Raw genomic sequence first — 115,343 nt, forward strand, 5'->3', positions numbered from 1 at the left:
GTCCTTTTACGCGCGGGGAGGCTAAGTAAGCCTGAAGGGTTCAAAACAGCTGAAGAGCAAGCTGCTGATGAAGTTGAAGAGCAATTGAGAGCCGTTAAAGAGGCAAAGAAGCGGAAAATTGATGCCTTATATGAAATCTGGCTGCATGATCTTTCAGACGAGGAGAGAGAAGCAATACTTCAAAAAACCAACACGCCTTCCACAAGATACTTACGGCACTATTGGGATACGAACATTTATGGGCAGAAAGGAGGTGGTAATGACTGAGCGTAAAAGTATTACCATTTTCGTAGATCTGCCGGAACATCTACGCGACAAAGAGATGATCGCGGAGTCCAGCGGGGCAATGTATTATCTTTTTGAAAAAATACCTAATCTTCCGAAGGTTCCAGATTATCTGGATAAGGATTTGAAGACCACGCGCATCAAACTAAGTCCAGCAGCGCAAAGATATTATGCACTCCTGCGGCTAGATTTTGAAAGCGATCGGCATTTATTCATAACCGCGTATACCCTCCTTTCAAGTAAGCATAAATATTGGTGGAGAATCGAACTCGATAAATACTATCGTTGGAAGAAATGTTATTCGGAGGAAGAAATGCTCTAGCTGGTAGTCAAAAAGGAGTGCTGATTCTTTCAGTGCTCCTTTTTTGTGATTATGCCTATTTTCTATAATTAAAAGGCCCCTACGGGTATAGAAGATGTCCCCACGCCCTAAAACAGGCCCCCTACACCGAAAATTAAGGCCCCTACAGCATAAAATGATGTCCCTACAGCGATATGAGCTGTCCCTACGTTTTGAGCACTTATGAATATCTATCGGTTTAAGTTAATTATATTAGAGTGTTATTGTTTGAGTGGTCTGGGTAAATGTTGAGAACTGTGGTTTTTCAAAAATTAAGTGGTTTTTTATATATAAAAATAGGGGAAAAAGTAGGAGGCAGGATACGCATTTTGTCAGACAAAATGCCTCAGCTTCGCTTTCGCCTGTCTCGATTGCATCGAGATGGACTCAACCCCGAGGGTTTCGTCTAAGCTTTCCCTAAAGGGCCCCTGCTAAGAAAAAGGAGTAAGAAATGAAGGATGAGAGAATCATATTCAGATTAGATTCAAAGCTGTCTGAACAGCTTAAGAAAAGAGCCAAAAAAGAGAAGACCACTATATCTCAACTTGTGAGAGATATGGTTCGATACAATTTACAAGGGATAAGTCCCGTTGCACAGAAGGCTCTCACAGAAAGACATACTCAAATTATGCAGTGGATGCAGGAGAGTAGTCGAATAGGTGGTAACTTGAATCAAATTAGCTACGTTCTAAACGAGTCAGGCAAGCTTGATAGAGATGGTCTTGCAAAAAGTCATGAAGAGCTTCGAAAGCTGTTTTGTGAGACGATTAAGCGTATGCAGGGTGTTGGGTTGGAGATTCGGGGTGCCTTACTTTAAGCTTTGCATGAGAAGTTTTTTTTGTTTCTTGAGTTCGCAAATCTTGTTTAGGCAGACTCCATGGTGAGTGTAGATTTTTTGTCGAATTGCAGATTGGATTTTATCCTTTAGTCCAACTGGACTGAGTATTGTGATTCCAAGTCCAGTTATTAGTAATGCGATTAATTCGACATATATTTTATATTCAGCAAGTTGCGGCTCAAGAGTGTTCCAATTTATGCTTTGGAAGTATATATGGACTCCATAGCATAGTGTTAAAAATGCAGATACAATAATAAATACAAGTCCATAGCAACATATGGTGCACTGCTTGTCAGCTTTCGACTTATGATTTTCAAGGTTAGCCAGATCTTTATCCCTTGCAGTTATTTTTTTGTTAGTTAGTTCGTTTTGAAGGGCTGTTGTTAATTCTTCAATTTTTTCTCTATCCTGTCTTTGCTCTTGGAGTAGGCGTTTTTTCTCTTCGTATTGCTTTTCTTGTCGTATCCTTTCAGCTTCTTTTTCTGTTCTATAGTATTCAAGCGAATCTCTTTGTAGTAACTCTAGGTTTAAGTCAATTGATTGTGCATTTACTTCTTCTGGATTGACGGTCTGTTCAACTAAATCAAAGATGATTTCCTGAACTAATCCTTTAGTTAGTTCTCCCTTTTCATGTTTTTCTAGAAGCATATCATATTGTGTTCCAAGATTTCTGTTAAAAATAGTAGAAAAAACTACCCGTGCTTTGGCCAACACGTGAGACGATGTAGGGAAAATATTTTTTTCAAATCCTTTATTTAGTTTAAACCAGAATTTATTGGTCACCCAATCAAGATAATTGGCTAGTGGTACGGATTCAGAACCTTTTACTAACTCGTGCCAAGCTGTTTTTAAAGTTAATTCTGTTCCAGTCAAAAAATGATATTTAACGTTGTAGAAATTTTTAGAATGGGACTCTCCCCGGAGGCAGTGAATTTTATTAAGGATAGTCAAAGAGCTGTTTATTTTTTCTTTAAATTTATTTTTTCTAGAATCGTCTTCATTAGGATTTTCTATAGAGGGTTCTTTCCAAAAGTCTTCAACTATTGTGTTTGTTATTTCTTCTGAAAGAATATTATGGGAGTATTTGGATTTATCAAAAATAAAGCTGTCATCAATACAGATACCGATCGTATTTAAATAGTGATAAAATTTAGTGCGTTTTTCAATAACGTCGCTTGTATTTTGGCATCCATTTACTATTGCTTTCATCGCAGAATTGTCGGGGCGCAGGGGCATTTTATTTCTAACAACAAGCATAGCATATGAAAAGAATGAGTCCACTTCGTCTTTCGTTTCAGGGAAAAATCGCAGTTTGATAAATTTTCCTTTCCCCATACTGTTTATCTCTTTCACAAAACTGTAGAAATCCTCGAAGTAAGATTTGAAAAGCTCACCGTTTAACCCGTAACAATGAAAGAGGATTTCTTGATCAAGAAATAAGGTTAGACTGCTTTTCCAGCGCTTAGCTTCTAACGGTTTGTCATTGTAAGTGAGTCCTGAGTATAAAATTACACCTTCACGTATTTCATTTAGCTCATTCAAGAATTGTTGGTCATTTTCATTGCTTAGTATGAATGAGCTAATGTATTCGGAGTATTTTTCGCCATTTTTCTCATTAAGCAGGAAAGCACAAAATGAGCTGATTGCATCCTTTTCCTGCAAAGTGGAAAGTGGTTGCTTTGTTTTGTTGTTTATATAGGTGATAAGGCGATCAAAAATCGCTTCATTTGTCGCTTGTCTCTCAGTGTATCTTGTATTAATTTCTGAAGCCTTTCCATTTGGATTATGTTCAATTGTAAATTCGTCCTTTCCTTGTTTTGAGCAGTAGTCATTCTTTTTAGAAAGGGAAATTAGCGCTGATTTCACCACAGCTTCAGGAACACGGATTCCAAAATTCTTGGCTAACTCGGCAGTAATTGTAGTGGAGGAAATTGAATATAATTTTTGTGAAAAAATTATTTCAACTATAAATTCTTGGAGTATGTCATATAAGTTTTTTTGTTCTTCAAATAATTCTCGAAACACAGCTAATGCCGCTAGGCGAAGATGGTCATCCATGTGGGAAACTCTCCTTAAAACCAAGGCTGATATAAAAACTAATAGCTTTGCATATATATTTGCGGGTACGAAATCAAGACTATCTGTTAATTAAGTTAATATATTAATATGTTCCAATTTAATCATTAAAAAGAAAATAGTCGGTTGTTTGTCTAAAGGGTGAGAATAAGATACTGCCGCAAAAATGTCGTCTTGGTGACCTTAAAGATGTTTATGCCTTTTTAAAAATGATGGAGGAGCTTGCGTACGTGGGAAAGTTGAAAATTTGATTTTTGACATAGCATTTTTTCTTTTAAAATTAAGACAATTTTTAGGCATAATTTTAACAACAACTGAATATCTTTAGCTCAAAATTTCTATAGCTTCACGCAGTAAATTGTTTTTCTTTTCTCGGTCTAAGTCGTTAAGAGCTATTTCAATTTCAGAGCGAGAATATCTATGATTCGCAACAGGAGAGATGGCTTCCGACAAATCGTTAATTGCTGAGTTTTTGATGTTATCTGGGAAAGATTCAGCTAGAGATTTAATTTGTTCCTTTGTCTTTTCAAAGAAAGCTTGATTCTCTGTGGCAATAACGAAAGCGCACATTCCAAGAATCCCTCTACTAGCAATTCCCAATCCTGTTTCATATTTGCCAGCCTTCTTTGTCCATTCAAAAAGTATCTCTTGCAGTTGTTCCGATAGTTCTGAATTGGCTTTTTGCCATGCATATTGGCAACAAGAAAAAATATTACTGGTAATACTGTTGGTTTCAAGGTGTGAAAATATTTCCTTGCTTCCTTCTGTGCAAATGAAAGCCCTAGATAGGCCAACAATATTTCCATTAAGTTCAAGAACTAGTTCTTCTGGGCAGTGAGGTGATTTTGTTAGGTTGATAAGCCCTTTAATTATTGAAGTTGTCCACATTGTTAATTCTGTACAAATTGGCAACTGGGAGCTGGCTGCTTGATTAAATGTTTTAATGTGATTGTCTTGGATTGACTTTAACCATTCAAGAATGTTCCAAAAATGATACTCGCTGCTATCAATAAACTCACTTTCTTGTCGTGATAGTTCTGCTGTTAACTCAAGAAATAGATACATGAAGCCTTGAGTGTTCATAGGTGAATACAAGGCGCTTAAATAACTGCCGTGGTTGTTTAAAAGTGGATAGTCAGGAATATTTTTTAAAACGGCACTGGTGAGCAAAAAAGAACTATAAGATATCTGTGCAAATAAGTATGATGTATCTTCTTTGATGTTATAAAGTGCATTTAGGGTAAGTTTTGAAAGTTGTTCGCTAGCGATTTGAACTACAGGCAATGAGTCTGGTGATCTCATTCTAGTTAGAGATATTTTGCATATTATTTCTGCAAATTTTACTAAATCATTAGGTTGAGATTGTAATGAATATTCTCTTGAAAGATCTCCAATGTCTCTAAGTCCGTTCATTACAACATCATCCATGCCAAGTGGCACTACGTTCATTATAGATCTTTCTAAGTATCCACAGGCGAGATTGGCATGTGTTTTCAAGTCGCGGTTTGAGGGATACTTGATTGACAAGTATATGTGAGAAACGGATTTTAAAGTCAACAAGGTTTGTTCTATATGTCTTTCATCTTTGTTAAATATTCCTGTTGCGATGTGCTTCCTCAACAGCTCTAAAGTATGTCGAATAAAAGTATCTTGGCTGTTGTCGTTGTGAAAAAGAAGATTACTTGAAAAAAAAGTTGAAGCTTTGGTTTCAACATATTCAATGTTAATAAAAGCAATGCATTCTAATGCCATATTAGAAACTTCGTAATCGCCTCTTGCGCTGTATTTATTGGCAAAGGCTATGGCGTGGTTGCATGCTGTAACAGCTTCTCTTGTCCAGAAGCTATGTATATCGAAATACGCTCTTAGAGGAATATCTACAGATGAATTGTTTTCAGTCAAAGAAAATAAGGGCCTCGCTCTCTCACTTCTTTTTTTCCAAGTTTGAAATCCTTTTTGAGTATTATTAAGAATAATTTCTAATTGCTTAGATGGGTTTATTAAATAAAGTGCTCGTTTGTATCCACACAGAAAAAAGACAAATATTGCGGTTGTTCCTATGGCTGAATTTGCTACTGCAAAAGTTGCCCATGGCGAGGCTGGGATCATCGATAGTGAAGCGATCGAGATAGCGAGTCCAAGAGATCCAGTTAAATAGAATAGTAGCTTTCTGTCCGAGCTGAACTTATGGAAAAGCCCGTGCGGAAGCCGCTCAATGTTAACTTGCATAGCAAACATCATAAACGAGAAGGCTATTGCAGAAGATCCCAGCAAGGCGCATCCTAGAGATAGAAATAAATCGGTTAGGGAGTTAAAACTATTTGAGAAAAACTCGTTACAGAACAGTCCGAAGTGCGGAAGTAAAGCAAAAGTGGATATATAAGTAATAACAAGGACTGTTAAGAATGTTTTTGAAGCGTATTTATTTGTAGCGATGCTAACATGGTATTGAAGCCAATGCCATTTGTTCCAAGCTTTAGCTTTCCATATTTCCGGTGATTTTTTTGTTTTTTGTTTTTCGTCTGTCATAACTAAGTGGTTATAGTTTTTATGTAACCGCTATAGTTATAACAAGATTGGATGGCTAGCAATGCCTTAGACTTATTTCAGAGTTTATATTGGAGGTTTTTTTATAGTGCTGTTAAAATGCTGACCCAATAAGTTCTTTCTCCCAGACCCCCATAACCTCCAATTTTTCAGCTAAATGCAAAGACCTGTCATAATGCTTTTCCCCGACTTCCTGTTTTCCATGATTGAAATGAATGTTGAGCAGGTAGCTAGGAACTTGCTTGTCAGCTAGCATGGTTCGGACTGTTCTGCGCAGGTCGCGCGGGGTCCAGTGCTCCATTTCTACCCGTTTGCAAAACCGTGTAATTGCTCTGCCAAGGCTTGGAAGTTCGCGCGGATCGCTTAGGCGTGTCGCATTGGGGAATAGATGAAGATATTTTGACTTGTTGGCTGAAACTATTTCTTTTGCCATATCTGTGAGCGGAACAACATGCTCACGTCCATTTTTCACCCTCTCAGCGGGGATAGTCCATAACCCTGCGTCAAGGTCGAACTCTGTGCGTTGTGCATGTAGAACCTCCATTACTCGTTGCCCACCTGTTGCTAATATCAATTGTATTGCTGGCTGGTTTGCTTCATGCCAGACAATTTTTAATTCTTCAGGTGTTAGGACTCTGTTAACGATTTTTTCAGATTTTGAATCTTTAGGGATAGCCGCAACAGGATTTGCGACAAGATCAAATGTGACATCCTGAGCCGAACGTGTGTAGTCGTGTTCTCGCATTATTCCAAAGTTGAATGCGCTATGAAGATATACACGAAGGTGGGAGGCCATAGAAGGGCCACGCCTGTATGTTTCCTTAAGTAAGGATTGGAGCTGTTTAGATGTTATGTCTTTTGCTTTAATATTTCTGCCAAGTGTTTCAACTGCGGCATATTTGCCCGTGAGTAAGGCCCGTTCGACTTCTTTCCAAGATTTCTTACCATGGCTTTTAAGGTCTTCGATATAAGTTCTAAAAAGTCTATCAACCGAGCCTTTTTGTGATTCTTCAAGCTCTATCTGTTTAACAGCTTCTCGCTCATGCTGAAGGCGATAGCTTTGATCACCTGCCCGAGCCTTGGCTTTTAGTTCTGCGGCTTTAGCTATAGCCATTTTCTCGCTGATTCCACTGGAAGCCCATCCATATGCTTCTTCAATTCGCTTACCATTTACCTGAAAGCGGATAGTGTAATATTTATCGGCTATTACTCCGTGTTTGCGGGTTTCATGCTTTCTGTAGCGCACTCCGCAATTTTTACCGAGCTCATCTTTTACGTTTATCCATTTCGTCATTTTGGCTTCCTTTGAATGTGCATCTGTCCCCATTTTTGTCCCCACTTTGAGTGGGAAGGGTGGGGATAGAGTTGGTCGATGTAGGAAGTGTATATCTCATTTATTGCTTTTAAACAAACGAATTTATGGAGCTGGTAGGAAACTGAGGGAATGGTGTTGGTAATGATTCGTAATCAGTAGGTCGTCAGTTCAACTCTGATCGTTGGCTCCAGTAAAGATTAAGCCTCACAGTGTGTTATCACGTTGTGAGGCTTTTTTGTTTGGGGTGAAAAGTGGAGGTGTACGCAAATCTCAAGCTTATAAACCAGAATCGAATTGAAAGAATATCTTAGATCAGAAGCTAGTTTAACGGCAGACTTCTTAAATTCTTCTGAATACTTTTGATTACTCATGAGCGTTTCGCCTGCATGAGCTGACCTTAACCTCTCGGGCTGTGTCCGTCATCTATAGAGCAGTTCAGAGGCCTAATTATTGGTCCTGTGTACTTCATTTCAAATCTACCTGTGGTTTTTTATATTACAGTTGTGTTCGTTAGTTGGCGAAGCAGTCCGTTCGCCAACCCGACATTCTTTGCTGAACAATATAGAAATCATAGTTTTTCAGCAATTGCCATAGCATCCTGTATCAGATCTTCTCTCGACTTCAATGCTCCTAATTCGTTTAATTCGCCCCCGCGTAGGACATGTGTTTCTTCAAAAAAGTTCAGCATTTCAAAAAAAGTATTATATCGATCAAATAGTTCGGTGAACATCTCTTCCGGTCCCCCTTGGGATTGTATAAAAACCAATTTTTTACCCCTTGGAAGCCGGTGTTTAACCTCTTTTTCTGCAAAATCTGGCATGAGGTATGAGTAGGTTCTGTCGATAAACTTTTTCAGTTGGGCAGAGATGTCGCCCCAGTACACAGGAGTTGCCATCATTATTACATCAGCCTTTTTCACCGCATCCAGAACGGGTGTAAGGTCATCCTTAAGGATACATATTTCGCTTTTATTCTTACAGGCTCCACAGGCCTGACAGCCTCTGAAATCTAAGCTATTCAGAAAATACCTGGTCACCCTGTTGCCTTTATCTTCAAGAGCGGAGGCTACGATCTCAGCCATTTGAGTGGAGTTCCCTTTTTTTCGTGGACTACCTAAAAGTGATACTATTTCCATCTTGCTTCTCCTATTGTAAATTGTTCTTGTGGGTTCTTGGATCAATCACTCAACCCATCGATAATGAAGGCGTTGATGTTAGTGGTTTCTTTTAACAGATATGCTTTCAGTGTATTGTCTCCATTTAATACCTTAGAAATTTTGCCATTATATGAGTGGATTTCTGAGGCGTTTATCCCCTTTTATCGGGGTTAGTTTTGTTTCAAAATCACCACGCCCGAATAGACCGGTCGTCTAGTGAAAGGGCTAAAAAAAATGCTACTCTATCATCATGCTGCTGATACTTGATTTTGTGTGTTCTACTGCGTTACGCACAGGTTCTACACTGCGATTTATAACCGCCCGCTGTATGGCGCCGGACATAAGGTCATGTATAAGCTGGGCTTCCGACGCACAGTTAAAGTTTGCAGGGAGCTGGTTTGCTGCGACAGCCTCCTCGAGGACCTCGCAGAAAATACTGATCCAGTCTTCAAAACCTTGGGCAAGTTCCTTTCGCATATATTCACTGAGATCAGACACTTCAGAGGCCAGCTTTAACGCAAGGCAGGGGAATGTACCCGCAGTGGACTGAATGTAATCAATGCTTCCATCCAGATATATAAAGAGTCGCTTTAGTGGGTCTGACTCATTATCTTTACATATAAGCATTTGACGCTTATTTTCACATGCCTGATCCATGTAATGCTTGATCATCTCAGTACCAAACTTCTCTTTGGACTCAAAGTAATGGTAAAACGAACCTTTCGGAACTTTTGCGACAGTAAGTATCTGCTTCAGGCCGACGGAGTGAAAACTCTTTTCCAGCATGATTTCTTCAGCGGCATCTAAAATGCGATCTTTTGTTGTTTGTCTATCTTTCACACAAGCAGGAATAGACCAGTCGTCTAAAAAAAGCAAGAGAAAAGTAATAGCTAACTAATTTTTAACTTAAGACCATTGTTGAGCTTGCCCTATTAAATAAAGGAGTAATCCACTAGTTTTACTGGTGGGTCCCAGCTACGCTTTGCATGTATGTTGGTGATAAAAGCTGAATATCTCCTTATCATCCCGTGGTGGCGACTCGGAAGGGTAAAGAAAAGTATGAATCTGATAGTTTTTTATTCTCTCATGGTTCTTTTGAAGTAATTTTTTTTCCAAACATGGTATCGAATTTTCCGAACATGATATCGAGCCGATAGACGTGTGCGGGATAGGCAAGCATCTCATCTAGTTCTACGACCCTGAGGAAGTTACGGCCACCCGGACCGATGTTATGAGCGTTTCGTCCTGCATTGTCGGGAAAAGCTTCAAATATTCCAAAAGTTGTGTCGGAGAACCGGAGGCTAAACCATGGACCGGTGTCTGGTTCTTGCTCGACGCCGGCTAAAATGTCCCGGAGGAATTGTTCTACTTTGTCGCCCTTTCCGGGCTTGGCTTCAAGATTGATATAGTAGGCTTTACGCCCCGGTGTGTTGTCTACGCCACTCAGAACACAGCCTGGGCGGACCTCAAGTTGCTCGGTTTTGTGACCGCGATTGGGACCGGGTGATGTTGCGGCTTCATGGTTTATCGTATTTTGGATCATGTGAGTCTCCTTAGTTAATCGTTTGTTTTCCAGTTGAAATGAACGACTGCGCCAGTGCAAGCGGGCTCAGCCACGGACTGGCAACAAAAATTTTGCCAGCTATCTTAATTGTAGACTTTTCTATCTGCCACGTGATAATAATTACATTTGAAACATTACCTACCTGCCACATGGTAGATTTAATTCTAGAGGTCAAAATGGACTTTGTCAACACCAGTTTTAACATGGAAGTGAGTTCAAACTCTCGGGAGAAGATATTGGCAGCTGCCAGAAGGGTAGCGCAGGCACACGGCTACAGCGGATTGAACTTTCGTGATCTCGCGAAAGATGTAGGCATTAAAGCCGCGAGCATCTACTATTACTTCCCAAGCAAGGAAGATCTCGGCGCAGCGGTAGCTAAGCGCTATTGGGAGGACTTAGCGGCCGTTCTGGAGTCGCTGCTGGGCGAATCCTCGGACCCGTTCCTCGCCCTGCGCCAATATCACGATATGTTTCGCAAGGCGCTTGAGAATGATAATCGCATATGTCTCTGCAGCTTTATGGCTGCCGAATATGACGACCTGCCAGAGTCGGTGAAAAAAGAGGTCCAGACCTTTGCCGATGTCAATGTGGCGTGGCTGAGCAAGGTTCTATCCGCTGCGGCCGTGGTCAGCTCCCAGGAGAGTGAACAGCGGGCTCGCGCTATCTTCGCTGCCCTCGCAGGCGCACAGCTCATTGCTAGGAGCCGCTCAGATATTTCACTCTATGACGATATAATCGATAGCTACGGTGTAGCTGGTCTTTTACCGGTAAGCAACCACACTTTGGTTCGCTGAAATACAGCCAATGTGGGTTCTATCTCAAACAGGAACACTTCTGCAGGTTTTCGGACTGACTACAGGTAACGAGAGGATATGGGGTCATCCATTAAAAGGCTGTAGGCAATGGCAAAAACGTACCCTATGCAAGAAAAAAGATTTTGAAAAGAAAAGAGAAACTATATTGGTATTGGTCTGAAAAATTTGAAAAACTCCAAATTGGAGCTGATTTTGAGCATCGCTCACCATGATCCCGCAACACAATTTAAAAAGTCAATCCCAATAAGGGGTTTGAAGCCTGCTCGGGTCTACACTAAAGAAAGGGGCGCAACTCTGATCGTTGGCTCCAGTAAAGATTAAGCCTCACAGTGTGTTATCACGTTGTGAGGCTTTTTGTGTTTCAGATATGTATAAAGTAGCCATGATCCAGAAGAGGATATGCAACCTCTTCAAATGAGACTGCCTCAAAGATTGTACAAATTCATGTTGGGAGACTGGTTCAAGTCCATGTCCGGCCTGATGTGTTCTTTGGCCAACCGGCGGACATCATCCATGGTCTTTGCCGTGGAAAAGGTAGCCAGCAGGCTGTGACCAAATTGGAAATTGGCGGCAAAATAGGGTATGAACATCCTAAATCGTTTGAGTCCTCGGATAGGATCAAACTCCTGTTCCAAGGCTGTGGCCAGACGCAGGACGTAGTCCTGAAAAATAGTGTCGTCCGGCATGTAACCTGCTGTCCATTGGGCAAAGAGCCAAGGCCGGGCTATAGCCATACGTCCTACAGACACTCCATCGCAGCCTGTCGTGGCTAGCATATCATGACAGTGATGCTGGGTTGTCACATTGCCGTTACCAAAGACGGGAATGGAAACCGCTTCCTTGATGAAGCGGATGTGGTCAATGATTGGGGGACGGGTGCGCTTGTCCGGGGACACGCGCGGGTGGAAAACTAGGCAATCGGCTCCTGCTGCCTCAAGTTCTTTGGCCAGATCCACTGCCGGTCCGATCTCCTTGGACCAGCCGGTGCGGAATTTGACAAAAACAGGAATGGACACAGCCTTTCGTACTGCTTTCACCACAGCTACGGCTTTCTCAGGGGTCTTGAGCAGGGCCGCCCCTGCCTCGCGTTTGATCATTCCCCGTGCGGAGCAACCCATGTTGATGTCAACGCCAAAGAATCCCTCTCGTTCCACGCGCTCTGCTGCAATCACCAACTCGTCTGGCGTAGAGCCTGCCAATTGGCATACCAAGCTGGGGAGTTCCCACTTATGCCACCGGAATACTGGGGATATCTTGGGGTTCTCTGTTGGCACAGCCTTGGCACTGCACATTTCCGTAAAGGCCAAGCCGCAGGAGCCGTAGTGGGCCAGAACCTGACGAAAGGCACTGTGGGTCAATCCAGCCATGGGGGCTAGCCACAGGCGATTGGAGATGGTTTTTCCGCCAATAGTAATGGGGGTGTTGAGTTGGTCCGCCAGCTTGGGAAAATGTGGAGGGATGGATTTGTTCATGGGAGCTGCAATACTGGTTGATGGTGTCATGTGGTGCAGCGTTACGTATCCTGTTGTTGCATGATGGGCAAGTATTGAGATCCACTGTCAGCAAATTTGCGCGCAAAACTAGATATCTTTAGGGCGGTTCCGGTAGGTTTGAAGTTCGCCTAGATTGCGAAATATCTTGTTAATAATGGTTTACATATAAGATGTAAGCTTTTTTTACAGGTATCATTGTATTTGATCAAACCTCACGGAATTATTTTTAAAAATAAGGTACAAGGGTAAAAAGAGCTTATTTGTAATTTTGTGAGAATAATATTCATTAAAATAGTCTAAAAATGACATTTATGTGCCAATTGAGGTAGAAAACTATTGCAAACAGGCTGGCGATCAAGGAGACTAATCCGAATTTAAAGAATTTCAAATACCTCCCGAGTGATGCCATGCAGTATGAGATGATCCAGCAAGTAATGAATTGTGTTAGCTATGCTATTGTAGTTGTTGATACAAATTGTATTGTAACTAATATGAATAACGTGGCCATGGATTTTCTTAAGCGGCATGACAGGGCTGCCGTCATCGGCATTGATTCAAAGTTTATACTTCCGATTGCAACTCCTTTTATAAAACAGGGTTTAGCTTCAGAGGATTTTAAAAATGGGACTGGCAGAATTGTAAAAAAAGGAGCCGAGCTTTTTTTTGAAATAACCCCTCTGATCGTGGCCGGCGTGCTTAAAGGAGCTGTCATCAGTCTTCAGAAGCCATCCCGTTTCGAAGAACTGGCGGTTGAACTCAGCTCTTTTCAAGAAATGGCAATTACCCTGCAAGCTATTTTTGACTCATCAAGTGACGGTATATGGGTTACCAGCGGCGACGGCATAGTTACCAATATAAATAAAGCTTCGGAAAACCTTAACGGAGTGAAGGCCGGTAAAGTCCTTGGAAAGAGAATTGATGTGATCGTCAAGCAGGGTTTTGTTGATGTATCTGTCTCCAAGGAGGTTTTGGAAAAAAAACGTCAGGTCAGTATGCTTCAAAACATAACTAAAACAGGGCGGCAACTGCTTTGTACCGGTACTCCGGTTTTTGATAAGAAAGGTACTCTTTCCATGGTTGTTGTGAACGAAAGAGATGTGACTGAATTGCTTGATCTTCGGGAACATTTGAAGACTGCCAGAGAAATTACCGAAAAAGCCCGTAAGGAAATCACCAGTCTCAATATGCTGGAACTCGGAAAAGGAGCTTTCATCGCTGAAAGTAAATCCATACGCCGTTTGCTTGGTAGTGCTCTCAAATTGTCCCAGTTGGAGGTGTCGGGTATTTTGTTGCTTGGAGAATCCGGTACAGGCAAATCGCTAATGGCAAAACTTCTGCATCAGCAGAGTCCTAGAGCGTCAGGGCCTTTTTTGGCAATCAACTGTGCGGCGGTTCCCGAACAGCTCTTTGAAGCGGAACTTTTCGGTTATGAAAAAGGAGCTTTCACGGGAGCAAGGGAGACAGGCAAAGCCGGACTAATGGCTCTTGCTGACGGCGGAACTTTTTTTCTTGATGAAGTTGGCGAAATGCCCCCCTCGGTTCAGGCTAAACTGCTTAAGTGTATCGATGAAAAAGAATTTACTCCGCTAGGCGGCTCAACTCCCAAAAAAATTAATTGTGTCATAATCGCTGCTACCAATAAAGATCTGGAAGAGCAGGTGACTAAAAAGCAGTTCCGTAAAGATCTTTTTTACCGATTAAATGTATTTACCCTGACCATGCCTCCCCTGCGCGAAAGAGTAGAAGATATTTTCGCGCTGGCAACCGCGTTTCTAAAAAAATACAATGAAAGGTACGGTAAATTTAAAACCTTCTCTCCTAAGAGTTTAAGAACTCTACAAAATTATTCATTTCCCGGTAATATTCGTGAGCTGGACAGTCTTATCAAAAAAGGTGTTGCAGTGGCTGAAGAGCAGTTACTGGATAACTATCTTGAGCAAAGTCTTAATGGTGCTGAGGGTGGCGAAGTTAGCTTTGAACGCGGAGCATCCCTTCAGGAAGCGCTTGATAAAGTTGAACGCGATATTCTTATTGAAGCTAAGAAGACATGCGGAACCACACGTGAAATGGCTGAATATCTAAATACAAGTCAGCCTTCAGTTGTGCGAAAGCTGAAAAAGCATGGACTTAACCACTCTAAGTGATCTTTGATTCATAAATGTATCAACATCTATGTAGTACAGTCTTTTCTGCAATATGCCATTATATAAGTGTTTATTTAATAAATACGCTGCTTAAAATATTTATCTGATCATATTTCAGTTAATTTAAGATTCAAATTTGAATCAAAAAACTCTTAAAAATCTTTTATATGTGATTTTTGATTCATATTTGAATCAAAAATGGCTTAAATTGAAGCTTTTGTTTATGTTATCTATCTGTTTTTATTATATAATTTTATGTGGCACAGGAGATGCATTATGTGACCAAACACAAAAAAGGACGGTTAAACAGATGAGTAAGACAGAAAAGCTCTTGGAAAGAAGAAACAAGGCAGTCGCTCTGGGAGTCGGCAACTTGGGTCCGATTTTCGCAGATCATGCCTCAAATTCCACCATTACAGATGTGGACGGGGAAGAGTACATTGATTTTGTTGGCGGAATCGGAGTCAACAATGTCGGCCATTGTAATGAAAAGGTTGTCGCCGCAATCACGGCGCAGGCTGAAAAACTGGTCCATTCCTGTTTTCACATTGCCATGTATGAGCCATATGTCGCTCTGGCGGAAAAGCTTATCGAAATGACTCCAGGAAACTTTGAAAAGAAGGCTGTCCTTCTTAACAGTGGGGCCGAAGCTGTTGAGAATGCAGTTAAAATTGCAAGACTTGCCAGTGGTAAAAGTGGAATTGTCGTTTATGAAGGCGGCTTCCACGGTAGAACATTACTCACCATGAGTATGACCAGCAAGGTTAAACCATACAAATTGGGTTTTGGTCCTTACGCACCTGAAATTTACAGAATTCCTTATCCTTATTGTTACCGCTGTCCTTACGGTAAAGAATATCCTTCCTGCGATGTATATTGCGCTGAGCAGTTCAAAAAATGGTTTATCGGCAATGCCGCTCCTGAAAACATTGCGGCACTGGTGGCCGAACCTATCGCAGGTGAAGGCGGATTCCTTGTTCCTCCTCCAGAATATTTCCCCAGAATAAAAGAGATATGTGCTGACAACGGCATTTATTTCGTTGCCGATGAAATTCAGAGCGGTGGCGGCCGTACAGGTAAGATGTGCGCCATGGAGCACTGGGGAGTCGAAGCTGACCTCGTCACTATGGCTAAGAGTATCGGCGGCGGAATGCCTATCTCTGCTGTTGTCGGTAAAAAAGAAATTATGGACGCCGTGCATCCCGGCGGACTCGGCGGAACTTACGGCGGAAACCCCGTGTCATGTGCTGCCGCCTTAGCATCTATTGAATCCCTCGAAGATGGCGGTATCCTTGAAAAAGGACAGGTGCTTGGTGATAAACTTAAAAAAACCTTCCTTGCATGGCAGGACAAGTATTCAATCATAGGTGAAGTGCGCGGACTTGGTGCAATGATCGCTCTTGAAATAGTGGCTGATCGTGAAAGCAAAACTCCTGATGCAGTTGTGACCAAAAAGATTGTCGCTGATGTTGTTAAAAAGAAATTACTCCTTCTCTCCTGCGGAAACTTCGGCAATGTACTTAGAGTACTGGTCCCTCTTTCTGTAGACGAGGAAACTTTGAATAAAGGTCTTTCCATTCTTGAAGAGGCAATTGCAGAATATAGTTAATAATTAAAGAGGCCTGTTCATTTTACAGGCCTCTTTCTTTTTATAAACACCACATTTAAAAGGAGATTAAAGATGAAAATTTTTAAATCGCTTGTGGGTACGGGACTTCTCTGTGCCTTAGTGCTTGGTTTCAGTTCATTTGCTTTGGCCACCGAGACGGTCAAAGTAGGTAACATCCTTCCTCTTTCCGGTCCATCTGCGGCAGTAGGTCAGCAGGGTAAACAGGCCAGAGAGATGGCTGTTGAAGAGATCAATGCTGCCGGGGGTATTAAAGCTCTCGGAGGTGCAAAGCTGGAAATGTTTTATGCAGATTCCAAAAGTGACCCGAATGTAGGTGTTACCGCGGCAGAAAGATTAATCAATACTGAAAAAGTCAACGTTCTCAGCGGTTGCTGGAACTCAGGTGTAACTTATCCTTCCACTGCTGTTGCTGAACGTTACGGCATTCCTTTCATCGTTCCTGTTTCAGTAAGAGATACCATCACTGAACGCGGATTCAAAAATGTTTTCCGTATTGCCGCTAAAGATTCATGGTGGGCAAGAGATCAGTTCGCGTTCCTTAAAGATATCTCCAAGGAATTCGGAACTGAACTTAAAACTATCGCAATGGTTTATGAAAACGGCGACTGGGGAACCGGTCTTGCCGCTCAGTGGAAAAAGCTTATCGAAAAGAGCGGATACAAAGTCGTTCTTGATGAACCATATCCTTCCAGCGCAACTGACCTTACTCCTGTTGTTAACAAGATCCGCCGTGCAAGACCTGATGTTCTTCTGCTCGTTTCCAACGCAGCAGACGCTGTTTTGCTGACCAACACTATGGCTGATTACAGAGTCCGTCCAAAAGTAATCCTCGGAACAGGCGGCGGCCATGCTGATCCTACCTTCCTTAGCGGAACCAAAGATAATGCGCAGTACATCTTTGATATCGTCGAATGGGAAACTGACGTTAATAAGCCCGGTGTTAAGGAAGTTAACGCTAAGTACAAAGCTGAATACGGCAACAACTTAACCGGTGAAGCTGTAGATGCTTACGTATCAATGTATGTTCTTGCCGATGCACTTGAAAGAGCCGGTTCCGCTTCCCCAGATAAATTGCGCGCTGCTTTAGCTGCAACAAATCTTAAAACAGGTCCTGCGGCAATTGTTTCTTACGATTCTATCGAATTCGATAAAACCGGGCAGAACATGCATGCCTCTCCTGTTGTTGTGCAGATCAATGATCTGGGCAAAGGACTTGAGCGCATCACGATCTGGCCTAAGTCTGCACGTCGCGCAGGCTATACTCCTGTGTTCCCGATTCCTAAAAAATAAGCTGAGCGGGGCGGCTGCGTTACGGAGCCGCCCTCTTTAATGAATGCTCTTTCGTTAAAACTAACTTCTTATCTTTGGCGGTTTCTATGGATTTCTCATATCTCATACAGGACATCATCAGCGGAATTCTCATGGGCTCTATCTACGGCCTTATTGCGCTGGGTCTGACTCTGGTTTTCGGGGTGTTGAAGGTTATCAACTTCGCCCACGGGTCGTTTCTGATGGTGGGCATGTACGCCGCATATTGGGCCGTTTCAATTACGGGTCTTCATCCTTACGTCGCTCTTGTAATCGTTGTTCCGGTAATGTTTTTCTTCGGGTATTATCTGCAGAATTTTCTCATCAAGCCTATCTTTGTGGCTGAAAAGGACGTCAGGGAACCTACTACCGTAATTATTGTCACCACCGGAATCTGGTATATCCTTGATAACATCACCCTGCTTTTTTTCGGCCCGGCCTACAGAGCGTTAACTCCGAACCCGCTTAAGGGAAAGATGATGGAGTTCGGTGATATTTTTATTTCTATTCCGAAATTTTACGGCTTTCTGATCGCCATCGGCACCGCTTTATTGCTTTACCTCTTTTTACAGAAAACCCGCACCGGGAGAGCCATCAGAGCAACCAGTCTTGACCGTGACGCCGCCTCACTCATGGGCATCAATCAATGGAAAATTTTTAATGTCGCTTTCGGGATAGGTACAGCCGTAGCCGGAATCTCAGGAGTAGTGCTTACCACGTTTTATAATGTTTACCCTACAGTCGGTGTTCCGTTTGATGTAAAATCTTTTGTAATTGTTGTTCTTGGAGGGCTTGGATCAATTCCGGGGGCAATTATCGGCGGTATTATCATAGGGCTGATTGAATCCATCGGGCCGACATTTATGACATCTACCTGGACAGAAGCCATTGTTTACGTGTTGTTTCTGCTGGTTCTCTTTGTAAAACCATCTGGCCTGTTCGGTCAGAAATACGATTGGTAGGAACATATTATGACTGAAAAATTTATTAAAAAATGTTGTTTGGCTGCATGCGTCCTTTTCGCTTTCGGAATGCCGCTTGTGGTTCATAGCCCTACTTATCTCCATATTTCAATAATGCTACTTCTTTTTGCCTACATGACCACTTCATGGAATCTTGTTGGCGGATTTGCAGGAGTGCTGCCTCTCGGGCACGCGGTCTTCGTTGGTATAGGTGCTTATACATCCACAATACTATGGTTGCAGTATTCCATATCCCCTTGGATAGGTATGCTTGTAGGCGGAGTACTTTCTGCAATAGTCGGTTTCCTGATCGGCAAACCTACTCTCAAAATGCGCGGTGCATACTTTGCCCTTTCCACAATGGCTTTTGTGGAAGGCGTAAGAGTTGTGGTCGAGAATCTTCCATACATCGGACCTTTTAAACTTAACGGTCCCAGAGGGCTTAATATTCCGCCTATTGAAGCTGGGCATAATGACTTTTTCGCATTTCAGTTCGCAGGCAAAGAACCTTATTACTATATTATTCTAACCATGCTTGTCGGGGTTTTGGCTTTTACTTGGTATATTTCTCGCTCGAAGCTCGGTTATTATCTCATTGCTGGCGGTGAGGAACCTGAAGCCGCAGAGGCACTTGGAGTCAATGTTGCCAGATGTAAAGTCTGGGCGATGGTCATGAGTGCCTTTCTTACCTCACTTGCGGGAACCTTTATGGCGCAGCTTACTTTGTTCATTTATCCCAAGTCTGTGCTCACGCTTGATCTTTCATTCGAGCTTGCATTCATTGCGCTTATCGGAGGCCGCGGTTCGATTGCAGGACCGGTAATCGGAGCATTGCTTCTTCGTCCGGTAAGTGAATTCAGCCGCATCTATTTAAGTGACTCATTACCTGGAATGCATCTGATTCTTTATGGTGTAATTCTTATCGTAGTTATGTTGCTACAGCCTAGCGGACTGACAGATCCACTTACAAAGAAGTTTAATGCCATAGTCAAATTTATTGCCAAAAAAACAAACAAAAAAAAGGACTTCAACGATGAGTATGCTTAAATTCGAAGAAGTAACCATGAAATTTGGTGGACTGACCGCAGTAAATTCTCTGAATCTTGAAATTGAAAAAGGGCAGATACTTGGACTTATCGGGCCGAATGGAGCCGGAAAATCAACCGCCTTCAACTGTGCCTCCGGTGTTTATACTCCAAGTACAGGCAAAGTTTTTTTTGATGGTGAGGATATTACCGGATACAAGCCTTGGGACTTATGCCGCAAGGGACTGGCTCGCACATTTCAGATTGTTAAGCCGTTTGCCACTAAAACCGTTCTTTACAATACTACTGTTGCAGCGTTTGCAAATACTAACAGTCGTGATGAAGCAGAGTCTATAGCTCTTGATGTTCTTAAGAGTATGCATCTTGATCATCGTAAGGATGACATTTCCGGTTCTTTGACCATTGCTGACCGTAAGCGTCTTGAGATTGCAAAGGCTATGGCAACTAAACCTAAGCTTCTGCTTCTTGATGAAGTTATGGCTGGACTTAGACCTACCGAAGTTGATGAAATGATCGATGTGTTCAGGGAAATCCGCGAAAACGGGATCACCATCTTTGTAATTGAACACATCATGCGCGCAATTATGGCCCTATCTGATGAGCTTGTTGTAATTCATTTCGGTACCAAAATATCGGAAGGTAAGCCTGAAGAAGTCGCTCAGGATGAGAATGTAATTAAAGCGTACCTCGGGGGTGACTATGTCGCTGCTTAATATAAATAAGATAGATGTGAGCTACGGTGACGTTCAGGTCATCTATGATCTTTCTTTGCATGTTAATGAAGGCGAGGTTGTTTCTATTATCGGTGGTAACGGAGCGGGGAAGTCTACCTTGCTGCGGACCATTTCCGGATTGCTCAACCCGTCGGGCGGTGAAATTAAATTTGCATCGGATAATATTCAGGGCAGTACTCCTGAGAAGATAGTCGATGCCGGATTGATCCATATACCGGAAGGGCGTAGATTGTTTTCGCTGATGTCGGTTTACGATAACCTTATCGTCGGGGCATACAGCAAAAGAGCTAAGGATCACGTGGAAAAATCACTTGCAACCGTTTATGAAATGTTTCCGCGTCTTGAGGAACGTAAAGACCAGCTTGCTATGACTCTTTCCGGTGGTGAGCAGCAAATGGTTGCAATCGGCAGAGGGATTATGGCTTGTCCCAAGCTTATGATGCTTGATGAACCCTCACTCGGTTTGGCTCCGATATTGATCAACGAGATTTTTGCCAATGTTCGTGCTATTGCTGATAAGGGAACAACTGTACTGCTGGTTGAGCAGGATGTTCAGCATTCACTTTCTCTTTCTGACAGAGGCTATGTTCTGGAGCATGGACGGGTATCGATGGAAGGAAGTGCCAAGGATCTTCTTAATAATCCTCACATCAAGACCGCCTATTTGGGAATTTAACCTTAATAGTAATTTAATTTATATAGATTTAAATACAAGGAGCCTTTTTATGAGTATTCAGAGTCTTAATCCGGCTACCGAAGAAATAGTCGCCTCTTTTGATCCATTGTCAGAAAGCGATTTGCAGGACGTTCTTGATTCCACCGCGGAGTCTTGGACCGCGTGGAAATTAAAAAGTTACAGCGAACGGGCCGGACTCCTGAAAAAAGCCGCAGAACAGTTACGTATTCAGAGTAAAAAGCTTGCTGAAATTATGGCCGTAGAAATGGGCAAGCCTGTACGTATGGGCGAAGGTGAAGCTCTAAAATGCGCCGCGGTATGCGAATATTACGCAGATGAAGGCGAGGGGATGCTTGCTCCTGTCCCTGTCGAAGGTGTGGGGCGTAAAGCATATATCACTTTCGAACCGCTTGGCACTGTGCTGACAGTTATGCCTTGGAATTTCCCGTTCTGGCAGGTGTTCCGCATAGCAGCTCCTTCGCTTATGGCTGGGAACACAGTTGTTCTCAAACATGCCTCCAACGTCCCGCAGTGTGCTTTGGCTATTGAAAAAATATTTGTGGATGCAGGATTTCCTGCAAATGTATTCAGAACGTTGCTCATAGGGGCCGGTCAGGTTGAAACTGTTCTGGATCATAAATCAGTGTTCGCCGTAAGTCTTACCGGAAGTGAACATGCCGGTCAGAAAGTGGCTTCCGCCGCTGGCGCAAGACTGAAAAAATCAGTCATGGAACTGGGCGGCAGTGATCCTTTGATTGTGCTTGCCGATGCCGATCTTGAAGAAGCTGTAAAGGTTGCAACCATGTCTAGGTGCGGTAACACAGGGCAAACCTGCATTGCTGCAAAAAGGTTTATCGTGATGGACGAGGTTTACGATGAATTCTTATCCCGACTCACGGAAAGCATGTCTAATCTGGTTGTAGGTGATCCTCTTGATCCGAAAACGGACATGGGGCCGATGTCATCCGGTCCTTTGCGCGCAGAGTTGCAGAAACAGGTTGATCGCTGTGTTAAAGTCGGCGGAAAGATTTTGATCGGCGGCAGTATCCCTGACGGAAAAGGATATTACTACCCGCCAACCATAGTTACTGATATGCCGACAAGTGCGGATGTTTGCAAAGAGGAATTGTTCGGACCTGTTGCAATGGTTTTCCGCGTGTCTTCCGTTGACGAAGCTGTCACCGTAGCAAACGATACTCCGTTCGGCCTTGGCGGTTCGGTTTGGTCTAAGGATGAGGATATGGCGGCAAAGGTCGCGTCTCGCATCAAAACCGGTTGTGTTTTCATCAACAGTCTTGTCCGCAGTGATGTGCATCTGCCGTTCGGTGGAATCGGCATTTCCGGCTATGGTCGTGAACTTGGAAGTTACGGAATCCGCGAATTCGTTAATGTAAAACCGATTTGTATCGGCTGATTATAGATAAGTTTTCTTAGGGATAAATTAGAATTGCTTGGATAGGCTTCACTGGGCGGGGTGCTCAGTGGAGCCTATTTGGTTTCAATAAAATATAATCGGCGACCACGATTAAATTATAAAGACTTTGCACTTAGAATATATTATCTCATCCCTTGCTATTCTTGGCAACATGATAACAGGTTTTTAGGGTGATATCCTGTTGTTATTAATATTATATCTTTAAAATTTATTTGTCGGGGAAACCGTAAAATGCGTCAAATTAATTTTGCTGCGGCTTTAAGCCTATTTGTTATTTTGACATTTGCTCTTTTCTTTCAACCAAGCTCCGCCCACTGTTCAGATATAGATACTTCTGCTCCTAAGCTTTTTTTCCAAAATAAGCAGGTTGACCCGTTAAAGGGAACTCTCGGGTCTACGATGTTACCATCAAACGATACTTCTTCCTCTGAAAACGAGAATCGTTCAAGTTCTACGCCAAGTTTAGCAAAAACTATAGCCCGGATTTTCTCCTCTTCCGATACTACCTCTGTTGAAGAATATGATTATTATGTTGTTCAATTTTCCGGCCCTGTTCAACCTTCATGGAAAGAAGCTCTTTCAGGCCTAGGGGCTGTCTTTTTTGACTATATCCCTCAATATGCATTCATCATAAAGCTCGGAAATGCAAAGGTTGATGCCGTTAGTGAGCTGGGATTTGTGCGCTGGATCGGTAAATATGATGCTGACCTGAAGCTGTCCAGAGATGTATATGATATCAGTCCAGAGAAATTGAAGGCACAGGAGTCTATTTTAAAAGTCAGAGTCGTTGCTTTTCCGGGCGAAGACATTAATTCGCTGGTAAATGCAATAAGTTCTGCCGGCGGAACTGTTGTTTCAAGTTCTTCCTCAACGTGGAGTATTCGAGTCGAAGTTAAAATTTCGATTAAAAATGTACGCGGACTTAAAAATATAAAAGGCGTTAAATGGGTCGAAAGAGTACCGGAGCATCACACGAATAACAATATTGCAACCGGTATCGTTGAGGCTCGCTCAGCTCAGGGAAAAACATGGCCAGTTTCAGGCGGTAATCTGTTTGGTGAAGGGCAGATTATAGCCGTGTGCGACAGCGGGATTGATACTGGGAATATCTCCACTATCCATAAGGATTTCAGCGATGGACAGGGCGGGAGCAGGATTATAGATAATATAGTTTTTCCAGATGCAAGTGCCATAGATTACCTAGGCCATGGAACTCATGTTGCTGGAACTATTGCCGGAAACGGTATTAAGTCAGGAGCTTCTCCTTTAGCTAACGTTTTCCCGAGCACCTCGTACGCAGGGATGGCTCCGAAGTCTAAATTGTTTTTTGAAACTGTTGGTTCTATTGACATACATGAGAGTCTGAAGCTTCCTCCGGACCTCGCGGATATTTTTCAACTGGCTTATGACGCCGGAGCCCGTGTCCACAGCAACAGTTGGGGGTCCTCAGGAACAGGGGATTATGACAGTGAATGTGTCAGCGTTGATCAGTTCACGTGGACTAATAAAGATTTTCTTATTCTCTTTGCGGCGGGCAATGAAGGTTCCGATAAGGATGCTGACGGGGTTATCGACCATTATTGCATTGGTACTCCGGCCTCTGCCAAAAACTGTTTGACAGTAGGAGCTTCTGAATCCTACCGAACTGGAAGCAATGAAGGATATGCTGCCTATAAATTGAAAGCTTTTGGATATTCTGCTGAACCCTTAGCATCTGATTTTATCTCTGATAAACCTTACGGTATAGCTGCCTTTTCAAGTCGCGGTCCGACTCTGGACGGTCGCTACAAACCTGAAGTAGTCGCTCCGGGAACTAATATTCTTTCAACAAGATCTTCGGCGCAACTAGGGAATGCATGGGGGGCTTTCAACGAGTATTACTACTGGTCAGGTGGGACCAGTATGGCCACTCCGCTGGTTTCGGGCATGGCGGCAATAATGCGTGAATACCTTATGAAGGAGGAAGGCTTTACAGCACCAAGCGCGGCTTTAATTAAGACGAGTCTTATTCATGGCGCAATCTCGCTTGTTCCAGGTCAGTATGGAACAGGAGCGGCTCAGGAGATTACCGGAGTTCCGGATGATGTTCAGGGGTGGGGGAGAGTAGATCTTGAATCATCTATTAATTCTGACAGCCGTTATAAAATTAAATATTACGATATTAAAGATTCCGCTCCGGCTGATACAACTTATTCCCGCACCTTTTCTTTTGATGTTAAAAATGACCAAAAACCTTTTAAAGCAGTTCTTGGTTGGACCGACTATCCTGGTTCTGTAGCTGCATCCGGGGGGCTGGTTAATGATTTGGACCTCAGGGTCAAAAAACCAGACGGAACATGGCTTTATCCTGATAATGCTCGCAGTTTGAGTCCACTCACAAAATGTTCTTATGTTACAGAGGTTAGTGACAGTTTTTACACGGGTAACGGAATCGGTGTGCGAGTGACTCCTCCATCATACCCATGCACGCTTGAGTCAGTGGTTCTTGCTTTCGCCAACAGTGGCCGAGTGATTAAAGATGTTTCCGTTGTCATATACCGATATGCCGGGGGTGTTGGAGCTGAACTTTTCAGAAAAAAATTCGCATATATTCCGTCAGGCGAGTATGCTTTTCCAATAGGACTGAGTCTCACAGAGGGAGAAGTTTTGGTTGCTGTGGAAAAGGATGGTACTGCGTTCGGGGTGAACTATGACTCCGTGACTCCTACGTCCAGAGGATTTATACAACAAGTCGGCGGATCTTGGGAAGTTGCCGCTTTTACTCCTGCTATAGGAGCTAATTTCAGAACGAATATAACTTCTACAGGTTTTGACCGTTTGAATAATTCTGTCTCTGTAACGATCCCTAAACCGCAGATCGGCACATACCAAGCGGAGATTACCGCCAATAATATTCCAAACGGTCCACAGCCTTATGCCTTGATTTTAAGCGGTATGGTGGGAGAAAATCCTACAAATGGAGAAATTGCGCTGAACGCAGATCAACCAAATGCTCCAATCTCAACTTTTCTGAGCAAAACGCACTCTCCTAAAACTGCTGAAAATATAAACGCTGTGTATGGAACTGCGCTTGAAAATGTGTATAGCGATAAGTCTTCATTTTGTGTGCAGACCGAAGCAGACCGTGTTATCAGCATACAGTATTCTGTAAGCGGACTGCCTGCAGTTGCGGCCGGTAAATTGGCTTTAGAGAAATTATTCAGTAACGGCACACATATACAGTTTAAATATGCTGCCTTTGAAGATTATACCGATGGTAACTGGTGGCTCACTGACGTATCGGGAAATTATGTTAATCCTGTGCAGACACTAAATTCAACAACTCCATATTATGTTATCTCGGCCATTAAAGACGGCGGAGCCTATGATGAAAACCCAGATTCCGGAGTAATCAATGATCCGCAGATTCTAGGTATGAGTTCACCTGGTTCCGGCGGAACAGGCTGTACCGTGGGAATGAATGACGATTATGGACCGGTTCTTTTTCTGCTGATAGCAATAATTTCTCTGCTGTTACGGCGCAAAATCTCAAAACGACTGATGGTTCACAGTGATCAGTGAGTACCGTTGTCTTTTGGTCATGTGATGATGGCTCTGTCTATCTCTTAACCATCTCCTGAATGAGTTTGTCCAGAGAATGGACCATTTTGTTGACTTGTGAGACGGACTGCGCGGCGTCGTTCATAGCATGACCTGTTTCCAGTGATATCCTGTTCACGTCCTCGCTTGAACGGGATATTTCTTCTGCGGCAGCGGATTGTTCTTCAGAAGCTGTAGCTATGGATGCTACCTGACCAGATGAATCTTCCGCGTAGCCAACTATTTCAGCCAGAATGTCGCCCGCCTTGTCAACCAGAGACGTGCTGTTGCCGACTTCCTGAGCCGCAGTGTCAGTAGCCGTGACGTTGCGCTTACACGAATCCTGAACCGCGCTGATGGCATTATTGACTTCGATTGTAGCTGTCATTGTTCTTTCCGCAAGTTTTCTGACTTCGTCGGCAACCACGGCAAATCCTCGTCCTGCTTCTCCGGCTCTTGCCGCCTCAATGGCAGCGTTAAGTGCCAGCAGGTTGGTTTGGTCGGCGATGTCACTGATAACCTCTATGACATGTCCGATGGATTCAGCCTGAGTTCCTAGGCTAACCATATCAGCTTTCAGGGTTTGGGTTTGCTGATTGATCTTGCCGATGGCAAGCACTACCGCGTCCACGCTTGACTTGCCTTCCAGAGCTTTTTTCATTGTCATGGTCGTGTTTTCGGCGGCGTGAGAGGCGTTTTGGGCTACTTCCATGACTGTGGCATTCATTTCTTCCATAGCCGTGGCGGTCTCGGTGGCCCGTTCAGATTGTATTTTGGCCCCTTGATTGGCCTGTTCGATCTGACCGGTAAGGCTCTGGGATGATTCAGCAAGGCTTTTGGATATATCCGATGCCTGGTCGGCCAGATTGGCGACCTTCCGCTGCATGCTGACAATTTCGGTCTGGTCGATGACTACTTCGAATGCACCGCAAACCTTTTCAGTACTATCGGTGAGGGGAATGGCTATATACTTTATTTCCAGATCCATATTCTGAGGATGGGCGTCCGTTTCCGAATACCCGGACTGCATGGTTTTCATGGCCTTGGAACAGGCACATTTCTCTGTCTGGCAGTCAGAGGTCTTGAATACATCCCAACATTGAGTCTTGCCGTGGTATTGCTCGCGATTTTTGAATCCTCCGAGCTCCTGCGCGGTCTTATTGAAATACAGAATTGTGTATTCCAGATTGATGGCCATAAGCGGTAAGGGAATGGCATCTATGATTTCAAGATACGATTCGCTGCAATGGTTGATTCGTGCCACAAGGGATTTGAATTCACCTTGCAATCCTTCATCGGAAATCACGTCTCTGAGATTACCGACTTCGATCTTGTCGGTGGTATGAGCTATCCTGTTCATGATCATTTTGAGCACTTTGGGAACTTCGGCCAAAGCTCTGCACATTTTGCCTATCTCATCCTCATTGTTTACTTTCAGCTCGGCGTCCAAATTCCCTTTGGCGATTTCGGCGGAAAAAATCATGGCTCTCTTCAGAGGAGTCGAAATGCTGCGGTAGATGAAAAGTCCTATGAAAATCACTACCAGTATCGCTGCCAGCAGGGTTCTCAGGGCCATGGCTGAAGCTTCAGTTTTCACACTCTGGGCTTTTGCTATGGTTGCAGCTTTGGCCGGGTCAACGCGGGTTTCCATGATGTTTCTTAATTCAGCCAGCAATGACGAAATGGTTTCATTTTCAGAGACTGCGGCAGCCTCCTTCGTGTCAACGAGAGTCTTATATTGCATCCCGTGGACAGTGTCTTCGTTCACCATGCCATCCCATTCACCTTCAAGAGTCTTCATACGTGCTGTCAGGTCATCGATTTGGGTGTTGATTTTTTTGATGTTTGCAATTTTTTCCTGAACAGGCCCGGCTGCGTCCTTCAACTCTATGTGATCTTCCAGCAGTGAACTCCATTCTGTAACGCCTTCATCCAGATCGGAAAACGCCTTGGATGCTTTGGTGCTAAGTTCCTCATTATTTCGCAAGTTTTTTAAGGTGAGAATCTTATCCAGAGTGATAACACGCTGGATCACCGCTTCGTTCATAGTTTCATCCATTTTTCCCCATTCCATGTACTTATTCATTTCAGCGTACGTGGTGTCGAGTGAAAGGATACTCATGTAGCTGATAACTACAGAAGAGATGAGGGCTATGGAAAAACCTAAAATCAACTTGCTGCGAATGCTGAGCGAAATCATGAGGTGGTTACTCCAAAAAAATCAAATGTGTTAGGAATATAAAACGATTATTTTAAATTATATTTTCAAATATTTGTTTAAAAAAAACAATACCTAATAATCATACTTAAATCATTACCAAGGAATGGTATCAAAATCATCAGAAATTTTGTGTTTCTACATTGTTTAGAAATAGGTTTTTTAAATCAATATCAATAGATTTTTTCTATCAATAAATTCCAAAAATAATGCAGTGTTAGCACGGGAATCGTTATGTGGGGTTCGTGTGCCTTAGCCTATGTATCGCGCTTCCTACAGCTATAAATGGGAAGAAAAAAGCTGGGACTGGATTGTCGATCGTATCGCCCACAAGGTCAAAGAAACCCGCGACAAAGAATTTGTCCGCACTCGGCGAAAGCTTCGGCCGAGGTGCTATGACCAACCATTTGATCGACATTAAGAATGCCGACTCCATTCTGATCATGAGCAGTAACGCCGCAGAGCATCATCCGATCTCATTCAAGCGGGTTCTCCGTGCCAAGGACAAAGGCGCAACCGTGATGCACGTTGACCCTAAATTCTCCAGAACTTCAGCGCGTTCCGACTTTCATATTCCCTTGCGCTCTGGTACTGATATCGCCTTTCAGGGCGGCATGATCAAATACATCATCGACAATAAGAAATACTTCAACGAATACGTGGTCGAATACACCAATGCTATCGCTGATAGTAGGGAAGGGTGCCGGAACTGTTTTTAGAGTTGAAAGATGCCTTCGAACATCGGCAGAACCTTTTTAAAAGTACAGGATCAACGCATGCCGCAGCACCCCCATAAGAGTGACTAAATCAAGACGGGTGTTTTCAGGAAGTGCCCGATAAGGTTGCATCACCGTGCCTGAATAACCTTCGGAGATGACTTTGAAGGCCCGATCCGGTTCTAAAGAATATCTCTGCAAATTCGGCGGTGCAGGGCGTAAGGTTTGTCCGAAATCACTGACCTCACCTTTTTGTCCATGACAGGTCGCACAAGTCTCTTTCCATACTTGACGGGATTCATCGGATACGGTTCGGTCCGGGATAGTAACCTGTTTGAACATGGCAAATCGTTTGTCCATTTCCGCAAGCAGACTGTCGATTTTTTCACCGTCAAACACCGTGAAATAAGGCATGCCGGAACCGTCTATTCCTGTAAGCAAAATGGAGCGTATATATGTTTTTTCAGCACGTATGGCTGTAAGATCCTCGGCCTTGATCAATAGCTTCCGTCCCGCAGTCCCGTTTCCCATCCCGCCTGCTCCATGGCATGGCTGACAGCTTCCGCTATAGATGGTGGCACCGTTATCGTACACCGTTGCCAGCTTTGTTTTAAATGTTTTCAAAGCCTGCTCCCGGTATTTGTCCAGATTGGCAGATTCCTGCTTTAAGGAGGTCACCGCTTCATTATGTAATCGTGTCAGTGTAATATCCTGCAACGATTGACGAGCCGTTAGCATCGATACAAATATTACAGGCAGAAGGATCAGTATGCCCCACCCGCGCGGTTCCGCCGGAGCGCATGACGGGCGCAAAGTCCAGATGAGAAATACCGCGGCTATTACTCCAAGAGTGACCGCAGTCAGCACAGGCCAATTAAATACGTCTGCTATGGTGAACAGTAGAGGCACGCCCACCGCAACCTGAAAGAGAGTTCCCCCTAACAGCCAGCGTTGAAGTTTGGCGTTTTTGAGTTTGTCCCCTTTGGAGAAAAACAGATGGAAGGCCGCGCCGAAGACAAGGGCTGCGCCGAGCACATGCAGGTAGCGAAACAGCCAGTGCGGCATGTAAATTGAAGACAATGATAGTTTTTTGGCTCCGAATTCTGCCCATAATTCAGGACGTTCCATTAGAGACAGTGCTCCGGTGAATACCGCCGGTACAGTGAGCAACGCTCCCACTCCCAGCACTCCGCACAGGAATGGAATCCACGGAGTTGCGAGCATCTTGCGTTCGAACAGTTCTATGCTCAAAAAAGCGAAGATGAGCAGGGGAATGATGGACAGCCAAGTGTAGGCGAATAATCCCGTCGCAGTGAAAAATCCCATTGAAGAGATTACCTGAATGATCAAAAGCGGTGCCACACCTAGGACGACAGCCAGACTTTTGAGTCCCAGATGGGACTTAATCAGCCGCTGGTTCCAAGCCAGACCCTCTCTGTCGCCGGGAAACTTCCTCTGTAGAAAGAAAACAAACCCGAGCATGGCAGTACCCAGCATGAGCAGAACAAACAACAGGTGCAGTCCGAAAGAAACGAAAAGCAGGAATCGCAGCCAACCCTCGCTGAGCGGTAGTGTAAGAAACAGATCTGTCCATTGTTTCATCACTTCTTCTCCTTGAGCAGTTGGGGCCTCGGGCGAACGTCCTTGTTGGCCATGTAGTAAAGATAGGTGGACATAGTCAGACGCTCTTGCTCCGAACCGGTAAAGGGGGGCATGAAAGGAACCATACTTTCGGTTATGGACGTTATGGCATTGACCCCTTCAAGGGTTCGGCCTCGCAAGCGTTGATTGATATCATTAATCCCGCCGAATGTGTGACATCCACCGCAGTTCGCGTTGAATAGAGCTCGTCCGGCTAGGGCATAAGGGGCTTCGTCTTCGGTAGTATTTATCCAGCGCAGGGAATTAAGCAAAGTATTGTCATCAGCGCGGGCCCCTTCGGTGCGTACCATAGATATCTGGTTGGCGTACATGTAACCAGGCAGCAGATACGGACCGCGTACAAACTCGCGTACACGTTCAAATTCAGTCACCATGCCCATGCTGAAGATTACGCATGGAATGAACAGGATCATACTCAGCTTGCGCTGACGCAGAAGTGCTCCCAGTCCGGCAAAGATAAGACAGGTTGCAGCCACGATATTAATCACTGGTAAGAACGCCGTGTTTTGAGACCACACTGAGGTGGCTACGGCGAATTTCCAATGCGTCAGATAGGTTTCAGGAATACGTGAAAAATAGATGGTGGTTGCCGTTGCCGTGCAGAAGCCGGCAATGAGCATGACGAGTCCACAGGTGCGAAGCAACCGTCCGCGTTCTTCTGTGGTCCCTTTGTAACGCCATGCTGTCCAGCCCATAGCGAGAAGTGCGCCCATAGTTATACCTGCAGCGATGCGCAGGATGCATTGGGGTAGAAATGTCGGGTTAAAATAAGCCTGAACGAATTCCCGTCCTTGAGGCCAACCGTCAGGTGTCAGCATGAAACCTAGAATGCCGGAGATAAGTATAGCGGAACTGAATGCTACAAAGAGATACCCCCAACCTACAAACATGAGTTTTCGGGGATTCTTCTCGGCTAAGCGATCCCAGAGGAAATAATAGATGAGCAGAAAGATAACCTCAACGGTGAAAGCTATCCATTCTATGAACCAAGGCCAGAAAAACAGATGAATCAAAGACCCGATACCCTGCGGGGACAGAATCCCGGTGATGAACCAGATTCCAACGCCTGTAACTGCTCCGATAGAAGTGGTCACGACCACCACAGGGCCAAGCAAAGAACGCGCGGAGTCCTGCCAGAACCGGCCATGCCCGAGGGTGTGGATGGTTTGAAACAGGACAATCATGAATGTTGTGCCGATGGCCAAAGCATGGCTGATCAGCACGTGAATCACAGCGTTTAAGGCGATGGTCATCCCGTCGCCAAGTACAGGGATATGCAGCACAGGGAAAGTCATTTGCTTGCCTCCACCGGGAGCTTGATAACTCGCTTGATTTTGTTGGGATGGGTGGCAATGAATTTTGGGCGAGGTTGTTCGTGAACGTAAGCAGTCACGTTCAAAGCCTCTTCTTTGGTTAAAGTAGGTGCTGATTTAGGCATAAAACGCCATGAAAAAACCGAGAAAGTTCTGACTCGATTCATGCCAGCACCATCATTAAAGGATCCATCGCCCCAAAGCGGTGGTGCAATGGGCGTTCCGTAGCCGTCATTACCGTGACATCTGGCACAGACATCCTCATAAATTTTCTTGCCGGCTATAACGTCCGGCGTGCTGTTGATACCGAGATCATGGGGGATTCCCAGCCACGGGGGATTGGAATAAATGGGTACTCCCTTGGAAATCCATTGATAGTAAACCAGCAGTGACTGCATAATCTGGCTGTCCGGAGCCGGAGCTTTGCCGTTCATGCTGCGTTCGAAGCAGCCCTGAGTACGCAGAGCCAGGTCCGCAGTATATTCACGGCGGCCTCGATAAGCTGGATATTTAGCCCCCACGCCGACCAAAGAAAGGGTGTTTTTACTGCGCCCTCCGTCAAAATGGCAATTGGTGCAAGCCAGGTTGTTGCCTACGTATTCTCCGGCATATTTTTGGGTTTCGGTCATGATCTTGTAGCCGAGCATAACTTGCTCACGGATGGATTCGGGTGCTTCTTCCAGCCCCGGAGGGTTGAAAAGCGGCCCTGATCCGATAACTGATTCACTGGAATTGGAAACGGCGGAATTGGCTATTCTGGGCTGGGTGGCAGTCCACTGGAAAAACATGGCAAGCCATGCTCCGAATCCTAATAGCAGGGTGACTAATGCGAGCGAGAAATATAACTTTTTATCGTTCATATTATAACTCCTTTTGGAACTCGTGGAGATCTGAAGGCAAACAGTCCGAAAATAAGCGCGAAGTTGACTTGAAAGCAGGATTATAAAATTTGCCCGAAGTTTGATTGTAAGAGTCGGCGACGGGAATTTAATAATACAGAGAATAGCGAAGATTATGGATACAAATAGCAGTATTCAAATAATTCGGCAACTTTTCCCCTGCAAAATTATTATAAACATCGAAGGATCGGGGGCTTAGAAGTAGATTAGCTTTGACCGTTGAGGTAGACTTTGCGATTTTGGACCAGATTAAGGAATGCGGTTCGAGCTGGATTGTCCCTAACCGTATTCCAGCAGATCAGGAGAGGAATAGGGGATGGAGACGGGATAATAGGTACAAAGGACAATTGATTTTCGCGCAAGTTTAGGACTCCTTCCGGTACTATGCTCACACCTTGTTCAGCCGCTACCATCATAAGTAACGTGTTCATAAGGTCCGGTGTGTGCATAACGATTGGAGAGAAGCCGCTTTCACGACACATTGAGATTACATGGTCGTAAAGGCTCACGGCTACCGGACGATCTAAAAGCACAAATTGCTCTGCAGCCAGTTCTGAAAGCCGGAGACTGGTACGTCCTGCTAGAGGGTGTGTCTCAGGTAACACTGCAAGTAAACGTTCCTCGAAAAGAATTACACTTTTAAGATATTGATAACCTGAAGGTAATGGACGTGTGAACCCCACATCTATTTCGTTCCGAGCGAAGGCTTCAAGTTGTTTATCCGGAGTCAATTCCTTTAATTGCACCGTCACTGCCTGGTGTGTTACCCGGAAGCGACGAATAAGATCCGGCAGAAAAAACATTGTCGGAGCTGAGAAAAATACGATTGCCAGCCTGCCTTCCTCGCCCCGAGAAAACATTCCAGATCCGCAATTTGAGTGCTCAATGCTGGCTGCTCCCTTTGCCGGGCGCATTGCAGATCAAAAAGGTCCGGAGCTGGTCAACAGGCTTGGAGCAGGGTTAACGGCTGTATCCTTCGCCTTGATGTTTATTATGCCCGCCCTTTCTCCACAGCTTCAACTCTGTATGCTCGGCATAGCTGCAGTTGGGTTCGATCTTGGCGCACAAACTTCACTTATTGCTCATCAAACTATCATTTACGCTCTTGACCCAGATGCGCGCAGCAGACTCAATGCAGTCCTTTTCGTAGGAATGTTCACGGGTATGTCGCTTGGATCAGCTCTCGGAAGTGCTCTTCAGGGTCATTGGGGATGGTCAGCCGTGACTGTTCTTGCAAGATCAGCTGCGTTTAACGTTAAAAGGCAGCAGTCGTGCAGGACATGTTTGCAGGAAAGACGTGGTAAAAAAAAATACTTTCTTTCAAGTTTTATTTTTTTAGTTTATAAAATTATTATTGACCTTATCACCTAAATGCTAAGTATGATTGCCGTGCTTAAAAAAATGTGGAGAATATATGTATTTTCTTGATAGAATGACGATTAAATCAAAACTGATCGCCGCGTTTATGGCTATCACTGTTGTTCTGATTTTTTTCGGTTCTTTTATCCTTATTGAGATGGAGACTCTGGGGGATCTCACAACAACACTATACGAACACCCACTCAGAGTATCTAATGCTGCTCAGTCCGCCCATAAGAGAGTTCTCCGCATACAGAGTTTGATGAAGGACATTATCTATTCAAAAAACGAGATTGATCTTCAGGAACAAATGGCTAACATCCAACAGGGTGAAAAGGAGGTTTTGGAGCAGCTTAACATTGTACAAAAATATATTCTTGGAGAGCAGGGAAGAGCATTGGAGGATGATGTTCGTCGAACTTTTTTCAAGTGGAAAAATCTCAGGATTGAAATAATATCTCTTCTTCGTGAGCATAAGCGTGAAGAAGCTCTGCAAAAATTTCAACTTGAGAATGCAGATATGGTCAATGTCATTGAACTCAATATGCAGGGCCTAACGGCTTATGCTCGGAACAAAGCTGATGGATTCATGAGTGATGCTAATAAAGCCCGGGAAAATATTACTTTCAACACCATCATTCTGCTCGGCCTTCTTGTGCTGTTTTTCTATTTTGTAAGTTCAATATTAATTAAAAATATTATAGGAAGGATAAATGACCTTCAGTCGACAATCTACAAAATAACGGAGTCGGGAAACCTTAATGAGATTGAGGTAATCGGAGATAATGAACTGTCTAAGCTGGCCGTTAGTTTTAACGGCCTGATTCGCTCGCTGTCCAGTCAGTTATGGCTTCGGGAAGGGCTTAACAAACTTAATGACGAACTTACCGGAGCCTCGTCACCTTTATTGCTTGCAGAATCTGTTTTAAAATTTCTTGCCGATCATATGCAGGCCAGTACAGGAGCTTTTTTCATATATGATGAGGAAAAAAAGAACAGCTCAATGCTGGCTTCCTATGCCATGGCAGAAAGTAATAAGTTTTCCAGAGAATTTACTGATGGTGACGGGATTGTCGGACAGGTCGCCAAAGAGAGAAGTCCGAAGATATTGACGATTGTGAGCAGAGATGAAGGGCTTATTCAGTCTGGAACCGTCTCTAGGGTGCCTAATACTATCTTTGTTTCACCATTACTTTTTGCCGATAACCTTCTGGGTGTTTTAGAGGTGACTTCCTTTCAGGAATTCGGAACTGTCGAACAGGCTTTTATGAAGACTGCTTGCCATAATATAGCCACTTCTTTGAGTAATATACTTCAGCGTGAAGAGATAGATGCTCTTTATGCTGAAGCCCGGATACAGAATACCGAGCTTTTCAATGCCGGAGAAAAGGCCCGTAAAGCCACTGAAGAGATTGAATTAAGAAACACAGAACTTCGCATTCGGTCGGAAGAACTTAAGTTGCAGGCCAATCTTCTAAGCTCCCAGAAAAAGGAGCTTGAAGTAAAACAGGTACAGGTGGAAGCGGCAGACCGTCTGAAATCGGAATTTCTTTCCAACATGAGCCATGAGCTGCGTACTCCGCTGAACAGTATTTTGGCTCTTTCACAGCTGATGCAGATTAAAGGAACCGGTAAGGATGAAAAAAAAGAGGCCGAATATCTTCATGTTATTGAGAGGAATGGAAAACATCTGCTCTCGTTGATCAACGATATTCTGGACCTTTCAAAAATTGAATCCGGGCGCATGGATTTATTTCTTAATAACTTTTCCCCGGCTGAACTGCTGGAAGATGTCTCCACAACGATACGCCCGATGGCAGAGCGTAAATCTTTGTCTTTCATTGTTAAAATTGATTACTACCAAAGTATGTTCTCCGACAGGGACAAGATTCGGCAGATATTGCTGAATCTTATGTCGAACGCTGTTAAATTTTCAGATAAGGGAACGATTGAAGTCCTGCTGACTACTGAGGAAGAGCATCTGGTTCTCCATGTGAAAGACACTGGAATCGGCATAGCCATTGAAAATCAGGAAGCTATTTTTGATGAGTTTAGGCAGGTGGACGGATCTACATCTCGTAAGCATGAAGGGACTGGTTTAGGTCTTGCGATATGCAGAAAATTGGCAAACATGCTTGAAGGCGAGTTGAAAGTCGCTTCGGAGCTTGGCCAAGGCAGCACCTTCACCCTGCGTCTTCCGCTTCGTTTAGCCGATAGTGGGAAAACACAAAGTAGTTCCGCAGAGGCCCGCAACAGTGAATCCGAACATTCCCTTAATACTGTTTTGGTGGTTGATGACGATCCTAATTCGCGCGAAATTGTCATGAAGCATCTTGTAAAAGCCGGGTATGGGGTACTTGAAGCTGATAATGGCAAACGTGCTCTTGAGATTGCCGCTAATCACTCTCTGGTGGGCATTATACTGGATATTTTTATGCCCGGAATGGACGGCTGGGAAACGTTGAACATGCTCAAGAAAAATCCGTCTACAAGAGATATTCCAGTAATTATAGTATCAATAAGTAATGATTCGACCACCGGATATGTCCTTGGAGCAAACGCTCATCTGACTAAGCCGGTCGATAAAGAACAGCTTTTGAACGAGATCAGCAAACTTAAAGGACAGAAGCCATCACAAATACAAAGTATTCTTATTGTTGATGACGAAGAGAATGATCGGATGCTTTTATCGAATACTTTGCGGGAAGCCGGGTATGACACCATAGAGGCAGACAGCGGGCAGTCCGGTCTGGATAAAGCTGTAAGCTTGCTTCCGGATGTTATGACTCTGGATTTGCTGATGCCGGAAATGGATGGTTTTCAGATGCTGGAGAAAATCAGCAAGCTTCCACAGTTAAGTTATCTGCCTGTAATAGTAATAACAGCCAAAGATCTTAGCATCAGTGAGCACCAAAAGCTTCTGGAACGGTCCAGGGCTATTGTCCAGAAAGGTGACCTCGATGTTAAAATACTGCTTCAAAAATTAGAGAATGAACTTGATGATCTCCGCCGGCAGAAATTTGAACACAGTTGCGAGGTGAAAGTTCTTGTTATTGAAGATAATGATATCGCAACCATGCAGATAGCTCGTCTTTTAAAGGAACTATGCTTCAGTATGAGCCATGCAGCATGCTTCCAAGACGCAGTGCTACTGGCGCAGCAGATTACCCCTGATCTTATAATACTGGATCTCATGATCTCAAGTTTCAATGTTTTCAAAACATTTGAAACTATCCGCTCCGAGCCTGATACAGAACATATTCCGGTCATAGTTCTTACAGGTAAAGATTTAAGCAGCGAAGTTCAAGCTGTCCTTAAGAACCGGAATGTCAGGCAGTTCAATCGTAAGGAACCTTTAGACAGGGAGCTACTTAAAGAGCTCATCCTTCAATCTGTGAATGATGGCGCGAAGCCCGCTTACGTGAATTTGAGCGGGCAGAAACTGATGGAGATAGAATTGCCTGATAACCGTTTCAATAAACCGTTCGGGAAGGGGAAGGTTATTGTTGTTGTAGAGGACAACGAGGATAATGTTATTACCCTCAAGGCCATTCTGGAAGATTTTCAAGGTGAAATTCATGTTGCTTATGACGGTGAAAGCGGATTGAAGATAATTCATGAGATCAGGCCTGATCTTGTGCTGATGGATATTCAGTTACCTGGCATAAACGGACTGGAGGCCACTTCCTCCATTAAAAAATCTCAGGAATTGGCGCATATACCTGTAATTGCTGTTACTGCCAGAGCTATGAAAGACGATAGAAAAAAGATTATGGAAGCAGGATGTGACGGGCTGTTAACTAAACCATATGATGTTGAAAATTTGCGTAAAATTCTTTTAAAATGGTTAATGTTATAGTCCTCAGGAGATAGTCATGCTTAAATCAATTCTTGTCATTGACGACCAGCAGGAAAATTTATTTATCTTGGAAGAAATGCTCAATGAGTTTCTCCCTTCTATAAAAGTTATTACTGCACTTGGAGCCCAAGAAGGAATGCAAAAACTTGGTCAGGATGTAGGGGTTGTTATCTCTGATGTTCAGATGCCAAGTAAAAATGGAATTGAGTTATGTAAAAGTATTAAAGATAATCCGGAATATAAGGACATTTCCATTCTGCTAATCACTGCCCACCAGTCCACTCCTTCAATGCGTGTACAGGCCATGAAGGCCGGCGCACTGGATTTTATATCCCGTCCTATCGACACCAATGAACTTGTCGCCAAAGTCAATGTGGCGTTGAAGGTTCATTACAAGGAACATGGCTTACGCCATGAACGCGACGAATTGTCTACCAAGGTAGAAGTTACAGGTCAAAAACTCAAGGCTGCGGACCGTCAGTATAAGACTCTTTTTGACAATGCTAATGATGCAATTTTTATACTTGATACGGATGGGGATATTCTTGAGGCCAATCCAGAAGCCCATGCTATTCTTGGGTATAATCATAATGTACTTGTAGGTAGATCCGTAAAAGAAATCTTGAACAAACATGACGCAGGACTGCTTCTAAGTAGCATCGCCCTTACCGGTGAAGTGAATATTTCATCCGAATTTGTTGTTTTTGACAGGACTCGTATTCCAATTGAAATTCGCAGTCGCTTGGTGGAACTAAGTGAAAATAAAGTCATTTTGGCTATTGCCCGGGATGTAACAAGACAAAAGATGGCTGAGCAGGTCATTAAAGAAAGCGAAAAGCATTTTCGCCTTCTCTACACCGATGCCCCTGTAGCATATCAATCTTTGAACGGCTTCGGTGAATTTCTTGATGTAAACTTACGCTTTACAGAAACTCTCGGCTATACGGCTAAGGATGTTGTCGGCAAACCATTTGTGAGTATTTTACACCCTGACTGTAGGGGGGATTTTGCAAATCAGTTTTCCAAGATCAGCTCCATAAGTGAACTTAAAGGTCTTGAACTGCGAATTCTTAAAAAGAACTCGGAAGAGGTCTTGGTAGCCTTCAACGCACGTGTGGCCTCTTCGGGAGTCGGAACTTTCCAGCAGGTTCATTGTGTTTTTCACGATATAACCAAAGAGCGTAATACTGAAAAGGCTATAATCAAAGCCAAGGAAGCCGCAGAAAAGGCAAGTCGCAGTAAATCTGAATTTCTGGCCAACATGAGCCATGAAATCAGAACTCCCCTGAACGGTATTATGGGTATGATGCAATTGCTGCAAAGCAGTGATCTTAAAAATGAGCAAATCCGTTACGTAACTATGGCCATTCAATCTTCCAGACGACTCACAAGTCTTCTCTCCGATATTTTAGACCTTTCGCGAGTGGAAGCAGGTAAAATGAATATCAGCTATGAGAAGTTTGAACTGACGGATATTTTACATCAACTCTCGGAGATGTATTGTGCGGTGGCCAGTCAGAGCGGAGTAGAGCTGATTTTGAGTATAGATCCGAATGTCCCGCACTACGTAATTGGTGACAGTGTCCGCCTGCAACAGGTTCTTACTAATCTGCTTGGGAATTCATTGAAGTTTACTACTGAGGGAAAGATAACTGTAGAAGCATACAAACTGCCTATTTCGAAGGAAAATATGGTAAAGATTCTGTTTTCTGTGAGCGATACGGGAGTAGGTATACCGGAAGGTAAAATTCAGGATCTTTTTGTGCCTTTTTCTCAGGCCAGCGAAGGCTATACTCGCAAATATCAGGGTGCAGGGCTCGGCCTTTCAATTTGTAAAAGGCTTGTCAATATGATGGGAGGGGGGATGTCCTTGGAAAGTGAGGAGGGTAATGGAACAACTGTTCACTTCACTGCTCTTTTCGGGGGTGTCGATCAGGATTACATTCCATCACCGGCAGAAGTGCAGACAGAAATTATTCGCCAAGATCCTATGCGTATCCTTTTGGTAGAAGATGAGTTTATCAGTCGTCTTTCCGCGCAAAAGCAAATTGAGAATCTTGACTGCCATGTCGTTGCTGTTGAAAATGGTTTACAGGCTCTTGAAAGCTTACAATCAGGTAGTTTTGACGTGGTGTTCATGGATATACAAATGCCGACGATGGACGGCATAGAAGCGACAAAAGCTATTCGTCAGGGGCTGGCCGGAGTAAAAAACAGGGATGTATATATTATTGCCATGACAGCCTATGCAATGGAAGGAGACAAGAATATTTTTCTAGGGTCCAGCATGGATGACTATTTGGCTAAACCTGTTGAAATAGTTGATTTAGAGGCTACTCTAAACAGGGCCAGAAATAAGCTCGCGCAGGGTATTTAATCAGAAACTTATCTATGACGTCTACGAACATTGTATACTGGTAAGTTTTCTTTCTGCTTATCGCACTACGAGAATCGGTATCTTTACCAAATGGCGCACCGGATCAACGGTTTCGCCCCAGAGAAGATCGCCAAGCAGCCGGTGTCCATGTGCTCCCATGATCAGCATATCCACCCCGTGAGACTTTACAAATGTGCTTAGTGCTTTGGCCGGTTCCCCGTAAGTCAGGGCTATTTCCACGGCCATACCTGCGGCGCGCAGTTCCTCTGCAATTTCGTTCATGTACTGCTCATCTTCGCGTGAATGTTCGTCATAGGCCTCGTGAGTGTATATTCTGGCCGGAGCTGAATCTACTACGTGGATAAGTGTGAGCAGAGCTTTTTCGGACTTGGCCAGGGTCATGGCATGGCTGACAATAACCGGGTCGCTGTCGTCGTGTCCCAGAGCTGCTGCGATATGGCGCACGTGGCGTGTCTCAATTTTTTCTACAACTGCGGCACCTCCGACCGGTTTCCCGGTACGCCATGGTCTTTCCCCGCGAATCCACGGTAGAACTGTAATATAAACGAGAAAAATAGTGAGCAGTATTGCAAGTCCGCAGGCTGAAACAGAGAAAAGTTTAGGTAGATCGCCCGAAACCCATTCTGTGAGCTGATCGAAGACCAGTTTACCATTAAGTACGATGATGATGGCTGATGTTCCCCATGCCAGAATCTTGATCCACCATGCATTGGCGAAGGAGCCCATTTTTAGTTTATCACTAGTAAAATGAACCAGCGGTATTATGGCGAATGGCAATTGCAGACTGAGCACCACCTGACTGAGGATAAGTAGCTGATAGGTTCCCTTATCTCCCGAAATCCAGATAACCGCCACTGCGGGCAACAGTGCAACAGAGCGGGTAAGCAATCGACGCAGGTACGGGCGCAGCCTGATATGGACGAAACCTTCCATGACTATCTGTCCTGCCAGAGTGCCCGTCAGGGTCGAGCTTTGTCCGGCTGCAAGCAGAGCCAGCCCGAAAGCGACAGGGGCGACTTTGCTGCCGAGTAATTGGTCGAGCATTTGGTGGGCTTGCTGGATTTCTGTGACCACGATCCCGTTACGATAGAACACGGCCGCAGCTAGTATAAGAATGGCCGCATTGACGAAGAATGCCGCGTTGAGGGCAATTGCCGAGTCGAACAGATTATAGCGGCAGGCTCTGGCTTTGGAGTCAACGTCACGCGCTACGTGGCGTGTCTGTACCAGCGCCGAGTGAAGGTATAAGTTGTGCGGCATTACTGTGGCGCCGATGATGCCTAGAATAATGTATACTGATCCGACGGGCAAAGTCGGTGTCAGCCCTGTGAGGGCGGCCCCCCAGTCCGGTTTGGCTAGAAATAAATTGACGATGAACCCACCTGCAATAACCATGATGAGCGACAGGATGAACGCTTCCATCTTGCGCATGCCCAGCCTCTGGATCGCCAGAAGTAAGAAGGTATCGAACAGAGTTACCAGCGCGCCCCATAACAAAGGGAGGCCGAAAAGTAAGTTGAGGCCGATGATGGTTCCCAGAATTTCCGCAAGGTCGCAGGCCGCAATAGCTATTTCGCAAAGGAGCCAGAGAGCTTTAACTGTTAACTTAGAGTATTCTGAGCGGCAGGCTTGAGCTAGATCCTTGCCTGTGACTATGCCGAGGCGTGCGGATAAAGTCTGGAGTAGTATTGCCATCAAATTCGACATGAGGATTACCCAGATGAGCGCGTACCCGAAGCGGGAGCCGCCTTCAAGATCGGTGGCCCAGTTACCTGGGTCCATATACCCCACGCTGACAAGATAGGCCGGCCCGGCAAAGGCGAACACACGCTTCAGCCAAGAAGGATGGTTGGTCTCGACGCTGCTATTGACTTCTTCCAGTGATTTGCCGGTGTGGGAATGGGCTATATCGGTGTTGTCTATATCCATGTCTGGCTCTCTGCATTGTCTCGATATTAATTGCCGCGAATAAACAGCTTTTTTACATTTCTAGTTCATAGCATATTCCTGAATCATCTCAATGAGAAATATGCTCCGTGAATACCGTTCGGGCAAGTTAAAAAAATAAGGTTAGAACTTCTGTTCTTGCGGTGCGGTTCACAGCGGAAGCAAAGTAGCCTTTATCCGTATGGCATTTAAATTTCCGAAAAAAGGACGGGGCGTATGGAGGATATAGGCATAGAGCGTGGAAAATAGATAAATTTTTCATAGATTTTCTTTTATCTTTTTATCGTTATTTAAAAAGGGTTTGACGTTGTATTTGGTATAATATAATTTTTATAAATCTTAATTAGGCATAATATAAATTAATCGCAACTTATGGATAACTAGAAATTATGAGCGAAAGTTTTCAGCCTCCATGGAATTGGGGGGTCTTTAAGCGAAAAGAATGCAATGGATATGCTTTTAAGAATCTAGTTTTACAGAAGCCACAAATTAAAGCTATTTATAATGCTTTGGAGGATGTTGGGTATCGGCCTACCTATTGGCAGTATGTCTACCCAAAACAGGTTGGTGGATTAGTCAAAAGTCACTGCAATGGATCTTTAGAAACCCATATCCGATTCTTTAGTGATAATAGGATATATACAGAAATTGAAATTGGCAGAATTGCTTTTATTCATTTTAGCTCACATAGATATTACGCAAATCAATATATTTTAAGAAAACTTAAAAAACTACCAAATGAATCGCATAGCTATTTAATCTCAGCAATAGAAAATTACAAAGTTAAAGCGCTGTGCAACAAACCTGAATGGAGTCGTGAAAATAAATTTTGTACTCCTTCAGTACGACGATTGATTAAACTGGCTATGGTTGCAACAAATTGGACAACATTAGGTTTTTTACTCGTTGCAGCCGTCACCATCGCACCGGCTACTAATTCTTCAACGTTAATTATCGCAGTAGCTATTGCAATTGTACTTTACCTCGTTTCCCCTAAAGCCCATTAGTATCCATTGTCTGAATAATGATTTAAGAGTTCACAAAAATGATCGTTGGCTCGTTTCAATTCTTCAATGAACTTCTCTTCATTCATTTCGACACTGCTAATATTTAAGCTGATTTCAAGAGCCCGTAGGTTGTTATTGAGTGAGAAAGCCAAGCGTTTTTTCTGTGCAGGATTGAGCAGAGCTTCTAAGCTTGCCATTACTGTTACAACTATGGAAATAATTGCGGCGTATCTGTTTTCAATTAACCCTTCACCAACCAACCCAGAAACCATATTGATTGCAACCAAAAGAGCTCCTGCAGGAACAACAATCTTGCACGCCCAAAATAATATGATATTTAGCCAACGATAACAAAAAGTTTCTTTACGCCACTTTGCTATATCTCTCGTCAGTCGATCCAGCTCCGTGCTGATTGATTTTGTATTCTGAAGAATATTTGTTTTGCTTTCGCTCATAATTTCTAGTTATTGATATGTACGTCCTAGAGATTTTTTCCCTTGAATACTGCGATGGAAGGAAAATCAGTCGCGATAGTAGCTTTAACGAAGTGTATGTTTTTGCTAAAGCAATTGAAATATTGCCATGTAAAGTTTAAATTCTCATGTGGAGGAGCAGTTATCACTAAACATAGACGAAATAGTATGTATGAAAATGTGCCAAAGAATATACTATGACACGTATGCAATGATGCAATTTTTATTGGATACTGGCTGGGGTGATTCCGTGGAAAAGTAGCCGATGTATTATTAGTGTTTGAAACGACTGCATGAATGATTTTCTCTGCCACAAAAAAAGGCAGGTTCCTCACTAAAATGAGAATACCTGCCTTATTAAATCTATTTATTCTTCGTGCTGATGTATATTTTACCTTAAAGCTACTTACGCAAAATTAATCTGAACGAGAAGAATGTTTATTCCGTAATGGCTAGTCCATTTTTGCAACGCATTTAATTTCAACCAGCCCGCCTAGGGGGAGTGCTGAAACCTGAACGGCTGCGCGGGCAGGTTTGTGATCTCCCATGAAAGATGCGTATATACCGTTCAAAGTTTTAAATTCGCCCATATCAATAAGAAAAACATCTACACTTACGATGTCTTTAATCGAGCAGCCGGCTGCTTCTAGAATAGCACCCAAATTTTTAAGAGACTGCTCGGCTTGATCTGAAAAGCTGGCAGGCAGAGTCATCGTTTCTGGATTAAGTCCAAGCTGTCCACTTACATAAAGCATTCCGCCTGCGGCAACGGCTTGAGAATAAGGTCCTACGGCTGCGGGTGCTTTTTCTGTGGCGATTACGCTAAGTTCACTCATATCAAATTCTCCTCAAAATAATTATAATGTTGTTTATGATTATACAAAAGTTCCTGAACTATCAGTCTATTGGGTAGGTTTTTTAAGACTGACTGTCCATAAGGCGAAGGATGACCGCGTCTACCGCAGCAAACCCTACTCCTGATAATTCACCGACAGCTACTGCATTGTTTTTAAAATCAGTGCCGATGATTCCTTGCTGTGAGGTAAATTTTGAACCGTTCGTGGCAAGCAGCATACCCATAAAAGCTTCACCTGCGGCAGTACCAACTTTCAGGGCGCAAGTGGATTTTGCTCCGTCACATATCATTCCTAACACTGACGAAAGTACATAGGAGGAAGCTTGCTCTGCCTGCACGGCTGTTCCCTTGGCTAATCTTGTGAGCGCTGCCGCAGCTCCGGCTCCGGCAGCAATAGAACATCCGCACACTGGTGTTAAACGTCCTGTTTTTGCTTTAACTGCTCCGGTAACCAGATGGGACAGAGCCAAAGCTTCAGCCAGTTCGCGGTCAGAACATTTCCAGAATCTGGCAGCCAGTGCAGGAGGAATAATCGCTGTCAATCCATGGTTACCACTGCCTGCGCTGCTCATAACCGGCCATGGTCCTCCATCCATACGAACATCCGCAGCAGCTGCGGACCATGCACGAATTACCCATGCCAAGTCATCCTGATTCATGTGCTGCGCTGTGATATAACCTGAGCCTAGTCCCCATGGACGCTGTAGCCCTTCATTGGCAACATGCAGATTCATCTCTGCGCCTTTCAGGAGAAAAGCTTCATTCTCTTCATCTATACTGCCGGCAAGTTCCCATAAATCCGCAAAATTCAGGCGTGCCAGCTCAGAAAGATATGACGGAAGTCTGCCGGAACCTCCTTCATTTTCCTGTCCTTGAAAAACTGTACGCTTGTTGTGTGTGACTTCTACAAGATTGTCATGGGAATAAGCTACAACGGCAGTAACACTTTCACCCTGACGCAACAGCTCAACCTCTACATAAACATTAGGAGTGTCGTGTACGACTTCCTGCGTAAGGCTGCCAGCATTGAGCATGGCCGTAGCCTTAGAAATACAATCGTCATTGATATTTTCGAGGGAGAGCAAACCCTTTTCAGGATCTCCTCCCAGAGCTCCGAGCGCGGCTGCAAGCAGATTCCCTTTCAGCCCGGGCGTGCCTGGGATTCCTACAGATTGTCCGTTTTTGTAAATATTCGCTGATAAACGCAGGTGAATATGTTTTGGAGGTCCGGCAAGATATTTAGCACCGGAACTTGCGGCCAAGGCGACCGCTCCGGGTTCGGTGCAGCCCAAAGCAGGTTTGACTTCATTATTAAAGAAAGCGTGCAGATCCATGTTAGTCCTTTTTGTATGCGTGAATTAATAAGCAGTCCACGGAATAGGGTTTTGCTATTTTGCCTTTCTGCTGTCTTACTATCAAGTATAATGCCAACATTGAAATTTAGCGTTGCGGTACACCTTATGCATAAGAAAAGGATTACTTAATCAACTTCTGGTGTAGAAAACACCAGTAAATAAAAAGGAGAATTAAACAATGAGTGAAGAAACATTACGTAAAGAGCTTTACGCTGCTAATGAAAACAGAGCTATCCTTTATAAACTTATCTTTGATGCTATGGTCGATGAATTCGGTCTTGAAAAAGCAAAAGAAGTAATGAAAAAAGGTATTTATAAACGCGGAGAGCAGATTGGAGAGAACTTCAAACAGTTTGCTCCGGCTAATTTTTCAGGTCTTCGTGATGCCTTTTTAGGCGGAATTCCAGACGACACAAAGATGTTTGCTCCAACCGTTACTAAGTGTGACGCAGAAGGATTGGATATTGAATTTGACAATTGTCCTCTTAAGAATGCATGGCTTAAAATGGGTCTTTCAGACGAAGAATGTGCAACTCTTTGTGAAGTTGCCGGAATAATTGACTTTGGAACATTTCAAGGCGCAGGTTTCGACTTTCAGATGACAGCACTTCCTGAAGGTAGCAAAGAAAAATGTTACCTTAAAATACGCTCTAAATAATCCGCCTTACCGCGCGGGAAAATTAATTATTTTAATATGTTAATTTCCCGCGCATTTTTTTGAATTTCTCACCTTATCTATAAAATTCTCACTTTTCTTGAGAACTTCATCTCTTCTACAACAATTCTCACTATCTTTTGAGAACTTGACAAATTCGCAAAGCATATCTCTAAATTGTAAGTTGAATTTCTCAATATTATACATTTTTGATCATAATGCTCATTTGTGTTTTTGTTTATTCATTTGTATTGACATTTTTATTCAATGGACACCCGCGTTTACTATGAAAGACTATCTTGTGGCATGTAGATTGCTATTACTCCCGTATGAGTCCCGTTTGGATGTCTCCGGTAACTTGATCCTGTGCTGTTTAATTTGCGCTTAACCTGTAATCCCTTGGAGGGACAAATGAAAATAAGAAACGTTTTTCTTGCGGTAGCCTTTATGGCCGTAATGCTGATGGCTTCAACAGCCATGGCTGAAAAGGTTATTGTACTTGGCTATTCACTGCCTCTGTCCGGGAGCCATGCTCAATACGGTGAAGTTTTTAGAAATGCAGCCAAACTTCAATTAGACAAATTTAACAAATCTGGAAAGCTCAAGGGAGCTACCGTTGAAATAACATACGAAGATTCAAAATCAGATCCTAAAGAAGCAATTAATATTGCTCGTAAGTTTATAGATGACAAACGTATAGTAGGTGTTCTTGGAGATTTTACTTCTACAGTTTCCATGGCTGCAGGACGAGTATACGGTTCTGAAGGTATGCCGCAGCTTTCTCAAACTGCCTCTCACCCAGATTTTACAAAAGTAAGCAAATATCAATTCCGCAATATAACTACTATGGCTTTTGAAAGTCCCTTCGCTGCAAAATGGGCTGTAAGTCTCGGTTTTAAAAAATTTGCAATTATAGCAATCCAGAATGACTGGGGTATTTCTGCAGCTGAAAATTTTGATTCCGCCATGAAAGCTCAGGGCGGCGAAATTACCTCAATCGAATATTTCAATCCTGGTACTCGTGACTTCCGCTCTATTCTGACTAAAGTCAGCCGTGACAAGCCTCAGGCTATATACCTTTGTATGATGTATGAAGAGGGAGCGATGGCTCTTCAGCAGATCAGACAGCTTGGTATAAAAGCTCAGGCTTTCGGAACCTCTTCACTTTATTCTCCTAAACTGATTGAACTCGCAGGAAAAGCCGCTGACGGGGTGATGCTTTCTACCACTTTTATGCCTGACAGTCCTGAAGCTAATGTTGTCGAGTTCGTAACTGAATACAAAAAAAGTTACAATTCAGAACCCAATATGTTCACCGCTCAAGCTTATGATGCTGTAGGCATCATGCTGGATGCAATTGCTAAAGTCGGTCCTGATGTAACCCGTTCCAGTCTTCGTGACGCTTTGGCCCACACTACAGATTACCCAGGTGTTACCGGTGCGACCACATTTGATCCGGAAACACGTGAACCTGTTAAGAATATGGCGAGAATGAAAGTCGAAGACGGTTCATTCAAGCTTGTAAAATAAGGCTTTTTTTGTTCCACCAGCGGAGCCGAATGGCTCCGCTTATAATCACAGGACAATTTCTTCATGGACACTTATCTTTTGATGCAAATAATTAATGGCTTGAGTTCTGGAATGATCTACGCGCTCATTGCCATCGGCTTCACTCTTATTTTTGGAGTGCTTAACGTTGTCAACTTTGCCCATGGCGAGATGTATACTATCGGAGCATTTGCCGGAATAGTCTGTATCAGCACTCTGAGCTGGCCTATTGCTCTCGTGATTCTCGTTGCTTTGGCTGTCGGTGGATTTTCCGGAATAATTCTTGAGAAAATAGCCTTTAAACCTTTTCGGCGCTTTCAGGATGAAGCCTCGTTAAAATCACGTGCAATGCGTGAGTCAACCCTGCTGTCATCACTTGCAGTGTCCATCATCATTAAAGAATTGCTTCAGCATTTTTTCGGTGCAGAAATGCAATCGATTCCCGCACAGTATTTGATGAATGATCCTATTCCTATCGGTCCAATATCACTATCCAGCGGTCAGTTTCTCATTCTCGGTTCCTCAATAGTCATGCTCGCCGGTTTGCAGTACGTGCTCTACCATACGCGCATCGGGTTATCTATCCGCGCTATTTCTAACAATCCCCTCGGGGCAAAGTATGTAGGTCTGTCAGTTGATAGAACTATAATCGCAACTTTTGCAGTAGGCAGTATGCTTGGCGGGGCGGCAGGTATTATGGTCGGCCTGTATTCCGGAGCTATCTTTCCTGCAATGGGTTTCGCTCCATCTCTTAAAGCTTTTGTCGCCATGGTCATGGGCGGTCTGTCCAGTATCCCCGGAGCTGTTATATGTGCCTTGATACTTGGTGTGTGCGAAGCTTTAGCTACGAATTTTATGACCCAAGGCTGGAGCGATATGGTGGCCTACAGTTTTCTCATTTTAACTTTGATCTTCTTCCCGCAAGGTATCTTCGGTGCACGAAGAGAACGCGTCTAACCAAGAGGTTACTCATATGATTACCACCGATTCTGCACCGCGCTCTTGGCGTTCAAAAATACTTGTCGCGGCAACTTTAGTGATTGTCTTAGCCGTTGTCCCCGGAATTTTATCTGCTTTAGGCAAGAGTTACTATACTCAGGTGGCCAACTCCGCCCTTATTTATTGTATTCTGGCCGCAAGCTTAAACCTGATTACCGGAACCGCAGGTCTTCTCTGCCTCGGGCATGCTGCTTTTTTTGGTATCGGAGCTTATACTGCAGCTTTGCTGGCATCCAACTACGGTTTGCCATTCTTGGTTACACTTCCGCTTGGCGGAATTGTTGCAGGACTGGCCGGAGTTATGGTGGCCTTGCCTACCATGCGGCTTATCAGCATTTATTTTGCAGTTGCAACACTTGGTGTGGGCGAAATAATTCACGTGACTCTGCTTAACTGGATATCAGTTACAAGAGGGCCGATGGGCGTTCAGATTTATGAGCCGATCACTATTTTCGGGCACAGTTTTACAAGTTTGCTTTCCATCTATTATATTACCGCTGTTTTAGCCTGTGTATGTATTTATCTGATCTGGCGCTTAACAAATTCCTATTTCGGCAATGCCTTGCGTTCGCTAAGAGAGGATGACCAGTGTGCCGAGGCAATGGGGATCAATGTTATTAAACTGAAAGTTCAGACTTTTGCCGCAAGTACCTTTTTTGCAGGTATAGCCGGAGCTTTGATGGCCCATAGTGCAGGGTATATCAGTCCTGAAAGCTTTCAGTTCAGTGAATCCATTTTAATTCTGGCCATGGTTGTTGTCGGCGGACTCGGGTCGTTGCCCGGTGTTCTTCTCGGAGCACTGCTCCTGATAATTCTTCCTGAGGCGGCCCGAGGGCTTGGCGACATGCGTATGGTTGCCGTCGGAGTTGTTATGTTCTTGTCTATTCTTCTGTTACCTAAGGGGCTGCTTGGTGAAACCTCGGCAATAAAAATGGCGAGAAAGTATTTTAATTCGGCTTGGAACAGCCGTCAGTTGGTGGGGTGGAAATAATGCCTGAACTTATACTTGAAACTAAGGGGCTGACCCGTCGCTTCGGAGGGCTTACAGCTGTTGATAGCGTGGACATAGAAATGAAAGCGGGTGAACTTGTCGGTCTTATCGGGCCGAACGGCGCTGGTAAAAGCACCTTCTTTAATTGTCTTACGGGGTTTTATTCACCTAGCGAAGGCGAAGTCCGCTTTATGGATCGCCCGATAACGGGTCTTAAACCTTATGAGGTTGCAAAACTCGGCATAGGCCGTACTTTTCAGAACCTTCGCATCATGCCTAATTTGACTGTTTTTGATAATGTTTCCATAGGAGCAATCGGTTCTTTGGGGCATTCCTTAAGAAGAGCGATTTGGCCATTTAGATGCGAGACTGATAAAAAAATCAGCGAACGAACATGGGATATTTTGTCGCGGGTAGGTTTAGATTCTCTGGCAGGAGAACTGGCTGCCAATCTGTCCTATGGCAAGCGTAAATATCTTGAAATCGCCAGAGCAATGGCTACAAATCCGAAACTCTTGATTCTTGATGAACCTGCAGCTGGTCTAAATGAACAGGAAACAACTCAATTAGCTGGTTTTATACGTGAACTTAACAGTGATGGTCTTCCCATTTTACTGGTTGAACATGACATGGGGTTGGTAATGGGCATTTGTCATCGCGTGGTGGTACTGGCTCTCGGTAAGAAAATTGCTGATGATACTCCAGAAGCAATCCAAAAGAACCCAGCTGTCCTTGAAGCATATTTAGGAGGAGAGCAATGCCAATATTAACTGTTAATAATCTATGCGTGCGCATGGGCGTGCAGGAAATCTTGCGCGGTGTTAATATAAAAATCGAGAAAAACGGGATTGTGGCAGTTCTCGGTTCCAACGGAGTCGGCAAAACCACTCTCATGCGGGCAATTTCAAATATTTATGAATCCTCAGAAGGGGAGATCTTATTTCGTCGTCAGGATATAGCAAATATCGGGTCAGACAAAGTTGTTAAACTCGGTGTTTGTCAGGCTCCTGAAGGACGACAGATCTTTTCCAACATGACTGTGGAAGAAAATCTTATTTTGGGTGCGTATCATCAGGAAAAAAAACATTTCAAAGGGGATTTGGATAAAATTTTTGAATTATTTCCTATCGTTAAAGAACGTCTTCGCCAGAAAGCCGGAGCAATGTCCGGAGGTGAACAACAGATGCTCTGCATTGGCCGTGCTCTGATGGGGCGGCCCAAATTGCTTCTTCTTGATGAACCTTCACTTGGCCTTGCTCCGCTGATTATAAAAGATATTTTTGATCTGATTAAAAAAATCCGTGAAGCCGGGACAGCTATCCTGATTGTTGAGCAAAATGCCAAAGCAGCATTGTCCGTCGCTGATTACGGATATATTATGGAGGGAGGTTCCATTCTTATGGAAGGTCCGGCCGCGGAACTGGCCAGCAGCAATAGTTTAGAAGCTGCATATCTAGGCGGAAAAGTGCACGGTTAAGATCAGTTTTCATTCGTGAAAAAAAATAAGGCTCCGGGGAATTTATATAGATTTTCCGGAGCTTTAATTTTTTATAGTTGATTCAGAAGATCCTACATCATATCGGTATGCGTCAAGTAGACCGTAACGTTTTATCTTTCTGTATAAGGTAGCTAAACTCATGTCTAATTCCTCTGCAGCTCGTCGTTTTCCTTCAAGTGTATAGCCGAAACGGGATAACGCCTGCTTTATAACTTTTTGTTCAGAACGTTCCTGTTCCCATGAAGCTTCTGTTTGATTTTCCGGTTTGCCGGAATTGTCAACGTTGGCGGGAGTGATGGATCCGGGGCAGGTTATACTTTTTTCCATAGACCATTGTTCATAGCCTGGCTTATCCGGTGTTTTTTCAGCGTCAACAAAGCGTTCTTCAAGAGTAGCTAAATCAAGGGACAGCCCTTTACGGAAATTGATGCCGTATTCCACAAAGTTTTTAAGCTCTCGCACATTTCCCGGCCATGAATATGAAATGAATCTTTTTATAAGTTCAGGGTCAATTGATGGCAGAGGTTCTCCTCTGCGGCGGGCGTAGAGTCTGGCAAAGTGATACACCAGCAGTTCAATGTCTTTGTCACGGTCCCTTAAAGCTGGAACGTGCAGGGGAATTACAGAAAGTCTGTAGTAAAGGTCCTGTCTGAAAAGCCCATTTCGGGCCTGTTTAGCCACATCCACGTTAGCTGCCGCGATTATGTGTACGTCAAATGGATATTCTTTGCGTCCACCAAGTCTCATGACTTTACGTTCTTGTAGAACTCGCAAAAGCTTAACCTGAAGTTGTAGGGGTAATTCGGCTATTTCGTCGAGAAATAGTGTGCCCCCGTCAGCATGTTCAAAGAGCCCCGGTTTGCCGCCGCGCTGTGCGCCGGTAAACGTTCCGGATGCGTAGCCGAACAATTCACTTTCTATAATTGATTCAGGAATGGCCCCGCAGTTTACAGCTACAAACGGCGAAGAAGCACGTGGTGACAGTTCATGAAGAGCTTGTGCTACAAGCTCTTTGCCTGTTCCTGATTCACCTTGAATAAGCACTGTGGAGTCAAGCGGTGCACAGCGCATAATGTCATCTTTGAGAGAACGCATGGCAGGACTTTCACCGACAATTCTTTCAAGCCCTGCGCTGTCTATTTCGGCTCTGTTTCCAGTTAAAGCGGTGAGAAGTCGTGCATCTGTTTCGCAGCTTTGAACTAAAAAAAGAGTGATTGCCTCAGCTAAATCTGCTGCTTTATTTTGTAGAATTTCACATTGGGGAGCATCAAATGCCACAGCTTGAACGGCTGCTACAATTTTATCACGAACGGCAATAGGAGCGGTGTAGTTGGCTAGGTCGCGGCAGGTTAGTTGCTGTGAACAGTCACGGCAGGCAACATGAGCTCTAGGGTCTGCGACTAAAGTCGGGCGACCGCTGGCAAGGCTGTAGCCGATAGCGGTATCTCTTGGGCTTATGCATCCTACTGCGGCTTCGTATGCCCCTGATCCTGCCACACATAAATAATCGGAGTTTATGATATATAAATCAATATCTGCCAGCCGAGATAAAATTCTCACAAGTTGTTGGAGGTCATGGCAGACTTCAAGTGTACTAAGGACCGTGGCCTTTTGTCCTTCGGGGCCTAACGCCCATGACGGGGCATAGTGTCTATTCTTATTCATGATCACCTCAAGATAAATTCTCAAGATAAATATATAGCCAGATGATAAATTTGTAAAGTGAATGATGTATTGTGAGAATTTATTGGGTATTAATTCTTTAAATTGTTAAATAATATTTTATTATGTTGTTGGTGTTTGATATAATATACAAAATTGTATTGGATGTAGCTTTAATTTGGTAGAGATTTTTGTTTTGCATATACGGCTAGAAATAAAGCTAAGTTTAAACTAGATAAACTCTAGACATTGACTATGTTTTCATTTCTACATATGCAATATTATTGTAATCATATGGATCTTGATAGAGTTTGATTTTTGAAAATCTTTTTACATAATTAACATCTCTTTTCGCAAAGGGCGGCTTAATCAATAATGATCCCTAATTTTTTCCATTTTGTCTTTGGATTAAAAAAACAGACTGAACCTTTGCATCTTGTTCATGCTCTGGCCATAATTTCCTGCGCAAAAGTTAATAAGCCTGTAAAAATTTTCTTCCACTATCAGCACGAACCACACGGTCCTTATTGGGAGGTTGTTAGACCTCTTGTAAAGCTCATTAAAGTTGTCCCCCCAGACAATATTTTCGGTATTCCCATTACACATTACGCTCATCAGGCAGATATAATAAGACTTAATGCCCTTTTAGAGTTTGGGGGAGTGTATGCAGATATGGATACAATTTTTGTTAATCCACTATCGCCCGACCTTTTTACGAAACCTTTTGTTATGGGACAGCAGGGGGAAATGGGACTTTGCAATGCTTTCATGATGAGCAGTAGGCAGAGTCGTTTTGCTAAACGGTGGCTGGATGGCCATTCCAGTGCATTTAAAGGAGGTAAGCCTGGTACTCCAGAATGGGATAACCATTCTGTTTATTTCCCCGGGCAATTAGCCAAAGCGATTCCTTTAGATATTCACATTGAGCCACAGTCCAGTTTTTTTAAGCACCTGTTTACAAAAGCTGGCGTTGACCAGCTTTTTGAGAAGAAAGATACAGACTTTAAGAATGTGTACTCTATGCATCTTTGGGAAAATATAACTTGGAAAGACTACCTATCAAAACTCACCCCGGGAAGAATTGAATCTAAAGACACCACTTATAATTGTATTGCTCGGAGGTTCTTAGATGAAATTTGATCTTGGCGGACGCGGGAAAAACAAAGAATTCATCTCAGTGAATATGGAAGATGATTGCGATATTCAGCATGATATTCTTGATGTAGATGGTTTTATTCCAAATGATGATGTTGTGAGTGAATTCCGTCTGATTCATACTTTAGAACATGTTCCCACCGCGGTATATGTTAGTTTTCTTAAAACATTAAAGCGCAAACTTAAGGTGGGCGGTAAAATAAGCGTAGTCCTTACGGATGCGGAAGCGGCTATAACTATGTGGAGAGAAAATATTTTATCATTTCGGGCTATGAAAAAAATACTTTTTCCTCCCGCTCAACATACTGGAAGTAATCAGCTCATGGCTCACCACAACATGTGGAATACTCTTGACCTTGCAAGAGATTTTCAGGCCTTAGGTTTCGAAACATACAGCTTTAATGCCGGTTTTTGGCTTTTTGATTTAACTGATGAGTTTTATCCTGAAGAGATGGAACAGTTTCGCGGAATAAAAATTAAAAATATTGGAGTGCTGGCTGTCTTAGGAGGAAATGAGTGAGTAAAGTTGATGTTATTATAAGCGTTTGCGGTAAACCTCTTCAGACCTGTCTTGCTTTGCTTTCGCTTGAACGGGCATGCGGTAATCATATTGATAAAATTTATTTTATTGAGGAGAACACCAAAACACGCGGGATAGACGTAGGTTGCCATCAATATGTTCTGGATGCTCTATCTCATAAAATTGTTCATTTTATGCCTAAACAGTGGAATTATTGTTTTCCTATTGAATGGGATAAAATGGATGATGTCGATTATCGCCATTCAATACGCTATCAATACGGCTGGGAAATGAGTGATAAAGATTATGTGCTGATTATTCACAATGATGTCATCTTTAAAAAAGATGTTATCGGCGCAATGATTGACAGTATGGGTGATAATGTCGCGTCTGGGCATATCGGGCAGTGCTGGTATTGTCCTGCTTATTTCTCCGGCAAATGTACTCCGGATACCTACATGGATTATCGTCCAGAGTTTCGTGAACTGGTCAGTTTATATCGCGGCGCACAGCCTCCTGAAGGTAAGCAGGTCCGCGCTTATCATATTCCAAGAATGCACCCTATCTTTTTTGATCAGCCGTGGCCTTTGCCGGAATGCAGAGTTAATGAATGGTGCTGCCTGATAAATATGAAAATAGCCCGTAAGATGACTATGCCGATCGGCAAAGCAACTCCTTTCGGCGCATTTATTAATGTTGGAAAGCAAATCTTGGATGTAGGGTGCCAGTGGTTCAGAGATATGCACCTTAGAAAACAAACTTGTTTAAATTTTGATATCTATAAGTATATGTATCACGATGTACCGCCTACAGGTCAGCCGACACTTATCGATAAGGATAAGTATAAAGATAAAGAGTTAATAGCACTTGACGCACTAAGAGCGGACTTTGATTACCCTTATTAGCTCCTTACTGATCAATACGTAACTCAATGGCATCGAATCGCCAGTATTCGTGCTCAACAGTCAGTACCTGTTGATTTTTTTCATCTATTTTTATCCTGCGTATATAAACGCCTGGAGAGCCGAATGAAACTCCAAGCTCGGTGGTGACTTCTCGCGCGAGAAGTTGCGGGCGGACTATCAGGTTACGTTGTTTAAGTTTAATTTTATAGTCGTCCTCAATTACCTGTGTCATAGCGCGTTCTTGGATCTTAGGGATGATTCCATTCAATCTTTCCGCATGCAGATAGTTGAGCGTATAAGCAACCTTTTGCCCGTCAAGTATGAGAACGCTATCCATTTCATACACACTGGTGCCGAGGGGGAACCCTTCGCTCTCGCCGGTGTTTGCGTTTTCATCTACCACTACAATTCCTTTATCAACAGCAGTCCACGAGGCTTGGCGATCTTGAGAAGCAGCTAGTTTGGCAAAGTTTACATGATTTGTCGGGTTGTAAGCTAACCGTATCGGATTAACATACCAACCTTTTCGTTCAAGACGGAAAATGACTCCTTCACGTTGCAGAAGTAACAGTCCGTGCCGGACTGTATTCCGGTTAAGCCCGGTTTCTTCGCAAAAATTACGCTCGGAAGGCAACTTGTCGCCGGCCCGTAACTGATTGGTTTTCAATAGATTGAGAATACGTTTTCTCACAATTTGATAGGAGCCTTGTTTTTCCATACCACTCTCATTTCATAAAATTTACGATGGACGCATGAAACTGTTTCTTAACACTTTCTTCACTCTTTCGTAATTTCAATTTTGTCAATCTGGGTTAAACCAGTTGAACTGTTTCTCGCAACAGTGTAAAGGCAAATATGGCTGACTGTTTATAAATGATGTAAGCTGACAGCTATATTTGTGATCGGCAAATGGACCAACTCGTTACTGCGGTACTGCCTGCATATTCTTATGCAGCCTGAAACACCCTCACAAGGAGGTGCTGCAGAGTCTCAATGGGGGTGGCGGAGGTTGTTTTATGAAATTTTCCCGTATCGGTTTAGTCAGTTTATTGATCCTCATGTCGGCCTCGTTTGTACAGGCGGGGACTTTGCAGGACGTTCAGAAAGAAGGGTATCTTAAATGTGGAACGCACATTGAAAATCCCGGATTTTCCGCTTTAAACAGCAAAGGCGAACGTATCGGTTTTGATGTGGACTTTATGCGCGCCGTTGCCGCAGCTGTGAACGTTAAAGAAATTAAGTTCACTCCTCTTACTTCCAAAGAAAGACTGCCTGCTTTGCAGTCCGGTGAAGTAGATCTGCTTATCCGTACTACCACCTTTACCATGAGCCGCGATGTCAAACTCGGACTCGATACCACTGTTACAACTCTTTATGACGGACAGGGGCTTATGGTTCGTAAGTCACTCGGTGTCAAGAGTGCTAAAGAGCTGGACGGAGCCTCCATCTGTCTGCAGACAGGTTCTACAACCGAACTGAACGTAGCTGACTACTTTCGCAAAAATCATATGAACTTTACCCCTGTTGTTTTTGATAAGCAGGCTGACGTTCGTAAAGCCTATGACGCAGGTCGCTGTGACGTTCACACTACTGATATTTCCGGTCTGGCAGCTCAGCGTTCTTTGATGAAGAATCCTGATGAACACATCATCCTTCCTGAAGTTATTTCTAAAGAACCTCTCGGACCTTTTGTTCGTCAGGGTGACGATCAGTGGGCTAATGTGGTTCGCTGGACTATCAATTTGACTATTGCTGCTGAAGAAATGGGCGTTACTCAAGCAAATGTTGAAGACATGTATGCAAACAGCACAGACCCAGAAATTCAGCGGATGCTCGGTAAAACAGGTTCACTTTGGACAGATTTAGGTCTTGATCAGGGAGCTCCGGTCCGCGTGATTAAAGCTGTTGGGAACTATGGAGAAATCTTTGAACGTAACCTTGGTTCTAAGACTCCGCTCCGCATGGAACGCGGCCTTAATGCTCTTTGGACCAACGGCGGCTTGATGTATTCTCCTCCTTTCCGTTAAATATAAAGATGATGATCCGCGTCAGGTGAGAGCCTGACGCGGTTTTTTTAAAGGTTATATCATGTCCCATAGCTCAGCACCGCAAAAGGCTGTATTTTGGCGTAATCCGCAAGTAAGAATCTGGAGTTTTCAGATTTTAATGCTTGCCGCTTTCATCTGGCTTGCTGTTTCCATGTACGAGAACACCCTTATTAATCTGGGAACTCGAGGCATCAGTTCCGGTTTCGGATTTCTTAAAAACGAAGCAGGCTTTCGCATTGGAGAATCCTCCGGAATACCTTTGCCGCAAGGCGGGGTCCTTTGGTTTCTGCTCAGCCTTGTAACAGGGCTTTGTATTTCGAAGTTTATTTCCAGTTATCAAAAGAAAATTTCCGGCGGTTCATTAAATTGCAAGTGGCTGTCAATTTGCCTTTTTTTCAGCGTGGCCCTTCCGGTTCTCACACTTTACTTTTTCAGAAACAGTATTGAAATTATCCACTACTCAGAGTCCTCAAGTTATACTCTGGCTCTTGCTGTCGGTTTGGTGAATACTCTCAAAGTTACGGTAATAGGATGCGTGGCCTCGACCTTTTTGGGGCTGCTGATTGCGCTCGGTCGTTTGTCGCCTAACTGGCTGCTAAGTCGTCTCTGCCGCTGGTATGTGGAACTTAACCGCAATCTGCCGTTGCTCCTCCAACTTTTTTTCTGGTATTTTATAGTCCTGCAACAGTTGCCGAATGTCCGCCGATCCATCAATCTAGGCGGCTGGATATTTCTTAATAAGCGCGGTCTTTTTCTGCCGGCTTTAGTTCCGCAGGGCGGAGCATGGGCTTTTTCTATAGCTGTTATTCTTGCTCTTGCTGGAGTTGTTGTCATCTTCCGCCGTTCAAACCGTCTCCTTAATGATACAGGTACTCCGGGTAAAATTCTTCTTCCTTCGCTTGGACTGCTTATCGGTCTGCCCGCGTTGGTATGGCTTATTTCAGGTCAGCCTTTCACTTTAGACTTTCCGGTTTTCAAGGGATTCAATTTCCATGGCGGAACCGGATTAACGCCTGAATTTACAGCTCTTGTTGTCGGTCTCACAATCTACGTTTCGGCATTTAATGCGGAAATTATCCGTTCCGGCATTCAGGCCGTTTCCAAAGGTCAGCGTGAAGCGGCTCGCGCTCTGGCCATGAAAGAAACGCAGGTTATGCGCATAGTCATTCTGCCGCAGGCTATGCGTATCATAGTTCCTCCCATTACCAGTGAATATTTGGCTATTGCCAAGAACAGTTCGCTGGCTGTCGCCATCGGATATCCAGATTTTGTCAGTATCGGCGGGACCATTCTTAATCAGTCCGGACAGGCCGTGGAGATCGTTGGAATCTGGATGGGAGTTTACCTGTGCATTTCCCTGCTGATTTCAATGGGAATGAATATTTACAATAGCAAAGTCGCTTTAGTGGAGAGATAGGAATGGAACAAAATATACCCGACAGTCTCCCTCCGATAACTCAAATCGGTGTGCTGGGCTGGATTCGCAAAAATCTGTTCTTTCCATGGTATAACGGCATACTTACTGTCGTTTCCTGCTGGGTTATATGGTCGGCAGTAAGGCCGTTGTGGGAGTGGGGTGTTGTCAATGCATCCGTGACTCTTGATCCGGTCCTTGCAAAACAGCATTCCGGAGCGGCATGGGGATTCATCCGTGATATGTGGCCCGTGTTCATGACTGGAGTTTATCCTGATGTTGAACGCTGGCGTCCGCTGGTGGCTTTGGTTTTGTTTGTTATGATGGTCGGTATCAGTCTTGTTCATTCATTTCGCGGCTCCAGATGGATTCGTGTGCTTTGGCTGGCTTCTCCAATCGTGATTTTCATGCTGATATACGGAGGCGTTTTGGGTCTTCCGGTTGTCGGAACTCATTATTGGGGCGGATTAATGCTGACCATCATGCTCTCTGTTGTATCCATGCTGGCCGCTTTTCCTATCAGTGTACTTCTGGCACTCGGGCGTACTTCGAATATGCCTATCGCCAAGCCGTTTTGTGTGGCCTACATTGAGCTGATCCGCGGTGTTCCGTTGATCACTATTTTGTTTATGGCCTCGGTAGTGCTGCCGTTGTTTCTGCCTCCGGATATTAATCTTGATAAAGTACTTAGGGCCATGGTCGGTATCACCATGTTTTTTTCAGCCTATCTTGCTGAAAATATTCGCGGCGGTTTGCAAGGTGTAGGCAAGGGACAGTACGAAGCGGCGGATGCTTTAGGTATGAGCTACTGGAAAAAAACTATTGTAGTAATACTGCCGCAGGCACTTCGCATAGTCATTCCGCCAATGGTTAATAACTTTATCGGAATTTTAAAAGATACATCCCTTGTCGGTATTGTTGGGCTGGTCGATCTGCTTCAGATAGCTTTTGCTACCACCTCCAACCCGAAATGGTTCGGCAGACTTGAAGAAGCATACGTGTTTATAGCATTCTGGTACTGGATTCTTTGCTATGGACTTTCCTGCTACAGCCGTCACCTTGAAAAGAAAATACCCTCCGCAAGTAAATAGAGGTAATTTATATGACTCAGATATATACCGCAGCCCATCTGGGCGATAAGCCTGTCATTATAGATATCAACGGGCTGAACAAATGGTACGACCAGTTTCACGTTCTTAAAGACATATCTTTGCAGGTTAGACAAGGCGAACGAGTGGTAGTATGCGGACCTTCCGGTTCCGGTAAATCCACTTTGATCCGTACTATCAACAGGCTTGAAGAACATCAGGAAGGAACGATTGAAGTTAACGGAACCATCCTGAATAACGATGTGAAGCATATTGAACAGATCCGCCGCGAGGTCGGGATGGTTTTCCAGCAGTTCAATCTGTTTCCGCACATGACTATTCTGGATAACGTTATTTCCGGTCCGGTCCATGTTCGCAACATGGCGCGTAAGGATGCAATTGATATCGCTTACACCTATTTGAAACGTGTAGGAATTGCCGAGCAGGCAAATAAGTTTCCGGGCCAGCTTTCCGGCGGACAGCAGCAGCGTGTGGCAATTGCCCGTGCGCTTGCTATGCAGCCGGAGGTTATGCTTTTTGATGAACCTACATCCGCGCTCGACCCTGAAATGATCAAAGAAGTTCTCGACGTAATGCGCGAACTGGCAGAGCAGGGAATGACTATGATTTGTGTAACTCATGAAATGGGTTTTGCACGGGAAGTTGCCGACACCATGGTTTTCATGGATCGCGGACAGATCGTAGAGTACGCTCCGGTCAAAGAATTTTTCGCGGCTCCGAAAGAAGAAAGAAGCCGCATGTTTCTAGAGCAGATTCTTAACCACTAATTCCTGACAAATTTCAGACTGTCATAAAATTGGAGACTTTTATTGAAACCTCTTTCACTTATAAATGATAAACCATTGATATGGGCTCATCGCGGCGGTCGTTCCCTTGCCCCGGAAAACACGCTTCAAGCACTGCGCAGAGGACATGAAGCCGGAGCTGACGGGTGGGAAACAGATGTACAGTTGACCAAAGACGGCGAGCTTATCATCTTGCATGATCTTAATCTGCTACGCACTACCAATGCAGGCGTGCATCCATTATTCAGGGCTAATCGTCCTGCTTTGCCGTGGCGTTTCACCCTTGAGGAAATTAAAAAGCTTTCAGCGAACGTTTTTCCGCGTAGATTCTGTCCGCCTCATTATAGTGAACAGCCGTGGAAGGAACTTCCTGAAACTGTGCACCCTGATTTAAGAGTGCCGACTCTTTCCGAGGCTCTGGATATCACTGCCGAACTTGGAATGTGGATTAATATTGAAATTAAAGATCTTTCACACGATGTTCCTGAAGAATTTAGTAAAACTGTAGTGAAGAAGGTTACTGATATGGTTCACGCCAAGGGCATGGATACACAGGTGATCATATCTTCTTTCAACCATGACTATATGCGTGAAAGTAAAATTGTAGCTCCGCAGATATTCACGGGAATACTGACTCCGCATGAGTTCACGGGGGATCCCGTTGAAGCTGCAAAAGCGGTAAAGGCGGATGCATGGCATCCAGGGCTCCAGTTCCTTACAGGTGAAGTGATTCAAAGAGTGCGCGAAGCCGGAATTGCTATCAATCCTTATACCGTTAACAAACCGGAAGATGTGTCCCGCCTAACCAAATGGGGCGTAACCGGACTCGTTACAGACTGTCCGCAGTCCATTCGCTAGAAAATCGATAATTAATTCAATCGCCGTTTCATGTGAAGCGGCGATCGATTACTAAGCTGCTGTTTGCCCATGAGTTTTTTTCTTTTCCGATACTCCGCATAAAATAACTCCAGCTATGAGAGCTGTTATCGGGGCGACCATCACCAAGCCTACGCTTCCGACCAAAGTCCGGAAAATCTCTGCCGCTACCAGCTTTAAATTAAGCATCCTTGTGAAGGTTGAACCTTTGGTTACAAACAGCATCAGCATCGTAAGATATCCGCCCGAATAGGCCAGCAGCAACGTCGTAGTCATAGTTCCTGTTACCATGCGTCCGACATTTATGCCTGAATGGATAAGTTCTTTTCGCCCTATATCGGGACGCTTTTTTAATATTTCATTCATTGATGCCGTTATATCCATTGCAATATCCATTGCCGCTCCGGAAGCTCCGAGGATTACTGAAGAGTAGAAAATATCACGTAAATCAAGCGTATAGTGACCTGAAAAGATAAGCATTGCCGCAAAGGGGGAAGTCATTCCTTCCAGTCTGAGTTTTTCGCCGAAAAAGAGAGTCAGACCCAGTGCTAAAAGCAACCCGCAAAGAGTTCCAAGCGTTGCTATCAGCGTAACCTTACTAAATCCGGCTACCGAAGTAATGATGATTACCGTCAATAGAGTAAGAGTGATTACCGTAAGCCAGATTGGGTTGTTTCCGGCAAGTAATCCAGGAATAAAGAATTGCCAGAGAATATAAAAGCTGGCTACAAAACTGAATAATGCCTTCAGACCGATTGTGCGGGCGTAAATCAGAAGAATCAGGACGAAAAGTATAAACAGTACAAGTTCCCAGTCCTGCCGGTACTGGTTTACTGTTCGCGAATCTGCTGGAATGCCGTTATGAATGCGCACGGCCATCAGCAGGGTATCCCCGGGGCTGTAAATCTCATCCATATCCGGCTGCCCTACCAGTTGATTTACCCCGACAACTTCTTTCCCCTTAGCTGGCCCCTCCATGAGAATAGCTGTGACGTGCTGAGTCCCGATTCGCGCTGTCCCCATATTTATAAGTGATGAATCATCAACTTTCGTCGCGACTGCTCGCAGTTCGTATACATCCGGCTGTGTATCACGGCCGGCCTCTTCATGTTGCAGCAGAGCTACCATGCCGATAATCATCATGGTTACAATAACCGGAGTAGCAAACCGTTTCATAACTGCCCTCATAATAGTAAAAGGTCCCCGCAAGTGCAGGGACCTTGGAATTAATCGTGTAATAGACTGGAATAGAAACAATAATTAATTATTGTAAGGAATCTTGGAGTATTCTTCCTGAGGTCCGAAGGTGTTACCCAAAAGAGCCTTGGAATCGGTTTTCTTAACATCTGAAAGCTTAACGTTCATGATTGCGGCAATTTTGGTAGGGATATCAGTGTTATCGATAAACCCGCTGAATTTCTCGGAGCCGGAACCAATTGCAGAAGCTGGAATAAATGTTCCTGTGTGTACAAAGGAAGTCCAGAAGATACGAGCTCTCTGAGAGACTAAGTCTGTTACCGCAACCATGGTCGGTGTGTAAGAATAACCGTAACGGACTTTTTCTTTTGCAGGCAGAGACTGGTTTTTATCCTGAACATCCATTGCGTTATTCAGAATCTTGTCTTCGCTTGGAGTGCGGTCAGTCAAACCCCATTTTGATTCAGCGTACTTAATGAATGTTTCATGGCGTTTAGCAATATCTGATTCTTTTTCGGCGAGCTTATTGTAAAACTTGTCGAGATTGTCTTCTGCAGAAACAGTGACATTTTCCAGTTCCTTAAGATCAAGGAAGTATCCGTTTTGATCAAGAGAGATACCGAGTGCAACTCCGCCTGTTTCATGGTCTGCTGCGGTAACGATTAAAGTTTCTTTAGGATGTTTTTTATAGAAATCGAAAGCAACTTTGACAGCTTCATCCATGGCAAGTGTGTCCAAAATTACTGATTTTGCGTCATGGGCATGTGCTGCGTGGTCAATACGTCCGCCTTCAATCATCATAAAGAAAGGTTTCTGCTGTGCGGAAAGGACTTCTACACCTTTTTCAGTAAGTTCACTGAGTGCAGGAATTTTGTCTTTTTCAAGTTTGCTGTTGCGGCGTTCAACTTCATAAGGAATATGGCTTGCTGCTAAGGATGCAAAAACTTTTTCCCCTTTTTTCGCTTTATAAGCACGGAATCCATCACGGGCGGACTCGCCTACAAAGAGTTTGTATCCATTATCTGCAAACATTTTTACAACGTCCAGATTATCTTTACGTTTGGATTTTAGCCCCTGAGCGTTATCCTTGGAAACAAAGTGACGATAACCGCCACCTGCAAAGTAATCGAATTTGGAGTTAGCCTGATCGACTGCAATTGCATTTTCTGCGTCACGGTCAGTGTTATGCGCTGAAAATGATGCTGGCGTTGCATGTGTCAAACGGGTTGTTGTTACAATACCGACTGCATAGCCTTTATCTCTGGCTGCTTCAGCAATTGTTTTGATGTCTGCGCCGCTTGGGAGTTTTCCGATGTATCCGTTGGTTGTTTTGAATCCACAGGCAAGAGCTGTTCCGCCGGCGGCAGAGTCGGTAACAAGAGTGTTGTCTGAAAATGTGGTGACCAGTGCAGAATAAGGGAAGCTGTTCATAACAAGTTTAGCTTCAGGGTTGGCAGTTTCCATTTTGTAGTAATATTCTGCAGCCATACGCTGTGTGGGCCCGAGGCCGTCACCGATAAAGTAAAATACATACTTCGGTGCTGCGGCAAATGCTGCTACCGCCAGCATGGTAATACAGACGGTTATAATTGAAATACGAATAGTTTTTCTAAGCATGTTCTCATTCCTTACAAATTTAAAGTTGCCTCGCGTCGGGGACCATTCCCCGGGCATATCCCACCCTGCGGTAGAGATATTCAACATGAGCTGTTTAGCTTAATCTGTTTAATTAAGCTTTGTGAAAAAACGTTTCATTAACGCATTCATAATCATGCTTCATTTGTTATTTATTCTGACTCGAATATTTAACAAACTTGTGAAACAGATTGCAGTTACTCATATTATAAATTTGTTATCACCTCAATATAAAAAAGCAATTTAGGCTGAGGACGATTAATCTATTTAATACAAATTTGTATTAAAATGTTAATGGGATCAAAAAAGGATATGGTACTCAATTGACGGAAAGCAAATACAGTTATTGTGGGAATGAGTTTAGGTGAGGGATGTTTCCTCAGCTGTATGCTGCTCTTTTATTGAAAGGATCTGCCCAATATTTGCAAAGAAAATATCAATCAGTTTGGGATCAAAATGTTTTCCTTGTTCGTTTAAAAGTAAATCAAAAGCCTGTTCTACAGGCCATGCCTCTTTGTAAGGACGGTTAGAAGTTAATGCATCAAATACATCTGCAACAGCGACAATGCGACCTTCAATAGGAATGTTCTCGCCGCAAAGTCCTTCGGGGTAGCCTTGTCCATTCCATTTTTCATGATGGGTTAACGCAACGGTTCTGGCTGCACGCAAAAGAGCATTGTCATGGACGCCGATTATTTTCCCGCCGATTAAAGTGTGTGTTTTCATTATTTCCCATTCATCGGAGGTAAGCTTTCCCGGTTTGAGGAGAATGCTGTCAGGTATGCCTATTTTTCCTACATCGTGCATAGGTGCTGCGTTAAGCAGTATGTCCGCTTCGCTGTTTGAGAAACCGAAACCTTTTGCAATTGTGTGGCTGTATTTACTCATGCGCAGAATATGCTGACCTGTCTCATTGTCTTTGAATTCTGCAGCGATTCCAAGTCGACGAATGACTTCCAGTCTGGTTGAATATAAATCTTTGGTTCTTTCAGCAACCTGACGCTCCAAAAGAAGATTGTGGTTCAATAAAGCTAAATGAGTTTTTATCCGTGCCTTAACAACCAGAGGATGAATAGGTTTGGTAATATAGTCTACTGCTCCAAGTTCAAAACCTAGAGTTTCATCCCCACCATCATTTTTCGCCGTTACAAAAATTACAGGAATATTTTTTGTTTTAATTTGTGATTTAATCCTGCGGCATACTTCATACCCGTCCATCTCCGGCATCATAACGTCGAGCAGGATAATATCCGGAGGTTCGGAAGAGTTAACTACCTCCAAAGCTTTTTTACCATTTATGGCCACTTTTACTCTGTAGTCATTTTTGAGGATTGTAACGAGCGTCTCGATGTTACTGGCAATGTCGTCTACCACTAGAACTGTCTGAGGTATGTACTCAGTCATTTTTTAAATTTCCTTATTGGTTCAATTTAAAAGAGAAGGATGAATATATACATGAATTTTATGTATTATCATGGGATAACTAAGTATTTATTGTACCAAGTTGTTATAACGTAGCAGTATTTTGATTTAAAATCACTTAATACAGCAAAAAAATGGATCAAAAATTGTATTTTCCCGGTAAGAGTTGCTAGTGAGTATATAATTTTAGTTTAAATAAATTTGTCTTTATGATATATAGTATAATACTATATCTATGTCTGCTCAATATCTTTTAAGGGCTTTAATATGAAAAATAAGTATAGTTTGTCATTGATCTTCACTCGAACTTTTCTGATTCCGACCATTATCCTTGTGGTTCTGACCGGGGTGGGCTGCTACCATATGTTCCGTTCCGAGTCTGATTCGTACGAAAAAATAGTTAAGGTCAATGCGAAGATGTATAATCGCCTGTTAGCACAGAAGATGAGTCTGGATCTCAAAAATATGTTTAACGATATCGAGTTAGCTTGCAGTTATATTGATGTGCAGCGGTTTTTAAAAAGTCGTAATCCTGTTAAACGTTCCGATTTGGAATTAGAATATATTTCGCTGTGTAATATTCGCAAGGTTTATGATCAGGTTAGAATTCTTGGACTCGATGGCATGGAACTGATTCGTGTAAATTATAACGATGGATACCCGGCAGCCGTTGCACCGGATAAACTTCAAAATAAAAACAACCGTTATTATTTCAGGAACTCGTTAGAGTTAAAGCGCGGCGAAATTTATGTTTCTCCGTTTGATCTGAATGTTGAAAACGGAGAGATAGAGCAGCCTTTAAAACCCATGATCCGGGTCACTATGCCTATTTACGATGATGACGGGCAAAAAATTGGTTTCGCTGTGCTTAACTATCTAGGACAGAAATTACTTGACGGTCTAGCTATGAATTCCGAAAAATTTAAAAATCCTATGATATCCCCAATGCTCTTAAATAATGAAAGTTACTGGTTGTTCTCTCCGGACAAATCTCAGGAGTGGGCTTTCATGTATCAGGATCGTAAAGGTATTAATTTAAAACATCTCAAACCTGAAGCATGGAAGCAAATATACTCATCTTTAAATGGGCAGTTCACCACTGGAGACGGTCTTTATACGTTCGACACCATCATTGTTGCGCCTGAAAGCAAAATTGCGGAAGTCAGTTGGAATGGACGTAACTGGAAAATAGTTTGCCTGATTCCTGCGTCAACATTCGACGCGATTCTTTTGGACACTTCATCACGCTATCTACTTGTGTTTTTATGTATTTTTTTGATTATACTTTTCGGAACTCTGACAAGAGCAAATTTTATTAAAGCGCGGGCTAGCGGGCAGAAAAAATTAGAAGCGGCTAAGCAGGCGGCAGAAGATGCCAATCGGGCTAAAAGTGATTTTCTGGCGCGAATGAGTCATGAAATCAGAACTCCTATGAATGCAATTATCGGTCTGACACATCTGGCCCTTAAGACGGAAATGACCCCAAAGCAGCATGATTATCTGACGAAGGTTGATATTTCTGCAAAGTCTTTGCTCGGTATAATAAATGACATATTGGATTTCTCTAAAATAGAGGCAGGCAGGCTTGAACTTGAAAAAACTGAGTTTCTTTTGGATGATGTGTTTAATGATATACTTAACATACTTGGCCTTCAAGCAGGGCAGAAAGGGCTCGAACTTATACTTATGGTAAGAAGCACAGTCCCCAATATGCTTGTAGGGGATAGATTGCGTCTTGGACAGGTGTTAATGAATCTGACAGGGAATTCCATAAAATTTACTGGATCAGGCGAGATTGTCATCTCAGCTGAACTTATCGAAGATACAGATAAAATAGCGGTAATAAGGTTCTCAGTTAAGGATTCCGGTATTGGTATTTCTCCGAAGCAGGCTGCAGCTTTGTTTCAGCCTTTCAGTCAGGCTGACGGTTCCATTTCAAGACGGTTCGGCGGCACTGGGCTCGGTTTAGTCATCAGCAAAAAGTTAGTTACGCTGATGGGCGGAACCATGGAGCTGAAAAGTGAGGCAGGAAAAGGAAGTGAATTTATTTTTACTATTCCGTTTCAATTACAGGAACCGGGTAAAAGGGAACTCTATCTTTACCCTGAAGAAATCAGAGGCATGCGTGTTTTGGTGGTGGACGACAGCCGCATGTTCCGAATGGTTCTGGATAAGGTGTTACAGTCGTTCACTTTTAGAGTGGACGCGGCTGAGAGCGGGGAGCAGGCTTTAGAGTTGCTGCATCGTTATGACGAGTCAGACTGTTTTAAGCTGGTTATCACAGATTGGCGAATGCCTGATATCGACGGTATCGAGTTAGCTGAAAAAATTAAGTATTCTGAAAACTTGGTTAATGTTCCTAAAGTTATCATGTTGACAGCATACGGGAATGAAGAAGTTCGTTACAGAGCCGAAAAAGTGGATCTTGACGGGTTCATGCTCAAACCTTTCGATAGGTCGATTATGTTTGATACTATTATGGAAGTCTTTTCATATAATGATTATCGATTGAATAAAGTTGTTTCCACAGAAGGTAAAGCAGTCCCTTCTTTTAATATTAATGGAACTCATGTTTTGCTGGCGGAGGATAATGATATTAACCAGCAGGTTGCGCGTGAAATACTTGAAGATGCAGGAGTGACAGTTTCAATCGCTAACAATGGGAAAGAGGCTCTCGAAATGATTAAGACTAATGCTTACAGTGCCGTGCTTATGGATATTCAGATGCCCGTGATGGATGGATTGCAAGCTGTTAAAATTATTCGGGAAGATGAAAACCTGCAATCTCTTCCGGTTATAGCCATGACTGCACATGCTCTTGTCGGGGACAGGGAAAAAAGTCTGCTTGCAGGAATGAATGATCATATTACCAAGCCTATTGATCCTGATATACTTATTGCAACCCTTTCCAAATGGTTGCCGGAAAACCCTGAACTTAAGTCTGGACAGGAAGGGGCGCAAAACTTCCTTTATGAAGTCCCTTCTATATTCAATCAATTATCTGAAATAAATGTTAAAAAGGCAATCAGCAGGCTTCGCGGAAATACAGAACTTTTTAAAAAACTCCTCATCAGTTTTGTGCATGAGTGTGATGACCTTTACGCAAAATTAATCTCTCACATATCTAAAGGAGAGAATAAAGATGCACAGCTTCTCGCCCATTCTATGAGAGGTACTTCCGGCAATATTAGTGCTGAAAGTTTGCAATATCTTTTTCAGGAAATCGAAAACTCGCTTAGTAACGGAGCGGATATTGAACAATCACTATTAGATGATCTTGAAGCAGAAAAAAATTTGGTTATTAAAGAAATTTTTAAAGTATTTCCTCAAGCCGGAGATAATAAATATATCCGGTTACGTGATGAGGAAAATGATATTATCGCACTAAGTGATGCTCGGAAGCTGTTGCCTAAACTTAGGGATATGGCAGAGTTATTAAAAAAGCATGATATTGAGTCTCAGGATGTTTACAACTCTATTAAGCCTCAATTGACCGGAGCCGCACCAAATTTTTCAAAAGAACTTGGTGAAAGTCTTGGTAAATTCGATTTCACCTATAGCCAAACAATTGTTGAGGGCTTTATTGCAAAATATGAGCAGGAGAGTGAATAATGGATAAGCCTAGAATTCTTGTAGTTGATGACACCGTAGATAATTTGGAAATATTAAGTGGATTATTGCGCCCGAACTATAGAGTCAGCGTCGCAACAAACGGGGCCGATGCTCTGCGAATGGTATTATCTAATGACCCTCCTTCCCTTGTTTTGCTTGATATCATGATGCCGGGAATCGACGGATACCAGGTTTGTAAAACGATGAAACAAAATAAGGGCACTCGAGATATTCCAATAATTTTTGTGACAGCAATAAGCGAAATTGAAAATGAAGAAATGGGATTAAACCTCGGGGCTGTGGACTACATAATAAAACCATTTAATCCTGCTATTGTTTTGGCAAGAGTAAAGACTCATCTTTCATTGTACAGCCAGACGGTGTTGCTTCAAAACCTTGTCCGCGAACGGACTTTCGAACTTGAAAAGGCCAAGGAAGCGGCTGATATGGCTAATAAAGCTAAAAGCATATTTCTAGCTAATATGAGCCATGAACTAAGGACTCCGCTTAACGGCATTATCGGAATGACTCAGCTCCTTTCGGAAAGCAATCCAACTGAATTGCAGAAATGTTTTCTGGAGGACGCACTGGCTTCCTGTTCCAGGATGCTGACAATGGTTAATGATCTATTGGAACTGTCCCGTGTTGAAGCCGGTAAAGTAGCTTGCTGCCCTTGCAGTTTCAAAACTAGAGAGAGTATTGATCAAGTTATTCAGTTTTATCGAGAGCAGGCAAATGAAAAAGAACTCAAGCTTACCTGTTCATTCGAAGCAAATATTCCAACTTATTTATGCGGTGACATTAGTCACGTCCGTCAAATCTTAATGAATCTGCTTAATAATTCATTCCGCTATACCAAAAGCGGATTTATAGATGTTTCAGTTAAATTATGGGGAGAAAATAATGAGGGGGCCAGCCAAAATTCTTCTTTAATTCTCTGTTTTGCTGTCAAAGACAGCGGAATAGGTATAGCCGCTGAAAAACAGGCTGATATTTTCGAAGCTTTTGCTATAGGCGAAGATTTTCTGACGAAGACTTACAGCGGTGCAGGATTGGGGCTTTCCATTTCAAAGCGTCTAGTTGAATTGATGGACGGACATATTTGGCTTGATAGTCGCGAAGGCGTCGGCACAACAGTCTATTTTACCATCCCATGTGCGGCAGTAAGCTAATATCAGGCTAGATGCAAAATGGACGGATTAATCTGGTTTGTTCTTTGCTGTGCTTGTTTTGTGGGGCAAAGATTATCGGGGAGAGATAGCTAAGAAGAAAATAGTTACTAAAAATACTGGCAATATTGAGATATCAATCCTTTTCGCTGACTCCCTTTAGGGTCTGGAAATGTTTGTTTAAAAACAGTATGAGTGAAGCTGGCGGGACTTATGTTGCTCATGGTGTTTGAATTAGTTCTTAGTTGATCAAAATAGATGTCTATTCTATTTTTGGTTGAACCAATCTTTAAGAATAACTATTTAATATACTTATTGTAAATAATACTATGTTAAGTTTCAGAATCTCTATTTGCTTTGCTTGATCTCCAAAAAGCGTGTTATGTTCAAAGTAGTTAAAAAAGCAAAACTCATAGAGGTGTACAATGCATGGATTAATCTGGTTTGTTCTGGTGGGGCTGGTTGCCGGATGGCTGGCCGGAATGCTTATGAAAGGCGGCGGCTACGGTGTCATCGGAGATATTGTCGTAGGTATTCTTGGCGCGGTGCTTGGTGGATTCCTTTTTGGATCTATCGGTATCGGTGCGAACGGATTTCTAGGGTTGATAATTATTTCTACGGCCGGAGCGGTTATTTTGATCTTTCTTTTGCGTCTTGTTAAAAGGCTCTGACAAATCAAATAAATATTTCAGTGTTGATACAAAAACATCTTTCATGTTGTTAAACATGAAAGATGTTTTTGTATGCAATAAATTTATGGTTCAGCTTAACCACCGACTGAAACATTCGGACAGTGCGGAAGTACAAGATCTCTTAAAGCATAAACATGATCGCGGTCCGGAGGCATTACTCCGTGGAGGACATATTCGCGGTCCAGTTGTTCCCATTTGGGTTCGCCAAGACGGTGGTAAGGGAGGATGTCGAGACCTTCCACAGCATCTCCAAGTGCACCGACAAATTTAGCTACCGCTTCAATGTTTTCTGCTGAATCATTACAGCCCGGAATGAGCGGAATTCTTATGCGCAGTTTTTTGCCCATTTCTGCGGCCATTTTGATGTTGCTTAAAATCTGCTCATTTGGTGCTCCGGTGAGCTCTTTATGTTTAGCTGAATCAATATGTTTGATGTCGGTCAGTACCAGATCTGTATATTTCATAACTTCCGCAAAGGTTTCTTGCGGGCACAGGCAACAGGATTCAATTGCTGTATGCAGGGATCTTTTTTTGGCTTCCTGCAATGCTTTGATCAAAAAATCAGATTGCAATGTGGGTTCTCCGCCGGAAAATGTCACGCCGCCTTTGGATGTATTATAAAAAGGGCGATCGCGTTCAACTTCTTCCATCACTTCGTCAACGGTCATGTAGCGGCCCACAATTGTCATTGATCCTGCATAACATTTTTCAACACATTCGCCGCAATAAGTGCATCTATCGCGGTCAATTTCAACTTTGAAATTTTCTTTAATGCTAATAGCCTGCTCAGGGCAAAGCGTTGCACATTTTACGCAGCTTATGCAGTGGTGAGGTATGCGCATAATTTCCGGCTTACTGCTCATGGATTCAGGATTTTGGCACCATTTGCATTTCAAGGGGCATCCTTTCAAAAAGACCAGAGTGCGAATGCCTCCGCCGTCATGGACAGCAAAACGCTGTATATCAAAGACCAGTCCCGTGAGCGGTCCTTTGTCTTTATCCTTTAAACTGAATTTATGCTGCCGTTCCTTCCATCTCATCATAGTCACCCGCTTATTTATGTGATGCCGGCCTTTGGCGGCTAAAGGTGTAAGCCCTGAATAAGGCCCCCGGCATAATTGCCGGGGGCCGCATAATCACTAGAAGTTCTGTTCAGTACGGGCGAGAATGTCATCCTGCAGTGATTTGTCCAGTGCGGTAAAGAATGCACTGTATCCTGCAACGCGGACAACTAATCCCTTATGTTTTTCAGGGTTAGCCTGAGCGTCGAGCAGGGTTTCACGACTGATAACGTTGTACTGCACATGGAATCCGCCGTTTTGGAAGTAAGCTTCGGTAACGGCTTTGAGATTCTCCAGTCCTTTTTCTCCTTCGATTGCGGAAGGATGGAATTTCTGGTTCAGCAGTGTTCCGTTGGATGCAATCTCATGATCCAGTTTTGCAACGGATAGAACAGATGCGGTAGGACCGCAGGAGTCGTAACCGGATATAGGTGATACACCGTCAGCAAGTGGTGTCCATGCTTTGCGTCCGTCAGGAGTTGCCGTTACAACGGAACCTAAAGGCACGTTTGCAGAAGCAGGGTAGAGGCCCGGCTGGAATTTACCACCGCGAGGGTTGGTGTATTTGTTGACTTCTTTGCAGTAGATAAGAGCTGCTTCCTTAGCAATTTCATCTGCGTAATCGTCATCATTGCCGTACTTAGGAGCACGGTTGACGAGCATCTGGCGCAGGTCTTCCTGTCCTTCGAAGTTGTTGGCGAGTGCTTCCTGAAGCTGTTCAAGAGTCAGAGCTTTATCGTCAAAAACGATCTTTTTGATAGCAGTTAAGGAGTCACCTGCGTTGGCAACACCTACGCCCTGCGGCCCTGTGAAGTTGTAATGAGCTCCGCCTTCCTGCAAGGAAATTCCTTTGGAAATGCAGTCGTCAACGAGAGATGACAGGAATGGAAGCGGACAATGTTTACCGTGGGTCATATCAACAGCGTTGTCAGCAGCAGCCATAAGTTTTACGAAATGAGCTGTCTGCTGTGTGTATGAAGCCATGAGATCTTCAAAAGATTTGAAGGTTTTCATGCTTCCTGATTTAGGACCAAGTTGTTTTCCGGTGCGTTGGTCAACACCGTCATTGAGGCAAAGCTCAATAATTTTTGCCATGTTGTAGAAAGCTGCGTCATGCCAGCCTTCGGTTTTGCCGCCGACCTGAGGTTCTACGCAGCCGATGATACCGTAATCACGAGCATCTTCACGTTCAAGACCGCGAGCCAGAAGAGCCGGTACAATAACGCGGTCATTGTAGTATGCGGGATACCCCATTCCCATACGGCTGAGTTCAGCGGCTTTCTTGTATAACGGATCAGGTGTTCCTTCGTGAATGCGGATGGATAGTGAAGGCGCATAAAGCTTAGTATTGGCGCTCGCTTGCAGGATAAGATAGGACATCGTGTTTGTGGCATCAGAGCCGTCACGTTTCTGTCCGCCAACTATCAGGTTCATAAACATGGGGTAGCCTGCAAAAGCCATAGAGGAGTTTTCGTCACGAACTTTGTTAAGTTCAGAGAACTTGACCCACAGCATGTCCAGCAGTTCCTGTGCCTTTTCAACAGAAATGCTGTCAGCCTGAAGGAAGGGATTCATGTATTGGTCAAAGCGCATCGGTGAAATGGAGTGACCGTTTGATTCAATCTGGATAACCAGATGGATGAACCAGAATGCCTGCATTGCTTCCTGAAAGGATTCAGCAGGCTGGGCGGGAACTTTGCGGCAGATGCGGGCTATTTCAATAAGTTCGGCTCTGCGCTCTGAATCATCACATGCGGATGCCATTTTTTCTGCCAGCACTGCAAAACGTTCTGCAAAAGCGATAACAGCTTTGTTGGCTGTGACAACTGATTTCAGAAAATGCATTTTATTAAGCTGTGAAGGATCTGAGAAATCAATTTCAGCCAGTTTAGCTTCAGCCTGAGCAATAACAGCATTGAGGCCGAGTTTTAGTACTTTATCATAGTTGGCGGAAATGTGGCCTACGCCGTTGTAGAAGTAGTTGCCGACGGTGAACACAACTTCATTGTGTGCTTCAAGAGATTCTTCAGGCATGAGCTTGGAAGCAATTTCATTAACAGTTTTGCCGTCCCAGTATGCGAAAGCTTTGCGCAGTTTGGCTTTAACATCTTCAGAAATAAGGAAAACGTCGGAAGTCCTTTTTGCGAGGCGGTCCAGTTCCTCTTCAACCCATTTGCAGGAAAATTCCGGAAAAATCGGAGCAGAGCGAGGCATGGAGCACTGGTTACCGACCAAAATTTCATCGTCCTGAATGAAAATTGACATGCCGGAGAGAATCTTTTCCAGAGCCTTTGCGCGGCGAGTCGGCATGGGCAATCCTTCTGTTTCCTTATAGGATTCAGTGATCAGCTCGGCACGTTCTGCGCAGATTGAAGGTGTTGTGTTTAAAAAACGATCAAGGATTTTTTCTACACGCTCTGAAGTACCCACAGTCTTGGGAATTTCTACATTAGGTTTATTCTTAGTCATTGCTCCACTCCTTCATTAAAAGTTAATTTTCCAGAGTTATTAAGAACTATACGCTGCAAGACCGGCTTTGGCGCAAGCCATGTCCTGCTCAACACTGCCGCCGCTCACTCCGATTCCACCGACTATTTTTCCACCTTCTTCAATAGGAAATCCACCGCCGAAAATTACAATCCGTCCGTTTTCAGCGGTGTGAATGCCATACAGCGGTCCACCTGGCTGTGACACTGTTCCTAGAGTTTCGGTTGACATTTTCGCTGCTACGGCAGTGTATGCTTTATTCCAAGAGAGGCTTACGCTGACCAGCAAAGCATCATCCTGTCGTAGCTGTGCAACAAAGTTTCCACCCTGATCTACCACCGCGATCACCATGGGCACGCCTATTTCGTCTGCTTTTTCGGCCGCTGCCATGATCATTTGTTGAGCTTTCTTTGCTGTAACTGGCATTATCGGTTCCCTTATTTGATAATGTTGAGCATAAAGTTTTCCACTACTTTTGCTGTTGCCTGATAATTCTAGCTAAGAGAAAAACATGCCATGAAATGAATATCTTTATATTGCAGATAGCTAACGTAGTTTAGGGGCTTGTCATGTCTAATTTGATCCATACTTAGGTGTCACTCCAGGTTGACAAGGTATGAATTTACGATTTTATTTCTAGTATAAAAGATATTCTATTCAAGTATGTTATGCGGTAAAGTTAGTTTGGTTGACATGAATGTGTACAGTGGTTGTCAACTAGGATGTAATTCTGTTTGACAGGAATTATGGAAGGATGAATATTTTTGATTTTTTTCCAGTTGTTTAATATGTTACTGTAATAACATATTAAATTTTTACTGTTTCCGAGGCTGGGCTATTGATATTTATCATGAAGAAAAGTGGCATTGATCGTGCTAAGATCTTTAAAACATGAACCGCAATCAGTACTTAGTGTAAGCAAAAAATCGATTATATTGGATTAAGATACGTAATATGAAATCTAAAGATGATAATTTAAACAAAACAAATGTCTGTCCTGAGGACTTTATTGATGAGCTTAACACTCTGCGTGGGAGAGTCTCAGAGCTTGAAGCTACGAGATCTCTGTGCGGTAATTTCAGTAAGGAATGTAATCTCAGTACACAGATTAATGATTCGCAGATGGATGACAAGAATTATCGATTTGAAGACTATTTTGATGTTGAGGCCATTCAGCAGATTCAGGATGCCTTTTCCGAGGCGACAAGTGTCGCTTCGATTATCACGGACCTTGACGGACAACCCATAACCAGACCAAGCCGATTTTGTAAGCTGTGTAACGATGTTATCCGCAAGACTCCTAAGGGGCTTAAGAATTGTATGCGTTCCGATGCATCATTCGGCACAAAAAGCCCACTCGAACCTATAATGCGTCCTTGCCTGAGCGGCGGACTCTGGGACGGCGGTACAAGTTTTTATGTCGGGGACCGTCATATTGCGAATTGGATAATCGGTCAGGTTCGCTGTCCGCCCATTAATGACGAGCGCATCAAAGGGTATGCCAGAGAGATAGGCGCGGACGAGGATGAATTTATGGAGGCCCTGAAGCTTGTGCCTGTCATGTCGCGCGAAAAATTTATGAGTGTCTGTAATGTCCTTTGCCTTGTGGCCAATCAGATTTCAATTTTAGCCCGCAAAAATTTTTTACAGGCTCAGGCCATTGCCAGACGGCGGGTTGCAGAGGCTGCTTTGCGTGAAAGTGAAGAACGTTTCCGCCAGCTTTCCCAGTCAACTTTTGAAGCTATATTTATTCATCGTGACGGGGAAATTCTGACTACAAACAAGGCCGGGCATCGAATTTTCGGTTATTCTCAGGAGGAATTTTCCGGCCTCAATATTGATGATCTGGCTGATCCTGTTCATCGGAAAAAAGTTAAAGAATACACATCAAAAAATAAAAAATACCGCTTCGACGCAAATTTCAGGTGCAGAGACGGCAAGATGCTGATTTGCGAGATTCAGCAGCGCGACATAATTTTTCAGGGTGAAAGCGTAGGAGTCTGTGCCATAAGAGACGTTACTGAACGGATTGAATCCGAGCGGCAGAGTAAAGAAAAAGAGCAGCAGCTTATTCAGGCTGATAAAATGGTTTCGCTGGGCATTCTTGTTTCAGGTATGGCCCATGAGATAAACAATCCAAACAGTTTCATGACTCTCAATCTTCCGTTGCTGGGTGATATATGGGGTGATATTGCTCCGATTCTGGAAGATTATTACCATGAAAACGGCGAGTTCTTAGCCGGAGGTTTGGAGTACTCTGAACTTAGAAGTTTTATGCCGGACCTGCTTTCAAGGATGCAGGAGGGGGCATGCAGAATCAGCGGAATTGTGAACAGCCTCAAGGATTATTCTCGGATACAGCCCGGTGAATTGATGTGGGATGTTGACCTTCGAGATGTGATCAAGAACTCACTGCGTCTGCTGGAAAATATGATCAGCCAGAAAACAGCTAAGTTTGAAACTGATCTTGCGGAATCTCTACCCACTGTTCGCGGTAATTCCCAGCGTCTATCACAGGTTCTGATCAACCTGCTGGTTAATTCATGCGAAGCTTTGACTGATCGTAAACAGGGAATTCATCTTTCGTCAAAGTTCAATAAGGCTGAAAAAAGAATAGATATAATTGTGAGTGATGAGGGCAGCGGTATTGCAACTGAAAACCTTACGAAGATAACAGATCCGTTTTTTACCACAAAACGGAACAGTGGCGGAACAGGGCTTGGGCTCTCCGTGTCTTCGTCGATTGTACAGGAACATTCCGGCGAATTGGAATTTTCCGGCAATCCCGGCGGGGGGACTGTTGCAAGATTTTCTATTCCGGTCGTAGAAAATGAGGATGAGAATGCATAAAGTCGCAGGTCTTACACCAAGATATCCGCTTTTGCTTGTTGATGATGAAGATTCATGGCTGCAAAGTTTCAGGGCTACTCTCCGTTCACAGGGGATAGATAACGTAGTTCTCTTAAATGACGGAACTAAAGTGATGGAAGTGCTCGGGCGGAATAAATTCTGCGCTGTTGCTGTAGACCTGATGATGCCCGGTATTTCCGGCGAAGAGCTCATTCCGCAGATTGTTGAAGAACATCCAGAGCTTCCTGTTCTCGTTATTTCAGGGCTTAATGATATTAAAGCCGTAGTGAACTGTATCCGCAAGGGAGCTTTTGATTTTATTGTCAAAACCGAGGAACGTAATACCCTTATTGCCGGGGTGCGTCATGCTATTGAAATTTTTGAGCTGCGGCAGGAAAACAGTTCGCTGCAGCAAAGTTTTTTCATGGACGGTCCTGACAGGCCGGAGCTGTTTTCAGAGATTATTACTGCCCACAAGGATATGTATTCCATATTCAAATATATTGAAGCCATAGCTGAAACTTCGCGCCCTGTGCTTATTACAGGTGAATCCGGAGTAGGTAAGGAACTGATCGCGCGGGCAGTGCATAAAGCCAGCGGACGCAAAGGGGAATTTGTCGCCGTAAATGTCGCCGGATTAGATGATAATATTTTTTCAGATACATTGTTCGGGCACAAAAAGGGTGCTTTTACCGGAGCGGCTGAAGCCCGCATCGGACTGGTGGAAAAAGCTAAAAAAGGGACTTTGTTTCTTGATGAAATAGGTGATCTCAGCCAGACATCGCAGACTAAATTGCTGCGACTGTTGCAGGAACATGAGTTTATGCCGCTGGGATCTGATATGGCTAAGCGTTCAAGCGCAAGGATTATTACTGCAACTCATCAGTCAATCAACGGAATGCAGGAACATGGTAAATTCCGCAAAGATCTGTTTTTCAGGCTGCGTGGACATATGCTGTGCATCCCGCCTCTCAGAGAGCGGATGGAAGACATTCCGCTTCTGCTTTCACATTTTTTGAATGAAGTGCAGGCAGAAGTAGGAGTTGATGTTGAGGCTGATGTCCATGAAATAGCAAGATTTCTGGCTAATTATTCTTTCCCCGGAAATATACGGGAGCTTCAGCATTTGGTCCATGATGCTGCCGGTATTTGCGGCTATAAAGGGCTAATGGCAAAGCATTTTAAGAAGCTGCTGGTCGTGCCGTTAGAGTCAAGTTCAAGTGGCTTTAATACTGCTTTGGAAGAAAGTGTAACGTTTGGAACCAGATTGCCGACTTTGCATGAACTCAGATCTAAGCTATTTGATGAAGCTCTCCGGCGCACAAAAGGGAATCAATCCTCCGCTGCGCAGCTTATAGGTGTCACCAGACAGGCTGTGAGCAAGTATTTAAAGAAAAATGAATATGATTAGTATGCTATGATGTTAGTGGGCAGCCGTGCCGACCCGTGAAGCTTCAATCAAAATTTCTGTTACGAATTTGGAAGCATTCCGGGTGGTCCAGTAATCAGTTATGTACCGCTCGTATGACTCTTCTCCGAGTATATATCCGTTGTGGCCCGCCCACCTGCAAATCTTTTGATAAGTTTTGTGAATTTCTTCATGCGGGCCTATGTGATAGCAAGACACCATCATGCAGCCGCCAAATTTGAATTGGTTTTCTTCGTTGCATGGCATCAAAGTCTTTTGCAATATTTTAACAGGCTGGTTTCTGTTCTCTACTCTGTCGTTTAAAGAGGAGAAATTAATAATAACCGGTCCGGTTATTTCATTTTCAAGATTTTCAACATGCTGCGTAAACTCAAGGTTGATAATTGATGATTTAATATCATTATCAAATTCTTGATCCAGAAAAATGAGATTTGAAGGATCAACATATTTAACAGAAACTTCTTTGATATTGTTGTCTATCACCATTTCCGCTTCTAAAATCAGCGTATACCAGTCCCGTACAGAGACGTGTTTTCTGCGAAGTTTTTCCTGATCTTTTTCTAGCTCGTTAATTTTAGAAACAAAAGAATTTTGGAGAGATTTGAAGACATTGGATCCACTTCCTTCGATGAATTCTTTCATTTCATCAAGAGTAAATCCCATTTGTTTGTAATATTTAATGACAGGAACGGCTAACAGCGCATCGAGAGTATAGTATCTGTAGTTGTTGTAGTCGTGGCGGTGAGAGGGAATGAGATTTATCGTATCATAATAGCGAAGAGCTTTTTTCGATATGTTACATATCTTGCTCATGTCTCCTATGAAATACCTATTTTTAGTTTTCATAGTTTTCCTCCTGTAGCTTTTTTAGTCTGTCATTTAAATATGTTGTTAAAGTTCATATAAAAATGGGGAGCGTTTTACCGTGGTGAAACGCTCCCCTTATATCTACGAGAATTTTTTAGGTCAATCCTTGATATAGCGATTGATCGTTGCGGCCCCTTCTTCGTGGGCGCGGTAGTAAACCCGGAGTTCTTCGTTGGAATCAAGGTCAAATCTAGATTCTTCAAGAAGGCCGTTGGCTTCAGCTGTCATCAAGGCATTTATTATAGAATGTTTTTTGAATGCTTTGAAGTGGCCGTACTGATCTTTTAACGCATCCATTACGCAGTCCGCGCAAGCTTCGTCAGTTTTAGTAACAAATTTTAATATAGCGTAGTTTAAGGGGTTCATGCTATCTCCTGATCATTTTTTTTGAACAAATCCATGGGGTTCATTGATATGATAAAGATACCGATAACCATTGTTATGGCTGCTATCCATGCGATAGGAGGCATAGCCCATCCTTCGTATCCAAAACAAACACCAAGAACTATCCAGCAGCAAAATGGTCCCCAGAATGAAAAGGTTCCGTTGCAAGACATTCCAAGAGCTGCTCCGCACATAGCGTTGCCTTTATACCAGTACATGAAGGTCAGGTACGCACTAAGGCCGGCAATAACAAACCAAATAATGGAGCTGTCGGTGAAGGACTGTGCAACCATGCTGAATGCATCAACATGCGCGATCATGCTGAACAAAGGTACTAAAATAAGAAGATTTGAAAGACCGGCGGTGACCTGACGGATAGTAATACCGATTTCAGGGTCGATCATTGAGGTTCCATAACCGCATATACATCCTTCAATTCCCCAGCAAACTGCTGCAAGGAAGCCAAAGAAGAGACCTAACAGAAGGTTGTCAGGAACATTATCGCCGATTCCTGTACTACCGATCATGAAGCTGGCTCCGAAACAAATGGCGATACCGAGAAGCATACGGGAGTTCAGTTCTTGTTTAAACAGGATTCTTCCCAGAATAGCTCCAACTGCCGGACAAAGAGCAGCGATAGGAACTACAATGGAGCCTGCGAGCTGGAGGCCGACGACATATGCAGTACTTGCAAGCGGTCCGCCGATAATAGCTGCGATAACCATTGCTAGGCCGGGTTTAGTTTTTATGCATCTTAGAAAATCGCCGAATCTTCCTCTGAAGTTCGCAATGCCTACAGCCCAGACTGCGCTGCATGTATCAGTTGTAGCTGCTCCGAGTGCGCTTAGCAGATACATAACTCCAAAAGCAGATAAGCCGGAATTTGCTCCGTACCATTCAACCCAAACGCCCTTGGACATACCAAGAGTCATGAATGCAGTATAAAATCCGTATAGAAGTCCTGAAAGCAGGGCTGTAATAATCCCCTGCCTTCGAAAGCTTGTTGCAAGCTTTCGTTTCGCAGTCACTGCTGCCGGGTTTAGTGCAATTGAAGCGTGCCCCATGGTCGTCTCCTTCAAACATTAAAAGATGAATATGAAAAATATTTCCTCACATAAGTCCGTATCCACTTCCGTTATGCGGATACAAACTACTCCTCTTTATATTTATACCCTTCCCCTTAAGGGGAAGGTCAATGCTGTTATTCGAATTTGGCTTGGAACTGGCTAGTTTGTGAATAATTAATTAGCCGTTTTTATTCATTTTAGTCTTAAATATCATAATGTTATATAAACTAATAAGTGTTAAAGATTTCACAAATGTCTCGTTTTTATCCGGCCGGACAGAACCATATCTTGTTAATAAAAGTCTTAAGTCAAAGCTGTTGTTGCTGTTTTAAAACAGTTAAAAATGAAGAAAAGTTTGTATATAAATAGTATTTAATTACAGGAGTTTATAGAATAATGGTCATTCATGTTTTTCTCCGAAAAGAAGATTGTTTGTCGTAAAATTTGATACTTCCCTTCCAGCAAATCGGTGTGTTTCCATAGTAATTATCCTAATTTTGGTCAAATAAATGCCTTTTTTGTAATTATCTTGAACAAAAATGTAACATTTTAATCTCTTAACAACTAAAATAAAAAATTTCGAAAAGTGTGTTGACCTTCCCCTTGGGGGGAGGGGGTAGGCTTAAAGTCGGAGATAAAAGAGAACTTGAGTTCAGGAGTTCTTAATCCGCTCGGCAGAAGTTGCAGTTATGAACTGAAGAATCAGCTCAAATGGAGATCACATGAGATATTACGGCGAAGAGGCTTTGGGCCTTATTGAAACTCTTGGAATGGTTCCGGCAATAAACGGCGCAGACCAAATGCTGAAAACAGCAGATGTAGAGCTTATTTCATACGAAAACGTAGGGTCTACCCTTGTTGCCGTTATGGTTAAAGGAGATGTCGCTGCCGTTAAAGCTGCGGTTGAAGCCGGAGCTGTTGCAGCAGCTGAAATAGGCAAACTGACCGCACAGAACGTTATGGCTCGTCCAATCCGCGGAGTCGGCGAAATCGTTTCCGTGCATGCTGTTGAAAGCAGTGATGATGCAGATGCGCAAGCTGGCAGACCAAAAGCAATGGGGCTCATTGAAACCTTCGGTATTGTCTATGTTCTTGAAGCTGCCGACGCCATGATGAAGGCTGCTGATGTAGAACTCATCGGATATGAAAACGTAGCTTCAGGATACATTTCAGTTTTGGTTCAAGGTGATGTTGCAGCATGTAAATCCGCTGTAGAAGCCGGAGTCAAAGCAGTCCATGAAATGGGCGTTGAAGTGTACAGCTCTGTTGTTATCCCGACCCCTCATCCTGATTTAGTAAAAATTACTGAAAGATACGCACTCAGCACTTTGCTTGCTTAATTCCGCTGTGACTTTGTGGAATGTGTGGGAACGAAGTGATTGTTTATACACATGCTAGAGGGGGGATATAATGATTGTTGACAGTGATTTACTTTCCATTCAGCAAGCCAGAATTCTTGCGGAGAATGGGCATGAAGCGCAAAAGAAGCTGGCCTCTTTCCCACAGGAAAAGCTGGATGAAATTGTCGAGAGCATGGCTGACGCTGTTGAAAAACATGCTAAAGACCTTGCCGTCATGTCTCAGGAAGAAACTGACATCGGTAAATGGCAGGATAAATATGTCAAAAATCATTTTGTCTGTGAGCAAGTCCGTACCCAGCTAAGATCCATGCGTTGTGTGGGGGTTATTAATAAAGATCCGCAAAAGCACATTATGGATATAGGCGTTCCTGTCGGAGTCATTGCAGCCCTCTGTCCTGTAACAAGTCCTGTTTCCACAACTGTCTGCAACGCCCTGATTGCGATTAAATCAGGAAACGGAATAATCTTTTCCCCGCATCCCGGAGCCGTAAAAAGCATCAGCATGGTTTTAGACATCATGATTGAGGCTGCGCAGGCTCACGGTCTGCCGGAGGGATGTCTCTCCTATCTTGGAACCGTTACCAAAAGCGGAACCAAAGAACTCATGAACCATAGACTCACTTCTCTGGTTCTTGTCACCGGAGTTCCGGGAATGCTTCAAACCGCTCATTGCTCAGGAAAGCCCGTTATTTATGGTGGAACAGGTAATGGTCCTGCTTTTATTGAGCGTTCTGCAAACATAAGTCAGGCCGTCAAAGACATCATTTCCAGTAAAACATTTGATAACGGCATTGCTCCGTCAGCGGAACAGTCCATTGTTGTTGACTCCTGCATCGCAAGCGACGTCAAACGTGTTTTATATGATAACGGTGCTTATTTCATGTCGGATGAAGAGTCGCAAACTCTTGCCGAACTTTTCTTCCGCCCTGACGGTCAACGTAAAAAGGGAATGATCGGTCAGTCCGCCGCGGTTATCGCCCGCAGAGCCGGATTTAATGTACCGGAAAATGTATCTGTGCTTGTCGCAGAACGTAAGTACGTTTCCGAGACAGACCCTTATTACAAAGAATTTCTTTCCCCCGTTCTTGCTCTTTATGTGGAGGATGACTGGATGCATGCCTGTGAAAAGTGCATCGAGCTGCTGCTCCACGAGAGAAACGCCCACACCTTGGTAATTCACTCCGGTGACGAAGAAGTAATCCGCCAGTTTGCTTTGAAAAAGCCGGTTGGAAGATTGCTGGTCAATACTCCGGGTACTTTCGGTGGAATGGGCTTAACCACAAATCTCTTCCCCTCAATGACTCTCGGTAGCGGTTCCGCCGGACGCGGCATCACGTCTGACAATGTGTCGCCGCTTAATCTTATCTACACCCGAAGGGTTGGATACGGAGTCAGGCACATGAACGGACCGGAAGACGTAATTAATAATAGTGAAAATCATTGCCCGGCAGCGGTTGAGCACAAAGAAAGCAATGATTCTAATCTGGAGCAGGCATTACAGCTGCTCCTGAAAAAGGCGATTGAAGCAATAAATGATCCTGCGGATCGTTAATGAATAATATCTCTTAAATGGAGGAAGCAAAATGGATCTTCAAAGTTTTTCAAATAAGTTAGCAGAGGTTACTAAGAATCTGTCTCCTGAGGAGAGAGCTTCGTTAAAGAAGATTTTTGAGGGCGTATCCGCAGAGATTTTACATAGTAAAGATGCGGACACTCATGCTGTAGCTCATGGTGTTGCTCATGCTCACGACACTTGCGGTATTCCTGACGGACCCACTGACCGTCATGTCAAACTCAAAGAAAAATTTCTACAGCACGTTCCTAGCGTAACTGTTCATCGTGCTCGCGCCATCACCAAGATGGCTAAAGAAAATCCCGGAATGCCTAAAGCTCTTTTACGCGGTAAGTGCTTCCGTTACTGCTGCGAAACAGCTCCTCTGGTTATTCTGGATGGCGAGCTTATCGTCGGTGCTCCTAACGGTGCTCCTCGCGCAGGTGCATTTTCACCTGACATCGCATGGCGCTGGATGAAAGACGAAATCGACACTATCGGAACACGTCCTCAGGATCCTTTTTATGTTTCTGACGAAGATAAAAAGATCATGTTGGAAGAACTCTTTCCTTTCTGGGAAAGCAAGTCCGTTGATGAACATTGCGAAGGTCAGTACCGCGAAGCAGGACTCTGGGAACTTTCCGGCGAATCCTTTGTTTCCGACTGCTCCTACCATGCTGTGAACGGCGGCGGTGACTCCAACCCCGGTTATGACGTAATTCTTATGAAGAAAGGGATGCTGGACATCCAGAGCGAAGCGCGCGCTCATCTTGAAGAACTGGATTACGAAAACCCCGATGATATCGATAAAATTTATTTCTATAAATCAGTAATCGAAACAGCTGAAGGCGTAATGATTTACGCTAAAAGAATGTCCGATTACGCCGCACAGCTTGCAGCTAAAGAAGCTGATCCGAAACGTAAAGCTGAACTTCTCAAGATTTCAGAAGTCAACGCACGTGTTCCTGCTCATAAGCCTAGCACTTTCTGGGAAGCTATTCAGGCAGTCTGGACCATTGAATCCCTGCTTGTAGTTGAAGAAAACCAAACAGGTATGTCTATCGGACGTGTTGACCAGTATATGTATCCTTTCTTCAAGGCTGACCTTGAAGCCGGACGTATGACTGAATACGAAGCTTTTGATCTTGCCGGATGTATGCTGATCAAAATGTCTGAAATGATGTGGATCACCAGCGAAGGCGGCTCTAAATTCTTCGCAGGATACCAGCCTTTTGTAAATATGTGCGTTGGCGGCGTAACCCGTGAAGGTCTTGATGCAACTAACGATCTGACTTACCTGCTCATGGACGCAGTTCGTCATGTCCGCATTTATCAGCCTTCCCTTGCAACTCGTGTTCATAACAAATCACCTCAGAAATACCTGAAAAAGATTGTTGATGTTATCCGTTCAGGAATGGGTTTCCCTGCTGTTCACTTTGATGATGCCCATATTAAAATGATGCTGGCTAAAGGCGTAAGCATTGAAGATGCTCGCGACTATTGCCTCATGGGATGCGTTGAACCTCAGAAATCAGGTCGTCTGTATCAGTGGACATCAACCGCATATACCCAGTGGCCTATCTGCATTGAGCTTGTTCTCAATCAGGGTGTTCCGCTTTGGTACGGTAAGAAAGTCTGCCCTGATATGGGACCGATCAACTCTTTCGATACTTATGAAAAATTCGAAGCAGCTGTAAAAGAACAAATCAAGTACATTACCAAATGGTCAAGCGTTGCAACTGTTATTTCGCAGCGAGTTCACAGAGATCAGGCTCCAAAACCTCTCATGTCCCTCATGTATGAAGGTTGTATGGAAAAAGGTAAGGACGTTTCCGCCGGCGGCGCAATGTACAACTTCGGTCCAGGTGTTGTCTGGTCCGGTCTGGCTACTTACGTTGACTCCATGGCTGCTATTAAGAAGCTTGTATTTGAAGATCATAAGTACACATTGTCCCAGCTTAACGAAGCTTTGAAAGTCGACTTCGTAGGGTTTGAACAGATTAAGGCTGACTGCCTTGCTGCTCCTAAATACGGTAACGATGATGATTATGTAGATCTTATTGCTGCGGATCTGGTTCATTTCACTGAAACTGAACACCGCAAATTCAAGACTCTGTATTCTGTACTGAGCCACGGAACACTTTCTATTTCTAATAACACTCCATTCGGACAGCTGCTCGGCGCTTCCGCTAACGGTCGTCGTGCATGGATGCCTCTTTCCGACGGTATCAGTCCGACTCAGGGTGCTGACTACAAAGGACCTACCGCAATCATCAAGTCCGTTTCCAAGATGGCAAACGACAGCATGAACATCGGTATGGTTCACAACTTCAAGCTTATGTCCGGCCTGCTCGATACCCCTGAAGGGGAAACCGGCATCATCACTCTCATGCGCACAGCCTGCATGCTGGGCAATGGTGAAATGCAGTTCAACTATCTTGATAACGATACTCTGCTGGATGCTCAGAAACACCCTGAAAATTATCGTGATCTCGTTGTCCGCGTAGCTGGATACAGCGCGTTCTTTGTTGAGCTTTGCAAAGATGTACAGGACGAAATCATCAGCAGAACCATGCTGCTTGAACTGTAATTGAATTGTAGTCGGCCCGGGATTTTAGAGCCTTAAACAATAGAGTGATCACCGTGATTGAAAGAAAAGCACATATATTCAACGTACAGAAATACAACATGTACGACGGACCCGGAGTGAGAACTCTGGTGTTCTTTAAAGGGTGTCCTCTTCGTTGTGAGTGGTGCTCAAATCCCGAAGGACAACTTCGTAAATTCCAAGTTCTATTTAAAAAAGACCTCTGCGTTCATTGTGGTGCATGCGAGCCCGTCTGCCCGGTGGGAATCCATAAATTCTCACCGGGGGCTCGCCGCCACGAAATAGATCAGAATATTGAATGTATCGGATGCCGGAAATGTGAACAAGTCTGCCCTCATTCGGCTCTGGCTGTGGTCGGAGAAGTAAAAACTATATCAGAACTGATGGATATAGTGGAAGAGGATAGACCTTTTTATGAAATGTCAGGCGGCGGCGTCACCTTAGGCGGCGGGGAAGTCCTTATGCAGCCTGAAGCCGCGACTAATCTGTTAATGGCCTGCAAACAGAGAAACATTAACACCGCAATGGAAACTTGCGGGTATGCGCGCCTTGAAGTTGTGCAGAAAGTTGCGGAATTCACGGACCTTTTTCTCTTTGATGTGAAGCATATGAATTCCGAAAGACACCGTGAGATCACAGGCGTTCGCAATGAGATGATCCTAAGCAATCTGACATGGCTTCTTGATAACAAGTACAACGTAAAAATCAGGATGCCGCTCTTAAAAGGCGTAAATGACGGCGAGCAGGAAATTCTTGATCTGATCAAATTGTTGAAACCTTATCAGGATTTTAAAAATTTCAAAGGCGTGGACCTTCTGCCGTATCACAAACTCGGGGTGAACAAGTACAGCCAGCTTGGTTGGGAGTACCCGATTGAAGGTGACCCGAAGCTTAGCGATGCTGATCTTGAACGCATTGAGAACAGCATTAAAAAATATAATTTTCCGGTTTCAGTGATCAGGCACTAACAGGAACATGCGATACGCATTTTCAGTAATTGAGGAGAACACATTATGGCGGCACTAGGATTTATTGAAACAAAGGGACTGCTTGCAGCGGTTGAAGGCGCAGATGCCATGCTTAAAGCTGCAGATGTACACCTTCTTGAAAAAAATCTCGTGGGTGGCGGACTTGTCTCCATCACTATTGAAGGAGAAGTCTCCGCAGTAAAGGCATCCGTTGATGCTGCTGTTTCTGCTATAGGCCGTATTTGCGGATCAACACTTGTTTCGCAGCATGTCATTGCCCGTCCTGATGAGGAGCTTAAGCGGATTATTGCTACAAAGCCGGTTCAGGTTAATGCTCCGGAATTTAAAGAAGAAGCTAAAGTTGAACATGAAGAAGCTCCAGTTGAGGTTTCAGAACCTGCTGTCGAAATCAAGAAGGATTTAGATAAAGTTGAGAATTTATCTAGTAATATTCTAGATAAAATTTCTGAGCCATCTGTAAAAGCAGAACCTGTTCGCTATCAAATTTCAGATTTAGAAAAGATGAAAATCGGTAAGCTGCGGCAGATTGCTCGCACCATGAGTGATCTTTCTCTGACCAGAGAAGAGATTAAATCTTCCGCGAAGAAAGCACTGATTGAAGCAATTATTAAAGTTACAGGCAGATAAGGAGTATTCCAAATGGTAGACAAAGATTTATTGTCCGTTCAGGAAGCGCGTTCACTTGTTCGTGCCGCTAAAAAGGCACAGGCAGAACTTGCTTTACTCGATCAAGAACACATCGATTGCATTGTTAAGGCAATTTCCGAAGCAGCCAGATCTCAGGCTGAGTCTCTTGCAGCTCTTGCTGTTGAAGAAACAGGGTTCGGGAAAGTTCAGGACAAAACGGCTAAGAATATTCTTGCCAGTGAGCAGCTTTTCGAAGCTATCAAAGACATGAAAACCATTGGTGTTCTTAGCGAAGACAAAGTTAAAAAAATCACTGAAATTGCTGTTCCAGTAGGTGTTATTGCAGGGATTGTTCCTTCAACCAACCCTACATCTACAACTATTTATAAATCCATGATTTCCATCAAGTCAGGAAATGCGATTGTTTTCACTCCTCATCCCAGTGCTAAAAAATGCATCGGTAAGACTGTAGAAATAATCCGCGCCGCTTTGTCCAAATGCGGAGTCAGCGAAGATCTCGTCAGCGTTATGAGTATTCCTACCATTCAGGGTAGCGGTGAACTTATGAAAGTTGCAGATCTGATTCTTGCTACTGGCGGTCCCGGCATGGTTAAAGCTGCTTACAGCTCCGGTACTCCTGCTTTAGGTGTAGGTGCAGGTAACGTCCCAGCTTACATCGAAAGAAGTGCCAACGTTGAAGATGCTGTCAGAAAGATCTTTATGAGTAAGACTTTTGACAACGGAACTATCTGCGCATCCGAACAGTCTATTGTTACTGAATCAGTTATTGCTGATAAAGTCAGAGCTGCTGTTATTGCTGAGGGTGGTTACTTCCTTGAAGGCGAGTGTCTTGAAAAGGTTAAACGAGTCATGGAAAGAGGAAACGGTTCCATGAATCCTGATATCGTCGGACGTGACGCTGCTTACATCGCTAAAATTGCAGGCATAACAATTCCTCACGGAGTTACTGTTCTGCTTTCAGATGAAAAAGGAATCGGACCTAAATATCCTTTCTCCAAGGAAAAACTCACCGGTCTCCTCGGTTTCTACGTAGTTGAAGACTGGAAAGAAGCTTGCGAGACATGTCACGCGCTTTTGGAAAATGGCGGTATCGGTCATTCTCTCTCCATTCATTCACAAAATGAAGAAGTTATCCGTGAGTTCGGTATCAAGAAGCCTGTCTCCAGACTGCTTGTAAACACTCCGTCCACACAGGGTGCTGTAGGTCTTTCAACCTCGCTCTTCCCTTCATTCACACTTGGTTGCGGAACAGTCGGCGGAAGTGCCACTTCTGATAACGTAACCCCTTTGAATCTGATGAACGTCAGAAGAATAGCTTACGATCTTGGAACTACAACCAGCCATCACGCTCATGAAGCGGCTGGATCGTCCACCCTCGACGTCAGTGCAATCACCGCAATGATCGTCGAACAGCTTAAACAGATGGTTTAATTCCCTTATAAAAGGGAGTTTTGGCGGCATATTTAGCAGAAAATTGAACATTTAAAGGAGAATATCATGTCATCTAACGCACTTGGAATGATTGAAACTAAAGGACTCGTCGGCGCAATTGAAGCAGCTGATGCAATGGTTAAAGCAGCAAACGTAACTCTGGTCGGTAAGACTCAGGTTGGCGGCGGTCTGGTTACTGTAATGGTTCGCGGAGATGTTGGAGCTGTTAAAGCTGCAACTGACGCCGGTGCTGTTGCTGCTAAAAACGTAGGTGAACTTATCAGTGTTCACGTTATTCCTCGCCCTCATGATGAAGTTGAAATCATCCTTCCTAAAGCTGGAGAATAAGCAGCATTGCAAGTCGCAGGAAGATTTTTTGTGAAAAGTCGACTCCTATGACTTTCAAAAGTGGAGGAGGGAAGGATTCTTCCTTCCCTCCACTGCCCGCTGAGTAAGGTTTGCGAAGAATAGAACAGTACCGTGCAGAAGCAAGATACTTGAAAGAAACATCATTCAATATTTTTAAGTGAAGTGAATATGAACGAGAAAGCTATTAACGACATTTTGGAAGAGGTCGTCAGGAACGTCATTGACCAGCTTGGTGGCAAGACACCGAATGCTTCTGCGTGTGAGAAAACAAGTGATGTTATTCCGGTTGAGCTGTCTGGAAGACATGTTCATTTAAGTGAAGATGACGCCAAAGCTCTATTCGGCGGTCCTTTGACTCTCACTAGGGAGCTTTCCCAGCCGGGACAGTTTCTGTGTAAAGAGCGTGTTCGTCTTATCGGACCTAAAGGCGTTATGGATAACGTGGCTGTGCTTGGACCATCACGTTCCCATTCACAGGTGGAAATTTCTAAAACCGATGCCCGCATTCTCGGGATCAATGCCCCCGTGCGCCAGTCAGGTGACGTTGCCGGTACGCCCGGTATCATTCTGGCTTCCGAGATGAATATCGTCGGACTTGAAGAAGGCGTAATCGTCGCTGCCCGTCACATTCATATGTCTCCTGAAGATGCCAAAAAAATGTGTGTCTCCGACAATGAAAAGGTCAGTGTCCGCCTTGAAAGCGAACGTCCTGTTATTCTTGAAGATGTTGTAGTGCGCGTTAATGATGCATTCAATCTGAGCATGCATATTGATCCTGATGAAGGAAACAGTGCAGGCTGGGACAAAAGTGTTTCCGGTAAAATCCTTTCTAAGGGATGGCGGAGCTAACAATGGACTTTTCAGTCATTGATCAAAAAATTTGTGCTCTTGAAGACTGCATTGAGAACACCGTTCCGGTAAGTGCCGATGAGAAACTCTTTGTGGGGGTTGACCTTGGTACAGCCTACATTGTGGTGGTTGTTCTGAACAGTAAGAAAGAGCCTGTGGCCTGTGCCATGGAATTTGCTCAAGTGATCAAAGACGGTCTGGTTGTTGATTATACGGGAGCTACCCGTATTGTCCGTAAGCTTGTGAAACAGATTGAAGAGCGTCTCGGACGCACTTTGACCCACGCCGCTATCGCTGTCCCGCCCGGAACCGGGGAGAAAGATTGCGGAACTCACCGCTATGTTGTGGAAGGTGCGGGGCTCGAAGTTACCACGATTCTTGATGAGCCGACTGCTGCTAATGCTGTTCTCGGCATTGTGAACGGGGTTATTGTTGATATCGGCGGCGGTACTACCGGACTTTCTGTTCTTGAAGACAGCAAAGTAACTTATGTTGCCGACGAGGCTACCGGCGGAACTCATCTGACGCTGGTTCTTGCCGGAAATTATAAGATCAGTTTTGAGGAAGCGGAAGAATTGAAGAAGCAGAAAGACCGTCAGGCAGAAACGCTTGCTGTTGTTTTTCCGGTAATTCAAAAAATGGCTTCCATCGTCAGCAATCATATCGCAGGTCGCGAAATTTCAGCGATTTATCTGGTCGGCGGAACCTGCTGCCTTAAAAATATGGAGCAGGTGATGGAAAAGTCTATCGGCAAACCTGTTTTCAAGCCGGCGAATCCTTTTTTGGTAACCCCGCTGGGCATAGCCCTGAACTGCGAAGCCTAGGAGAACCTCATGGATATGAATGAACTGGTCCGCTCCATTACCGAAGAAGTTTTAAAGCAGCTTCGTAAAGATGAAAAGAAGGATTGCGTCATGGTTTTAGCAGAAAGGGATAAATCTCTATCTCAGAAAATTCATGGCTGTCTGGCAGATGATTTTGAGCTTATTTTTTTCGGAGAAGATACTCAAAATAAAAAAATCTGTCGCTATATCCTCCCTTCTCTCTGTTGCAGCACCATGGCTGATTTAGCTCTGGGCAGGTGCTCCGGACCTGTCATGTCGGAAGTTTTGAGACTCCTTCTTAACGGCATTGAAGTAGAGGTTCTGAAGTTCGGATATAGAGATTTCAGCGAAACAGCAGCGGCTCCTCTGTTTAATCTTTATGAAGGCTACCGGGAAACTCTGGCAGGATTCGGTCTTAAAGAATTTCAGCCTAAGATGCCGGATACGATCAGATTCAGAGACACTCTTGTGACAGAAAAAGCGGTTACTGATGCTCATGAGCAGAAGGCTTCTATTCTCATGGTGCCTGTAACAGCTCAGATTACCCCTTTGGCAGCAGAAGTTGCTCAGGAACTGAAAATCAACATTCAGAAGTGTTTGTGAGGATTATGAGCTTATGATGATCTGCAAAGTTATCGGCAATGTCTGGGCTACCCGTAAAGAAGACACTTTGAGCGGACTGAAATTGATGGTCGTTCAACGGCTGGACGTCGCTAATAAAAGCGGTGAAGAAATTTTTGTCGCCGTTGATTGCGTTGGCGCAGGTATCGGAGACGAAGTGCTGGTTACAACCGGCAGTTCTGCGCGCAAGGCTCTCGATAATCAGGAAGCTCCTGTGGACGCATCTATTGTGGGCATCATTGACGAAGTGCAGGCCCAAATAAGCGAAATTTCTTCAGACGCTGTAAGCGGTCAGGATAAGGACTAAATTATGGATACGCTGGGTATTGTGGAGAGCAAAACCATCGCCGCCGGAGTGGAACTGGCGGATATGATGATGAAAGTAGCGGATGTTGAACTCGTTCGCGCCTCCACGATCTGTTCAGGTCGATACATGATTTATGTCTCCGGTGACCGTGAAGCTGTTGCAACCAGTGTACTTGCTGCTCAGGAATCGGGTCGCCCGCTTTCAGGTAGTTTTGTTATTTCGCAAATTTCTCCTCAGGTGATGGAAGTGCTTCGAAAAGACGCTGTCATTGATGAAGTGAATGCGCTGGGTGTTATTGAATGCCGCAATGTTTCTTCCGGAGTGATGGCGGCTGACAGTGCCGTTAAAAGATCAGCTGTTCAGCTTGCGCGCCTTGTTTCCGGTCAGGGCATAAACGGTAAATCATATTTCGTAATGAGCGGAGATGTCGCTTCTGTTGAAGAAGCTGCAGATGCTGCAAAGGAAGTTTTAGGTAAAAATCTTGTTGAGGCGGTTGTTATCCCCAGACCACACGCCTCGGTTGTAAGAGCTCTTATAAAAGGGGTGAGGTAAAACATGAAAAAAATACTTGTTGAAGTGGGCAACCTCGAGTCCTTCATTTGTCAGGACAGTGCCAAGATCTATGTTGATAACAGCATGATCTTGACTCCCGGCGCAAAGGACGAGCTCAGCAAAAGAAAAATTGAAATTGTTCGCGGTTCAAAGCCGGATACAACCGTCTGTGAAGCCGCAGAGCACGGAACAGAAGGTTTTGAAAGATTTGTTCTGACTATCGCAGTTATGCTGAAAGAGCAGTTCGGAATTAATGACCCGGAACAGTTGCAGATTCTTAGCTATCAAGTTGCTAAGACCGTGAAAGAAAACATTTAAGTATATTAAGTTATAAGGAGGATACCATGATGAACGCACTTGGAATGGTTGAAACAAAAGGTTTGGTTGGAGCTGTTGAAGCTGCTGATGCTATGGTTAAAGCTGCTAATGTTAAACTTGTCGGCCGTGAACAGGTCGGTGGTGGATTGGTAACAGTTATGGTTCGCGGTGATGTAGGCGCAGTAAAAGCTGCAACAGACGCTGGTGCTGCCGCTGCTGCTAAAGTCGGCGAATTACTGAGTGTTCATGTAATTCCTCGTCCTCATAGCGAAGTTGAGCTGATTCTGCCTAAATGCAACTGCAAATAGAGATAGATACTGTGCGGGACACAGGCTGCGCAATGTGCCTGTGTCCTTTTTTTTCAAGTATTCAAACACACAGTTAAACAGTAACAAAATTAAATAAATTTTAAGTATATTGGATTAATTGGAGATTTAGGTGACACAATTCTACGGTAAGACAAAAATCTGCTATGGCGAAGACGCGCTGGAGACACTTGAACATTTGCCGGCAACGCATGCTTTCCTTGTTACTGATGCTTTTATGGTGAAAACCGGATTTGCAGACAGGGTTAAAAGTCATCTTGATCGTAATAACATCCCTTGCACTGTTTTCGATGCAGTTGAGTCAGATCCTTCTCTGGAAACGGTAACTGAAGGCGCGAAACTTTTTCTCCAGAAAAAAGCTGATCTTATTATCGCTCTCGGCGGCGGCTCTCCTATTGATGCAGCCAAGGCAATAGCCTTCTTTGCTCACAAAGCTAACGAAGGAAAGCCTAAACCGTTGCTTGTCGCTATTCCGACTACCAGTGGAACCGGTGCTGAAGTTACGGGCATTGCGGTTGTAACTGACAAGATTAATGAGATTAAAATACCTCTTTCCGATGAACTGCTGATTCCTGATATGGCTATTCTGGATGCCCGTTTTACCCGTTCACTTCCACCGCACGTTACAGGTGCTACAGGTATGGACGTTCTGACACACGCTATTGAAGCTTATACATCCAGACATGCCAACGCTTTTACTTCTATCTATGCGAAATATGCTATCCGCTATGTATTCAAATATCTTTTGAGGGCATATCGCAACGGCGATGATATGGAAGCCAGAGAAATGATGCTCCTCGGTTCATGTATGGCAGGTATGGCTTTTAATAACAGCGGGCTTGGACTCACTCACAGTATTGCGCACAGCCTCGGCGGTATTTTCCATGTACCGCACGGTCTGGCTAATGCCGTGGTGCTTCCCTATATTATTCGGTTCAACAGCTTTGATGTAGGCATCAGGTATCAGGAAATAGCGCAAATGCTGGGATTACCTGCTGTAACAGTTGAAGAAGGAACAACCAGTCTTATTCAGGCGGTCAGAGATCTTAATGAAGCTATGAATATTCCGAATAAGATCGGATCACTTAAGATCGATGAAAATGTTTTCAATCGCAGCATGGATACAATTGCAAAGAATGTGCTTGTAGACATCTGCACGGAAGGCAACCCGAGAAGGCCTTCTCACGATGATGTTTTGGAGATTTTGAAGAAGGCTTGGTAAGTTTTTATTTGAATTCAGCAGCCGATTTCTATGATCAGTAAGGTCATGTGAAAGGGGAAAGCAATGAGTGGACAAGTTGAGAATATGATAAGGGAAGCAGGTGTGGTTGGAGCCGGAGGAGCCGGACTGCCCACACATGTAAAGGCAAATGCCACTGTGGATACCGTGCTGGTGAACGGGGCTTCATGTGAACCTCTGCTCATGAGCGATCCGCATCTTTTAGAAGCTGAGATTGATACTGTCATCCGCGGCCTGGAAGCTATTCTTGACTGTACAGGGGCCACCAAGGGTATCGTCTGTCTGAAAGGGAAACACAAGAAAGCCATGGATTCCGTTCGCGAAGCTGTTGCACGGAATTCAAGCGGGCGGCTTGAGTATTTTGAGCTGCGTGATTTCTATCCGGCAGGTGATGAGCATGTACTGGTTAAAGAAGTTCTAGGCAGAACTGTTCCTGAACGCGGCATTCCTCTTCAGGTCGGCGCAGTGGTCAGCAATGTGGAATCTCTTTTAAATGTGGCGTATGCCATGGACGGAATTCCAGTAACTCATCGCTACCTGACCGTGACTGGCGAGATTAAAAATTCCATGGTGGTAAAAGTTCCCGTAGGAACTTTAGTTTCCGACGTACTTGCTTTTGCCGGCGGCGCAACAATTTCTGATTTTAAAGTAGTTGACGGCGGTCCGATGATGGGCCGTATTCTTTCCGACGTTTCGCGCCCTGTCACCAAGACTACCAGCGGGCTTATTGTTCTTCCACCTGATCATACCGTCGTTGCCGGAAAAATCATGGACCCTGAAAGAATCCGCAGAATCACCAATACCGTCTGTTGCCAGTGTTCACGTTGTACGGATCTTTGCCCCAGAAATTTATTAGGTCATTCTCTTCATCCTCATAAGTTAATGAGAGTTCTGCATTCTCAGATACTTGATACTGAAATAGCCCGTGAAGCTCTGCTTTGCTCCGAGTGCGGTGTCTGTGAAAAGTTTGCCTGTCCGATGATGGTTTCACCCAGAGAAGTTAATGCTCAGATTAAGAAAGTTCTGATGCAGGCCGGAGTTCGCTGGGAAAGTTCAGACAAACAGCTTGAAAGCAATCCGTTCAGAGACAGCAGAGCCGTTCCAACCGCGCGCCTTATTCAGCGACTTAATGTAGCAAAGTATGACACCCATCCGGCTTTTGCAGGAGAAATGTTTTCTTCCATGGTGACAATTCCTCTTGGTCAGCACATCGGAGCTCCGGCAACCTGTGTTGTTTCCGTAGGAGACAGACTGCACAAAGGAGACCTGATCGGGGAAATTCCTGAAGGTGCTATGGGTGCAAGAGTTCATGCCAGCATTGACGGTGTGGTTGAGTCCATTGCTGACGCAATGATAACTATCAAGGATGCATAAGGGAGATAGATAATGGAGTTACGTACAATAGGTTGTGTAGAACTTAATAGTATTGCTGTAGGTATGCACGCTGCAGATGAGATGCTCAAAGCTGCAAGTGTTGAGCTGGTTATGGCTCGCCCGACATGTCCAGGCAGATATATAGTAGTTGTTACCGGAGATACAGGAGCTGTTCAGAGTTCTGTGCAGGTCGGCTGTGAGATCGGTGCGGATATGGTTGTTGATTCATTCACTATTCCAAGCGTGCATAGAGATGTTATCCCGGCTCTCAGCGGGACATCTTCGCTCGTTAAGGTTAATGCTTTGGGCGTAATTGAAACTTGTACTGCTGCGTCCTGTATCCTTGCCGCTGATGCTGCGGCTAAAGCCGGACAGGTTCACTTAATTGAAATCCGTATGGCATCCGGCCTTGCAGGTAAGGCTTTTGTGGTTATGACAGGCGACGTAGGATCTGTTAAAGCCTCAGTTGATGCCGGAGTTCACGGTGTAGGTGACGGCGGTCCTGTTCTCAGCCATGTCGTAATTCCTTCGCCAAGTGAAGCTCTTAAAGCTCAATTATTTTAATGCATGATTCAAGCTGTTTTCGGTGCGGGCGATATAACCATCGCCCCTTTATTTTGAAGGAGCTAATATAATGATAATTTCCGACGAACCAAAGCAGCGGGTAATTCAAGAGTACGTCCCGGGCAAGCAGGTGACGCTTGCCCATGTGATCGCCAGTCCGCAAAAGAGCATCTACTTGAAGCTCGGGCTGGATAATGATTCCGGCGGAGCTATCGGCATAATGACGATCACCCCCAGCGAAGGTGTTATCATTGCGTCTGATGTTGCCACAAAAGCCGCTTCGGTAGAGATAGGATTTCTGGACAGGTTCGGCGGTTGTCTGCTTTTACTCGGAGATGTTGCCAGCGTGGAGGCCGCTCTCAGAGCTGTGCTCGATTTTTTTGAGAATGTTCTGCACTATTCATCAGTTGAGATGACACGGTCATAATGAAAAAGGTGATGCTCATCGGGGAAACCCGTGTGGGTAAAAGTACTCTTATTCAGTCTCTGTCAGGGGAAGACTATTCTTCTCACAGAGCAATGGCTGTGGAATATTGCGGTCCGTTTATTAATATTCCCGGTGAATTTCTGGAGAACAGCCGTTTTTATCATGTGCTGATCAGCACTTCGGTTGAGTGTGATATACTTGTCCTTATTCAGGATGCAACACGTTCAAGCAGCCTTTTCCCGCCTTTGTTTGCTTCCATGTTCAATCGAAAAATAATCGGTGTGATCACGAAAACAGACGTTCCTGACGCGAATGTTGAACGGGCTGAACGTCTGCTGCGCAATGCCGGAGTCAAAGAAGTTGTTGCCGTAAGCTCCGAAACCGGAGCAGGACTTGATATTCTCCGTTCTATGCTGCTTTGAATTGATCCAGTCTTTGATACCTTACAATTGATCAAGAATTTTTAAAGCGTCCTCAAATTCATATTCATCAATAGCTTTCTTCATAAGCTCTAGTTTGCCTGTTTGCAGCCCCCATTCTGAAGACGATTGCAACTCTTCAATTAAAGAAACCGCTTCGGTATCGGATTCCTCAAGCAGAATCCGCAACTGCCTGATTTTAAGTTCAAGTTGTTCTGAGCTTAGTTCATTACTATTCGGATTATTTTGCGGTTCATTGTATTTAAAATTTTTAAGCCCTTCAAGAACAGGGGCCAAAGCTGTTCCAACCCTGTTTAACAATTTATCAATTTCATGTTTCGGTTTGTTTTTTTTGCATGCCGATTCTAGGTAATAGGCTTGTTTTTCGATTTCTTCTGCTCCGATATTACCAGCTACTCCTTTTAAGGTATGTGCGTAACGCATGGCTGCTTCATTGTCCTCTCTGCTGTGTGCATCACGGAAAATTGATTCAAAATCGGTGTAATCATTTTCAAACATGAATAATATTTTTTTATATAACTTGGTGTCTCCCTGTAGTCTGGCAAGCCCGGATTCTGCATTTATACCGGGGAGGGTTGAAAAAGTGCTGCCATCTGATTCTTGTTCATGGTGTGCGGGAATAGGTTTTGCCGACGGGGTTGAGGGAGTAATCCACTTACTCATAATGCAAAGCATCTCACTGATCTGGATAGGTTTACCTATGTGATCATTCATTCCGGCTTGCAACGATCTTTCGCGATCTCCGGCCATTACGTTGGCGGTCATGGCTATTATCGGCAAACTTTTGAATTTTTCCTGCTCACGAATTTTTTTAGTTGCAGTATAACCGTCCATCACCGGCATCTGGCAATCCATCAGAATACCGTCGAAAGTTTCTGTCTCTAAAATATCCAAAGCTTCTTTGCCGTTAACTGCGATTTTAACTGTGACTCCGTAGTTTTCCAGAAGGTCTACAGCTACATTCTGATTGATTTCATTGTCCTCAACAAGGAGGATGTATGCTCCTTGAAGTTTTGCAGTTGCTTCGTTAATTTTTTCCTGACGGAAGGGGACACGTTTTTCAGATTTTACCTTGCGACCGTGGGCGTTCATAATGGAATCCAGCAACATTGACGGCATAATCGGTTTGCTCAGGAACCCGACTATGTTTTCAATTCCGGCCGCAGCGGACATGACTTCAGAGCGTCCGTATGCTGTTACCATGATAACTTTCGGGATATGCTTGAGCTGTTTATTACTCGCCATGGCGCGGGATATTTCAATTCCATCCATGGATGGGATGTTCCAGTCCATAAGTACCAGATCATATTTTTCAGCATCGCTTTGTTTTTCCAATAACTTAATAGCCGCAGCTCCATTTCCGGCTTCGTCAGTTCTGAATCCGAAGTTTGCAAGCATTTCGGCCAGAATTGTTCTGGCTGTTACATTGTCATCCACTATCAGGATGTTCATTGGACCCAATTCCGATCCTTCAGTTGTTATTTCAGGAGCAACTTCCTCTTGAATCATTAAGTTGACAGTGAAATTAAAGGTTGTTCCTTTATCAATTTCGCTTTCAACCCATATTTCTCCTCCCATTTTTTCAACCAATTTTTTGGAAATAGCCAGCCCCAGTCCTGTTCCTCCGTATTTACGAGTTGTTGATGTGTCAACTTGACTGAATTGTTGGAATAATTTTTGTTGCTGTTTCTCAGTCATACCTATGCCTGTATCTTTTACTGAAAAAGACAGCTTGATATTCGTTTCATCCTGCTCAAGCTGTTTAACACCTATTACAATTTCACCTTTTTCAGTAAATTTCAGTGCATTGTTGCCCAGATTCAGCAAAACCTGTCCCAGCCTAAGAGGATCTCCTTTTAAAGCAGTAGGTAAGTCAGGAGATATGTCGAACAGAAGTTCCAACCCTGACTCATGCGCTCTAAAAACTAAAATGTTGGCAAGATCATCAAGCACGTCTTCTAAGCGGAAATTAATGTTTTCCATATCAAGTTTTCCTGCTTCAATTTTTGAAAAGTCCAGAACTTCGTTAAGGATTCCCATCAGATTTTCGGCTGAGCGATTCACCTTACTTATATACCCGCGCTGTTTTTCTGTAAGGTCCGTTTGCATTGCCAAGTGGGAAAGTCCGATTATCGCATTCATCGGGGTGCGTATTTCGTGTGACATGTTTGCTAGAAAGTCAGATTTAGCAAGTGTTGCCTCTTCTGCAAGGTCTTTGGCTTCAGCGAGAGCTTTTTCCGCTTTTTTTCGTTCAGTAATATCTACTACCCAGCTTAAAGTTCCCTTTTCTCCCATGTACGTAAATTTATAATAAGATAGTATTGCATCAATAATATTTCTATCTTCCCCGTACAGCTCCGTTTCAAAATTCCTAAAATTACCGTCCCGTTCCAGTCCTTCTAAAAATTTATTCCGTTTATCAGGGTGAACATAATTATTTATAGCATTATCTCCAACCTTAAAGCCCATTTGGGTCATAGCCGGATTAGCAAATTTAATGATGTCATTAACGGCGATCCCGACTCCGACCGGGCTGGTATCAAAGAGATACTGAAGTCGTTCTCGCTCGTCGGCTAATGCTTCTTCCATTGCTTTTCGATCCGTAATATCACGGATGACAGCTACAAAAATAGTATCTTCATTGACCACTGCAGAGTTTACAGCAATTTCCATGGGAAAGATTGAACCGTCTTTACGTTTAGCAGAAACTTCTACCTGTTTGCCTACTACTTTCGGGAGTCCTCCTTGAATATTATTTTTGATGTACTGGTCATGGTGTTCGCTAAAAGGGATCGGCATAAGCAGGCTGATATTGAGCCCCATGATTTCGCTTTTTTTATAGCCGAAAGTTTCTTCGGCCGCGGGGCTGAATTCAGTTATTAAACCTCTAGAATTTATTACAATAATTCCATTTTTTGCCGTGTCGATAATTCCGCGCAGGCTGGCGGTTCGTTCAGCTACTTTTATTTCCAGCTCGTTTTTAGCTTTTACTAGATTATTCTGGGATTCTTCCATTTCAGTTATATCAATAAATGTTTCAAGTAAGACACGGTGTTGACCTTTCTCAATGGTGGAAACAGATTTCATAATTGGAATCCTGTCGCCGTTCTTTGTAAGCAGAATTTGTTTGGAAGTGTCCTGTGTCACCCCTAAATCTAAAATTGGACAACTTTCGTGAGTATGGATGCCCATGATATGACTGCATGGAATTCCGATAATTTCTTCGCGGCTGCGACCCATCATTTTTAACGCAAAATCATTAATATCAATTACTGTTCTAGTTTCAGAATCAACAAGAAAAACTCCTGCTGAGATTGAATTGAAAAGTCTGTTTAAGTATTGCTCATTCTTTGCAACTTTCTCAGATTGTAAAAAAAGTTCATTTCCAGCAGTTTCAATTGAGTCCAGCATCGAGTTGACATTTATACTGAGTTCGAAGATTTCATCATTACCGTCAACGCTTACTCTTCCTTTTGCATATCCTGTTTTACCTATATCCGAGACTTGAGTACTAAGTTTTTCTATGCGTGCGAGCACTTTTTTGTGGAGTAGAAAATAGCCGAGTATGGCAACTGTAAAAAGAATAAGGATCACGCTTCCGTAATGATATAGGGATATAATTTTACCTTGATGGGAAATGCGGCGGTTTACAGTTGTTTTCAATATGGCGACTATAGTTTGATTGATATCAAAAAGAGGAGCAATTCCGTGGGCTGTTTTATCATCAGTATAGATGGCTAGTTGATGGTTTTTAGCTTCTGACAGTTCACTCAGCAGTTTTAAATTAGGATTTACAGACTCAATTAAAACAGGAAAACCCAGTCGGTTTGAAATTTCTTTAAGAATTTTATCGGAAAGAGGGCGGGCCATGAGCATTGTCCCCATGGTAGGCCCTTCACCGTCGCTTGTTAGAATTTTTCTCTTAGCGATCAGCATGAGTTCACCGTTAGTCAGAGTAATGATGCCGCCATACCCTTCTTCGATACCAGGGATTGCCGGCAGCGGTACACTGCTGTGTTTGATAATATCCTCTGCTAAAGAACTGTCTATTTCTCCGTCTGTATTGACTGCTTGCTCAAGAATAATTTTTCCGTTTATATTTCGCAGAATAATTGCAGCAAGTGATTGGTTCAGAAATGTATCAATAGTGAAATTTGAATCGATATAGTTTGCGTTATGGTCTTGAGCAAAATCATAAGAGTCATTCCATGAAGACCAGTCCAGCAAGAGTGCGTCTAAAGTCTGCAATTCATTTTTAATACTTTTTTGCGCTGCGTTGATGCTTGCATAAACTTTTTCATTTTCCAGATCTTGGAATCCTTTTTTTATAACGAGAGTAGAAACCATGAATTGTCCGGCTGCAAAAAAAAGTGCGATTAAAATGATGCTAAGCATAGTCATATGACGAAGTTTCAATGCCTGCCTCCAATTCTGTTTGTCTGCTCACTTGTGAAAGTTCTTTAAGAATTTACGTTTTTTTATTCCGGCAATCAGTTATTTTATGTCTATTTGAAGGTGTTTTTTTATACACTCAAGAACAACTGATGGATTGATAGGTTTGGTTACAAAATCAACAGCTCCCAGCTCAAGAGCGCGGGCTTTATTTTCGGCGTCGACCATAGCCGTAACAAAGATAACCGGAATCTCTTTTGTTTTCGGGTTTAGTTTGAGCTTTCGGCAAACTTCATAACCATCCATTTCCGGCATCATTATATCCAGCAGTATTATATCCGGAGGGGTTTCAAGGGTTATTTCGAGAGCTTTAAGGCCGTTTTTAGCCGCTTTTACTCTATATTCCGGTGAGAGAATTTTAGAAAAGACAGCAATAATACTTGAGGTGTCGTCAACAACTAGAACCGTTTGTTTTCTGATGGTGTTACTCACTTCAAATCCTCTGGAAATTCTTTAGATAGTGTTGAGCCTTAAAACTTTTGAAATGTGTTTTATGCGACGTTTAAGTCCTGAAAAGACTATAATTTTAGTTGTTAAATCAAATTCTAACTTACAGTTTTCTTAGACTCATAGCATCTTCTTCTTGAAATGTTTACTCATTCCACACCAAAAAAGGCTTACATCTTTTCAGATGCAAGCCTCTTGGTAGAAAATCGCTGGAATAATATATTTTACTTTAGCAGTTTAAATTCACGGTGTTCTTTTTTGACTGTGGAGAATGCTAACCCTTTTTCATAATAAGCTGCTTCATTGATAAAGACCGGGTGTACTTCTTCCTTGCCTTCGTACTGAATATTTCCGCATTCAGCCCCGTAAAAGATATTATCACCCGGGTGCAGAATCTCGTAATCTCTACCTTCAAGATCTTTGTGGATCATTGCATCACCAAAAGGCCCGTCAGGGTAGGCAACTTCAGCAATATGACTGAAATATTCAATGCTGAACGGAGTTTCATCCGCTCCCCCTGTGTTTATTTCATGAGCAATGTCCAGCACGGCTGCAACTGCTTTGCGCATACTTTCAACAACATCATGGCGCAGAATACCCTGCGGTATCGGGCCGACTTCGATACCTATTCCGTATGTTCCTGAGCTTCTCAGGCATGAATCTGTTCTGTCTGATTTTTTAATGCAGTATACATGTACTTCCGGCAACCTGTGTTTGACCATTGCGGCAAGCAAAAGGTTAGGGGCTTCATCATCACACATAATATTGATGCCCATGTTTGATGTGGTTGTGTGCATGTCCACCAGCAGAGTTGTTTTGCCTGCATAGTTTTTTTTAAGATTGTTCTTAATTTTGTATGCGAGCAGTTCTTCGTAAGAGACAGCGGATTCATCTTCTAGATCTTTATCAAGAAAACAACGGTTTAAGTCTGTTTCGGTATAACGCAGGTTCAGGTCAACAGCTCTGGGGTTAGAACAGAAAAAATCTGTTTCAAAGGAGTTTCTTTTGAGAAAGGAACAGTCTTTTTCCCATTCTTCAATAAGATAAACTCCGGTAGCTTCGTTTCCATGAGTTCCGCCTGAAATAACGACATTGTCTATTTTGTTAAAGCTTGATTTGATTTGCATTTTATCTTTTTTATTAAAGTTTAATGTTTCTATTATAGCAGAAATTGCTATTAAATTTTTATGTGACTGAGTGATAAATATTATGCCTTGGCCTTATTTGCTACTCTTTTTTCAATGCCAAGAATCACAGATGTTATAATGATTGATGCATATTATGAAGTACTATTTTATTATAGTCTTGCTCTAGGATGGGACTTGGAAACCAATAAAGGCTGTCTCCGTAAGGAAACAGCCTTTATTAATAAGCGGTTTTAAGTCAGGAAAATTGACTTAAACTTTTTATAGCAGGTAGTTAACAGCCAGAAATCCCATGATAGACATGGTGATGGTGTACGGCAGAGCCAGAAGTACCATCCGTCCGTAGGAAAGTCTGATCACCGGAGCAAGAGCTGATGTCAGCAGGAAGAGGAATGCTGCCTGACCGTTAGGAGTAGCAACACTTGGAATGTTGGTTCCTGTGTTGATTGCTACTGCCAGCTTGTCCAGATGTTTCATCAGGTCAAGTGCCTGAGTTGCGGCAGCCTGAGGCATTCCGGCAACTACATCGGCTCTGACAAGGTGTGGATCGGTCAGCTTGTCCATCAAAGCCTGTCCGGTCATTCCAATACCAGGAATAGCTCCTAACATATGAATAAAATGCATTTTGGTTTCGGAGATATAAACTGTTGCCACAAAGACATTGTCAGAAATAGATGAGAGCAGTCCGTTGGCAACATAATATGCAGCAAGCTGGCTCTGGCCGTGCATGCTGAGTACGAAATTGATGATGGGGTGAAACAGTCCCTGATCATGAATTACTGCTACTACGGAAAAGAAGACAACGAGAAGAGCTGTAAACGGCAGAGCTTCTTCAAAAGCTGCGCCTAAGCGATTTTCTTCAATAACTCCGTTCATAGAAGTAAGGATAATGATGACTGACAGCCCGATAATACCGACCGCTGCAAGGTGGAAAGCCAAGGCTGTAACGAGCCAGATACCTGTGATTGCCTGAATTATCAGTCTGAGTTTACCTTTTGTTCCCTGTTCTTCTTCCATCTTGAGTGCAGTTTCAAGGAGATGGGAGCGGATATTTCCGGGCAGTTTTGCGCCGTATCCGAAGATATGGAAATACTCAACAGTTACGCAGGTAAGAAGTCCTGTTGCTAATACTGGCAGTGACACAGGCATAACTTCAAGGAAGAAGTCTACGAAGTGCCATCCCATTTCTCCACCGATGAGCAGGTTCTGAGGCTCACCGACCAGTGTACATACACCGCCGAGAGCTGTTCCGACTGCGCCATGCATCATAAGGTTACGGAGAAAACCTCTGAATTCCAACAGATCTTCGCGATTTTTTTCAACAACAGCCTGATCATTACATAAGTCATGCTCGCATTGCATCGTTTTGCCGGACGCAAATCTATGATAGACGTTGTAGAATCCATAGGCCACCGCAATGATAACAGCTGTTACAGTCAGCGCATCAAGGAATGCAGACAAAACGGCACCTGCAAGGCAGAACAGCACTGATATAACTATTTTTGAACGGACTTTTACAAGAATGCGGGTAAATGTGAATTGCAGAAATTCTTTCATGAAGTAGATTCCGGCAACCATAAAGATCAACAGAAGAATTACTTCGAAATTTTTAAGAGCTTCGCGGTAAATTGTCTCGGTTGAGGTCATTCCGAGAAAAGCCGCTTCAATTGCAAGCAGTCCTCCGGCTGGAAGAGGGTAGCACTTAAGTGCCATGGCCAATGTAAAAATAAATTCTGCAATAAGTGCCCATCCTGCGACAAACGGTCCGGCAGTGAACATAAGGCACGGGTTCAGAATCAAAAAAAACAAAATGCTCTGCTTGTACCATTTAGGGGCAGCTCCTAGAAAGTTACTGCCCAGCGATTGTAATAATGTAGGCTGCATCAAATTCTCCTTTTTGATGGACACGGTTAAACCATTAGCCTGAGTTGAACGGTTTATTGTTTATAATTCAATAATTATAAAGCGTTACAGGTTAATAGTGTTGGTAATTTCTACATGACAAGGCTGTTTTACTCCTCGGCATTTAAACAGTCCAGTGTAATAAAGGAACGTTATTATTTTCACATGTTAGTGATGCTTGTTTGCCAGTTTTTTGTGGGGATGCTACATTATAAATAATAAATTTTGTCCTTCAGTAGTTATGAACTTGAATCCGAGAGGAAAGAAAATTTAATAAGGAACTGGGCTCTCATGCACATCAAAAAAAAATTTAATTATTGTTTGAAGCTTATTTTTACTCCTGGTGCGCATCTTAAACGCAAATATGAAGCGTTCAAATCTCTTCTGGCCTATGATTCTATGGCCCTTGAATTGGTAGCTGATCTTGAAGACATATTATACAGGAAGAAAAAAGGTGATCACCAACGAGTTGTGTGGTTGACTCATCGTTTATCTTTAGCTGTCAATGCAATGATAGACCAACTTACTGAAATGAATCCTTTTTGTTACAGAAGCCTATACGAAAATTTTATCAGAATAGATAATAATGTTAAGATTGCTGTAGACCATAATCTTCCTGATTCCGGCCCCCCTTATATTCTTACTCTTGAAAAGGCTGCAGCATTTCCAGATTTGGCAGGAGGTAAGGGGACAAACCTCGGGCGCGCGTTAACCGAGGGACAAGTCAATGTGCCCCCGGCTTTTGTTGTAACCGCCAATGCCTTTAACAGGTTTATCGACTGCAACGGTTTAAGGGAAGAACTGGAAGCCCGTTTCCGAGTCATGCAAGTTGATAACCATGGGCATATCGCGCAGCTCACCCTTGAAATACAGGAACTGATTCTAGCTGCGGATGTTCCAAAAGAAATTGCGGATGGAATTCTTTCAACTATGGCGGAAATGTTTCCTGACGATTCGCTGATAGCCGTTAGGTCAAGTGCTTTGGCCGAAGACAGTGAGATCTCTTTTGCCGGGCAGTACTCAAGTGAACTGAGCGTGCATAAAAAAGACGTGCTTGAAGCGTATAAACGAGTTCTTGCCGGTAAATATTGTCCGCGCGCTATTGCGTACCGTGTTTCAAACGGCCTTTCAGATAGCGATACGGCTATGGCCGTGTTGATTCTGCCAATGGTCAACGCTGAAAAAGCAGGAGTCGTTTATTCAAAAAATCCTGATTCCAGCGGCAGTGATGAAAATATTTGTATCTATGGTGTCTGCGGTCTTGGGGATTCGTTGGTTGATGGAAGTATTTCTCCGGCAAAAGCAATTCTTTCAAGGGACGTTAAGCCGGAGTTAATCAGTAGCGGTACTGTAGATATAGGTGATCTTCCAAGTGAAGAAACTCTTTTGAAGCTTGGACGAATTGCCATGCGGCTCGAATCCAGTTTCGGCTGTCCGCAGGATATCGAATGGGCAGAAGACGATTTAAAAAATCTGTATATTTTGCAGTCCCGTCCGTTGCGGCAAAATACTGAAAAGTCGTCTGCGGTGCATTCACCGATAACAACCACTCCTGTTGTTAAGGGGCTGGAGAGTGCCGCGCTCGGCGTTGGATGCGGTGAAATTTATTTTGCGGAAAATGGGAAAGATTTTGCGCAGCTTCCTGAAGGGGCAATTGTTGTCACATCTACTCTTAAGCCCGCGCTTTCAATGTTTATCTCTAAAATTAACGGAGTCATTGCCGGTACGGGCAGCAGGGCCAGTCATTTTGCATCTGTTGCTCGCGAATGGGGACTTCCTGTGTTGGTAGGTGATACCGAGGGGTGTTTATATGAAGGGCAATTTGTAACTGTTGACGGGGTGGACGGAGCGGTTTTCGACGGCTGTGTCTCTGAGATAGTAACCAGATCTTATGTAAAGGATGAGCCTTCACCGCGAGTTCTTAATTTTTATTCCAAAGTTATTCCTTTTACGGTGAAGCTGAGTCTTACTGACCCTGAATCACCTGATTTTACGCCGGAAGGATGTCGTTCGTTGCATGATATGGTGAGGTTCTGCCATGAAAAATCAGTAGAGCAAATGTTTTCACTGGTTGATAAAAAGGGACGCGGAATGGGGGCGGCAAAAGAGCTTAAAAGTGACTTGCCGCTGGTAATGTATATTCTCGATCTCGGTAAGGGGTTGGTATTAAGATCGGCTAAAAAAAGGTATGTAACTCCTCAGGATATAACCAGTCAGCCGATGAGAAGTCTCTGGTCCGGGTTGTCTGATCCGATGGTGCAATGGTCAAAGGAGCTGACTCATATTGATTGGGATGAGTTTGACCGCATGTCAGCCGGAATCTTCAGTATTAAGTCTAAATTGTTGGCAAGTTACGGCATTATCGCGGAAGATTATCTTCATCTTATGATCAGGTTCGGGTACCATTTTTCTGTGGTTGACTCCATTTGCGGCAAGGCCTCCGGTGCTAATTATGTCCATTTTAAATTTCAGGGTGGCGGATCTGAGCTTAAAAACAGATTGCTGAGGCTTAGATTTATTCAGAGTGTACTTGGCCATTACGGTTTTGAAATTGAAACTCGCGGGGATATGCTTGATGCAACCTGTTCTAGAATCAGCGAGAAAGAAACCTGCGCTTTGTTAGCTAAATTGGGGTATTTGCTGGCTTATACCAGACTTATGGATATGCGCCTCCAAGAGGAAAAACAGGTGGAGCCTGAAGTGCAGCTCTTTATCCAGAACGCAGAGAGGGTTGATGGAAACTCTTCAGAATAATCACGCTTATCACCTGACATGGGTCACGGATCAACTTGCTGTAGGGTGTGCTCCCATGAGTTATGCTCAGCTTAATTCTTTGGATGAACAGGGGATAGATGCTATCCTGAACCTGTGCGGGGAATTTTACGATCTGTATGATATTGAGAAAAAGGCCGGGTTTGATGTTTATTATTTCCCGCTGGCGGATGAAGAAGCCCCGGATCTTGTTAAACTTGAAAAAACTCTGGAATGGCTGGATGAGTCCATTTATATAGGTAAAAAGGTTCTGATTCATTGCCGTCATGGAATCGGGCGAACAGGAACCGTGCTGAATGCCTATCTGCTTCGCCGGGGGCTCGGGCATAAACTGGCCTGGAAGGCTCTTAGAAAACTAAGATCAAAACCTGCCAATTTTGAGCAGTGGTGGACCATTCGCAAATACGGCAAACAGAGCGGCAAACTGACGATTCGTGAACCTCATCTGGAATTTAAAAGACTGGTTGATCTGTCTCCCTTTTTTAATGATTATGAACAATTGATTTTGCGTGTTGATGAAGCCGTTCGTGATTCCGGACACATTGAAACATGCGGATTTGATAATGATCAGTGTTGCCGGACTCCGGTCAGTCTTACTTTGGTTGAAGCTGTTCATTTAAGTCATCAGATTAATCTGGAGCTTACTCACGAAGGTCGCCTTGAGGTTATAAAACGTGCTGTGGAAACATCAAAAGCTGAAAGGATTGCCTCGGCAGAACTTAGAAAAGAAAATAATATTGCTGATTTTTGTCTCTCTGAAGCAGGCGCGGTTTGTCCACTGCTTAAAGATAAATCCTGTTTGCTGTTTAATGACCGTCCTTTGCAATGCAGAGCTTTCGGCGTGGATCTTTCTGACGACGGAGCGTTGTGGGGAAAAATCTTGACCCCTGCACTTAATAAGATCTCTTCTGAAATATGGTTCGCATATACCGGAATTATGTCCGACGCTAAAATACCTTCTTTTTCCTTGCCGGATGTCGCCTCAGGGAAATTTATAGAAGCCTTGTTCAAACTTATGATGGAAGAAGGAATTAGCGACTAACATTTATTTGTTAAGGTCATGCATTTTTTGTAATACTTCAAGCAGTACCTCTTTGTTAAACGGCTTGCTGACAAATTCGTCCATTCCCGTTAATTTTGCTTTATTCAGATCTTTATTTGAGGCATGCGCAGTCAAGGCCACAATCGGTATTTCAGCTATTTTGCTGAATTCTTTTGAGTTTCTTATTATGTTGGTAGTTTCAAACCCGTCCATAACAGGCATTTGTACGTCCATGAGAATCACATCAAAGCTGTGTTTGCGCAGCTTTTCAAGGCATTCTTCACCATTTTGAGCGCATATTATGCTGTGCCCTGCTTTCTCGAGCAGTTTTTGCGCCATAATTCTGTTGACCATTTCGTCTTCCACAAGAAGTATTCTAAGAGGAGTGTCGGACTTTTTTCGCTGGTGGTCTTTTTTATCTTGAATGTCGATATAGTCTGTTTTAGTCACCAACACGCAAAAAAGAATTGTGGTCCCCACACCTACTTCAGTTTCAACGGTGATGTTTCCGCCCATCAGATTTACCAATCTTTTTACTATGGGAAGTCCTAATCCTGTTCCTTGGTGTTTTCTGGATAAAGCTCCGTCAACCTGAGTAAATGACTCAAAGATATATCCAATTTTATCATCAGATATGCCGACTCCTGTATCTTCAACTGAGAAGAACAAGCGTTCTTTGTTCGGATCGCGGTGAGGGAGTGAATACACTTGGACTGCTATTGAACCTGACTCTGTAAATTTAATAGAGTTTCCGATCAGGTTAAAAAGAATCTGCCTGATTCTTCCTATGTCACCTATATAAAATTTCTGAGTAGACGGATCTATGTGCGAGTGAAAAGATATATTATTTTCCCGCGCTTGAAACTGAAACAGGTTAACACTTTCTTCTATCAGGGATTCCAGCTCGAAAGGTTCTTCAATAATATCAAGCTTTCCTGCTTCGATTTTAGAAAAATCAAGAAGGTCATTCAGTACCTTAAGCAAATTATTAGAAGAGCCAAGAGCTATTTCAACGTATGACTCCTGCTCGCTGTCAAGCGGGGTTTCCTGCATAAGCTGGAGTGTTCCCATAACACCGTTTAACGGAGTCCTGATTTCATGGCTTATGTTCGCCAGAAATTCATCTTTTACTCTGTTTGCGCGTTCTGCTACTTCCTTTGCTCCGATCAGTTCATTCTCTGAATGTTTATGAGCTGTTATATCCGTGAAAAAAAGTGCCAAAAGATTTCGCCCGTTGATGGTGACAATGGCTGACGAAACGTCCACACAAATTTCCCGACCGTTGAGTGTCATGGCTGGGAGTGCAGGTGAAAAAGAAATCTCGTGCAAAATATGTTTTTCGAAAATTTTATCTACTTTGGTACTATCTTTTTGAGGATGAAAAGCTTTTAGCTGTAGATTCTTCAAATTTTCATCATGGACATTGAATATATCCATGAAAGCAGGGTTCATGAACTCTATAAACTGGCTGACGGGGTTAACCAGACAAATTCCTGAGGGGGTGTTTAGCAGAAGAGTTCGTGATCTTTCATTACTTTCGCGGACGCTTGCCAGTGCGTTGTTACGCTCTTTTTCACGTTTGCGCAGAAGGTTTACCATATTATCAAAGGCTTGACCTAACTGCCCTATTTCACCGTCTGAATAATCTATTCCGCTCGGATTTTTAAAATCCTTGCTGCCGATTTTTTGAACGGTCTCCGTAAGACTTTCAAGATGGCGGACGATCCCTCTTCCTCCGACAAACCATGCAATTGCCAGCGTGAGAATTATTGAGATAAAGCCTGTTTCTGCTCCTCTGGTAAGAATCAAATCAGCACCTTGTTGAATTTCTGATTCATCAATACCCAAAAAAAGGTACATGTAAGGTTCAGTGTCAGACGAAAGACGCAATGGTTCATAAAAAATAATGCGGACAATTTTATCAGTAGATTCCGTAACAATCATTCCGGGATTTTTTCCGGTTTTTGCGGAGAGGAAGACTGCTTCTTGAATAGGAGTGCCGACTTCAATATTTTCTTTTTTAGGATACCTGAACAGCCTGTTCCCGTTATGATCACATAGTCCGAAAAATGAATTTTCCGGAAAGTTGCTGCGTTTAAAAAAATCTCTGTAATGGTTTAAGTTTATACCGATAATCAATGCCCCTTTCGGATTACCGTTAGCGTTAAGGACCGGCATTGCGAAAGGAAATATTGATTTTTGTGAAGTTTTGCCGACAACATATTCGCCGGCTGCAAATTTTTTTGTACTTATGGCATCTTTAAATTGCTTGCGATCCGCAAAGTTAAGATTTGTGGCATTTCCTGTGCCTGCAGCAACTACATTACCTTCTAAATTAATAAGAATTGCGTTTGTATATATAGGGTTGGCTTTCAGTATGGTTTCAAGAGTGATCTGCGCTGCGTGAGGGTTGAGCTCTCTGATTTCCGGAATTTCCGCAACTGTCTGAAGAAGTGTACGTGTTGAATCACTGATTCTGCGTTGTATTTCGCTGAATTCATGCAATGACTCTAAGGTCTGGTGCTTTGCGGATTTGATAGCTTGATGTCTATGGAGCAACGCTGTTCCAAGGTTCAGCATGAACGCAGGCAGAGTCGCAAGCAAAACCAAAACGATGATTTTTTTTCGTATTGATCCATGGAATAGTAGATTTGCCATTTACCCAGCCTTGTCTCTATCTGGTTTTTCAAGCTTCGATATGCTCGATATTTCAGAAGGTGTATGCTTATAAGAACTATAATACAATATGCTAAAGATACAGCCAATATTGGAAAATAGGTATTTTGAGTAATTTTGAAATTAGTTTTATAACATTCGATAATAGCTAAATGAGAGATAGCATTTAAAAATAGGTATCTCAAGAATAACGTATGATAATGTATTCAAGAGAATATTTTGTAGCAGAAGAGAATAAGTGTGTATGTGCGGAGAGGAAAGTATAACCCGTAAAGAACGGAGCAGGCATTCTATAGAAGAAATGCCCGCTCCGATAAATGATTTGTCTATGCAGACTGATTATCAACTGGGTGCTTAAACCATATATTCATTGTTTCAAGGCTTCCGCTGATATTAGTATTGTTCGGAATTGTTCCGGAATAAGTATAGCCTGCTTTGGCGAAAAGAGAGTTTATTCCGTATGAACAGGCGCGTGCAATCGTAAAAAAACACATTTTACCTGCTACCAGTGATTCCTCTTCAAGTCTGTGCAGTAATGTTCCGGCTATTCCTTTTTTCCGGTATTCCGGACGTACGGCAAAGTCGGTAAGCTCTACACTCCACCCATCATGACCTGCTTCGGCAGAGGCTGCACCTATTAATTCTTCTTTGTGAAAAACTCCATAAAAACAGCCGTTTTGATTGATTTCGTTCTCAATATACTCCGCATCATGGACAGGGAATGGATAAGTGCTGAACACTTCTTTGTACAAAGTTGCAAGGCTGCTGCTATCAGCCTTTGTTAACTTCCTGATGCTTAATCCCTTCGCAAGCTTGTCATTAATTCCTGTTCCGGATTTGCCTTCGGCAACTTCAATGATATGATCAAGTTTGTCTTGGTCTTTAATTTCTGCTCTGGCAGAGGACCTGTAGAAGCTTAAAAAAGTTCCATCATCATCAGAAAATAAATTTGGGACGGTTGCTTCCTCTGCAAATCCTTCGGTGACAAAGTGTGGTGATAACTCACTTGGCACTTTAGCAAAAATCTTTGATACATCGGCAGATTTTGCTTTGCTTTTCAACTCTGAAACAATATCCGGCATATCTTCTGGTGAAAGTTCCATTAAATAAATTCTGTCATTTAACGGGCCGATCTGAATTGTGCTTTGTCCTATATTTTTTATTTTATCGGGAGTCATTGGCACTCCTTTCAGTTCTTTCATTTTCTTCGGGCGTAAGGCTGAGGGTGTCATCCCAGTCTGAAAGCAGTTTTGCAATTCCGATAGGTTTTTCTTCGGCATCTTCCTCCATAAGCTGGAGGTTGCATTCTTCACAGTTTCTATCACAATAATTACATTCGTAAGAGTCCGGTTCGGCGTAAGTTGTTATTACCCCTTCGTAGTTCCTGAGAATAATTTTGTTTGTTGCCCATGAGACTATATAGTTCGGCATCACCGGAATTTTGCCGCCGCCACCTGGAGCATCAATCACATAAGTAGGCACAGCAAATCCGCTGGTGTGTCCACGCAGACTTTCAAGTATTTCTATCCCCTTGCCCACTGGAGTTCTGAAATGGGATAACCCTTCAGAAAGGTCGCACTGGTAAAGATAATAAGGACGTACTCTGTTTTTAACCAGCTTATGGTTAAGTGTTTTCATAAGTCTTGGACAGTCATTGATACCGGCGAGGAGCACGCTTTGGTTACCAAGCGGAATACCGGCATCTGCAAGTTTTGCTAAAGCTCTTTTGGAAGAGGTTGTTACTTCGCACGGATGATTGAAATGGGTATTTATCCATAGTGGATGATGCTTTTTGAGCATGTTTACCAGTTTGTCCGTAACTCTGTAAGGCAGAACAACAGGCATGCGAGTTCCGATTCTTACGACCTCTACATGTTCAATTTCACCTATTTTAGTAAGCAGCCAGTCCAGTTTCTCATCGGACAGCATGAAGGGGTCACCGCCGGAAAGCAGGACATCTCTGATTTGCGGAGTGTTGCGAATGTATTCGAAACCTGCTTCCAGCTGTTCCATATCCGGAATGGAATCAACATCACCGACTTTTCGTTTGCGCGTACAATGCCTG

At 43.6% G+C, this 115,343-nt stretch carries 92 protein-coding genes and 1 pseudogene (2 of these 93 cut by a window edge); 58 read left to right on the forward strand and 35 right to left on the reverse strand.

Features of this window, described 5'->3' with window-relative positions:
* From B9N78_RS13380 to B9N78_RS13390, 3 genes are all read left to right on the forward strand, one after another.
* A protein-coding gene (locus B9N78_RS13380; protein ID WP_085103105.1) for a hypothetical protein crosses the window boundary here: on the forward strand, positions 1 to 267 show its final stretch. The gene continues 714 nt to the left of window position 1, outside the view; the window shows 267 of its 981 coding nt (coding positions 715-981); its start codon lies beyond the left edge, outside the window; the stop codon is at positions 265 to 267.
* On the forward strand, positions 260 to 607 hold the full coding sequence (locus tag B9N78_RS13385; RefSeq protein WP_085103107.1) for a hypothetical protein: 348 nt from the start codon (positions 260 to 262) through the stop codon (positions 605 to 607). The genes B9N78_RS13380 and B9N78_RS13385 overlap by 8 nt, the downstream gene beginning before the upstream one ends.
* 469 nt (positions 608 to 1,076) lie before the next feature.
* Positions 1,077 to 1,442, forward strand: a complete 366-nt coding sequence (locus tag B9N78_RS13390; RefSeq protein ID WP_085103109.1) for a ribbon-helix-helix protein, CopG family — start codon at positions 1,077 to 1,079, stop codon at positions 1,440 to 1,442.
* Here B9N78_RS13390 and B9N78_RS13395 read toward each other — a convergent pair.
* From B9N78_RS13395 to B9N78_RS18190, 7 genes are all read right to left on the reverse strand, one after another.
* Positions 1,434 to 3,521: a hypothetical protein gene (locus B9N78_RS13395; RefSeq protein WP_085103111.1), complete on the reverse strand. Its 2,088-nt coding sequence runs from the start codon at positions 3,519 to 3,521 to the stop codon at positions 1,434 to 1,436. The genes B9N78_RS13390 and B9N78_RS13395 overlap by 9 nt on opposite strands.
* A gap of 342 nt (positions 3,522 to 3,863) precedes the next feature.
* Entirely contained in the window at positions 3,864 to 6,068 is a 2,205-nt protein-coding gene (locus B9N78_RS13400) for a hypothetical protein (protein ID WP_085103113.1), read from the reverse strand.
* A gap of 112 nt (positions 6,069 to 6,180) precedes the next feature.
* A complete protein-coding gene (locus B9N78_RS13405) occupies positions 6,181 to 7,380 on the reverse strand; it encodes a tyrosine-type recombinase/integrase (RefSeq protein ID WP_170921426.1) in 1,200 nt (399 codons plus the stop codon).
* A gap of 589 nt (positions 7,381 to 7,969) precedes the next feature.
* Positions 7,970 to 8,536, reverse strand: a complete 567-nt coding sequence (locus tag B9N78_RS13410; protein ID WP_085103117.1) for a flavodoxin family protein — start codon at positions 8,534 to 8,536, stop codon at positions 7,970 to 7,972.
* A gap of 258 nt (positions 8,537 to 8,794) precedes the next feature.
* Positions 8,795 to 9,397 carry a TetR/AcrR family transcriptional regulator gene (locus B9N78_RS13415; RefSeq protein WP_137982545.1) on the reverse strand — a complete coding sequence of 201 codons (603 nt, stop codon included), beginning with the start codon at positions 9,395 to 9,397 and terminating at the stop codon, positions 8,795 to 8,797.
* 244 nt (positions 9,398 to 9,641) lie between these two features.
* Positions 9,642 to 10,100: a putative quinol monooxygenase gene (locus B9N78_RS13420; protein WP_137982546.1), complete on the reverse strand. Its 459-nt coding sequence runs from the start codon at positions 10,098 to 10,100 to the stop codon at positions 9,642 to 9,644.
* Positions 10,101 to 10,110: 10 nt separating this feature from the next.
* Positions 10,111 to 10,296, reverse strand: coding sequence for a hypothetical protein (locus tag B9N78_RS18190; RefSeq protein WP_170921427.1), 186 nt, complete (start codon positions 10,294 to 10,296; stop codon positions 10,111 to 10,113).
* A 1-nt stretch (position 10,297) separates the two neighbouring features.
* Here B9N78_RS18190 and B9N78_RS13425 point away from each other — a divergent pair, with 1 nt between their 5' ends.
* Positions 10,298 to 10,915 (forward strand): TetR/AcrR family transcriptional regulator, encoded by a 618-nt coding sequence (locus tag B9N78_RS13425; protein ID WP_212637023.1) that lies wholly within the window; start codon positions 10,298 to 10,300, stop codon positions 10,913 to 10,915.
* 446 nt (positions 10,916 to 11,361) lie between these two features.
* Here the strand turns inward: B9N78_RS13425 and B9N78_RS13430 are convergent, their stop codons facing one another.
* Positions 11,362 to 12,408, reverse strand: a complete 1,047-nt coding sequence (locus tag B9N78_RS13430; protein WP_085103353.1) for a tRNA dihydrouridine synthase — start codon at positions 12,406 to 12,408, stop codon at positions 11,362 to 11,364.
* Positions 12,409 to 12,848: 440 nt separating this feature from the next.
* Here B9N78_RS13430 and B9N78_RS13435 point away from each other — a divergent pair, with 440 nt between their 5' ends.
* The 9 genes from B9N78_RS13435 (at position 12,849) to B9N78_RS13475 (ending at position 25,925) form a co-directional block, all read left to right on the forward strand.
* The gene (locus tag B9N78_RS13435; protein WP_245805555.1) at positions 12,849 to 14,573 is read left to right on the forward strand and encodes a sigma 54-interacting transcriptional regulator; all 1,725 of its coding nucleotides are present in this window, start codon (positions 12,849 to 12,851) and stop codon (positions 14,571 to 14,573) included.
* Positions 14,574 to 14,883: 310 nt separating this feature from the next.
* Positions 14,884 to 16,182, forward strand: coding sequence for a 4-aminobutyrate--2-oxoglutarate transaminase (gene gabT / locus B9N78_RS13440; protein WP_085103355.1), 1,299 nt, complete (start codon positions 14,884 to 14,886; stop codon positions 16,180 to 16,182).
* Positions 16,183 to 16,254: 72 nt separating this feature from the next.
* Positions 16,255 to 17,493, forward strand: a complete 1,239-nt coding sequence (locus B9N78_RS13445; protein ID WP_085103123.1) for an ABC transporter substrate-binding protein — start codon at positions 16,255 to 16,257, stop codon at positions 17,491 to 17,493.
* 86 nt (positions 17,494 to 17,579) lie between these two features.
* Positions 17,580 to 18,473 carry a branched-chain amino acid ABC transporter permease gene (locus B9N78_RS13450; protein WP_085103125.1) on the forward strand — a complete coding sequence of 298 codons (894 nt, stop codon included), beginning with the start codon at positions 17,580 to 17,582 and terminating at the stop codon, positions 18,471 to 18,473.
* A 9-nt stretch (positions 18,474 to 18,482) separates the two neighbouring features.
* A complete protein-coding gene (locus B9N78_RS13455) occupies positions 18,483 to 19,520 on the forward strand; it encodes a branched-chain amino acid ABC transporter permease (RefSeq protein ID WP_085103127.1) in 1,038 nt (345 codons plus the stop codon).
* Positions 19,507 to 20,232, forward strand: a complete 726-nt coding sequence (locus tag B9N78_RS13460; RefSeq protein WP_085103128.1) for an ABC transporter ATP-binding protein — start codon at positions 19,507 to 19,509, stop codon at positions 20,230 to 20,232. The genes B9N78_RS13455 and B9N78_RS13460 overlap by 14 nt, the downstream gene beginning before the upstream one ends.
* Positions 20,219 to 20,929: an ABC transporter ATP-binding protein gene (locus tag B9N78_RS13465; RefSeq protein WP_085103130.1), complete on the forward strand. Its 711-nt coding sequence runs from the start codon at positions 20,219 to 20,221 to the stop codon at positions 20,927 to 20,929. Before B9N78_RS13460 ends, B9N78_RS13465 begins: the two co-directional genes overlap by 14 nt.
* A gap of 49 nt (positions 20,930 to 20,978) precedes the next feature.
* Positions 20,979 to 22,343, forward strand: coding sequence for an NAD-dependent succinate-semialdehyde dehydrogenase (locus B9N78_RS13470; RefSeq protein ID WP_085103132.1), 1,365 nt, complete (start codon positions 20,979 to 20,981; stop codon positions 22,341 to 22,343).
* A gap of 252 nt (positions 22,344 to 22,595) precedes the next feature.
* Positions 22,596 to 25,925 carry a S8 family serine peptidase gene (locus tag B9N78_RS13475; RefSeq protein ID WP_085103133.1) on the forward strand — a complete coding sequence of 1,110 codons (3,330 nt, stop codon included), beginning with the start codon at positions 22,596 to 22,598 and terminating at the stop codon, positions 25,923 to 25,925.
* A 37-nt stretch (positions 25,926 to 25,962) separates the two neighbouring features.
* Here B9N78_RS13475 and B9N78_RS13480 read toward each other — a convergent pair whose 3' ends face one another.
* Positions 25,963 to 28,143, reverse strand: a complete 2,181-nt coding sequence (locus B9N78_RS13480) for a methyl-accepting chemotaxis protein (protein ID WP_085103135.1) — start codon at positions 28,141 to 28,143, stop codon at positions 25,963 to 25,965.
* Positions 28,144 to 28,417: 274 nt separating this feature from the next.
* On the opposite strand from B9N78_RS13480, the pseudogene B9N78_RS13485 reads away from it, so the two are divergent.
* Positions 28,418 to 28,841, forward strand: a pseudogene (locus B9N78_RS13485) (molybdopterin-dependent oxidoreductase); the annotation flags it as partial.
* Between the two features lie 75 nt (positions 28,842 to 28,916).
* On the opposite strand, the gene B9N78_RS13490 reads toward B9N78_RS13485, so the two are convergent.
* From B9N78_RS13490 to B9N78_RS13505, 4 genes are all read right to left on the reverse strand, one after another.
* The gene (locus tag B9N78_RS13490) at positions 28,917 to 30,479 is read right to left on the reverse strand and encodes a c-type cytochrome (protein WP_085103137.1); all 1,563 of its coding nucleotides are present in this window, start codon (positions 30,477 to 30,479) and stop codon (positions 28,917 to 28,919) included.
* On the reverse strand, positions 30,479 to 31,834 hold the full coding sequence (locus B9N78_RS13495; RefSeq protein ID WP_085103139.1) for a cytochrome ubiquinol oxidase subunit I: 1,356 nt from the start codon (positions 31,832 to 31,834) through the stop codon (positions 30,479 to 30,481). Before B9N78_RS13495 ends, B9N78_RS13490 begins: the two co-directional genes overlap by 1 nt.
* Positions 31,831 to 32,712, reverse strand: a complete 882-nt coding sequence (locus B9N78_RS13500; RefSeq protein WP_085103141.1) for a c-type cytochrome — start codon at positions 32,710 to 32,712, stop codon at positions 31,831 to 31,833. Before B9N78_RS13500 ends, B9N78_RS13495 begins: the two co-directional genes overlap by 4 nt.
* 245 nt (positions 32,713 to 32,957) lie before the next feature.
* Positions 32,958 to 33,611 (reverse strand): LysR family substrate-binding domain-containing protein, encoded by a 654-nt coding sequence (locus tag B9N78_RS13505; protein WP_170921428.1) that lies wholly within the window; start codon positions 33,609 to 33,611, stop codon positions 32,958 to 32,960.
* 25 nt (positions 33,612 to 33,636) lie between these two features.
* Here B9N78_RS13505 and B9N78_RS13510 point away from each other — a divergent pair, with 25 nt between their 5' ends.
* From B9N78_RS13510 to B9N78_RS13520, 3 genes are read left to right on the forward strand one after another with little or no spacing between them, the layout of a single operon-like run.
* Positions 33,637 to 34,122 carry an MFS transporter gene (locus B9N78_RS13510; RefSeq protein ID WP_137982547.1) on the forward strand — a complete coding sequence of 162 codons (486 nt, stop codon included), beginning with the start codon at positions 33,637 to 33,639 and terminating at the stop codon, positions 34,120 to 34,122.
* Positions 34,123 to 34,165: 43 nt separating this feature from the next.
* Complete coding sequence (locus B9N78_RS13515; RefSeq protein ID WP_085103147.1) at positions 34,166 to 37,969, forward strand: response regulator; 3,804 nt, start codon at positions 34,166 to 34,168, stop codon at positions 37,967 to 37,969.
* Positions 37,970 to 37,985: 16 nt separating this feature from the next.
* Complete coding sequence (locus tag B9N78_RS13520; RefSeq protein ID WP_085103148.1) at positions 37,986 to 40,346, forward strand: response regulator; 2,361 nt, start codon at positions 37,986 to 37,988, stop codon at positions 40,344 to 40,346.
* A 57-nt stretch (positions 40,347 to 40,403) separates the two neighbouring features.
* Here the strand turns inward: B9N78_RS13520 and B9N78_RS13525 are convergent, their stop codons facing one another.
* On the reverse strand, positions 40,404 to 42,296 hold the full coding sequence (locus B9N78_RS13525) for an Nramp family divalent metal transporter (RefSeq protein WP_085103149.1): 1,893 nt from the start codon (positions 42,294 to 42,296) through the stop codon (positions 40,404 to 40,406).
* Positions 42,297 to 42,703: 407 nt separating this feature from the next.
* Here B9N78_RS13525 and B9N78_RS13530 point away from each other — a divergent pair, with 407 nt between their 5' ends.
* The gene (locus tag B9N78_RS13530; protein ID WP_085103151.1) at positions 42,704 to 43,321 is read left to right on the forward strand and encodes a hypothetical protein; all 618 of its coding nucleotides are present in this window, start codon (positions 42,704 to 42,706) and stop codon (positions 43,319 to 43,321) included.
* On the opposite strand, the gene B9N78_RS13535 is transcribed toward B9N78_RS13530, so the two are convergent.
* The 3 genes from B9N78_RS13535 to B9N78_RS13545 all read right to left on the reverse strand — a co-directional run bounded on the left by B9N78_RS13535 (position 43,318) and on the right by B9N78_RS13545 (position 45,984).
* Positions 43,318 to 43,776, reverse strand: coding sequence for a hypothetical protein (locus tag B9N78_RS13535; protein ID WP_085103152.1), 459 nt, complete (start codon positions 43,774 to 43,776; stop codon positions 43,318 to 43,320). The genes B9N78_RS13530 and B9N78_RS13535 overlap by 4 nt on opposite strands.
* 470 nt (positions 43,777 to 44,246) lie before the next feature.
* A complete protein-coding gene (locus tag B9N78_RS13540) occupies positions 44,247 to 44,630 on the reverse strand; it encodes a RidA family protein (RefSeq protein WP_085103154.1) in 384 nt (127 codons plus the stop codon).
* Positions 44,631 to 44,712: 82 nt separating this feature from the next.
* Complete coding sequence (locus B9N78_RS13545; protein WP_085103155.1) at positions 44,713 to 45,984, reverse strand: L-cysteine desulfidase family protein; 1,272 nt, start codon at positions 45,982 to 45,984, stop codon at positions 44,713 to 44,715.
* A gap of 199 nt (positions 45,985 to 46,183) precedes the next feature.
* On the opposite strand from B9N78_RS13545, the gene B9N78_RS13550 reads away from it, so the two are divergent.
* From B9N78_RS13550 to B9N78_RS13575, 6 genes are all read left to right on the forward strand, one after another.
* Positions 46,184 to 46,663, forward strand: coding sequence for an L-2-amino-thiazoline-4-carboxylic acid hydrolase (locus tag B9N78_RS13550; RefSeq protein ID WP_085103157.1), 480 nt, complete (start codon positions 46,184 to 46,186; stop codon positions 46,661 to 46,663).
* 408 nt (positions 46,664 to 47,071) lie between these two features.
* Positions 47,072 to 48,190 carry an ABC transporter substrate-binding protein gene (locus B9N78_RS13555; protein WP_085103159.1) on the forward strand — a complete coding sequence of 373 codons (1,119 nt, stop codon included), beginning with the start codon at positions 47,072 to 47,074 and terminating at the stop codon, positions 48,188 to 48,190.
* A 63-nt stretch (positions 48,191 to 48,253) separates the two neighbouring features.
* Positions 48,254 to 49,165 carry a branched-chain amino acid ABC transporter permease gene (locus B9N78_RS13560; RefSeq protein WP_085103160.1) on the forward strand — a complete coding sequence of 304 codons (912 nt, stop codon included), beginning with the start codon at positions 48,254 to 48,256 and terminating at the stop codon, positions 49,163 to 49,165.
* A 16-nt stretch (positions 49,166 to 49,181) separates the two neighbouring features.
* Positions 49,182 to 50,198, forward strand: coding sequence for a branched-chain amino acid ABC transporter permease (locus tag B9N78_RS13565; protein ID WP_085103161.1), 1,017 nt, complete (start codon positions 49,182 to 49,184; stop codon positions 50,196 to 50,198).
* Positions 50,198 to 50,968, forward strand: coding sequence for an ABC transporter ATP-binding protein (locus tag B9N78_RS13570; protein WP_085103162.1), 771 nt, complete (start codon positions 50,198 to 50,200; stop codon positions 50,966 to 50,968). The genes B9N78_RS13565 and B9N78_RS13570 overlap by 1 nt, the downstream gene beginning before the upstream one ends.
* Positions 50,956 to 51,675 (forward strand): ABC transporter ATP-binding protein, encoded by a 720-nt coding sequence (locus B9N78_RS13575; RefSeq protein WP_170921429.1) that lies wholly within the window; start codon positions 50,956 to 50,958, stop codon positions 51,673 to 51,675. Before B9N78_RS13570 ends, B9N78_RS13575 begins: the two co-directional genes overlap by 13 nt.
* Before the next feature lie 63 nt (positions 51,676 to 51,738).
* Here B9N78_RS13575 and B9N78_RS13580 read toward each other — a convergent pair whose 3' ends face one another.
* Positions 51,739 to 53,361, reverse strand: coding sequence for a sigma-54-dependent Fis family transcriptional regulator (locus B9N78_RS13580; protein ID WP_085103164.1), 1,623 nt, complete (start codon positions 53,359 to 53,361; stop codon positions 51,739 to 51,741).
* 372 nt (positions 53,362 to 53,733) lie between these two features.
* Here B9N78_RS13580 and B9N78_RS13585 point away from each other — a divergent pair, with 372 nt between their 5' ends.
* From B9N78_RS13585 to B9N78_RS13595, 3 genes are read left to right on the forward strand one after another with little or no spacing between them, the layout of a single operon-like run.
* Positions 53,734 to 54,498: a glycosyltransferase gene (locus B9N78_RS13585; protein WP_085103166.1), complete on the forward strand. Its 765-nt coding sequence runs from the start codon at positions 53,734 to 53,736 to the stop codon at positions 54,496 to 54,498.
* Positions 54,488 to 55,033, forward strand: coding sequence for a class I SAM-dependent methyltransferase (locus B9N78_RS13590; RefSeq protein ID WP_085103168.1), 546 nt, complete (start codon positions 54,488 to 54,490; stop codon positions 55,031 to 55,033). Before B9N78_RS13585 ends, B9N78_RS13590 begins: the two co-directional genes overlap by 11 nt.
* Positions 55,030 to 55,938, forward strand: coding sequence for a hypothetical protein (locus B9N78_RS13595; RefSeq protein ID WP_085103170.1), 909 nt, complete (start codon positions 55,030 to 55,032; stop codon positions 55,936 to 55,938). The genes B9N78_RS13590 and B9N78_RS13595 overlap by 4 nt, the downstream gene beginning before the upstream one ends.
* A gap of 4 nt (positions 55,939 to 55,942) precedes the next feature.
* Here B9N78_RS13595 and B9N78_RS13600 read toward each other — a convergent pair whose 3' ends face one another.
* Positions 55,943 to 56,629: a UTRA domain-containing protein gene (locus B9N78_RS13600; RefSeq protein ID WP_170921430.1), complete on the reverse strand. Its 687-nt coding sequence runs from the start codon at positions 56,627 to 56,629 to the stop codon at positions 55,943 to 55,945.
* A 325-nt stretch (positions 56,630 to 56,954) separates the two neighbouring features.
* On the opposite strand from B9N78_RS13600, the gene B9N78_RS13605 reads away from it, so the two are divergent.
* From B9N78_RS13605 to B9N78_RS13625, 5 genes are all read left to right on the forward strand, one after another.
* Positions 56,955 to 57,965, forward strand: a complete 1,011-nt coding sequence (locus tag B9N78_RS13605) for an amino acid ABC transporter substrate-binding protein (RefSeq protein WP_085103173.1) — start codon at positions 56,955 to 56,957, stop codon at positions 57,963 to 57,965.
* Positions 57,966 to 58,026: 61 nt separating this feature from the next.
* A complete protein-coding gene (locus B9N78_RS13610; protein ID WP_212637024.1) occupies positions 58,027 to 59,403 on the forward strand; it encodes an amino acid ABC transporter permease in 1,377 nt (458 codons plus the stop codon).
* Between the two features lie 2 nt (positions 59,404 to 59,405).
* Positions 59,406 to 60,491 (forward strand): amino acid ABC transporter permease, encoded by a 1,086-nt coding sequence (locus tag B9N78_RS13615; protein WP_085103175.1) that lies wholly within the window; start codon positions 59,406 to 59,408, stop codon positions 60,489 to 60,491.
* 11 nt (positions 60,492 to 60,502) lie between these two features.
* Positions 60,503 to 61,276, forward strand: coding sequence for an amino acid ABC transporter ATP-binding protein (locus tag B9N78_RS13620; protein ID WP_085103177.1), 774 nt, complete (start codon positions 60,503 to 60,505; stop codon positions 61,274 to 61,276).
* A gap of 42 nt (positions 61,277 to 61,318) precedes the next feature.
* The gene (locus tag B9N78_RS13625) at positions 61,319 to 62,152 is read left to right on the forward strand and encodes a glycerophosphodiester phosphodiesterase (RefSeq protein WP_085103179.1); all 834 of its coding nucleotides are present in this window, start codon (positions 61,319 to 61,321) and stop codon (positions 62,150 to 62,152) included.
* Between the two features lie 51 nt (positions 62,153 to 62,203).
* On the opposite strand, the gene B9N78_RS13630 is transcribed toward B9N78_RS13625, so the two are convergent.
* The 3 genes from B9N78_RS13630 to B9N78_RS13640 form a co-directional block, all read right to left on the reverse strand.
* Positions 62,204 to 63,346 (reverse strand): YibE/F family protein, encoded by a 1,143-nt coding sequence (locus tag B9N78_RS13630; protein WP_085103181.1) that lies wholly within the window; start codon positions 63,344 to 63,346, stop codon positions 62,204 to 62,206.
* Between the two features lie 84 nt (positions 63,347 to 63,430).
* On the reverse strand, positions 63,431 to 64,984 hold the full coding sequence (locus B9N78_RS13635; RefSeq protein WP_085103183.1) for an alkaline phosphatase: 1,554 nt from the start codon (positions 64,982 to 64,984) through the stop codon (positions 63,431 to 63,433).
* 378 nt (positions 64,985 to 65,362) lie between these two features.
* Positions 65,363 to 66,406, reverse strand: a complete 1,044-nt coding sequence (locus B9N78_RS13640) for a response regulator (protein WP_085103185.1) — start codon at positions 66,404 to 66,406, stop codon at positions 65,363 to 65,365.
* Positions 66,407 to 66,691: 285 nt separating this feature from the next.
* Here B9N78_RS13640 and B9N78_RS13645 point away from each other — a divergent pair, with 285 nt between their 5' ends.
* The 3 genes from B9N78_RS13645 (at position 66,692) to B9N78_RS13655 (ending at position 71,876) form a co-directional block, all read left to right on the forward strand.
* Positions 66,692 to 70,036 carry a response regulator gene (locus B9N78_RS13645; protein ID WP_085103187.1) on the forward strand — a complete coding sequence of 1,115 codons (3,345 nt, stop codon included), beginning with the start codon at positions 66,692 to 66,694 and terminating at the stop codon, positions 70,034 to 70,036.
* Positions 70,036 to 71,208 (forward strand): ATP-binding response regulator, encoded by a 1,173-nt coding sequence (locus tag B9N78_RS13650; RefSeq protein WP_085103189.1) that lies wholly within the window; start codon positions 70,036 to 70,038, stop codon positions 71,206 to 71,208. The genes B9N78_RS13645 and B9N78_RS13650 overlap by 1 nt, the downstream gene beginning before the upstream one ends.
* A gap of 422 nt (positions 71,209 to 71,630) precedes the next feature.
* Positions 71,631 to 71,876, forward strand: coding sequence for a GlsB/YeaQ/YmgE family stress response membrane protein (locus tag B9N78_RS13655; protein WP_085103191.1), 246 nt, complete (start codon positions 71,631 to 71,633; stop codon positions 71,874 to 71,876).
* Positions 71,877 to 71,971: 95 nt separating this feature from the next.
* Here B9N78_RS13655 and B9N78_RS13660 read toward each other — a convergent pair whose 3' ends face one another.
* The 3 genes from B9N78_RS13660 to B9N78_RS13670 all read right to left on the reverse strand — a co-directional run bounded on the left by B9N78_RS13660 (position 71,972) and on the right by B9N78_RS13670 (position 75,871).
* A complete protein-coding gene (locus tag B9N78_RS13660; RefSeq protein WP_245805556.1) occupies positions 71,972 to 72,940 on the reverse strand; it encodes a glycyl-radical enzyme activating protein in 969 nt (322 codons plus the stop codon).
* Between the two features lie 96 nt (positions 72,941 to 73,036).
* A complete protein-coding gene (locus B9N78_RS13665) occupies positions 73,037 to 75,427 on the reverse strand; it encodes a glycyl radical protein (protein ID WP_085103193.1) in 2,391 nt (796 codons plus the stop codon).
* A gap of 39 nt (positions 75,428 to 75,466) precedes the next feature.
* Positions 75,467 to 75,871 (reverse strand): GlcG/HbpS family heme-binding protein, encoded by a 405-nt coding sequence (locus B9N78_RS13670; protein ID WP_085103195.1) that lies wholly within the window; start codon positions 75,869 to 75,871, stop codon positions 75,467 to 75,469.
* A 528-nt stretch (positions 75,872 to 76,399) separates the two neighbouring features.
* Between B9N78_RS13670 and B9N78_RS13675 the strand changes: the two genes are divergently transcribed.
* Positions 76,400 to 78,295: a PocR ligand-binding domain-containing protein gene (locus B9N78_RS13675; protein ID WP_085103197.1), complete on the forward strand. Its 1,896-nt coding sequence runs from the start codon at positions 76,400 to 76,402 to the stop codon at positions 78,293 to 78,295.
* Positions 78,288 to 79,706 (forward strand): sigma-54-dependent transcriptional regulator, encoded by a 1,419-nt coding sequence (locus B9N78_RS13680; protein WP_085103199.1) that lies wholly within the window; start codon positions 78,288 to 78,290, stop codon positions 79,704 to 79,706. The genes B9N78_RS13675 and B9N78_RS13680 overlap by 8 nt, the downstream gene beginning before the upstream one ends.
* A gap of 12 nt (positions 79,707 to 79,718) precedes the next feature.
* On the opposite strand, the gene B9N78_RS13685 is transcribed toward B9N78_RS13680, so the two are convergent.
* From B9N78_RS13685 to B9N78_RS13695, 3 genes are all read right to left on the reverse strand, one after another.
* On the reverse strand, positions 79,719 to 80,570 hold the full coding sequence (locus B9N78_RS13685) for a choline utilization transcriptional activator (RefSeq protein WP_085103201.1): 852 nt from the start codon (positions 80,568 to 80,570) through the stop codon (positions 79,719 to 79,721).
* Between the two features lie 120 nt (positions 80,571 to 80,690).
* Complete coding sequence (locus B9N78_RS13690) at positions 80,691 to 80,957, reverse strand: hypothetical protein (protein ID WP_085103203.1); 267 nt, start codon at positions 80,955 to 80,957, stop codon at positions 80,691 to 80,693.
* The gene (locus B9N78_RS13695; protein WP_085103205.1) at positions 80,954 to 82,039 is read right to left on the reverse strand and encodes a hypothetical protein; all 1,086 of its coding nucleotides are present in this window, start codon (positions 82,037 to 82,039) and stop codon (positions 80,954 to 80,956) included. The genes B9N78_RS13690 and B9N78_RS13695 overlap by 4 nt, the downstream gene beginning before the upstream one ends.
* Before the next feature lie 725 nt (positions 82,040 to 82,764).
* On the opposite strand from B9N78_RS13695, the gene B9N78_RS18570 reads away from it, so the two are divergent.
* From B9N78_RS18570 to B9N78_RS13790, 19 genes are all read left to right on the forward strand, one after another.
* Complete coding sequence (locus B9N78_RS18570) at positions 82,765 to 83,382, forward strand: BMC-T shell protein (RefSeq protein WP_085103207.1); 618 nt, start codon at positions 82,765 to 82,767, stop codon at positions 83,380 to 83,382.
* A 70-nt stretch (positions 83,383 to 83,452) separates the two neighbouring features.
* Entirely contained in the window at positions 83,453 to 84,955 is a 1,503-nt protein-coding gene (locus tag B9N78_RS13705) for an aldehyde dehydrogenase family protein (RefSeq protein ID WP_085103209.1), read from the forward strand.
* Between the two features lie 31 nt (positions 84,956 to 84,986).
* Entirely contained in the window at positions 84,987 to 87,545 is a 2,559-nt protein-coding gene (cutC, locus tag B9N78_RS13710) for a choline trimethylamine-lyase (protein ID WP_085103211.1), read from the forward strand.
* Positions 87,546 to 87,598: 53 nt separating this feature from the next.
* Complete coding sequence (gene cutD / locus B9N78_RS13715; RefSeq protein WP_085103213.1) at positions 87,599 to 88,531, forward strand: choline TMA-lyase-activating enzyme; 933 nt, start codon at positions 87,599 to 87,601, stop codon at positions 88,529 to 88,531.
* A 45-nt stretch (positions 88,532 to 88,576) separates the two neighbouring features.
* Positions 88,577 to 89,179 (forward strand): BMC domain-containing protein, encoded by a 603-nt coding sequence (locus B9N78_RS18520; protein ID WP_085103215.1) that lies wholly within the window; start codon positions 88,577 to 88,579, stop codon positions 89,177 to 89,179.
* Between the two features lie 12 nt (positions 89,180 to 89,191).
* The gene (locus B9N78_RS13725) at positions 89,192 to 90,631 is read left to right on the forward strand and encodes an acetaldehyde dehydrogenase (acetylating) (RefSeq protein ID WP_085103217.1); all 1,440 of its coding nucleotides are present in this window, start codon (positions 89,192 to 89,194) and stop codon (positions 90,629 to 90,631) included.
* Positions 90,632 to 90,697: 66 nt separating this feature from the next.
* The gene (locus tag B9N78_RS13730; RefSeq protein ID WP_212637025.1) at positions 90,698 to 90,979 is read left to right on the forward strand and encodes a BMC domain-containing protein; all 282 of its coding nucleotides are present in this window, start codon (positions 90,698 to 90,700) and stop codon (positions 90,977 to 90,979) included.
* A 189-nt stretch (positions 90,980 to 91,168) separates the two neighbouring features.
* Positions 91,169 to 91,849 carry a phosphate propanoyltransferase gene (locus B9N78_RS13735; RefSeq protein WP_085103221.1) on the forward strand — a complete coding sequence of 227 codons (681 nt, stop codon included), beginning with the start codon at positions 91,169 to 91,171 and terminating at the stop codon, positions 91,847 to 91,849.
* Positions 91,850 to 91,851: 2 nt separating this feature from the next.
* On the forward strand, positions 91,852 to 92,673 hold the full coding sequence (gene eutJ, locus B9N78_RS13740; protein ID WP_085103223.1) for an ethanolamine utilization protein EutJ: 822 nt from the start codon (positions 91,852 to 91,854) through the stop codon (positions 92,671 to 92,673).
* 9 nt (positions 92,674 to 92,682) lie between these two features.
* A complete protein-coding gene (locus B9N78_RS13745) occupies positions 92,683 to 93,276 on the forward strand; it encodes a hypothetical protein (protein ID WP_085103225.1) in 594 nt (197 codons plus the stop codon).
* Positions 93,277 to 93,289: 13 nt separating this feature from the next.
* Positions 93,290 to 93,601 (forward strand): EutN/CcmL family microcompartment protein, encoded by a 312-nt coding sequence (locus tag B9N78_RS13750; RefSeq protein WP_085103227.1) that lies wholly within the window; start codon positions 93,290 to 93,292, stop codon positions 93,599 to 93,601.
* A 3-nt stretch (positions 93,602 to 93,604) separates the two neighbouring features.
* Entirely contained in the window at positions 93,605 to 94,153 is a 549-nt protein-coding gene (locus B9N78_RS13755; RefSeq protein ID WP_085103229.1) for a BMC domain-containing protein, read from the forward strand.
* 3 nt (positions 94,154 to 94,156) lie between these two features.
* Entirely contained in the window at positions 94,157 to 94,471 is a 315-nt protein-coding gene (locus B9N78_RS13760; RefSeq protein WP_085103231.1) for a hypothetical protein, read from the forward strand.
* 26 nt (positions 94,472 to 94,497) lie between these two features.
* Positions 94,498 to 94,779, forward strand: a complete 282-nt coding sequence (eutM, locus tag B9N78_RS13765) for an ethanolamine utilization microcompartment protein EutM (protein WP_085103233.1) — start codon at positions 94,498 to 94,500, stop codon at positions 94,777 to 94,779.
* A 130-nt stretch (positions 94,780 to 94,909) separates the two neighbouring features.
* Positions 94,910 to 96,019, forward strand: coding sequence for a 1-propanol dehydrogenase PduQ (locus tag B9N78_RS13770; protein WP_085103235.1), 1,110 nt, complete (start codon positions 94,910 to 94,912; stop codon positions 96,017 to 96,019).
* A 63-nt stretch (positions 96,020 to 96,082) separates the two neighbouring features.
* Positions 96,083 to 97,411, forward strand: a complete 1,329-nt coding sequence (locus tag B9N78_RS13775) for a 4Fe-4S dicluster domain-containing protein (protein WP_085103237.1) — start codon at positions 96,083 to 96,085, stop codon at positions 97,409 to 97,411.
* Positions 97,412 to 97,423: 12 nt separating this feature from the next.
* Complete coding sequence (locus B9N78_RS13780; RefSeq protein ID WP_085103239.1) at positions 97,424 to 97,975, forward strand: BMC domain-containing protein; 552 nt, start codon at positions 97,424 to 97,426, stop codon at positions 97,973 to 97,975.
* Between the two features lie 70 nt (positions 97,976 to 98,045).
* Positions 98,046 to 98,402: a BMC domain-containing protein gene (locus B9N78_RS13785; protein ID WP_085103241.1), complete on the forward strand. Its 357-nt coding sequence runs from the start codon at positions 98,046 to 98,048 to the stop codon at positions 98,400 to 98,402.
* Between the two features lie 11 nt (positions 98,403 to 98,413).
* The gene (locus B9N78_RS13790; RefSeq protein ID WP_281248188.1) at positions 98,414 to 98,824 is read left to right on the forward strand and encodes a EutP/PduV family microcompartment system protein; all 411 of its coding nucleotides are present in this window, start codon (positions 98,414 to 98,416) and stop codon (positions 98,822 to 98,824) included.
* Positions 98,825 to 98,845: 21 nt separating this feature from the next.
* Here the strand turns inward: B9N78_RS13790 and B9N78_RS13795 are convergent, their stop codons facing one another.
* The 4 genes from B9N78_RS13795 to nhaB all read right to left on the reverse strand — a co-directional run bounded on the left by B9N78_RS13795 (position 98,846) and on the right by nhaB (position 106,770).
* Positions 98,846 to 103,258: a response regulator gene (locus B9N78_RS13795; RefSeq protein WP_085103245.1), complete on the reverse strand. Its 4,413-nt coding sequence runs from the start codon at positions 103,256 to 103,258 to the stop codon at positions 98,846 to 98,848.
* A gap of 78 nt (positions 103,259 to 103,336) precedes the next feature.
* Positions 103,337 to 103,726 (reverse strand): response regulator, encoded by a 390-nt coding sequence (locus B9N78_RS13800; RefSeq protein ID WP_170921431.1) that lies wholly within the window; start codon positions 103,724 to 103,726, stop codon positions 103,337 to 103,339.
* 239 nt (positions 103,727 to 103,965) lie between these two features.
* Positions 103,966 to 104,868, reverse strand: a complete 903-nt coding sequence (locus B9N78_RS13805; RefSeq protein ID WP_085103249.1) for an aspartoacylase — start codon at positions 104,866 to 104,868, stop codon at positions 103,966 to 103,968.
* Positions 104,869 to 105,147: 279 nt separating this feature from the next.
* A complete protein-coding gene (nhaB, locus tag B9N78_RS13810) occupies positions 105,148 to 106,770 on the reverse strand; it encodes a sodium/proton antiporter NhaB (protein ID WP_085103251.1) in 1,623 nt (540 codons plus the stop codon).
* A 309-nt stretch (positions 106,771 to 107,079) separates the two neighbouring features.
* Between nhaB and B9N78_RS13815 the strand changes: the two genes are divergently transcribed.
* Together B9N78_RS13815 and B9N78_RS13820 are read left to right on the forward strand one after the other, a co-directional pair.
* Positions 107,080 to 109,542: a PEP/pyruvate-binding domain-containing protein gene (locus tag B9N78_RS13815; protein WP_085103253.1), complete on the forward strand. Its 2,463-nt coding sequence runs from the start codon at positions 107,080 to 107,082 to the stop codon at positions 109,540 to 109,542.
* On the forward strand, positions 109,523 to 110,602 hold the full coding sequence (locus tag B9N78_RS13820; protein WP_085103255.1) for a protein-tyrosine phosphatase family protein: 1,080 nt from the start codon (positions 109,523 to 109,525) through the stop codon (positions 110,600 to 110,602). The genes B9N78_RS13815 and B9N78_RS13820 overlap by 20 nt, the downstream gene beginning before the upstream one ends.
* Before the next feature lie 3 nt (positions 110,603 to 110,605).
* Here the strand turns inward: B9N78_RS13820 and B9N78_RS13825 are convergent, their stop codons facing one another.
* The 3 genes from B9N78_RS13825 to kamA form a co-directional block, all read right to left on the reverse strand.
* Positions 110,606 to 113,260 carry a response regulator gene (locus tag B9N78_RS13825; RefSeq protein ID WP_085103257.1) on the reverse strand — a complete coding sequence of 885 codons (2,655 nt, stop codon included), beginning with the start codon at positions 113,258 to 113,260 and terminating at the stop codon, positions 110,606 to 110,608.
* 344 nt (positions 113,261 to 113,604) lie between these two features.
* Complete coding sequence (gene ablB, locus B9N78_RS13830; protein WP_170921432.1) at positions 113,605 to 114,456, reverse strand: putative beta-lysine N-acetyltransferase; 852 nt, start codon at positions 114,454 to 114,456, stop codon at positions 113,605 to 113,607.
* A protein-coding gene (gene kamA / locus B9N78_RS13835) for a lysine 2,3-aminomutase (RefSeq protein WP_137982548.1) crosses the window boundary here: on the reverse strand, positions 114,443 to 115,343 show its 3' portion. The gene runs 416 nt beyond the window's last position; only the last 901 of its 1,317 coding nucleotides appear in the window; its start codon lies off the right edge, out of view — the gene reads right to left on this strand; its stop codon occupies positions 114,443 to 114,445. The genes ablB and kamA overlap by 14 nt, the downstream gene beginning before the upstream one ends.

This window comes from Desulfovibrio gilichinskyi, assembly GCF_900177375.1.
Taxonomy (GTDB): Bacteria; Desulfobacterota; Desulfovibrionia; order Desulfovibrionales; family Desulfovibrionaceae; genus Maridesulfovibrio; species Maridesulfovibrio gilichinskyi.

Coding starts and splice junctions, on each gene's coding strand:
- B9N78_RS13385 (WP_085103107.1), top strand. CDS start 260: ATGACTGAGCGTAAAAGTATTACCATTTTCGTAGATCTGCCGGAACAT.
- B9N78_RS13390 (WP_085103109.1), top strand. CDS start 1,077: ATGAAGGATGAGAGAATCATATTCAGATTAGATTCAAAGCTGTCTGAA.
- B9N78_RS13395 (WP_085103111.1), bottom strand. CDS start 3,521: ATGGATGACCATCTTCGCCTAGCGGCATTAGCTGTGTTTCGAGAATTA.
- B9N78_RS13400 (WP_085103113.1), bottom strand. CDS start 6,068: ATGACAGACGAAAAACAAAAAACAAAAAAATCACCGGAAATATGGAAA.
- B9N78_RS13405 (WP_170921426.1), bottom strand. CDS start 7,380: ATGACGAAATGGATAAACGTAAAAGATGAGCTCGGTAAAAATTGCGGA.
- B9N78_RS13410 (WP_085103117.1), bottom strand. CDS start 8,536: ATGGAAATAGTATCACTTTTAGGTAGTCCACGAAAAAAAGGGAACTCC.
- B9N78_RS13420 (WP_137982546.1), bottom strand. CDS start 10,100: ATGATCCAAAATACGATAAACCATGAAGCCGCAACATCACCCGGTCCC.
- B9N78_RS13425 (WP_212637023.1), top strand. CDS start 10,298: ATGGACTTTGTCAACACCAGTTTTAACATGGAAGTGAGTTCAAACTCT.
- B9N78_RS13430 (WP_085103353.1), bottom strand. CDS start 12,408: ATGAACAAATCCATCCCTCCACATTTTCCCAAGCTGGCGGACCAACTC.
- B9N78_RS13435 (WP_245805555.1), top strand. CDS start 12,849: ATGATCCAGCAAGTAATGAATTGTGTTAGCTATGCTATTGTAGTTGTT.
- gabT (WP_085103355.1), top strand. CDS start 14,884: ATGAGTAAGACAGAAAAGCTCTTGGAAAGAAGAAACAAGGCAGTCGCT.
- B9N78_RS13445 (WP_085103123.1), top strand. CDS start 16,255: ATGAAAATTTTTAAATCGCTTGTGGGTACGGGACTTCTCTGTGCCTTA.
- B9N78_RS13450 (WP_085103125.1), top strand. CDS start 17,580: ATGGATTTCTCATATCTCATACAGGACATCATCAGCGGAATTCTCATG.
- B9N78_RS13455 (WP_085103127.1), top strand. CDS start 18,483: ATGACTGAAAAATTTATTAAAAAATGTTGTTTGGCTGCATGCGTCCTT.
- B9N78_RS13460 (WP_085103128.1), top strand. CDS start 19,507: ATGAGTATGCTTAAATTCGAAGAAGTAACCATGAAATTTGGTGGACTG.
- B9N78_RS13465 (WP_085103130.1), top strand. CDS start 20,219: ATGTCGCTGCTTAATATAAATAAGATAGATGTGAGCTACGGTGACGTT.
- B9N78_RS13470 (WP_085103132.1), top strand. CDS start 20,979: ATGAGTATTCAGAGTCTTAATCCGGCTACCGAAGAAATAGTCGCCTCT.
- B9N78_RS13475 (WP_085103133.1), top strand. CDS start 22,596: ATGCGTCAAATTAATTTTGCTGCGGCTTTAAGCCTATTTGTTATTTTG.
- B9N78_RS13480 (WP_085103135.1), bottom strand. CDS start 28,143: ATGATTTCGCTCAGCATTCGCAGCAAGTTGATTTTAGGTTTTTCCATA.
- B9N78_RS13490 (WP_085103137.1), bottom strand. CDS start 30,479: ATGAAACAATGGACAGATCTGTTTCTTACACTACCGCTCAGCGAGGGT.
- B9N78_RS13495 (WP_085103139.1), bottom strand. CDS start 31,834: ATGACTTTCCCTGTGCTGCATATCCCTGTACTTGGCGACGGGATGACC.
- B9N78_RS13500 (WP_085103141.1), bottom strand. CDS start 32,712: ATGAACGATAAAAAGTTATATTTCTCGCTCGCATTAGTCACCCTGCTA.
- B9N78_RS13505 (WP_170921428.1), bottom strand. CDS start 33,611: ATGTTTTCTCGGGGCGAGGAAGGCAGGCTGGCAATCGTATTTTTCTCA.
- B9N78_RS13510 (WP_137982547.1), top strand. CDS start 33,637: ATGCTGGCTGCTCCCTTTGCCGGGCGCATTGCAGATCAAAAAGGTCCG.
- B9N78_RS13515 (WP_085103147.1), top strand. CDS start 34,166: ATGTATTTTCTTGATAGAATGACGATTAAATCAAAACTGATCGCCGCG.
- B9N78_RS13520 (WP_085103148.1), top strand. CDS start 37,986: ATGCTTAAATCAATTCTTGTCATTGACGACCAGCAGGAAAATTTATTT.
- B9N78_RS13525 (WP_085103149.1), bottom strand. CDS start 42,296: ATGGATATAGACAACACCGATATAGCCCATTCCCACACCGGCAAATCA.
- B9N78_RS13530 (WP_085103151.1), top strand. CDS start 42,704: ATGAGCGAAAGTTTTCAGCCTCCATGGAATTGGGGGGTCTTTAAGCGA.
- B9N78_RS13535 (WP_085103152.1), bottom strand. CDS start 43,776: ATGAGCGAAAGCAAAACAAATATTCTTCAGAATACAAAATCAATCAGC.
- B9N78_RS13540 (WP_085103154.1), bottom strand. CDS start 44,630: ATGAGTGAACTTAGCGTAATCGCCACAGAAAAAGCACCCGCAGCCGTA.
- B9N78_RS13545 (WP_085103155.1), bottom strand. CDS start 45,984: ATGGATCTGCACGCTTTCTTTAATAATGAAGTCAAACCTGCTTTGGGC.
- B9N78_RS13550 (WP_085103157.1), top strand. CDS start 46,184: ATGAGTGAAGAAACATTACGTAAAGAGCTTTACGCTGCTAATGAAAAC.
- B9N78_RS13555 (WP_085103159.1), top strand. CDS start 47,072: ATGAAAATAAGAAACGTTTTTCTTGCGGTAGCCTTTATGGCCGTAATG.
- B9N78_RS13560 (WP_085103160.1), top strand. CDS start 48,254: ATGGACACTTATCTTTTGATGCAAATAATTAATGGCTTGAGTTCTGGA.
- B9N78_RS13565 (WP_085103161.1), top strand. CDS start 49,182: ATGATTACCACCGATTCTGCACCGCGCTCTTGGCGTTCAAAAATACTT.
- B9N78_RS13570 (WP_085103162.1), top strand. CDS start 50,198: ATGCCTGAACTTATACTTGAAACTAAGGGGCTGACCCGTCGCTTCGGA.
- B9N78_RS13575 (WP_170921429.1), top strand. CDS start 50,956: ATGCCAATATTAACTGTTAATAATCTATGCGTGCGCATGGGCGTGCAG.
- B9N78_RS13580 (WP_085103164.1), bottom strand. CDS start 53,361: ATGAATAAGAATAGACACTATGCCCCGTCATGGGCGTTAGGCCCCGAA.
- B9N78_RS13585 (WP_085103166.1), top strand. CDS start 53,734: ATGATCCCTAATTTTTTCCATTTTGTCTTTGGATTAAAAAAACAGACT.
- B9N78_RS13590 (WP_085103168.1), top strand. CDS start 54,488: ATGAAATTTGATCTTGGCGGACGCGGGAAAAACAAAGAATTCATCTCA.
- B9N78_RS13605 (WP_085103173.1), top strand. CDS start 56,955: ATGAAATTTTCCCGTATCGGTTTAGTCAGTTTATTGATCCTCATGTCG.
- B9N78_RS13610 (WP_212637024.1), top strand. CDS start 58,027: ATGTCCCATAGCTCAGCACCGCAAAAGGCTGTATTTTGGCGTAATCCG.
- B9N78_RS13615 (WP_085103175.1), top strand. CDS start 59,406: ATGGAACAAAATATACCCGACAGTCTCCCTCCGATAACTCAAATCGGT.
- B9N78_RS13620 (WP_085103177.1), top strand. CDS start 60,503: ATGACTCAGATATATACCGCAGCCCATCTGGGCGATAAGCCTGTCATT.
- B9N78_RS13630 (WP_085103181.1), bottom strand. CDS start 63,346: ATGAAACGGTTTGCTACTCCGGTTATTGTAACCATGATGATTATCGGC.
- B9N78_RS13635 (WP_085103183.1), bottom strand. CDS start 64,984: ATGCTTAGAAAAACTATTCGTATTTCAATTATAACCGTCTGTATTACC.
- B9N78_RS13640 (WP_085103185.1), bottom strand. CDS start 66,406: ATGACTGAGTACATACCTCAGACAGTTCTAGTGGTAGACGACATTGCC.
- B9N78_RS13645 (WP_085103187.1), top strand. CDS start 66,692: ATGAAAAATAAGTATAGTTTGTCATTGATCTTCACTCGAACTTTTCTG.
- B9N78_RS13650 (WP_085103189.1), top strand. CDS start 70,036: ATGGATAAGCCTAGAATTCTTGTAGTTGATGACACCGTAGATAATTTG.
- B9N78_RS13655 (WP_085103191.1), top strand. CDS start 71,631: ATGCATGGATTAATCTGGTTTGTTCTGGTGGGGCTGGTTGCCGGATGG.
- B9N78_RS13660 (WP_245805556.1), bottom strand. CDS start 72,940: ATGATGAGATGGAAGGAACGGCAGCATAAATTCAGTTTAAAGGATAAA.
- B9N78_RS13665 (WP_085103193.1), bottom strand. CDS start 75,427: ATGACTAAGAATAAACCTAATGTAGAAATTCCCAAGACTGTGGGTACT.
- B9N78_RS13670 (WP_085103195.1), bottom strand. CDS start 75,871: ATGCCAGTTACAGCAAAGAAAGCTCAACAAATGATCATGGCAGCGGCC.
- B9N78_RS13675 (WP_085103197.1), top strand. CDS start 76,400: ATGAAATCTAAAGATGATAATTTAAACAAAACAAATGTCTGTCCTGAG.
- B9N78_RS13680 (WP_085103199.1), top strand. CDS start 78,288: ATGCATAAAGTCGCAGGTCTTACACCAAGATATCCGCTTTTGCTTGTT.
- B9N78_RS13685 (WP_085103201.1), bottom strand. CDS start 80,570: ATGAAAACTAAAAATAGGTATTTCATAGGAGACATGAGCAAGATATGT.
- B9N78_RS13690 (WP_085103203.1), bottom strand. CDS start 80,957: ATGAACCCCTTAAACTACGCTATATTAAAATTTGTTACTAAAACTGAC.
- B9N78_RS13695 (WP_085103205.1), bottom strand. CDS start 82,039: ATGGGGCACGCTTCAATTGCACTAAACCCGGCAGCAGTGACTGCGAAA.
- B9N78_RS18570 (WP_085103207.1), top strand. CDS start 82,765: ATGAGATATTACGGCGAAGAGGCTTTGGGCCTTATTGAAACTCTTGGA.
- B9N78_RS13705 (WP_085103209.1), top strand. CDS start 83,453: ATGATTGTTGACAGTGATTTACTTTCCATTCAGCAAGCCAGAATTCTT.
- cutC (WP_085103211.1), top strand. CDS start 84,987: ATGGATCTTCAAAGTTTTTCAAATAAGTTAGCAGAGGTTACTAAGAAT.
- B9N78_RS18520 (WP_085103215.1), top strand. CDS start 88,577: ATGGCGGCACTAGGATTTATTGAAACAAAGGGACTGCTTGCAGCGGTT.
- B9N78_RS13725 (WP_085103217.1), top strand. CDS start 89,192: ATGGTAGACAAAGATTTATTGTCCGTTCAGGAAGCGCGTTCACTTGTT.
- B9N78_RS13730 (WP_212637025.1), top strand. CDS start 90,698: ATGTCATCTAACGCACTTGGAATGATTGAAACTAAAGGACTCGTCGGC.
- B9N78_RS13735 (WP_085103221.1), top strand. CDS start 91,169: ATGAACGAGAAAGCTATTAACGACATTTTGGAAGAGGTCGTCAGGAAC.
- eutJ (WP_085103223.1), top strand. CDS start 91,852: ATGGACTTTTCAGTCATTGATCAAAAAATTTGTGCTCTTGAAGACTGC.
- B9N78_RS13745 (WP_085103225.1), top strand. CDS start 92,683: ATGGATATGAATGAACTGGTCCGCTCCATTACCGAAGAAGTTTTAAAG.
- B9N78_RS13750 (WP_085103227.1), top strand. CDS start 93,290: ATGATGATCTGCAAAGTTATCGGCAATGTCTGGGCTACCCGTAAAGAA.
- B9N78_RS13755 (WP_085103229.1), top strand. CDS start 93,605: ATGGATACGCTGGGTATTGTGGAGAGCAAAACCATCGCCGCCGGAGTG.
- B9N78_RS13760 (WP_085103231.1), top strand. CDS start 94,157: ATGAAAAAAATACTTGTTGAAGTGGGCAACCTCGAGTCCTTCATTTGT.
- eutM (WP_085103233.1), top strand. CDS start 94,498: ATGATGAACGCACTTGGAATGGTTGAAACAAAAGGTTTGGTTGGAGCT.
- B9N78_RS13775 (WP_085103237.1), top strand. CDS start 96,083: ATGAGTGGACAAGTTGAGAATATGATAAGGGAAGCAGGTGTGGTTGGA.
- B9N78_RS13780 (WP_085103239.1), top strand. CDS start 97,424: ATGGAGTTACGTACAATAGGTTGTGTAGAACTTAATAGTATTGCTGTA.
- B9N78_RS13785 (WP_085103241.1), top strand. CDS start 98,046: ATGATAATTTCCGACGAACCAAAGCAGCGGGTAATTCAAGAGTACGTC.
- B9N78_RS13790 (WP_281248188.1), top strand. CDS start 98,414: ATGCTCATCGGGGAAACCCGTGTGGGTAAAAGTACTCTTATTCAGTCT.
- B9N78_RS13805 (WP_085103249.1), bottom strand. CDS start 104,868: ATGCAAATCAAATCAAGCTTTAACAAAATAGACAATGTCGTTATTTCA.
- nhaB (WP_085103251.1), bottom strand. CDS start 106,770: ATGCAGCCTACATTATTACAATCGCTGGGCAGTAACTTTCTAGGAGCT.
- B9N78_RS13815 (WP_085103253.1), top strand. CDS start 107,080: ATGCACATCAAAAAAAAATTTAATTATTGTTTGAAGCTTATTTTTACT.
- B9N78_RS13820 (WP_085103255.1), top strand. CDS start 109,523: ATGGAAACTCTTCAGAATAATCACGCTTATCACCTGACATGGGTCACG.
- B9N78_RS13825 (WP_085103257.1), bottom strand. CDS start 113,260: ATGGCAAATCTACTATTCCATGGATCAATACGAAAAAAAATCATCGTT.
- ablB (WP_170921432.1), bottom strand. CDS start 114,456: ATGACTCCCGATAAAATAAAAAATATAGGACAAAGCACAATTCAGATC.